Origin of the sequence: Roseburia hominis (genome assembly GCA_040702975.1) — a bacterium.
Classification (GTDB): Bacteria; Bacillota; Clostridia; order Lachnospirales; family Lachnospiraceae; genus Allocoprococcus; species Allocoprococcus hominis_A.
Genome location: CP159990.1, coordinates 2594799 through 2710141 on the forward strand (window position 1 = coordinate 2594799; position 115343 = coordinate 2710141).

Annotated in this window: 93 protein-coding genes, 1 tRNA gene, 1 pseudogene and 1 riboswitch (2 of these 96 cut by a window edge); of the genes and pseudogenes, 7 read left to right on the top strand and 88 right to left on the bottom strand. The window is 45.7% G+C overall.

Translation table 11 applies throughout. The features are described 5' to 3' along the window. The 16 genes from ABXS75_12075 to ABXS75_12150 all read right to left on the bottom strand — a co-directional run. On the bottom strand, positions 1-1133 hold the 5' portion of the coding sequence (locus ABXS75_12075; GenBank protein XCP83810.1) for an FAD-dependent protein. 499 nt of this gene lie to the left of the window's left edge; only the first 1133 of its 1632 coding nucleotides appear in the window; the start codon lies at positions 1131-1133; the stop codon falls past the left edge of the window. After that, positions 1130-2473: an NAD(P)/FAD-dependent oxidoreductase gene (locus ABXS75_12080; protein ID XCP83811.1), complete on the bottom strand. Its 1344-nt coding sequence runs from the start codon at positions 2471-2473 to the stop codon at positions 1130-1132. The genes ABXS75_12075 and ABXS75_12080 overlap by 4 nt, the downstream gene beginning before the upstream one ends. 13 nt (positions 2474-2486) lie before the next feature. Further along, positions 2487-3779: a methionine gamma-lyase family protein gene (locus ABXS75_12085; protein ID XCP87149.1), complete on the bottom strand. Its 1293-nt coding sequence runs from the start codon at positions 3777-3779 to the stop codon at positions 2487-2489. Positions 3780-3786: 7 nt separating this feature from the next. Then, positions 3787-4740 carry a tRNA (adenosine(37)-N6)-dimethylallyltransferase MiaA gene (gene miaA / locus ABXS75_12090; GenBank protein ID XCP83812.1) on the bottom strand — a complete coding sequence of 318 codons (954 nt, stop codon included), beginning with the start codon at positions 4738-4740 and terminating at the stop codon, positions 3787-3789. A gap of 57 nt (positions 4741-4797) precedes the next feature. Continuing rightward, positions 4798-7089 carry a DNA mismatch repair endonuclease MutL gene (mutL, locus tag ABXS75_12095; protein ID XCP87150.1) on the bottom strand — a complete coding sequence of 764 codons (2292 nt, stop codon included), beginning with the start codon at positions 7087-7089 and terminating at the stop codon, positions 4798-4800. A 68-nt stretch (positions 7090-7157) separates the two neighbouring features. After that, complete coding sequence (mutS, locus tag ABXS75_12100) at positions 7158-9791, bottom strand: DNA mismatch repair protein MutS (GenBank protein ID XCP87151.1); 2634 nt, start codon at positions 9789-9791, stop codon at positions 7158-7160. 230 nt (positions 9792-10021) lie between these two features. After that, positions 10022-10846, bottom strand: a complete 825-nt coding sequence (locus ABXS75_12105; protein XCP83813.1) for a hypothetical protein — start codon at positions 10844-10846, stop codon at positions 10022-10024. Between the two features lie 231 nt (positions 10847-11077). Then, positions 11078-12073 carry a hypothetical protein gene (locus tag ABXS75_12110; GenBank protein ID XCP83814.1) on the bottom strand — a complete coding sequence of 332 codons (996 nt, stop codon included), beginning with the start codon at positions 12071-12073 and terminating at the stop codon, positions 11078-11080. Positions 12074-13176: 1103 nt separating this feature from the next. Continuing rightward, on the bottom strand, positions 13177-13812 hold the full coding sequence (locus ABXS75_12115; protein ID XCP83815.1) for a hypothetical protein: 636 nt from the start codon (positions 13810-13812) through the stop codon (positions 13177-13179). Between the two features lie 90 nt (positions 13813-13902). After that, positions 13903-14289: a hypothetical protein gene (locus tag ABXS75_12120; GenBank protein ID XCP83816.1), complete on the bottom strand. Its 387-nt coding sequence runs from the start codon at positions 14287-14289 to the stop codon at positions 13903-13905. Positions 14290-14434: 145 nt separating this feature from the next. After that, on the bottom strand, positions 14435-15064 hold the full coding sequence (locus ABXS75_12125) for a hypothetical protein (GenBank protein ID XCP83817.1): 630 nt from the start codon (positions 15062-15064) through the stop codon (positions 14435-14437). 150 nt (positions 15065-15214) lie between these two features. Continuing rightward, positions 15215-15730, bottom strand: coding sequence for a hypothetical protein (locus tag ABXS75_12130; GenBank protein ID XCP83818.1), 516 nt, complete (start codon positions 15728-15730; stop codon positions 15215-15217). Between the two features lie 274 nt (positions 15731-16004). Beyond that, entirely contained in the window at positions 16005-18830 is a 2826-nt protein-coding gene (gene lanM, locus ABXS75_12135; GenBank protein XCP83819.1) for a type 2 lanthipeptide synthetase LanM, read from the bottom strand. Between the two features lie 231 nt (positions 18831-19061). Further along, entirely contained in the window at positions 19062-20420 is a 1359-nt protein-coding gene (locus ABXS75_12140) for a GHKL domain-containing protein (GenBank protein XCP83820.1), read from the bottom strand. Continuing rightward, the gene (locus ABXS75_12145) at positions 20420-21139 is read right to left on the bottom strand and encodes a LytTR family DNA-binding domain-containing protein (protein XCP83821.1); all 720 of its coding nucleotides are present in this window, start codon (positions 21137-21139) and stop codon (positions 20420-20422) included. Before ABXS75_12145 ends, ABXS75_12140 begins: the two co-directional genes overlap by 1 nt. Next, positions 21117-21701 (bottom strand): hypothetical protein, encoded by a 585-nt coding sequence (locus ABXS75_12150; protein XCP83822.1) that lies wholly within the window; start codon positions 21699-21701, stop codon positions 21117-21119. The genes ABXS75_12145 and ABXS75_12150 overlap by 23 nt, the downstream gene beginning before the upstream one ends. A gap of 275 nt (positions 21702-21976) precedes the next feature. Between ABXS75_12150 and miaB the strand changes: the two genes are divergently transcribed. Next, positions 21977-23464 (top strand): tRNA (N6-isopentenyl adenosine(37)-C2)-methylthiotransferase MiaB, encoded by a 1488-nt coding sequence (gene miaB / locus ABXS75_12155; protein ID XCP83823.1) that lies wholly within the window; start codon positions 21977-21979, stop codon positions 23462-23464. A gap of 60 nt (positions 23465-23524) precedes the next feature. After that, the gene (locus ABXS75_12160) at positions 23525-23974 is read left to right on the top strand and encodes a hypothetical protein (protein ID XCP83824.1); all 450 of its coding nucleotides are present in this window, start codon (positions 23525-23527) and stop codon (positions 23972-23974) included. Positions 23975-24053: 79 nt separating this feature from the next. Here ABXS75_12160 and ABXS75_12165 read toward each other — a convergent pair whose 3' ends face one another. The 6 genes and pseudogenes from ABXS75_12165 to ABXS75_12190 form a co-directional block, all read right to left on the bottom strand. Further along, positions 24054-24641 (bottom strand): hypothetical protein, encoded by a 588-nt coding sequence (locus tag ABXS75_12165; GenBank protein ID XCP87213.1) that lies wholly within the window; start codon positions 24639-24641, stop codon positions 24054-24056. Continuing rightward, entirely contained in the window at positions 24580-25362 is a 783-nt protein-coding gene (locus ABXS75_12170; GenBank protein ID XCP83825.1) for an AAA-like domain-containing protein, read from the bottom strand. The genes ABXS75_12165 and ABXS75_12170 overlap by 62 nt, the downstream gene beginning before the upstream one ends. Positions 25363-25401: 39 nt before the next feature. Next, complete coding sequence (locus ABXS75_12175; protein XCP83826.1) at positions 25402-25584, bottom strand: DUF4250 domain-containing protein; 183 nt, start codon at positions 25582-25584, stop codon at positions 25402-25404. A gap of 88 nt (positions 25585-25672) precedes the next feature. Continuing rightward, a complete protein-coding gene (locus ABXS75_12180; GenBank protein XCP83827.1) occupies positions 25673-26209 on the bottom strand; it encodes a DUF5662 family protein in 537 nt (178 codons plus the stop codon). Between the two features lie 8 nt (positions 26210-26217). Beyond that, positions 26218-27912, bottom strand: coding sequence for an alpha-amylase family glycosyl hydrolase (locus ABXS75_12185; protein XCP83828.1), 1695 nt, complete (start codon positions 27910-27912; stop codon positions 26218-26220). 117 nt (positions 27913-28029) lie between these two features. After that, positions 28030-29018, bottom strand: a pseudogene (locus tag ABXS75_12190) (sugar ABC transporter substrate-binding protein). Between the two features lie 129 nt (positions 29019-29147). Between ABXS75_12190 and ABXS75_12195 the strand changes: the two are divergent. After that, positions 29148-29480, top strand: a complete 333-nt coding sequence (locus tag ABXS75_12195) for a DUF1292 domain-containing protein (GenBank protein ID XCP83829.1) — start codon at positions 29148-29150, stop codon at positions 29478-29480. A 194-nt stretch (positions 29481-29674) separates the two neighbouring features. Here ABXS75_12195 and ABXS75_12200 read toward each other — a convergent pair whose 3' ends face one another. The 16 genes from ABXS75_12200 to ABXS75_12275 all read right to left on the bottom strand — a co-directional run bounded on the left by ABXS75_12200 (position 29675) and on the right by ABXS75_12275 (position 52050). After that, complete coding sequence (locus ABXS75_12200) at positions 29675-31531, bottom strand: ATP-dependent helicase (protein ID XCP83830.1); 1857 nt, start codon at positions 31529-31531, stop codon at positions 29675-29677. A 30-nt stretch (positions 31532-31561) separates the two neighbouring features. After that, complete coding sequence (gene gltX / locus ABXS75_12205) at positions 31562-33019, bottom strand: glutamate--tRNA ligase (protein XCP83831.1); 1458 nt, start codon at positions 33017-33019, stop codon at positions 31562-31564. A gap of 288 nt (positions 33020-33307) precedes the next feature. Then, positions 33308-34462: a glycine/sarcosine/betaine reductase complex component C subunit alpha gene (gene grdD, locus ABXS75_12210; protein XCP83832.1), complete on the bottom strand. Its 1155-nt coding sequence runs from the start codon at positions 34460-34462 to the stop codon at positions 33308-33310. Between the two features lie 14 nt (positions 34463-34476). Beyond that, positions 34477-36009, bottom strand: coding sequence for a glycine/sarcosine/betaine reductase complex component C subunit beta (gene grdC, locus ABXS75_12215; GenBank protein ID XCP83833.1), 1533 nt, complete (start codon positions 36007-36009; stop codon positions 34477-34479). A gap of 243 nt (positions 36010-36252) precedes the next feature. After that, positions 36253-36726: a glycine/sarcosine/betaine reductase complex selenoprotein A gene (gene grdA, locus ABXS75_12220; protein XCP83834.1), complete on the bottom strand. Its 474-nt coding sequence runs from the start codon at positions 36724-36726 to the stop codon at positions 36253-36255. A gap of 95 nt (positions 36727-36821) precedes the next feature. Then, the gene (locus tag ABXS75_12225) at positions 36822-37139 is read right to left on the bottom strand and encodes a thioredoxin family protein (protein ID XCP83835.1); all 318 of its coding nucleotides are present in this window, start codon (positions 37137-37139) and stop codon (positions 36822-36824) included. A 30-nt stretch (positions 37140-37169) separates the two neighbouring features. Continuing rightward, positions 37170-38111 carry a thioredoxin-disulfide reductase gene (gene trxB / locus ABXS75_12230; protein XCP83836.1) on the bottom strand — a complete coding sequence of 314 codons (942 nt, stop codon included), beginning with the start codon at positions 38109-38111 and terminating at the stop codon, positions 37170-37172. A gap of 205 nt (positions 38112-38316) precedes the next feature. Beyond that, positions 38317-39630 carry a glycine reductase complex selenoprotein B gene (gene grdB, locus ABXS75_12235; GenBank protein ID XCP83837.1) on the bottom strand — a complete coding sequence of 438 codons (1314 nt, stop codon included), beginning with the start codon at positions 39628-39630 and terminating at the stop codon, positions 38317-38319. 19 nt (positions 39631-39649) lie between these two features. Further along, positions 39650-40930: a glycine/sarcosine/betaine reductase component B subunit gene (locus tag ABXS75_12240; protein XCP83838.1), complete on the bottom strand. Its 1281-nt coding sequence runs from the start codon at positions 40928-40930 to the stop codon at positions 39650-39652. Between the two features lie 87 nt (positions 40931-41017). Continuing rightward, complete coding sequence (locus ABXS75_12245) at positions 41018-41404, bottom strand: GrdX family protein (GenBank protein XCP87152.1); 387 nt, start codon at positions 41402-41404, stop codon at positions 41018-41020. A 215-nt stretch (positions 41405-41619) separates the two neighbouring features. Further along, positions 41620-41776, bottom strand: a riboswitch (glycine riboswitch). A 162-nt stretch (positions 41777-41938) separates the two neighbouring features. Beyond that, complete coding sequence (locus ABXS75_12250) at positions 41939-43312, bottom strand: sodium:alanine symporter family protein (protein XCP83839.1); 1374 nt, start codon at positions 43310-43312, stop codon at positions 41939-41941. A 310-nt stretch (positions 43313-43622) separates the two neighbouring features. After that, complete coding sequence (gene purB / locus ABXS75_12255) at positions 43623-45056, bottom strand: adenylosuccinate lyase (GenBank protein ID XCP83840.1); 1434 nt, start codon at positions 45054-45056, stop codon at positions 43623-43625. Positions 45057-45198: 142 nt separating this feature from the next. Further along, a complete protein-coding gene (gene purF, locus ABXS75_12260) occupies positions 45199-46626 on the bottom strand; it encodes an amidophosphoribosyltransferase (protein XCP83841.1) in 1428 nt (475 codons plus the stop codon). A 77-nt stretch (positions 46627-46703) separates the two neighbouring features. Then, positions 46704-47465, bottom strand: a complete 762-nt coding sequence (locus tag ABXS75_12265) for a hypothetical protein (GenBank protein ID XCP83842.1) — start codon at positions 47463-47465, stop codon at positions 46704-46706. Then, entirely contained in the window at positions 47440-48726 is a 1287-nt protein-coding gene (locus ABXS75_12270; GenBank protein ID XCP83843.1) for a DUF5716 family protein, read from the bottom strand. Before ABXS75_12270 ends, ABXS75_12265 begins: the two co-directional genes overlap by 26 nt. A gap of 30 nt (positions 48727-48756) precedes the next feature. Beyond that, complete coding sequence (locus tag ABXS75_12275) at positions 48757-52050, bottom strand: DUF5717 family protein (GenBank protein XCP83844.1); 3294 nt, start codon at positions 52048-52050, stop codon at positions 48757-48759. A gap of 77 nt (positions 52051-52127) precedes the next feature. Between ABXS75_12275 and ABXS75_12280 the strand changes: the two genes are divergently transcribed. Then, on the top strand, positions 52128-53234 hold the full coding sequence (locus ABXS75_12280) for a histidinol-phosphate transaminase (GenBank protein XCP83845.1): 1107 nt from the start codon (positions 52128-52130) through the stop codon (positions 53232-53234). A gap of 159 nt (positions 53235-53393) precedes the next feature. Here the strand turns inward: ABXS75_12280 and ABXS75_12285 are convergent, their stop codons facing one another. The 9 genes from ABXS75_12285 to ABXS75_12325 all read right to left on the bottom strand — a co-directional run bounded on the left by ABXS75_12285 (position 53394) and on the right by ABXS75_12325 (position 62239). Continuing rightward, on the bottom strand, positions 53394-53738 hold the full coding sequence (locus tag ABXS75_12285; protein ID XCP83846.1) for a cupin domain-containing protein: 345 nt from the start codon (positions 53736-53738) through the stop codon (positions 53394-53396). A gap of 77 nt (positions 53739-53815) precedes the next feature. After that, positions 53816-54163, bottom strand: a complete 348-nt coding sequence (locus tag ABXS75_12290) for a DUF2007 domain-containing protein (protein XCP83847.1) — start codon at positions 54161-54163, stop codon at positions 53816-53818. 12 nt (positions 54164-54175) lie between these two features. Continuing rightward, positions 54176-55216 (bottom strand): alpha/beta hydrolase, encoded by a 1041-nt coding sequence (locus tag ABXS75_12295; GenBank protein ID XCP83848.1) that lies wholly within the window; start codon positions 55214-55216, stop codon positions 54176-54178. 220 nt (positions 55217-55436) lie between these two features. Next, on the bottom strand, positions 55437-57440 hold the full coding sequence (locus ABXS75_12300; GenBank protein ID XCP83849.1) for an ABC transporter permease: 2004 nt from the start codon (positions 57438-57440) through the stop codon (positions 55437-55439). Then, positions 57433-58200, bottom strand: coding sequence for an ABC transporter ATP-binding protein (locus ABXS75_12305; protein XCP83850.1), 768 nt, complete (start codon positions 58198-58200; stop codon positions 57433-57435). The genes ABXS75_12300 and ABXS75_12305 overlap by 8 nt, the downstream gene beginning before the upstream one ends. 297 nt (positions 58201-58497) lie before the next feature. After that, entirely contained in the window at positions 58498-58764 is a 267-nt protein-coding gene (locus ABXS75_12310) for a hypothetical protein (protein ID XCP83851.1), read from the bottom strand. Between the two features lie 34 nt (positions 58765-58798). Continuing rightward, on the bottom strand, positions 58799-59923 hold the full coding sequence (locus tag ABXS75_12315; protein XCP83852.1) for a radical SAM protein: 1125 nt from the start codon (positions 59921-59923) through the stop codon (positions 58799-58801). 3 nt (positions 59924-59926) lie between these two features. Then, on the bottom strand, positions 59927-61051 hold the full coding sequence (locus ABXS75_12320; protein ID XCP83853.1) for a radical SAM protein: 1125 nt from the start codon (positions 61049-61051) through the stop codon (positions 59927-59929). A gap of 9 nt (positions 61052-61060) precedes the next feature. After that, positions 61061-62239, bottom strand: a complete 1179-nt coding sequence (locus ABXS75_12325; GenBank protein ID XCP83854.1) for an MFS transporter — start codon at positions 62237-62239, stop codon at positions 61061-61063. A 418-nt stretch (positions 62240-62657) separates the two neighbouring features. On the opposite strand from ABXS75_12325, the gene ABXS75_12330 reads away from it, so the two are divergent. Next, positions 62658-62807: a hypothetical protein gene (locus tag ABXS75_12330; protein ID XCP83855.1), complete on the top strand. Its 150-nt coding sequence runs from the start codon at positions 62658-62660 to the stop codon at positions 62805-62807. A 2-nt stretch (positions 62808-62809) separates the two neighbouring features. Here ABXS75_12330 and ABXS75_12335 read toward each other — a convergent pair whose 3' ends face one another. Genes ABXS75_12335 through ABXS75_12345 form a run of 3 tightly spaced genes read right to left on the bottom strand, consistent with a single transcriptional unit; the run spans position 62810 to position 66359 of the window. Continuing rightward, positions 62810-64624 (bottom strand): helix-turn-helix transcriptional regulator, encoded by a 1815-nt coding sequence (locus ABXS75_12335; protein ID XCP83856.1) that lies wholly within the window; start codon positions 64622-64624, stop codon positions 62810-62812. After that, positions 64617-65627: a sensor histidine kinase gene (locus ABXS75_12340; GenBank protein XCP83857.1), complete on the bottom strand. Its 1011-nt coding sequence runs from the start codon at positions 65625-65627 to the stop codon at positions 64617-64619. The genes ABXS75_12335 and ABXS75_12340 overlap by 8 nt, the downstream gene beginning before the upstream one ends. A gap of 60 nt (positions 65628-65687) precedes the next feature. Further along, positions 65688-66359, bottom strand: a complete 672-nt coding sequence (locus ABXS75_12345; protein ID XCP83858.1) for a response regulator transcription factor — start codon at positions 66357-66359, stop codon at positions 65688-65690. A 250-nt stretch (positions 66360-66609) separates the two neighbouring features. On the opposite strand from ABXS75_12345, the gene ABXS75_12350 reads away from it, so the two are divergent. Beyond that, positions 66610-66879 carry a hypothetical protein gene (locus ABXS75_12350; protein ID XCP83859.1) on the top strand — a complete coding sequence of 90 codons (270 nt, stop codon included), beginning with the start codon at positions 66610-66612 and terminating at the stop codon, positions 66877-66879. Between the two features lie 140 nt (positions 66880-67019). Here the strand turns inward: ABXS75_12350 and carB are convergent, their stop codons facing one another. From carB to ABXS75_12380, 6 genes are all read right to left on the bottom strand, one after another. Continuing rightward, entirely contained in the window at positions 67020-70220 is a 3201-nt protein-coding gene (gene carB, locus ABXS75_12355; protein ID XCP83860.1) for a carbamoyl-phosphate synthase large subunit, read from the bottom strand. Beyond that, on the bottom strand, positions 70220-71290 hold the full coding sequence (locus ABXS75_12360; protein XCP83861.1) for a carbamoyl phosphate synthase small subunit: 1071 nt from the start codon (positions 71288-71290) through the stop codon (positions 70220-70222). The genes carB and ABXS75_12360 overlap by 1 nt, the downstream gene beginning before the upstream one ends. Before the next feature lie 265 nt (positions 71291-71555). Further along, the gene (locus ABXS75_12365) at positions 71556-72671 is read right to left on the bottom strand and encodes an aldo/keto reductase (GenBank protein XCP83862.1); all 1116 of its coding nucleotides are present in this window, start codon (positions 72669-72671) and stop codon (positions 71556-71558) included. Between the two features lie 29 nt (positions 72672-72700). Further along, a complete protein-coding gene (locus ABXS75_12370; protein XCP83863.1) occupies positions 72701-73933 on the bottom strand; it encodes a transglutaminase domain-containing protein in 1233 nt (410 codons plus the stop codon). 222 nt (positions 73934-74155) lie between these two features. After that, positions 74156-74680 (bottom strand): hypothetical protein, encoded by a 525-nt coding sequence (locus ABXS75_12375; GenBank protein XCP83864.1) that lies wholly within the window; start codon positions 74678-74680, stop codon positions 74156-74158. Between the two features lie 17 nt (positions 74681-74697). Next, positions 74698-75840, bottom strand: a complete 1143-nt coding sequence (locus tag ABXS75_12380) for a hypothetical protein (protein ID XCP83865.1) — start codon at positions 75838-75840, stop codon at positions 74698-74700. Positions 75841-76011: 171 nt separating this feature from the next. Here ABXS75_12380 and ABXS75_12385 point away from each other — a divergent pair, with 171 nt between their 5' ends. After that, positions 76012-76371, top strand: coding sequence for a helix-turn-helix transcriptional regulator (locus tag ABXS75_12385; protein ID XCP83866.1), 360 nt, complete (start codon positions 76012-76014; stop codon positions 76369-76371). A 127-nt stretch (positions 76372-76498) separates the two neighbouring features. On the opposite strand, the gene ABXS75_12390 is transcribed toward ABXS75_12385, so the two are convergent. From ABXS75_12390 to ABXS75_12545, 32 genes are all read right to left on the bottom strand, one after another. Beyond that, positions 76499-76571 (bottom strand) — tRNA-Thr (locus ABXS75_12390). A 298-nt stretch (positions 76572-76869) separates the two neighbouring features. Further along, positions 76870-77076, bottom strand: a complete 207-nt coding sequence (locus ABXS75_12395; protein ID XCP83867.1) for an alpha/beta-type small acid-soluble spore protein — start codon at positions 77074-77076, stop codon at positions 76870-76872. Between the two features lie 135 nt (positions 77077-77211). Continuing rightward, complete coding sequence (locus ABXS75_12400) at positions 77212-78471, bottom strand: peptidoglycan-binding protein (GenBank protein ID XCP83868.1); 1260 nt, start codon at positions 78469-78471, stop codon at positions 77212-77214. 356 nt (positions 78472-78827) lie between these two features. Beyond that, on the bottom strand, positions 78828-80888 hold the full coding sequence (gene recG, locus ABXS75_12405) for an ATP-dependent DNA helicase RecG (GenBank protein XCP83869.1): 2061 nt from the start codon (positions 80886-80888) through the stop codon (positions 78828-78830). Between the two features lie 181 nt (positions 80889-81069). Beyond that, positions 81070-82737 carry a DAK2 domain-containing protein gene (locus ABXS75_12410; GenBank protein ID XCP83870.1) on the bottom strand — a complete coding sequence of 556 codons (1668 nt, stop codon included), beginning with the start codon at positions 82735-82737 and terminating at the stop codon, positions 81070-81072. Positions 82738-82754: 17 nt separating this feature from the next. Next, complete coding sequence (locus ABXS75_12415; protein ID XCP83871.1) at positions 82755-83114, bottom strand: Asp23/Gls24 family envelope stress response protein; 360 nt, start codon at positions 83112-83114, stop codon at positions 82755-82757. Between the two features lie 246 nt (positions 83115-83360). After that, positions 83361-83549: a 50S ribosomal protein L28 gene (gene rpmB, locus ABXS75_12420; protein XCP83872.1), complete on the bottom strand. Its 189-nt coding sequence runs from the start codon at positions 83547-83549 to the stop codon at positions 83361-83363. Between the two features lie 187 nt (positions 83550-83736). Next, entirely contained in the window at positions 83737-85587 is a 1851-nt protein-coding gene (locus ABXS75_12425) for an NlpC/P60 family protein (protein XCP83873.1), read from the bottom strand. Positions 85588-85613: 26 nt separating this feature from the next. Beyond that, positions 85614-86378: a LytTR family DNA-binding domain-containing protein gene (locus tag ABXS75_12430; GenBank protein ID XCP83874.1), complete on the bottom strand. Its 765-nt coding sequence runs from the start codon at positions 86376-86378 to the stop codon at positions 85614-85616. Beyond that, positions 86378-87634, bottom strand: coding sequence for a GHKL domain-containing protein (locus ABXS75_12435; protein XCP83875.1), 1257 nt, complete (start codon positions 87632-87634; stop codon positions 86378-86380). Before ABXS75_12435 ends, ABXS75_12430 begins: the two co-directional genes overlap by 1 nt. A gap of 79 nt (positions 87635-87713) precedes the next feature. Beyond that, positions 87714-88037 carry a thioredoxin family protein gene (locus tag ABXS75_12440; GenBank protein XCP83876.1) on the bottom strand — a complete coding sequence of 108 codons (324 nt, stop codon included), beginning with the start codon at positions 88035-88037 and terminating at the stop codon, positions 87714-87716. Between the two features lie 3 nt (positions 88038-88040). Beyond that, the gene (locus ABXS75_12445; protein XCP83877.1) at positions 88041-88958 is read right to left on the bottom strand and encodes a hypothetical protein; all 918 of its coding nucleotides are present in this window, start codon (positions 88956-88958) and stop codon (positions 88041-88043) included. Positions 88959-88996: 38 nt separating this feature from the next. Next, positions 88997-90712, bottom strand: coding sequence for an ABC transporter ATP-binding protein (locus ABXS75_12450; GenBank protein ID XCP83878.1), 1716 nt, complete (start codon positions 90710-90712; stop codon positions 88997-88999). After that, positions 90709-92460: an ABC transporter ATP-binding protein gene (locus ABXS75_12455; protein ID XCP83879.1), complete on the bottom strand. Its 1752-nt coding sequence runs from the start codon at positions 92458-92460 to the stop codon at positions 90709-90711. The genes ABXS75_12450 and ABXS75_12455 overlap by 4 nt, the downstream gene beginning before the upstream one ends. Positions 92461-92548: 88 nt before the next feature. Beyond that, positions 92549-93088 (bottom strand): hypothetical protein, encoded by a 540-nt coding sequence (locus ABXS75_12460; protein XCP83880.1) that lies wholly within the window; start codon positions 93086-93088, stop codon positions 92549-92551. Between the two features lies 1 nt (position 93089). Beyond that, positions 93090-96380, bottom strand: a complete 3291-nt coding sequence (locus tag ABXS75_12465; GenBank protein XCP83881.1) for a hypothetical protein — start codon at positions 96378-96380, stop codon at positions 93090-93092. A 227-nt stretch (positions 96381-96607) separates the two neighbouring features. Continuing rightward, positions 96608-99526 (bottom strand): insulinase family protein, encoded by a 2919-nt coding sequence (locus tag ABXS75_12470; GenBank protein ID XCP83882.1) that lies wholly within the window; start codon positions 99524-99526, stop codon positions 96608-96610. 159 nt (positions 99527-99685) lie between these two features. Next, positions 99686-100342, bottom strand: coding sequence for a (d)CMP kinase (gene cmk / locus ABXS75_12475; GenBank protein ID XCP83883.1), 657 nt, complete (start codon positions 100340-100342; stop codon positions 99686-99688). Between the two features lie 29 nt (positions 100343-100371). After that, positions 100372-101646, bottom strand: coding sequence for an NAD(P)/FAD-dependent oxidoreductase (locus ABXS75_12480; protein XCP83884.1), 1275 nt, complete (start codon positions 101644-101646; stop codon positions 100372-100374). A 23-nt stretch (positions 101647-101669) separates the two neighbouring features. Further along, complete coding sequence (locus ABXS75_12485; GenBank protein XCP83885.1) at positions 101670-102590, bottom strand: MurR/RpiR family transcriptional regulator; 921 nt, start codon at positions 102588-102590, stop codon at positions 101670-101672. A gap of 363 nt (positions 102591-102953) precedes the next feature. Continuing rightward, entirely contained in the window at positions 102954-103142 is a 189-nt protein-coding gene (locus ABXS75_12490) for a hypothetical protein (GenBank protein ID XCP83886.1), read from the bottom strand. A 39-nt stretch (positions 103143-103181) separates the two neighbouring features. Next, positions 103182-104597, bottom strand: a complete 1416-nt coding sequence (locus ABXS75_12495) for an oxaloacetate decarboxylase subunit alpha (protein XCP83887.1) — start codon at positions 104595-104597, stop codon at positions 103182-103184. A 161-nt stretch (positions 104598-104758) separates the two neighbouring features. Beyond that, the gene (locus ABXS75_12500) at positions 104759-105910 is read right to left on the bottom strand and encodes a sodium ion-translocating decarboxylase subunit beta (protein ID XCP83888.1); all 1152 of its coding nucleotides are present in this window, start codon (positions 105908-105910) and stop codon (positions 104759-104761) included. 36 nt (positions 105911-105946) lie between these two features. Further along, positions 105947-106315 (bottom strand): biotin/lipoyl-containing protein, encoded by a 369-nt coding sequence (locus tag ABXS75_12505; GenBank protein XCP83889.1) that lies wholly within the window; start codon positions 106313-106315, stop codon positions 105947-105949. A 28-nt stretch (positions 106316-106343) separates the two neighbouring features. Then, on the bottom strand, positions 106344-107120 hold the full coding sequence (locus ABXS75_12510) for an OadG family transporter subunit (GenBank protein ID XCP83890.1): 777 nt from the start codon (positions 107118-107120) through the stop codon (positions 106344-106346). Positions 107121-107134: 14 nt separating this feature from the next. Continuing rightward, positions 107135-108568, bottom strand: coding sequence for a carboxyl transferase domain-containing protein (locus ABXS75_12515; GenBank protein XCP83891.1), 1434 nt, complete (start codon positions 108566-108568; stop codon positions 107135-107137). Between the two features lie 199 nt (positions 108569-108767). Beyond that, positions 108768-110756, bottom strand: coding sequence for a 2-isopropylmalate synthase (locus tag ABXS75_12520; GenBank protein ID XCP83892.1), 1989 nt, complete (start codon positions 110754-110756; stop codon positions 108768-108770). 115 nt (positions 110757-110871) lie between these two features. Continuing rightward, positions 110872-112158: a D-alanyl-D-alanine carboxypeptidase family protein gene (locus ABXS75_12525; protein ID XCP83893.1), complete on the bottom strand. Its 1287-nt coding sequence runs from the start codon at positions 112156-112158 to the stop codon at positions 110872-110874. A gap of 179 nt (positions 112159-112337) precedes the next feature. Further along, positions 112338-112907 (bottom strand): SMC-Scp complex subunit ScpB, encoded by a 570-nt coding sequence (gene scpB / locus ABXS75_12530; protein ID XCP83894.1) that lies wholly within the window; start codon positions 112905-112907, stop codon positions 112338-112340. Then, positions 112897-113664, bottom strand: a complete 768-nt coding sequence (locus ABXS75_12535; GenBank protein XCP83895.1) for a segregation/condensation protein A — start codon at positions 113662-113664, stop codon at positions 112897-112899. The genes scpB and ABXS75_12535 overlap by 11 nt, the downstream gene beginning before the upstream one ends. A 3-nt stretch (positions 113665-113667) precedes the next feature. Further along, positions 113668-114558, bottom strand: a complete 891-nt coding sequence (locus ABXS75_12540; protein XCP83896.1) for a metallophosphoesterase — start codon at positions 114556-114558, stop codon at positions 113668-113670. Between the two features lie 231 nt (positions 114559-114789). Beyond that, positions 114790-115343: the final stretch of a D-alanyl-D-alanine carboxypeptidase family protein gene (locus tag ABXS75_12545; GenBank protein XCP83897.1), read on the bottom strand. 685 nt of this gene lie beyond the right edge of the window; only the last 554 of its 1239 coding nucleotides appear in the window; its start codon lies off the right edge, out of view; the stop codon is at positions 114790-114792.

The window sequence follows — 115343 nt, forward strand, 5'->3', positions numbered from 1 at the left end:
TCCGGGGAAACCGTGACAACGATGGCACTGTTGGCATGCCTACTGTCTCTGGCGTGATAGCTCATGCCGTTGACTGCCAGATGTCCCTCCTCAGAGGACGCATTGACCACATAGCCGCCGGGACACATACAGAAGGAGTAGACCCCTCTCCCATTTTCCAGCTTCGCTGTGAGCTTATAAGCGGCAGCAGGAAGCTGCGGATCATACCCTTCCCCGTACTGGGAGTTGTTGATCAGCTCCTGGGAGTGTTCCACCCGCACACCGACCGCAAAGGCTTTGCTTTCCATCGGAACATTTTTCTCATATAACATGGCGAACGTATCCCGTGCGCTGTGTCCCGGAGCCAGAATCAGAACCCTGGTCTCCTTATATCCCTTCGTCGTATAGATTCCGCGAATGCTTCCCTCCGAATCAATGTCAAGTTCTGTCATCGTCGTATGGAATGAAAACTCTCCGCCCCAGCTTATGATCTGCTCCCGCATGGACCGGATCACACTTCTAAGTACATCCGTCCCGATATGCGGCTTATTCACATACAGGATCTCTTCCGGCGCGCCCATCTCCACAAAGACCTCCAGCACCTTACGAATCCGTCCCGCAGGATCTTTGACCAGGGTATTCAGCTTTCCATCGGAAAATGTGCCCGCTCCGCCCTCACCGAACTGCACATTCGAATCCGGCTTTAACACGCCTCTCTCCCAGAATTCTTCCACATCCCGGGCGCGCTCCTCCACTGGTGCACCTCTCTCGATCACGAGCGGCGCATACCCTTCCCTTGCCAGGAAGTATGCCGCGAACAGCCCGGCAGGTCCGCAGCCTACAATAATCGGCCGCTGTTTTAATATGGCAGTGCCTGCTTCCGGAAATACGTATGGCATCTCCGTGCAAAGCCCGATCTCGCAATTCCTTCGTTTTCCCTTGATCCTCTTTAAAACTGCCCCCTCCCGCTTCACCTTCACATCAATCGTATATACATAATATAACTCCGGTTTTTTCCGCGCATCCAGCGACTGCTTCCGTATCTTCCACGACTCGACTTCCTGACGCTGTACAGAAAGTACATGAAGCAATTTTTGAAAAAGCTCCTCCCTGGTATGTCCGGTTCGGATCTTTAACTGACTCACTCTGATCATCGCGCTGCTCCTTTCCCCGCCAGATATCCGCTGGACCACGCCCACTGCAAATTATATCCCCCGCAGATTCCGTCCACATCCAAAAGTTCTCCCGCAAAATACACGCCGGGCACCAGAAGGGACTGCATATCTGCAGAGGAAACCTCTCTGGTATTCACGCCTCCCGCACAAATCTGGGCGTTCTCAAATGAATTCGTATCCGTCACGGCCGTCTCGAACCGTTTGACTGCCTGCAATAAGCGCTGCTTTTCCCGTGCGTCTAGTGCTCCCGCACATTTCTCCGCCGAAATCTGCGCCCGCTTTAACAGGACCCCAGCTAACTTTTTATGAAAAAGTCCGGTAAAAAACTGCTCCATTTTCCGACCTGACCCATTTTCTATCCGTTCATCTAAAAACGTCTCAAAAGCAGAATCATCAAAATCCGGCATGAAATCAAGTACCGCCCGGACTTTTTTCTGTTCCTTAAGGCCTCTGGCCGCATAACGGCTCACCTGAAAGACGGGAATGCCCGAGATTCCATATCCCGTAAGCTGAATCTCCCCGGTGTCATCTGCCGCCAGCCTTCCTTCTATATATAAAGACACTTTCCCATGGACCCGGATCCCCGCAAGGGCTTTATACCATTCCTCCCTGCATTTTAACTGGACCAAAGCCGGAACCACAGGGATCAAACTATGACCCAGTGATTTTGCAAGTGCATAGCCGCTTCCGTCACTCCCCGAAACTGCAGATGCCCTGGAACCATTTGCAAGGATTACCGAATCGGCCTTCCATGTGTGATACTGCATTTTTAATGGTTGCCTGGAGATGGATTCCTTTTGCGTCTTCCCTTTTTTCTCGGTTTTCCCATGCGAACCGACACTACCCAAACGTCCGTCAGCCATCTGCTCCGGTACACATGGCGCTTCGGAGTGAATCACAAACCTATTCTCCCTCTTTTCTATTCCTGTCACTTTCTCACCGGTATGTACCTGCACCCCAAGCTGCTCCATCTCCATTCGCAGTACGTCCAGGACTGCACTGGCCTGTTCGGAAAAAGGATACAGACAGCCATTCTTATTCTTCGCATAAATTCCCAGCTTTAAAAAGCGCCGAATCACCTGTCCGCTGTCGTACCGGCATACCGCCTCCCAGGGAAAACCGGGATTCTCGCTCCGATAACAGTCCGGATTCTGCACAAGATTCGTAAAATTACATCTTCCATTTCCGGTAGAGAGAATCTTCTTTCCCACCCGGCCATTCTGTTCCAGCACCATCACCTGCGCCCCGTTTTCCGCCGCTGTGATCGCTGCCATCATACCGGCAGCGCCGCCACCGACGATCAATACCTGTTTTTTCATATTCCGGTTCCTCTTACAATTCCTTTACGATTCCTGCCTCCACCAATTTCTGAAGCGACATCAAAATACCGAGTTTTGCATGCTCCCAGGTCAGGCCGCCCTGAAAATACACGGCATAGGGCTCTTTGATCGGTCCGTCCGCGCTCAGCTCGATTGATGACCCCTGAACAAATGCGCCTGCCGCCATGATCACATCGCTGTCATACCCCGGCATCGCCCAGGGCTCCGGAGTCACATAGCTGTCCACCGGCGCCGCCGCCTGGATTCCCTGGCAGAATGCAATCACCCCTTCTGCACTTCCAAGGGTCACTGCCTGAATAATATCATGCCGGTCCTCTTTGCCGTCCGGCACCACCGCAAATCCTAATTTCTCATAGATATTTGCTGCAAATACTGCACCCTTTAACGCCCCTGCCGTCACCGTCGGCGCAAGGAACAGTCCCTGATAAAATGACTGCATCACCCCGAGGGAGGCGCCTACTTCTTTACCCAGCCCCGGAGAGGTCAGCCGATAGGCACACTGCTCGATCAGTTCCTTCTTTCCCGCCACGTATCCGCCGATTGGCGCAAGACCGCCGCCCGGGTTCTTGATCAGGGACCCTACCACGAGATCAGCCCCCACATCGCTTGGCTCCATCTCCTCCACGAACTCCCCGTAACAGTTATCCACCATACAGATAACTTCCGGTTTCTGCTTTTTCACGAACGAGATGGCCTCACCGATCTGCTCTACCGAGAAACTGGGTCTGGTCTGATACCCCTTGGAGCGCTGAATCGTGATCAGCTTCGTCTTCTCATTGATTGCTTCCGCGATAGCGGGGTAATCAAAACTTCCATCTTCTTTCAGATCCACCTGCCGGTAGGTGATCCCATACTCCGCCAGGGATCCTTTGGACGGTCGAATGCCGATCACTTCCTCCAGCGTATCATAGGGCTTTCCCGCAATGGATAGCAGTTCATCGCCGGGGCGCAGATTTGCCGACAGGGTCAGTGCAAGTGCGTGGGTCCCGCAGGTGATCTGCGGTCTGACCAGTGCGTCTTCCGTGTGAAATACATTTGCATACACAGCCTCCAGCGTATCCCGGCCAAAATCATTGTACCCATAGCCGGACGCATAGTTAAAGCATTCTGCATTTACCCGCGCCTTCTGCATGGCGGAAATCACCTTAAGCTGATTAAGCTCCGCCATACGGTCGATCTTTTCGAACCGCTTAGCAAGCTCCCCCTCTATCTTCTGCCCGAAGGCGTAGACCTCCGGTGAAATTCCAATCTCCTGATATAATTTTTCTGTCATTTCAGCTACCATAGCCATTTCATATAATCTCCTTTTCTCTTAAATGTGTCAGCATGACGTCTAAAATCCTGTCTTCCTGATATCCATACTCCTGTTTTGGAATCCAGATCACGTCTCTTTCCCGTTTGAACCAGGTAATCTGCCGTTTTGCAAAATGCCGGGTATCCCGTTTCAGAATATAAACGGCCTCCTCAAGCGTACATTCTCCATCCAGATAAGCAAGGATTTCTTTGTATCCAAGACCCTGCATGGACACCATTTCTTTATGACAGCCCCGTTCTTTCAAGGCGGCGACCTCCTCCACAAGGCCCTCCTTCAGCATCGCATCGACCCGGCTGTCGATTCGTTCATACAGCCTTTGCCTCACATCATTCAGCACAAAATACGCAAAACGGTAGGGGGACTCTTTCCTTCGCTCCTCCTCATTATGCCGGGAAATCGGCGTCCCCGTCTGACGGTAGAACTCCAGCGCCCGAATCACCCGCTTGACATTATTCGCATGAATCGCCTCCGCAGACGCCGGATCGACCATGCGAAGACGCTCATGCAGAGCCTCGGCGCCATGTTCAGTGACAAATGCCTCCAATTCCCGACGGTAAGCCATATCTTCGTCGCCTTTTGAGAAATCAATCTCATACAAGAGCGCCTGAATGTAAAATCCTGTTCCCCCCACGACAATCGGTATCTTTCCCGCCTTATAGATTGCTTCCATCGCCTCTTTAGCCATCTGCTGAAACCTTGCCACATGAAACTCTTCTTCCGGTTCCAGCACATCGACCAGATAGTGGCGGATCCCATCCATCTCCTCAGGACGGATCTTTGCCGAACCGATATCCATATGCCGGTAGACCTGCATGGAATCCGCCGAGATGATTTCTCCGCCCACCGCTTTTGCGAGACCGATGGACGCCTGCGTTTTGCCCACCGCAGTCGGCCCCGTAAGGATAATCAAGGGGCGTTTTGCCTGTTCCATATCTTCATTCCTTTCTATCACGTTTTTTCTATCACACTTCTCTATCTTACTTCCCTATTACACAATTCTCTTAAACTTTTTTTCCAGCTCTTTCTTTGTCATTGCAATGATCGTCGGTCGACCATGCGGACAATGATAGGGATTCTCCAGAGTCAAAAGTTCGCCGATTAATGCATCGACCTCGGCCGTCGACAACCTGGAATTGCCTTTCACCGCAGCCTTGCAGGACATAGAGGCAATCTTCTCATCGATCAGATCTGATCCTGCATTCCCCGCAAGCCCTTCCGAAAGCATATCCAGCATTTCCAACAGAAGCTCCTTTTTGGCGATTCCGAACAGATTGTCCGGCACTGCGCGCACCGCATATTCCTCTCCGCCAAAAGGCTCGATCTCAAACCCGATCGCAGAAAAACGATTTCCATAAGTCTTCAGCACCTCTTCCTCCTGCATAGTCAGGCTTAATATGATCGGAGGGCTGATATACTGGGAAGTATACTCCCTGTTCTTCATACCTGCAAGAGTCTTCTCATACAAAACTCTCTCATGCGCCGCATGTTGATCGATAATGTACAAACTATCATGAAACTGAACCAGCCAGTAGGTGTCAAATACCTGTCCTATGATTTTGTACTCCTGGCGCACATCTTTGTTGAGAAATTTTTCTTCAAACAGGTCTAATTGACTGGCTTGCAAGTCATTTTGCTGTAAAGGATTGTCGGTTTCCGCATTTTTCTCAAAACATTGGTCATTTTCCAGAGTATACTCCGTTATTTCTTTTGCTTTTTCCAGATTTCGCTCTATTTCATTTAGAGTGTGCTCTGTTTTTTCTTGTTTATTTTCTATATTTTCCAGAGTGCGCTCTGTTATTTCCTGTTCTTTTCGAGTTTTTTTGTCCTCTGAAAGCACAAAAGCCTCTTCTCCTCTTTGTCTATGCTTTTCTAAAGTTTCTAACCCATCTTTGCATTTCAGAGAATCGCTTTCACTTCTACTTTCTCTGTAATGCAAAAATTGATTTTCTTCCTTCTCCTCTTCTCTAAGTCTAGCCTGAACTGCCTGGCTGATTTTTCGATTCTGGACAGCAGTTGGGGAGATCGCGCTCATCCCCGCCACCTCGGCATGAGAGGTGCGATTATGGTATGACGCCACTCTCTCTCGCATCTTTTTCATGAAATAATCCAGATCTCGTTCCTCAGGTTTTGCAGAGTCCTGAGCGCCTCGCCCTGTCCCGCTCCCGTATCCGGGACCGTCCTCCCGAATCACATGCGGCATACCTTGTGAAACGGCCGAATGGCCATTCGGGATGCCCTTGGGTATAGATTCTGCCACAGGCGGCTCCGGCACTTCCACTTCGGGAATCAGCTCCCTTTCATGCAATCCCCGGCTCACCGCCTCATACACCAGATTATAAATCTCTTGCTGATTGCGGAAACGCAGCTCCATTTTTGTGGGGTGTACATTGATATCGATCAGTTCCTGGTCCATAGTAATATGAAAGGCAACAAACGGGTATTTATGCTGCATGGAAAAGTCCTTATAACCGTCTTCGATTGCCTTAGCGAGAATATTACTTTTTATGTACCGGCCATTTACGAAATAGTTTTCAAAATTCCGGTTTCCCCGCGAAATCAGCGGTTTTCCTAAAAATCCGCGGATTTGTACTCCATTTCTTTCAAATTCCAGCTCCAGCAGCTCATTTGCCACGTCTCGGCCATAAATATGGTAGATCACATCTCTAAGTTTTCCGTTTCCGGAAGTGTGCAGTTTCTGCTGACGGTTATTGATAAATTCAAATGAAATCTCCGGGTGTGATAGTGCCAGCCGCATCAGAAGTTCAGAGATATGACTTGCCTCCGTCATCGGCGTGCGCAGGAATTTCCGCCTTGCCGGTGTATTGTAAAAGAGCTGCCTGACCCAGAAGGTGGTACCATTAGGCGCCCCGGCATCTTCCAGTTCCCGCTCCTTTCCGCCTTCAATCACATATCTGGTCCCAAGCACTTCCTTCTCAGGCTTCGTCACCATCTCCACCCGGGAGACCGCTGCGATACTGGAAAGTGCCTCGCCCCTAAAGCCCAGAGAGGAAATGGAGAACAGATCCTCCGCACTTCGTATTTTGCTGGTTGAATGGCGCAAAAATGCATTTCTCACATCACTTTTTTCAATTCCGCAGCCATTGTCCTTGATCCGCATCGATGTGATACCGCCGTCCTCGATCTCCACCACAATAGCGGTCGCACCGGAATCGATGGCGTTTTCCACCAATTCCTTCACAACGGACGCAGGACGCTCAATCACTTCTCCTGCAGCAATTTTATCTATGGTCATCTGATCCAATAATTCGATATGTGGCATAATTCTTTCCCTTCCGTTTTCTTCCATTTATAAGGCCCCCATGAATACGGGGGCCCGCCTCCGGCTCACTACCACCGGTTTTTTAATTTATTCTGCAATTTATACAGCTCATTCATCGCATCCATTGGCGTCATATGGCTGATATCCAGACTTTTCAGCTCCTCGAGCACATCATCGTCCTTTACCGTGTCAAACAGCGACATTTGTGCGATATCCACCTCGTCAAGCCGTTTTGTGGGAGTTTTCCTCTTTTCGTGGCTGCCCTGCGCCGCGATATCCTTGACCCTTGTCGTGATATCCGCGTTAATCAGCTCCTCCACAATCTCCTTCGCCCGCGAAATAACCGAATCCGGCACTCCGGCCAGCTTTGCGACCTGAATTCCATAGCTCTTATCCGCCCCGCCCTTCACGATCTTACGCAGGAACACGATGTCGTCCCCTTTTTCTTTGACCGCGATGCAGTAATTGTTGACATTGTCGATCTTCCCTTCCAGTTCCGTAAGTTCATGGTAGTGGGTGGCAAATAGTGTCTTGGCGCCAAGCAGTTTGCTGTTGCTGATATGCTCCACCACCGCCCAGGCGATACTGAGTCCGTCGAAGGTGCTGGTCCCCCGCCCGATCTCGTCAAGGATCAGAAGGCTCTTACTCGTAGCGTTGCGCAGGATATTGGCCACCTCATTCATTTCCACCATGAAGGTGCTCTGTCCGGACGCCAGATCGTCGGAAGCACCTACCCGGGTGAAAATGCGGTCTACAAGCCCGATATTTGCCGACGCTGCCGGCACAAAGGATCCAATCTGCGCCATCAGTACGATCAGGGCCGTCTGGCGCATATATGTGGATTTTCCGGCCATATTTGGCCCGGTAATAATCGAAATTCTCTTTTTCTTATCATCGAGATACGTATCATTTGCAATGAACAGATCGCCGGGAATCATTTTTTCCACCACCGGGTGTCTTCCGTCCTTGATATCGATGACTCCCTTTTCGTTAATCTTCGGCCTCACATACTGATTCCGCTCCGCCACCAGCGCAAGTGATGCAATCACATCAAGCTCGGCCACGGCAGAAGCCGTCTTCTGGATTCGGGTGATCTCCGCCGCGATCCGTTCGCGAACCTCGCAGTATAATTCATATTCCAGGGCGCAGAGCTTGTCCTCCGCCCCCAATATGGTGTCCTCCAGTTCTTTCAGCTCCGGCGTGATATAGCGCTCGGCATTCGTGAGCGTCTGTTTTCTGGTGTAGTATTCCGGCACCAGATCCTTAAAGGAATTCGTTACCTCCAGATAGTATCCGAACACTTTATTGTAACGGATTCTAAGGTTCTTAATCCCTGTCTTCTCCCGCTCCTTCTCTTCTAATTCGGCAAGCCAGGATTTCCCGTCCGATTTGGCCTTGCGCAGTCGGTCCACTTCCTCGTTGTAGCCTTCCTTTATGATCCCGCCCTCCTTCATGGCAAGCGGCGGTTCCGGTATAATCGCGCTCTCCACCAGATGGCTCAGCTCCTCCAGCGGGTCCATCGACTCATAAATCCCCTTTAACATCTCGGAATGCATTTCTTCCAGAAGATATTTGATTGAGGGCAGCATGGCAAGCGAGCCCTGAAGCGCAATTAAGTCACGCGGATTGGCAGACTGGTAAGTGATCTTCCCCACCAGACGCTCCAAATCGTACACAGGCCCCAGATATTCCCGAATCTCCTCGCGGGAAATCGCGTTGTCTTTTAGTTCCTCCACCGCGTCCAGCCGCCTGATAATGGCCTCTTTCTCGATCAGCGGCTGCTCCACATATTTGCGAAGCATACGCGCGCCCATGGCCGTCTTCGTCTTATCCAGCACCCAGAGGAGGGAACCTCGTTTTTGTTTCTCACGCAAGGTCTCGCACAGCTCCAGATTCCGCCTGGTCGAGCTGTCCAGTACCATAAAATTACTGGTCGTGTAGCGGGTTAGGGTGCTCATGTGGGACAGATCATTCTTCTGCGTCTCCTCCAGATATTTAAGAAGCGCTCCGGAAGCGATCACACCGCAGTCATAATCCGAAAGTCCCAGCCCATCTAGCGTTTTCACTTTAAAATGCTCTGAGAGCGTCTGGCGGCACATGGCGTCGTCAAAATACCAGTTGTCCAGCGCGTAAATTGCGATTCCAAGCCGGTTCTTCCAGTCGTCCAGATTCAGCCCGCTCATATAGAATGCCTCATTACAGATAATCTCAGACGGCATGAATTTGAACAGCTCGTCGCTTAGCCTTGTGCCCGATTCCACCTCTGTCACAAGATATTCCCCGGTCGTCACGTCCGCCACCGAAAGTCCATAGCGGTCTGCACTATAAACGATACACATGATATAATTGTTCCGGGTCTCGTCAAGCGCCTGAACATCCAGATTCGTTCCCGGCGTCACGATCCGCACCACATCCCGCTTCACCAGCCCCTTTGCCAGCTTCGGGTCCTCCATCTGCTCGCAGATGGCCACCTTATAGCCCTTGGACACCAGTCGGTTCAAATATCCGTCCACAGCATGATAAGGGACTCCGCACATCGGAGCCCTCTCTTCCAGTCCACAGTTTTTCCCGGTCAGGGTGATCTCCAGTTCCTTTGAGGCGGTGAGCGCATCTTCAAAAAACATCTCATAGAAATCTCCCAGCCTGTAAAATAGTATACAGTCCGGGTACTCTTCCTTCGTTTTTAAATATTGCTGCATCATTGGAGTTAGCTCTGGCATCTATCTATCCTCATCTTTCGTAAAATTCATTTTTTCGCATTCTTTAGTATAACATAATTTGGGATAAATAGAAACGGGGGTTTTTCTCATTTTCTTGATATTTTCATTGTGTCACTCAAGCACTCCGACCTCTTTAGCTACAACAAAAATATAACGATAACCCGTTATAAACGAATTACCGTTATATTTATGAAACATTAGTCTCAACACTTCTAAATATAATCTCCTGTCTCCGAGTCCCGAATATCGACCTGCAGGCACATTCCCTCCTCATCTGTTATGAAATGTAATTCTATCGTTTCCTCCTGCCCATCCGCCAAACAATGAACTTTTACTTTTTCACTCATGACATCCCGTTCCAGGAGTTCTATACTCCTGAGCTGTATTTCTTTCTTCTGTGTAAAATAGGAATAGGCCTTCCCTTCCAAAAACGTTTGAAAGGATTCGTCACTAAAATACTCGCCAATCTCTAAATCCTTGTCCGTGTACGTCATAAAAGCTATCATATTCGCCGTCCAGTCGCTGACTTTATTTTCGTCAGCTTCGGATAATTTAGCATTCACTCTCTCGCATTCAGCTATCCAGGAACGAATGGACAAGGATGAGTCCGCCTCTTGCTGTTCCCCTTCACCGGAGAGTGCTATCTTCTCAATAAATTCATTCAGTATCTTCTCGTAAGCCTGAATGATTGAAAAATCTCTATTTCCTGCACATGTACTCACCTCATTGCACAACATACTAAATTGTAAAGGTTCACTATAACGATGAAGCGGCGCCATAAGGTTACACAACTCTTCCATTTCCTGATCCATTTGCGTGCATTGCAGCGTTAAGTTCGTCAAATCATAAGACCGGATCATCTCATAATCCCGCGAACCGGACGGTATGTTTTTCAGTATCAGCGAGGTATTCTCCAAATTCTCCAAAATTCTTTCAAATAAAATCTTCTTTCTCTCCTGAATATGCAGGAAAGACACAAGATTGAACAACAGGGAAATGATCAATATAATTGCAAACAATCTGGTCCTCTTTTTCATGGAGCTCTCCTTTTCATTATTCTAAACCGATACAACAGTTCCTCTTATATTATACATTTTCAGCACCCCTTCCGCCAGACACATTTTCATACAGTTTTATGAGCGCAACCGCTATCCCCCGGTATTTCCCGAGAGAAGATCAGATGAGTAAACGATATAAGACATCCCACCACAAGCAGTAATAGAATGCCTTATTTACAATTAAACTATTTAGATCCTATATCATATACTTTACCTTCTCAATAACACCGCATTATTTATTGCCGCATTTTTCTCTTTTAAGGCATAAAACAATTCTTTCTCTCCTGTTTCTAAGTCATAACCTATAATTTCTGATTCATATGAAATATAATATACTTTACTATTCTGCATAGAAATTAATTCATCCATCTGCACTCCCTCAAATATAGACGTCTTCTGGGATTTTCCATCTTCCAGTCTGTACCAATCTCCTATTTGATAATAAATATCACCGGAAGAATCTAACGCAATCGCTGTCATATATCCTTCCTCAACATCTCCAACTTTTCGTATGCTTTCCGTTGCTAAATCCATCTCATAAATCGTATTCACACCAAAAGATTCTTCTCCCATATTATTTGCCATCTTCTCATCAAATTCCGGCTGGGAATATGTATTGAAGACAATTTTCTCCAAATCAGGATTATAATTCACCTGCCATACAAATGCATCCTCATCCTTCAGTATCCGACATATTTTTCCATTTTCAAACTTAAACAGTCCCATCGCCCTTGTTCCATTTTCAACAGCTACAAGATACACACTATCTGCAAATGGCAAAATATAATTGACGGCAAATAAAGAATCTGTCAAACGCTCTCCTTCCAAGCTTTTGCACTCCTTCCGATAAATCTCATCCTCACCAGTTCCATCCTCCCGGTGCGTGTAATATACCTCATCCTTTGAATCTAAGTACACAGTCAAAGGATATTGGGATGTGTAAGGAATCTTCGACTTTTCCTCTATCTTCTTTGTCTCAAAATCAGAAATATAAGTGTAAGTATTAAGCTTATCTCCTTCTTCTTTTGTAACAGTAAATGAGAAATAATATGGCGAATTCTCTTTTGGTTTTTCTGGTTGTTTTCCTTCATCCTTCTTTTTCAGTACCTGCGAGTTTGTACATCCAGATAAAATCACCATACCTACAATCAGAAATAGCAATATTTTCAAAAAGCATCTTTTTTTCATAAAGCGGTTTATCTTCATACAGTTCATCCCCAGTATCAAAAGCTAATTACACTTAGTATTTGCTCCTTCTGTATCAGAAACTCCTTCTTCACCAATAGGCTTCCTATCTACCACATTGTAGACCTTATAATCTGAAACAAAAGAATAACAACAATATATCTAAAAATATTTCCCACACTAACATCAAACCACCAAAAATATTTTCGAAATACCACAAAAAAATCAGCGTTTATAAATACCAATTGCGGCAAAATACATCTTTCAGTAATGTGTAAAGTTAATAATCCTAAACATATTACTTCTAAAATAATATGTTTTTTATTATTACTTATTATTCTCGATTTCGTAATATTCCCTTCCCTCCAAAGCATACAGTAGAAAATGTAACGTTTTATTTATCAAATATTGATTTCAATACTTCTAAATATAATCTCCTATCTCCGAATCCTAGATACCCCTTGCCGAACTAATCTGTCTTCGTTTGTTCTGAAACACAATTTTTTTGTTCTTCCTGAATATCAACCAGAATTATTTTCTTACAATCATATCCTCCTTCATAGTTACTCTTAAATCTTACCACATATCAATCCACCGCCCTTAGTTATCTAAGTTTGGATTACACCAATTTACAAAATATTAAATATTTTATCTTCTTGTCATCTGTTTTTTTACATTGCTTATGAATATCGATGTTTCTTAACCATAAACTACTATATATAAAACAGAAAATCAATGCATTGTCCATAAGTGTCTACTTTTTAACTTCAGGAACTCCTATACTCTATATATACTTTATCATTTTATCGCTGCAACAGCCAATACAACATCCCCATACTCATTCATAAAACCAGGATCCATTAGCTTTTACTAGCTATGTATAGTAACCAAAGGACTCAAATGAGCCCTTTGATAAAATATATGGAGATGACATTTTAGCAACAAAGTAATGAACAGAACTAGTCATAATCATACTATGCTGTTTCGGGCAATAAACGCGATATGTTCAATAAATCCCTTTTTCCCCTCCCGAAGATTAATTCAATAAGTTAAGTGAGTATTGTCCATACATGCCTGCAATATTCTGCAAATTGGTACACTGACACTGTTTGATTTTGCAAGCTCTATAATCGAAGTCCACATTCAACCGCAAAATACTGTCCGCCTACGTTGCAGTGTGCATTTGCCATGATCGCACCACCATAGTTATACGGTCTGTTCCCAAAATATGTGTCATATGAAAAAGAATTACTTGATGGATATTTTGTAACTAAAGGATAACCATCTTTAAACATGCCACCATAAACTACTTCTTTATTTGTTATTGCCGGAGCATTTGAAGATAATTTGGTCCAGCTACCTGAAACATTTTTATAATTAATGTATGAATTGGTTAATATATAATTAATAGAAATATTTGCTTTCCAATATGATTTTGTGTTTGTATTATCTTGAGAATCTAATGGCATAATATCGTAATCCTCCAAGTATTCTATTTCATTTGTTTCACTATCTATTTTAACAATAACCGAGGTCGATACAGTGCCTATTTTTTCACCCCCCTTTGTGTATTTAAATGTTTCTACTATTTTTTCTTCAGGTAAATTCATAGTTATGTTTTTCCCGTTTGCAAATATCGTCACTTTGGCATCTTTATGAGGTTTCAACAAAACATTTCCATTGGCTTTTACATTAATTGGAGTAAAAAGCATTGCCAATATTCCCAATAAAATTAATCCTTTTCTCATTTCTATTTCCACTCCTTTCGCCTCATTCAGGTACAACTCATTATTAAATCGAATTGCCTGAATCTATTTCCGTTGCATTTCTTCTTTGGAGGAAACTCATTATCATTTTCTAATAAAACGAACTATTTTAAATATTCCCCCACCTGTCATAAGATAAGAAAGCTTTAGTATATTTGTCAAATACACACTATCTAACATACCCCTTTGTATATGATATATACTCAGTATCAAAGAGGGACTTACTAAAATAATGCCCTCAATCAGCGCTTCTCTCCAATTGAGAATATCACTAAAAAAAACTGAACACAAAATTAATCCTTCAATCAAATATGACATACAAGTAATCCCAAGATAAGCATAAACAATAACTACATTTTTATCCAAATATCGCTCAGAAATATGGTAATTAATAAATAACATAAGATATGAAATCAAATAATAAACTACACATAGTAATATTAATCTCCAAATTTTTTTATAATGCCCCATACTCTTCACCTCTTTCACTAATAGCCATATGTTGAAACTTACAAGCATATATACTATACATTTTAAAGTATTACCTGTTCATATTAATCCATAGCACAGGCATATTCCCAGCAAACCAATTCGAGTAGCATAGGATTCACTTCTACTACATTTTACTATTTCTCATCGTTTCTCGAATTGACTTTTCTTCTTCTAGCCACTTATCGTTTAATTCCATCTCATCCAGTGTCGGATAGTCTTTGGCAAATTCAATCTTTCTATATGATAGATATCGATTAATTGAAATCTCTTTGCGCAACGCTTCAAAATGCTCTTGCCAATAAGTAATTGCTGAAGCACCATAACCTTTTAAAAATTGCTTAAATTCTACACTATCTTCTAATAATTCATTTTGTATTCTAATCCCTTCATCTACTTCTTCATCAGTTACAACAAACCCCTTATTTACTGCAGCTTCATAGAGCGCTTCACGTTCTATTATATGATTAACGGCCATTTCTCTGGTATCTCCACTACACTTTCCAAGACGATAAAATTTTTCTATCCTATCTACTTCTTCAGAATAAACTACTATACCATTTTTTTCCCATTCGATGCTTTCTTTATCAGATAATTGAACTGAATGTATTTGACTTTCATTTTCTCCCAATTGAAACCAAATATTATTATCCGCCATTTCGACGGATTCTTCCGCCTTCACACTCCCCGAAAAAACAATACCAGCTATTAGACAAATAGCCAAAACTAAACAACCTATTTCCATACATTTTTTCATTATAATTTGCCTCCATTTCTTTCAAACACAAACTAAAGTGTTGCGAATACTTTCAAGTCATCTTAATTTTGACAATATTCTTAGAAAATTTATATTATAATAAACTCATCTAATTTTCTTCCCTTATTTTAAATTCATTATTTTCTTAACTCAGTTTCCAAGAGGTACTTTAACAACTATTGGTGTAACCGTCGGATTAAAATTTGTGTCATTAAATGAATAGCTTCCCGTACTAATAATTGGCGTATTATTTGCATAAGTTACAGAGGTACTATTTCCAACTGAAGTATATGAAGCAAGTCCACCAGGAAGAATTCCCGCTTCTGTCCCCCAAGAAAATGTTCGTGCAACATTATTTCCATTCATATGTTTTGGTGAGACATTAGTTACTCTTGGTATGCCTACTACCCCTGCTTGTTTTACTCCCCAAAACCAATGTCTATGATAAAAAGTTCGGGAGCTTCCTTGTACATTATAGTCCTCACAAAGGTTATGAGATGCGTAAGCAATTGCTATTAAACCATCTGAATTTACAAATGTATACTTTTTATCAGTAACGTATTTCGACTTTTGGGCAGCTAAAACCGGTGTTGAAAAGATATTTGTTACAAATACTGTAATAATTATACACATAATCATTTTTTTTACTTTAAAATTTTTCTTCATAAAATCGTCCTCCTTCACTTAGTCAGTTACACCCATCAACTCTTAAAATTGGTTTCTAGCGTTATAATTATCTGTTGACAATTTACACCTCCTCAAATCTAAACTTAACAACACAAAATCAATATCACAGTTCTTGTTTGTAAGCTGATCCAACAATATATTTATTTAAATATATATATTTAGTTTTCATTTTTCAATACATTGGCCATAAGCACCCATTTTTTGACCTCGAAAAATCCTTTTCCCCCACATACCCTACATATTCTTTATCATTTTATCTCTGCAACATCCAATACAACATTCCCCCATACCCATTCATAAAACCAGGGTTCATTTTCTCCTGAGGCAAGAGCAGCATCTTTTTCCCAATTTTCCTCCTACCACTGATCATCCTTTCTTCCTCTATCCCATATTCCCGGATTTCTTTCTCTGCCATTTCCAGTATCCAAAGATTCCCGCATATCCCATGACACAAGCTCCAGCTATCTCTTAGCCAGCACTCCTTCACTTTTTTATATGCTCGTAAAATGTCTCTTTCCATGTCTGATTTCATCTGTAAATCATTACAATCGTTCAACAGTTCCATGCACTTTAGCCTGGAAAACAGAATTCCAGCGGCTCCATGGCACCAGGCGACGCTGTCCTGATCCTGTTCGTCCTTTTCATCACATTTCCGAATATCTCTCCAATTATTCGTTTCCGGATCGTATAAGGACTCTTCATAGAGCAACACATCCTGCGCCATTTCTCTATATTTTTCTTTTCCGGTCAAACGCCACAACGATACAACCGGAATCAATATTCCGCTGTTCCCGTGTGCCATCCCGGACATAGGCTCGAACGAATCACACACCCTCCAGCCAATTCCGTACTGCATTTTAATCGACGCCGCACTAAGAAGTCCGATTGCCCGCTCAGCTTCTTTCAAATATCTTTCTTCAGCGGTGATTTCATAAAGCTTTATGAGCGCGGCCGCTGCCCCGGCATTTCCCGAGAGAAGATCATAATGATGATCCTCGTCTAACAATGCGATTACCACCTCCATATGCTTTCGCGCCTGCTCCAGATATGCTTCCTCACCGCTAAGCTCCAGCAAGATAAGGTACGCATACACGATGGAACTCTCGCCTTCATAAAGTCCTGTTTTTCTTGTCTGTAAATAATCTTCGGATTGGTATACTAACGCTGTATAGTGAAAAAGCTGGTTTCGCAACACCTGATACATCTCCCTTATCTCAGCCCACTTTCTCTTGTCAGCAAGAGAATATACTACAAGCAGCATTCCCGCCAGTCCGTCATATAAGTATGGATTCATATGGCTAAGATTCCACGTCGACTTTTTGGACGTGGAGAACCTGACCACCTCCCAGGAAACTTCTGTGTGATCCTTATTCCATATAGCGTTCTTCCATAAATGTTTTGTCAAATTTTCAATATATAACTCGATATTAACAACCTCTTTTGAGGACAATCCATTCTTATCTTTCACGCAATACATCTTATTTCTGCAATTCTCTTTATTCTCACTGCCAAGTTCTAAAGACGCCTCAATATATTCACACTGATGCTTCATATCGCCTATGCAAAGCTCAGATAGCCTCTGAACGACACATTCTCCGATTGTACATATAAGATAGCTGTTTTTTATGTTTTCTCCTTCTGAATAAAGTCCTGTATCATGACTCTTAACATAAAAATAAGGGATATCACCCCTAAGCAAAGAGGCGACCTCGCATTCTACGATGCATTTCTGATTTTCCTTTCTTCCCTTCCACAAAGAGCACAGGAATCTCTCTCTGTCGGTTTCATCCCGCATCAGATCCGGATGATAGGAAGCAGATAACAGCATAGTGTATCGCTGTGTATCGCATAGAATGATTCTGCTGTGAATTTCTTCCCATCCGTCTATGATTTTTAAAAGTTCAGTTTCGCCGCGCATTGCGGCGCAGTATGCCTTTATGTAACCTCTTAGGATTTCCTTTTTATAATGCGACGGCTCCATGAATTCTCCGTCTTTTTTAGCCAAATTTTTTGCCGGTTTAGAGAATCTTTTTTGGTAAGCGATACGCATATCGGATGTGCCGCCATTTTCTATATACGGAAGTTCCACCGGATAGAGTTGTCCACCCTTGCCATTTAGCGCACATATATTGACGCCCTCTCCATATTTGTTCCAAACATAAACCGGCAGGAGACCCGACGCAAGAACTGACTGATTCAATCGGCGCCGAACCTCCTTCTCTACGCTTACTTCCGGCTGCGAATTGTTTACCGAAAATATCGCCTCCAAATCAACCAGAACCGGGTATTCGCCTGCTGCAATTATATTCTCATAATGTAAATCTCTGGTTCCGAGTAAATATGTCAGGAATACATGTCCCCCTACCCTTTGATAATAATTCTTTATCTGTACTTCCAAACTGCAGTCACTCTGCACCACCACTTCGCACCAGCTATGATCCTTGTGGGAAATAATCGGATACTCATACTGCGTAATCCCTGTTTCCTTAGTGAACCATCGCAAAAGTTCTCCATACACTTTTTCGTTTTTCATATCATGGGGTTTGTAGAATATTTCATAACCATTATCCAGATAAACTTTAAGTACGACTTTCCCTTCGTGGTGTGAATCCGACACTTCACTTGAGATTTTAATTATTTTACCTGCCTTTTTTCCTTTACATAATACTCTTTCGATTTCTTCCTTTTCCTGTTGAAAATGATGGATGATTTCCAAAAAATAGTTGACTTGAAAAGTAATCTGCTCCTGCACACAATGTTCAAGTACCGGAAATTCTTCGCATATTTTTTTGTAAAACTCTTCGCTTCCTACAATTCTTTCGCAAAAGTAAGTATATTCCTCGCGAGAATCCTTGCCTTGTAATTTGCCTTGTTCTTTGTACAGGTGCAGATAGGTAATCAGTATTCGTATGCAGATATTCTGTAGCTTGTTGGCCAATTGAGTGCGTAAGTTTTTGTTGATTTCTTGATTGATATACTCTTTCTCTTCTCCCGCTGATTCAAAGAATACTCTTAACGCCTTTTGAAAATATCGTTCATAAAATTGGGGGAAATATACCATTTTACCATTTTTATTCATTCTTAGTAACTCCTCAAATGTTTCATATACCCAAAGGAATTGGAAAGAGTCCTTTGGGTATATTATCCCTACTATCATTAATTTTAAGTTACAGCTTAGCAACAGATAATTGTGAAAAACGAAGTACAATTCATTGTAATAGTTATTTCTTTATCTACCGAATCGGAATTCGCATTCAGTTCATTTATCTCCTGTAGTTCTTTGTCGAGACTTCCTGCCCATTCTTTATATCTATCCATTTCCATTCTGTTCAATTTCCTTTCTACTATCATTTTCAAAAAAGGTCAGTTCCATAATAAACACATTTTTCTGTGTATGATAAGAGAGAATACCTCCATATTTATCAACGATTCTCCTAACACTTTTTAATCCGTATCCATGTAATGATGGTTGTGATTTTGTTGTTATCAACCCACTCTCTCCATATTTGGGCATTTCATAAATACTATTCGCCACCGCCATGAATACCAGATTCTGTTGTTTTTCTATTTTGATACGAATCTTTTTTTCTCCTTTTTGAACCTTTTCACAGGCCTCAATTGCATTATCTAAAAGATTTCCAAATAATATACAACCTTCCCTGTCCTCAAACGGAAAAGAGATGTTGGGACTTACGTGGATCTGCATTTCCACCTTCTTCTGCTTTGCCTCTGCACTTTTTTGAGAAAACACAAGATTCCACAGAGGATTCTGCAGCCACATTACATCCTTTGAATCAAAAAAACCCTCTTCCATTTTTTCCAGGTAATGATTTAATCTTACTAAATCACCTTCTTTCGCATAGTTCTTCAGTGCAACTATATCATGTTTTATATCATGAACCTGACAGCGATTTTGTTCTATTCCTTTTTTCAACTCTCCATATTCTTGAAGCAGCAAATTTTCCCGAAGCCGAATAATTTCATTCTCTTTTTGTTCTGTTTTGTATTTCATAAATAAAATCAGAAAGATGGCAATGATACTGAGCGTTCCTAAAAGCGAAATACTAAATTCCTTTTCTCTCAAAATACGATCGCCGTGAAACATATTTACAATATTATACTGGTACTGTCTTAATACAATTAATAAGAAAATATTTACTATAAACAATATACGTCCATACTCCTGAACTTCTATTTGACCAATCCATTTTCCTTTTATCTCATATATCACACCAGCAATAAGTACTCTAGTACACACATAAATCACAATCTGCCACAAGGAATTTGGATAAATATATATCTTATATTCAAAGCTTTCCCGCAAAAAAATAATACTAATAAACGCAAAGAGAAAATCGACCAGCGCCACGCAGCTACAATAAAAAAGCACCCAATTAATAATGGTTCCTAAAAACTTTCGTACAATCAGACAAACACACATACTTAGTACAAAAACCTCATATACAAATACCAATTTTGAGAAAAAAACATAGTTTCGGTTAAACATTAAACCATGTCCTAAAAAAATAATACTGATTCCGATTATCCATTTATCTCTGGTTCGCAGCGCACTCTTTTCAATAATTATACTAAACAACATCTGGTAACAGAGCCACACCTCGAACATCCCAATTCCAAACAACAAACCGGAATGTATGAACGTAGCCATCAGCTTTCCCTCCAATACTTGTGAATATGCTGCTTTACTTTCCCGATACGCGTACGGCTTGTATATATGCATTCCCCGTCGTCCATAAATATTCTGTCATCCCACACTTTGACTACATGCCTTATATTAATAACAATTCCGCGTTCCACTAATATGAAATCATGATGGTTCAGTCTATGTAATATCTGGTCCAGCGAATTCCGTTCCCGGTATTCTCCGTCAATCGTATTATACTTAACATATTTTTGTCCTTTTTCCTTACAAATGCTTATGATATCACGGTAATAAACGAGAGCGTTCTTCGTGGCCGTTCCTATGAGCGTGTACTTACGAATCTCCCGCTCCAGCTTTTCCAATAGCGGAATAAGAATCTCAGGAAGCCTTGTATCCATGCACTCCTTCATAATGTATTGATAGGCGTCTACCGTATAGCTTTCTACTGCATACTGGCTGTGTGAGGTCAGATAAATGAGGTATAGATGCGCGCACTTCTGCTTCGCAATCCTTCCAACCTCAATTCCATTTGTGCCGGGCAATTCAATGTCACACAGCAGAACGTCCCAACGATTTTCCTGATCAAGGGCGTCTATGAATTCCTCTCCCCCTTCAAAGCAAACGATTTCTACCTCTGGCTCTATCTTCTGGGCGGCCTTTCCGGCGAAAGAATACACGCGCTCCCGGATTTCTTTATCATCATCAACAATTGCTATTTTTATCATATGTTCCTCCCTCTAGTACATAATACCGGTTTTGATTCAGGTTCTGGAAAACAGCCCCCTCCTCGTCAATGTATAGCCGATATGTCTGATCCCACAGTTCCTTTTCTTCACACTGCGCTATCAGCTTCCCACAGTGATAACTGTAGATTCCTTTTTCGAGATGTGCCACTTTATCTACGATATCGTTTACAACATCATTAATCTTCATGGAATGCAAAACCGGATTCCACCCGCCCAACAAGTTGCGAACGTTCGTCTTACTCAGCTTTACCTTTTTGTAGATCCACCTTCTTGCCGGAAAGAGTTCCTCCCGTTCCTTGCCCAGGTGACTGAGTATGATACGAAATTCTTCCTCCCCCTCTTCGTAGGGGAACCCAAGGCCCAGATACGCATAGATATGCCAGACTGCTTTTTCCAGATACTCCTCTTTCCCGCTGCATTCATACATGTTCCTTAGCCAGACCACGCTTTTGATTAATACCTTGTTGCTGGAAATCCTCAGCCCTTCCAGATTCCTTACTGCAATTTTGATACCTTCCACCTCAACCAGATCCATTAACATTGTACTATATATCCCCTTATTTTTCTTATATAACCCGTCGTAAATTATGACCGCTATTCCTTCTACAGAACCACTATAACATGAAAGCCGGCATTTCACACGGTTTTGACCATGAAATATGGTTTTTTTGACCATCAATTCATGTAATCTCTTTTCTTTTACTTCTCTTCGAAAGCTCAATTGTGCAAATGTCGTAGTTGACAAGCCTCTTTCCGTCTTATTATAATAATCTTGGTTACAAAAGATAGAATAAATGGTTGAGAGGAAGAACGATTATGATAGATATACGGAATGTTCCGCAGGAACAACTACACGAAATTGATCTTAACGCTGTAAATCTGGAGGTTCCGGCACCGGATACAGAACCGCAGCGCCAATATTATTTTATGGCTAAGGCGCGCAGCTATGTGAAAGCATTAGAGACAGAACTGGGGCGCCTCCCGAGATTTACTGTTACGACCTTCGGCTGTCAGATGAACGCCCGAGATTCAGAGAAACTGACCGGCGTTCTGGAGCAGATCGGTTATGTGAAGGAAGCAAATGAAGACCTGGCAGATTTCATTATTTATAATACCTGCACGGTCCGTGAGAACGCCAATACCAGAGTCTACGGGAGGCTTGGATATCTGGGAAGGCTGAAAAAGAAAAATCCGCATCTATTCATCGGTCTGTGCGGCTGTATGATGCAGGAGGCGGAAGAAATCGAAAAGATTGAAAAAACCTACCGTTTCGTCGATCTGGTATTTGGCACCCACAATATCTACAAATTTGCGGAGCTTATCGTGAATCGATTTGAGTCACAGAAGATGGTGGTAGATGTCTGGAAGGACACGGATCAGATTGTTGAAGACCTGCCAAGCGAGCGGAAATTCCCCTTTAAATCCGGCGTCAATATTATGTTCGGCTGCAATAATTTCTGCAGCTACTGTATCGTGCCCTATGTGAGAGGCCGGGAAAGAAGCCGTAACCCGAAGGATATTATCCGAGAGATCGAATCGCTGGCGGCGGACGGCGTAGTGGAAGTGATGCTTCTGGGACAGAATGTGAATTCTTACGGGAAGAATCTGGAGGAACCGATGACCTTTGCGCAGCTCCTTCAGGAGATTGAGAAAATTGATGGCATTGAGCGTATTCGGTTTATGACCTCCCATCCCAAAGACCTCTCTGATGAGCTGATTGATGTAATGGCAAAGTCTAAGAAGATCTGCCGTCATCTGCATCTGCCGGTACAGTCCGGAAGCAGCCGGATTCTGGAGAAGATGAACCGAAGATATACGAAGGAGCATTATCTGAATCTGGTGGAAAAACTAAGAGCAGCCGTACCGGATATCTCTCTTACCACGGACATTATCGTGGGATTCCCCGGCGAGACAGAGGAAGATTTCCAGGAGACGCTTGATGTAGTCAGAAAAGTGCGTTATGACAGTGCATTTACGTTTATTTACTCCAAGCGGACCGGCACTCCGGCTGCCGCCATGGAAAATCAGGTTCCTGACGATGTGGTAAAGGATCGGTTTGACCGGCTTCTCGCCGAGGTGCAGAGTATCGCATCGGAAGTATGTTCGGTCCATGAAGGAAAAGTGATGGACGTTCTGGTGGAGCACATAAATGAGCAGGATGACACCCTTGTGACCGGACGGATGAGCAACAATCTTCTGGTTCATTTCCCGGGTGATGAGAGCCTGATCGGGAAGATCGTACCGGTACGTCTGACCCATGCCAAGGGGTTCTATTATATGGGGGAACTTGAAAACTTGCAGTAATAAAAATAGAAAAATTGTCCACACTATGAAGAGATCATCTGCATAGTGAGGGCAATTTTTATGGAAAAACAACACGTAAAGACGGCAGAACTCAGCCGGAAATGGAGTGAAATCTTGTTTATTGGGGCACTTGGGGGAAGTATCTATTACCTTCTGGAAATCGCGTTCAGAGGCTTCTCACACTGGAGCATGTTCGTGCTGGGCGGCCTGGCGTTACTTTTTTGCACTATGCAGGGACAGCTGATGCACTGGAGCGAACCTTTATGGCTCCAGATTCTTCGCGCCGTTCTGTTCGTCACAGCGCTGGAATTTGCCACGGGGGTCATTGTCAACAAATGGCTTCATCTCGCCGTATGGGATTATAGCGATCAACCCCTGAATCTCTGGGGGCAGATCTGCGTTCCCTTTATGATTCTGTTTTCCGGACTGATCGCCATAGCGATTCCCATAGGAAGCGGGGCCGCATACCTCCTTTATCGGGAGGAAAAGCCGCGGTACTTTATTATATAACCATTTCCTCCCAAACTGATAAAACATTTATTTCTGCAAGCAACAATCCAAATAGCCATGCAAGTATGGCTATTTGGTCTTATACAACAGCTTCTACCAAAATCTTATCACCCAACTGTATCCGCTTAACTCCTATCTCTTTTTTTCGATTAAAATTGTAACTGAGCATATACCCTTTCTTTAATCGGAAATAGTCCAAATAGTCAGATAACTGTTTCTCCCCACGCTCGTTGTAGGAGGTCCCACGCCAAATCTTTAGTTCGATAATAAAACGTTCACCCAAATAATCAATCACTACATCCATGCGGCGTGCGTTCCGTGTCTCAGGCTCAATATAATAATTACCGGTTCCGTTAATAATCGGCCGAATATAGAGCAGGAAACGCCGGCGTCCCTCCTCTTCACTGAATTCTTCCATTCGGTCACCATAGATACTGTCAAAGTACTCTACATATTTTTTCATTACCACATCCATATCGAGTCGGCCATTTTGAATAAACTGTGATTTGTTGTTTGACGCCGCCTCAAAAATCCCGCTACTCTGCGCTTCACTTGTAGTCAAAAAATAGTTATATAACCGTATTTCAAAAACTCGGTTTGCCAGTTCAAGAGTCCCTGCATGATTCTTCACAAACCCAAACATGGTCGCAATAGATAAGTCCTGCAATTTCCTCCAAATTCATTCCGGTATGACAATCCTTTTCATATGCACAAAGCATACCTGCAATTTCTTCTTTTGAAAAGCTCATCACCACATCAAAATCTGCCGCGATGTTCCAAGGACTATTTGTCTTGTGTTCGTCCTCTAGCCGTATTTTTCTTTTAATATTCTTTACATCATATACACCAGCCAAAATAACGGATTGGAATGTTGACACCTCATCGCGATCAAGATAATAGCTTCTAAGCTGTGCCAGAAAATCAAGAAAAACCTGGTTGTTCGTCGCACTATCAACCTCATCAATCATAAGGACAATTTGCTTTTCAGAACTGCGGCACCACCGACTCAAAACCCTGAACATATTTTGCAGGGTACACGATTTGGCACTTCCATGAATAAAAACACATAGCTGTGATTTGATATCCGCCGGAAAATTGCAGACACACTCAAGCAATTCTGTCGAAAATGACGTAACAAAACTCTGCTCTGTTTCAAATGAAGCATACCCCAGTCTTTGAAAATCCATTCGGACTACTAAATACTCGTCTTCAAGAAATTTCTTAAGCGCTTTAAGCGTCGTTGTTTTCCCATACTGTCTGGCCCGATTGATTGTAAAATACCGGCCCTCGTCAACCATCTTTTTGATCTTTTTCAGTTTCTCCGTAATATCGACCATATAGTGAATTTCAGGTTTACAATCTCCACTAATGTTAAACTCTTTACGCATAGTTGAACACACTCCCGTCATTGCATCATCAAGTTGCCTCTAGACAAACTGATTCCTCTCCATATCATATTCATAATCAATCTGTCGTAGCCGCTGGGTCAGTTCCTCCTTCTCAATACACTGTTCCCGGCAAAAAGTATCCAGATCCGGATAAAAATCTCTGAGCTTCGTATTCACCACACTTAACAGCATCACCGGGTCACGGGGTAATTCACTCATCACACAAATTCCTCCTATACACTCCAATATCACCACATGATACAAAACCACCTGCCTGGTAAAATCCCCTGGCAGGCAGAATAATCATCCTCTAATAATCTTCCGTTTTCAGAACCACATTGCGTATGTAGGCAAAGGTTTTCTTTTCTCCGTACTTTGCGAGCATTTTAAGCAGCTTCTCCAGAAGGCGTCTCGTGTCCTCATGGATCACCTGAAGCTCTTTCCCGTTTAAGTAATAATTCAGCGGAGAGGCGTCGGTATACGCATCCTTCATATAGATCTTCGATGCCGCAATGCGGTCCATGAACATCTCGATCACATATTTCTTCGGCATCTTCATCCCGGAGATGCCGGGCTGTGTCAGGCTGTAGTCCAGCCAGTACTCATAATGATGCTTATTTCTTCCCTTGTGATGCAGCCAGGCCGTAGAAAGGCCGGTAGCCTCACGCTCTGCGTTGTTCGGGCTTCTGGTTCCCTGGTAATATTTGCACCCCACCAGAAATTCCGAAGGAGAATATTTTGACAGATCATGCAGTAAGCCCTGTTTATACAATCCAACCTTAAAACACTCCTTCATAACCAAAAGTTTATGATGTGTAATCGTACAAAAATGCTGCCAAGCCTTCATAGTTCCTCCTATTTTCCTTTCAATACCATTATAGTCCTCGGTGGGAGCTCAATCGCCCGCCTGGACGTAACCGGAAGCGTTTCTTTCAGGACTCCTTCATCCGTAGAAACGCAGACATGCCACTGAAGTCCGCCATGCAAAGTAGGAAGCGCAAACGAATGCGGCAGCCAATGCATGTTATAGGCCACAAACAGGTTCTCCTCTCCTTTGGCCGTATCATGGTAGAATACGCCGAGCTGTCGGCTTGCCACCTCCGTCTGTGCCCTCCACGCGCTCTCTCCGTGATAGGACACGTCCGGCACGCCACAGCTTGTCTGATCCATTCCGCTCATCTCCCGCACCGGATGGAGCAGAGAATGTTCCTTCCGGAAACGAATCAGATCCCGCACAAAATCATGCAGTTCCTTTTCTTTCGGCAGTCTGCCAAAATCCAGCCATGCAGTCGGATTATCCTGACAATAAACGTTATTATTACCTTTTTGCGTATTTCCAAACTCATCCCCTGCGAGAAGGCACGGCATGCCCTGCGCAAGGAGCAGAAGCATATAGGCATTCCTGCTCTGGCGCAATCTTAACTTCTGCACCGCACTCTTTCTGGACGGGCCCTCCGCCCCACAGTTCCAGCTATAATTGTAGACCGGTCCGTCCTGGTTATTCTCACCGTTTGCCTCGTTATGCTTCCCATCGTAGGATACCAGATCCCGCAGGGTAAATCCATTCTGGCTGGTAATATAGTTGAACCGGCCCTCCGCGCTGCCAAGACATCTCAGCTGCCAGATTACCTCCTGCACCATCCCCTCGTCCCCTTTCAGGAACCGTCGCATGGTGTTCTGGAAGTAATCATCTTTATAGAGCAGCTTGGTTCGCGCCAGCACTGGATCATTTTTCAGATTCCCTGGACTTAGCAGTGCCGGATTGATCAAAAAGCCGTCCACATGATATTCCAATACCCAGAATCTGAGACAGTCGATCATCCTTCCAAGAGGCGTCTCCCCGGTAAAAGGCATCTCAATGACCAGTTCAATACCGGCCTTATGCAGTGTCTTCACAAGCTCCTTCATCTCAGATACCGCATCCCCCGAAGCATACGCCCGCTTCGGTGCAAAAAAATAACCCTCTCCATATCCCCAGTAGTTCTTATAGCGCAGGTTGTCGTCAAATTCATAGACCGGCATGCAATGAAGCTGATTGATTCCCAGCTCCTGCAAATAGGGGAGCTTCTCCATAATTCCCGCAAAGGTCCCTTTCTTTTTGACCCTGGACGAGGCATGCTTCGTAAACCCCCGTACATGGATACTGTACGCCACCACTTCATGCGGTGGAATCCGAAGCGGTGCATCCCCTTCCCAGTCAAATGTGTCCGAAGCGATTCGGTATCGGTACTCCTCATGCCCCTTCCCGTCACCGACTTCTTCACTCTTTACTTGTCCTAATTCCCGGCAGTACACATCTTTTCCAGACCTGCCTTCAATCAAATAGCCGTATTCATATCTCTCAGGCCGCTCTAAGGCAACCGCTATATGGCGCAAATTCCCCGCTACAGGGTCCTCCTCCATAAGAAATCTGTCGCTTGGAGCCTCGTGCCCCCGCCTGTATAACAAAAGTTCACATGTCTTTCCTTCCGGTACTGCTATAGAAAAATTCGCAGTCTTTCCTGTAAGTGTGCATCCCTGAGGGAGCGGATACCCAACGCTCGTCTTCATACTTCTTGCCTCCTGCCGCTTCGCACAGACATAAACTTCCGTCTATGCATCGTTATTTGCGGGAGAAATCGTCCCTCTCCCTTTCCTTCGTGTTATCCAGTGATTTAAGGCCCTCTTCTATTGCCAGCCATCCACTCCGTACATCTCCACATTCTCTGAGGTAATAAAGAACACATCTTCGTAAATGCTTTCCTCATAGTCCTCCCCGTTTAGCATGGCCATTCCTGTTTTGGCTGCTTTTTTCCGATATTAATTGGAGACTGGCCGCTGGTGCCCCGAATCAGAGTCTCCTTCTTTACCAGTTCTTTTTTCAAATCCGGTGAACCATCCACCCCGTATATCATCACATCTTTTAATCCGGCTGTTCTGGCTGCCACCAGGGCTCCCAGCGCAATCTGGTCATTCCCGCACATCACAGCCGAAATATCGGTGTTCTTCTCGAAAATATCCGATGCCTTTTCCCGTGCCAGATTTAAGTCGCCCTGCACGTCCACGCGCTCTACGATCTCAAACCCCTTTTCTGCGATAGCCTCCTCAAACCCTGTCACCCGGTCATTGATCGAATTCTGCGACGGACTCTCCAAAATCACGACCTTACCGCCCTCCGGGCACTGCTCTACCAAATCATTTCCACAAATATAACCTGCATTTTTGTTGTCAGAACCGATATAAGCGTCCGCATAATCGGTCTCTTTGATCTCAGAATCAATATTGATAATCTTTACATCTGCCTCTTTCAGCTTCTTAAGGGCAGGCGTAACCTCATCCCAGGATACCGGACAGAGAAATATGGCCTGAATCCCGCCTTCTATCATCTCATCGATTTGTTCGATCTGTCTGTTCACATCTAATGCTGGATCTTTGGACACCAACGTATGTCCCTCTGCCTCCAGCTCCTGCCTGAGTGACTGCTCCAGGGTAATAAAATATGGATTCTCCATGGTTATACAGCTAAATCCAAAACGATAGACCTCTTTTTCCTCTCCGTTCGCGTCTTCTTCTCTGATTGCATTGTCTTCACTGGTACCGACATTCTTCTTACAGCCTGCAAGCAGAGAGACTGCAAGCGTAAGAATCAGTATCAGCGACAAAATCTGCTTTTTCATAATTTTCCTCCTACGAACTCGCCTTTCTTTTATTTTATCTGTTTTCCCGGTAATGTCAATAGTTTTCCCCTTGCAAATCCTTCCCTCGTCTGATACAGTGGTAATATCAACAGAAAGGAGAACCTTATCATGGAACAACATAATCATGCCGACGAAGACAGCAAGCTGCTTGAGAGCCAGGTTGTGACACTGACACTGGATGATGACGAAGAAGTAGACTGTGCAATCCTTGTAACCTTTAGCGTCGAAGACAAAGAGTACATTGCCCTTTCTCCTATGGACGAGAACGGTGAAAACATAGACGGAGATGTATGGCTCTATCGTTTCCTCAGAGATACGACCGGAGAGGGAAAACACGATCTTGAGAACATCGAAGACGATGACGAATATGAGATCGTAGCGGATAAGTTTGACGAGTGGCTGGATACACAGGCATTTGAAGAGATGGAAGATACCTTTTAATCACCTACCATCTTGATAGATTCGCCAAAACATATGGTTTATGATCAAACGGAAGTACCTTATATCTTCATTCCGATACACATGGCAATAAAAAACAGCAGATATCTGCAAAATGATATCTGCTGTTTTTATTATGATATAAGTCGGTATACTATGCCAATTACATTTCGTCAGACAACTTATATCATGTTGTACTAGCGTGGTTTTCCCAAAAGCTCCTCCACGAATCTTGAAGGCTTCATACCATTTCCATTCCTCTCGGTCACGTAGGAGATGATCAGATGCTCCTTTGCACGGGTCATGGCCACATAGAACATGCGCCGCTCCTCCTCCAGTTCTTCCGTCGTCCTGGCCTTCAGATAAGGCACCTGTCCTTCGTTCGCATGGATGATAAATACCGTGTCGAACTCCAGCCCTTTGGCAGAATGCATCGTCATGAGCTGTACGCGGTCCTCGTGAAATGCAGTTTTCCCTGAATTCTGCTGTTTCTGCCTCTCCAGTTCCTCGGTATACACTTTGATGTGTTCTTCCCATTCCGTAACAGTCCGGTAAGGCTTACAGCGCTCTTCCAATTCCGACATGATCTGCATGAGCTGTTCCCAGGTAATCCCGTTCTCCTTACCATATTCTCGCAAAAAGGTATCATACCCGATCCGCTTGCGGATATATTGTACCGCCGCATATGGCGCCATATTTTCCAGCATCTTTAAGTCCACCTCAAACTGATCAATCGCGTCCAGCATCCACTCCTTATCTTCATAAAAAATGCGGAGCTCTTCAAAGGTAATTTGCGTCTTTGACAGACTCTCTCTGGAAATGTACCGCACCGGGCGATTCGCTGCCCGCAAAAAGAGCGGACGATCCCGAAATCCCTGCGCCAGCTTCATATACGCCAGCATATCCTTTGCGATAAAATGTTCATAAAAATTAGGGATATGCTCCCGCATCTCAAAGGGAATCTGACGTTCAATGAGCGCCTCGCTCAGCATTCTGGCCTGCGCCGCCGTCCGATAAAGCACCGCAATCTGCCCCAGAGGCGTCTCTTCCGTCATATTAGCGATGGACTCTGCAACAAAACGGCTCTCTTCCACCTCGTCAAGCACTTCCTGCACCCGGACATTCTCCCCCTTCGGCTTGTAGGCTTGTACCCGTTTATAAAACCTGGAATCATTATGCAGGATCACACGCGATGCGGCAGCGACCACCGAATCCGTGGACCGGTAATTCACCGTCAGCGGAATCGTGCGAATATTGGGGAACTCCTGCTTCATATAAAGCATCAGCTCCGGTCTGGCGCCGCGGAAACCATAAATGGACTGATCGTCATCCCCCACCACGAACAGATTGTACTCCGGTGCTGCCAGCATACGGATCACCTCATACTGCACCCGGTTGATGTCCTGGAATTCATCGATCAGAATGTAGCGGAATTTTTCCTGCCAGTTCCGCAAAATATCCTCCCGTTTCCGGAAAAGGGCATAGCATTGTACCAGCATATCGTCAAAATCGAACTTTTTCCGCTGCTTTTTCTGTTGCTCATAGGCACGGAAAAGCTCCGGAAATTCCTCGTCATTCAAAAAATCACTGTGGAAATCACGCAAGTGCAGAAGTCCGTTCTTCACGACTCCGATCTCCCGCATCAACTCCCTTAAAAGCTCCTCTTCGTCCTGCACCTCAGGCTCGGACTGCAATTCCATCTTATTCAGTACATCTCTTAAAAGCTTTAGCTGTTCCTGCTCTGACAGAAGATTCCTGCCGTTAATCCCATAAGCGCATTTCAAAATACCATAAAATACACTGTGAAACGTACCGAAGGTTACTTTATAATTCTTACCCCTCGTCAGGCTGCCAAATCGCTCCCTCATCTCTCTGGCAGCATAACGGGTAAATGTGATCACCAGAATATCCTCCGGCGGAACCTTCATCTCTTCAATCAAATATCTGGTACGTCTCGTCACGATCAGCGTCTTCCCCGACCCGGGAGGTGCAAGCACCATACAGGGTCCCCCGCCGTGACGGATCGCTTCTTCCTGTCCTTTATTAAGTCTCATACCGTATCCCCTTATTACTATCTTTTGTATTTATTTCTGCAACAGCCCGATTGCCTTTTCGATTCTCTCTACAGATTCTTCACGCCCCAGAACCTCCATGATCTCGGTAGCTCCTCCCGGGGTATTCTGCTTTCCGGAAACAGCCGTGCGAAGCGGCCACATCACATAGCCGATCTTATACCCTTTTTCCTGGGCATATCCCTTCAAAAGGGCAAATAAAGCGTCGTTGCTGTAATCTTCCTGCTCCTTCAGAAGCGGAAGCACCTCCTCAAGCACAGTAAGAGAGGTCTCCTCATTCGTCTTCATCTTCTTATGGCAGTACATGGAGGTATCATACTCCGGAACCTCCTGGAAGAAATCGATCTGCTCCGCGATATCCGGCAGAACCTCAATCCTGCTCTTTACCAGGGCCGCAATTTTACGCAGATCAAAATCCTTTGTGACAGCTTTGCGGATATAAGGCTCAGCCAGCTCAAAGAATTTCTCGAAATCCATCGCCTTCAAATACTCACCGTTCATCCACTTCAGCTTCGTCGTGTCAAATACCGCCGGAGACTTGCTCATATGATGGTAGTCAAATGCCTCCACCAACTCCTCCAGTGAGAAGATCTCCCGGTTATCCTGCGGGCACCAGCCCAAAAGTGCTACATAATTCACGATCGCCTCACTCACATATCCCTGGTCCAACAGATCCTCATAAGAAGAATGGCCGCAGCGCTTGCTCAGCTTTTTGTGGTTCTCATCGGTGATCAGCGGACAATGCACATACACCGGAACCTCCCAGCCAAACGCCTCATAAAGACGGTTATATTTAGGCGCGGAGGACAGGTATTCATTTCCCCTTACTACATGTGTGATTCCCATCAAATGGTCATCGATTACATTCGCAAAGTTGTAGGTCGGATATCCGTCGGACTTAATCAGAATCATATCGTCAAGCTCAGCATTGGGCACCGTAATATCCCCATAGATATCATCGTGGAAGGTCGTTGTCCCCTCTGTCGGCATATTGATGCGGATTACGTAGGGCTTGCCCGCAGCAAGGTTCGCTTCCACCTCTTCCTTGCTCAAATGCAGACAATGCTTGTCATAGTTCACGATCTGCGTTCCGTCCTCGGAGACAGAAGTACGCAGGGACTCCAGACGTTCTTTGTCGCAGAAGCAGTAATACGCATCTCCCTGCTCGATCAACTGTTTTGCATATTTTAAATAGAGGCCGGAGGCATTTCTCTCACTCTGTACATAGGGGCCATAGCCGCCGTCCTTGTCCGGACCTTCATCATGCACAAGACCCGTCTTCTCCAGTGTACGATAAATAATCTCCAGGGCTCCCTCAACAAAACGTTCCTGGTCCGTATCCTCAATTCTGAGCATAAAATTACCGTCCTCATGCTTTGCAATTAGATAAGCATAAAGCGCGGTCCTTAAATTCCCCACATGCATTCTTCCGGTGGGACTCGGTGCAAATCTTGTTCTGACTTTACTCATCTTTTCTACTCCTTCTTAAGCGCTTCTATCTGGCAGGCGCTCTTCTATTGTAATAGGAAATTTCGCCGTATCCGGCAAAATTTCCCTCATCTACATATCTTAATTATATTATCATATTCCCCTTTTCTCTTCAAGACCAAAGGAAGGAAAAACAAGAGATGCCGCGGCCTTCCCCATTGGCCGCGGCATCTCTTATAACTTTGGAGTGCTAAATTTCTATATGCATAAAAGAGATTCCCCAATCTCTATACGCAACCTCATAAATGATACCAGTACGTATCTTTCGTACTAATTGATATATCCGGCTTTCTTAAGCTCTTCCTCTGCCTTTGCAAGGTTTGCATCAGATACCCGGATAATCGGGCCTGTACAGCCCATTCCGCTCTCTGCGTAAATGTTGATCTTCCACAGAACCTTAACAGCGTCCTCAAGGTCCATAACCTCGATGCCAGGAATCTGGCTGGTTACGATCTCCTTCGGTGGCTCTTTCACTTCCTCTTCTGCCGCTGCCGGCTTCTGAGATGCTTTGTGAGCTGCGAGGATGTCATTCAGTCCTGCTTTCTTAACAGCAGCAAACTCCTGTTTTGCCACTTCAAATACTTTACCGCGTACAAGCTGAGCTGCATAGCGGATCGCATTTGCGATTACCGGTGCTCCGGATGCACGGGATACGATCATTACAAGCTGCTCATAGCCTTCCCCAATACCAGGTCCATACCCAAACCCGGTAGCCTCAAAGCTGCCGCCTGTGTTAAATGAAGAGAGCATCTTTACCAGAATATTTCCTGTTAAGGAATCGGTAACCATGATATCCGGTGATGCCTGGAGTACATCGTTTCCTCTCATGACACATCCGCCGTCTGCTCTTCCTGATTCTGCAAATTCGATAGCATATCCCTGATCAGCAAGCTGTTTCAGAGCTTTTTCTGTCTGCCGTGCTCCGTCCACATTCAGGATTCCCACGGTAGGATTTTTCTTTCCACAAGCCTTTGCAGCGATGATTCCGTAGATGGCATTCTTGATCATGCCTTCGATACGGTCAGTGCTGGAGGTTCCTGTGGTGTTAGCGATGAACATCTCTTTTGCTGTTGCCGGTGTTACACAGCGTCCTACGGTAGATACACCGATCGGGAACGGGAAGTGCATGGTAACAGCAGCGTCCACCTCTTTATTTTTCAGCATTTCTTCCATCTTGTCATGGCCTTCCTCGTCGTTAGCCACTTTGACGGTCGTAACGCCTTCTGCCTCAAGAGTACCGATGTAGTATACATCGATTCCATCCTTCGCTGCTTCGATGGCTGCAGCCATGGAGTTCTCTTCTCCATGCTCGCTGCCCATTCCGGTGAGGGCGATCTTCGGACGTTTTCCGAAGCTGCCTGTCTCCAGTCCTTCTGCCATACTGAGGAAGGTCTCGGCAATCATTTTTTCAATTCCACTTGCCATAATCGTCCACCTCTCTATTCTGCCAGCATGGATGCAGCAAAGTCTTTCATAGCTTTTGCGATCAATCCCTTTACTTCCTCTTCGGATACTCCGCTGTTATCCTCTGCGCCTGTATTTGCCTGGATTACGAAAGATACTCCGTCAAACAGGTTGGTCATACGTCCAAGGAACAAGCTTCCTTTTCCGATGATCATAGCATTTTTAATCTTGCCTGCAAGAATGTCTTCTCTTGCAAATCCGATGTACGGTACGCCTGACGGGATATGTCCCTGTGTCGGAGCCCATCCGGTAAGTCCGTGCTCAGTTGCGAAACTTGCAAGCTGTTTCTTCTCAAGGTCACCACGTTTTACAGCAAGTGCACCGATCATCTTGTAGTTAGCAAGCGGCACATCTCCTGCTCCGGCCGGTTTGGTGATATCCGGGTTCTGCATTTCCGGAGAGAATTTATCGATATCAGTAATCTTCATTCCTGCTCTCTCAAGCGGATCAGCTACAAGGCTTCCGATTACGTTCTGCGGAGCGCTTCCGGTTCCAACGGTATGACGTCCAAGGATGTCAAGGTTGATCTCCGGATTTACACCGTCGTTTTCGCTTAAGATGATACAGAATCCAGCAAGACAGTCCTCAAGGATCGGAAGGCCTTTCTTCACATGGTCTTTTCCGTTCATACCAAGCTTAGCGGTACATCCGCCAGCGGTAACAGCTACACATTTGTAAGCTCCGGATTTAACCAGTGCAGCAGCCTCGATAAGTGCGTGAGACGGTCCGGCACAGAATCCACGGGAATCAGATCCGGTAGCGTTCATAAGTCCAGCCACCTCAGCAGCAGCTTTCGCGAAGTTTCCGCCGCCTCTCTGGTTCATATCTCCACATGCTTCCTCAGCACAGTCGATTACATACTCGATATCTGTTTTGTCAATTCCTGCATTTCTTACGCCATATAACAGAGCAAGAACGCTGGTAGCTTTGCTCATGATGTTCTCATGCATAACATGAGCGGAAAGGTTTACGTCGATATCATGTGCTCTCTTTACACAGCCTACGAGTTTGCCGGCATGGTAAATACCCTCAGCATGCTCTTCGTTTACGAAATGCTCGATCTCAGAAAGTTCAATACCTTCCTCAACCTTAGCTACGATATCCTCTGTGATGATCGGATCAGCAGCGAATGCCTCTTTGTGAGCTGCAACGAATTCTTTGTCCAGCTTTACAACTTCGAACATATCGCAGGTCTGAGCCAGAAGGATGAATTCCTCTTCCGGCATGATCTCGCCGTATTTTCCGTATCTTTCAGCGCCTTCTTTTACTTTATCATAATACGGGAACTCAACCTGTGCCAGGTCATCCGGATGTGCATTTCCGATATATACCTGGTTCGGCCAGTAGTTTACACAATCTTCATAAGAACGAAGATGGCTCTCCAGTTCTTTCAAATATTCAGACTCCGGATTTACAACTCTCTCAGTTGTCTGAGTTGTTCCGTTATATACCACCATCTGCGGTGTATGCGCCAGTACATAGCTGGCTCCTTTAATTACAGTGTTCATTGTGAGTGCCCACCTTTCTTTCACTATGTATCTATGTTTGTTTTAAGCGATTTCCCCCGAAACCATTCTTAAAATATCCGGCATTCGGGGATTCCCTCTTCCCAAATGCCCGGCAGCCAATCATTACCAATCGATGTCAGGAACCTGCTGTCGCAAGTTCATCTCAGGCATCTCTTTTGAAAAAAAGACGGTGAGGCAAGCAATTACCTCACCGCCTCCGGAACCTTTATAATGACAAGTCTCTTATAAATACTTGCAGAACTCGTCACGGATAGCTGACATTTCGCTTACGATATCGTCAACATCGAGTACCATTTCCATCATACCCACCTGCTCATCGTAAACAGCTTCGTCAAATTCTTCCTTCAGTTCAGGTTCACATACGTGATAAGTCGTGAGTCCAAGCTGGACCCCTGTCAACGGACCTGCGAAAGTCGGATCTCCTGCTGTTACAGTCTCTGCTGCAAGACCAGCAGCTTCGCCTTCTGCGGCACCTACGATAACTACTACGTTCTCCGGGCCGTATTCGTCAGCGAACTCCTTAACTCTCTTCTGATTCTCCAGATCCATTGCGCCTGCGCTTGTTCAGACGAAACATTCTGTTGAAGAAAAAACAACTTCTCCACCGGCTGTCTTAACGCATTCTGCGATAGCCGGTCCTGGAACACCATCACGGTCACCAATAATTACAACTTTTTTACCTTCTAAAATTGCCATGATGTTTTTCCTCCTTCCCTTCGTTTTATTTTTTTATTTTGGAAGCATACACTTCCGTATAAAGCCCTGAGGCTTGATACCTAATTCACTTATAATTAGATATATTTCTTAATCATTGCTTCGATGCTTTCCTGTGTAGCATCATCTTTGACAACCTCTTCTACTTTCTCACCGTCTTTGTAGATAGCCATAACCGGAAGTCCAAGGATCTTCTGGCCGATTGCAAGACGACGAGCCTTTGTTGTATTAAGAGAGGTGAATTTTAATTTGTCGCCGTATTTGTCAGCCATCTCATGTACGAACGGCATAAGAGCCTGGCAGGGTACACAGCCATCACCGAAGAAGTCTACGAAAACGTATCCTTCTGCCTCTAACACTTCTGTTTTGAATGTATTTTTATCTACTTCAAGCATTGGTCTGCTCCTCCTTATGATATTAAAATATTACTCGTTGAGATATTTCTCAGCCTGGGTAGCTGCAATAGCGCCGTCTGCTGCAGCTGTTACAACCTGACGAAGGCTCTTCACACGAACATCGCCTGCTGCGAATACGCCCGGGATATTGGTGTGCATGTCAACGTCTGTCGGAATGTAGCCTCTCTCATCAAGTTCAAGGCCTTTTCCCTGGAAGATCTTCGTATTCGGCAGTGTTCCGATAAATCCGAATACACCGAACATTCCATCTTCTTCATCAGCGACGATCTTGGTAAGTTCGCCGGTCTTAACATTCTTAACTGTCATCTCAGAAAGGATGCCGTCACCGCTGACTTCCTCAACTACAGTATCCCACATAAAGTGAAGTTTCTCATTCTTGAACGCCTTCTCCTGAATGGATTTAGCAGCTCTGAGCTCATCACGTCTGTGAATAACCGTAACTTTTCTCGCGAATTTAGTCAGGTACATAGCTTCCTCAACAGCAGAATCTCCGCCGCCTACTACGTATACTTCAAAATCCTCGAAGAAGTTTGCATCACAAGTTGCGCAATAAGATACGCCCTTGCCCATAAATTCTTTCTCGCCCTTGCAGCCGATCGGTCTTGCAAAAGCTCCGGTAGCGATAATGATGGTCTTGCCTTCATATTCGCCCTTAGCGCTGATAAGTTTCTTGACATCGCCTTCAAGAACTACATCATTGATTACGTCAGACACACGCTCAACGCCAAATTTCTCGCACTGCTGTGTCATTCTTGCGATGAGAGAAGGTCCGCTCTCGCCTTCAACTATCTGTCCAGGATAGTTCTCAATCTCATCAGTAATTGCGATCTGTCCGCCATCTTTTCCTTTCTCAATAACCAGAGTGGAGAGGCGGCTTCTTCCTGCATACAGACCAGCTGCTAATCCTGCAGGACCTGCACCAAGAACAATTACGTCATAAATCTTGCCCATTGCTTTCGTCTCCTTTTTTGTGTTTTTGAATTGCCATCAAAGATTGTCCGGCTGTAACCACTCCATCTGCTCCGCACATGTTATCGCGATTACAGCCTTTATTTCTGTAATTATATCACATTTACTCAGCGTATTCCAGCCTTTTTATGTATATTTTCACAAAAATTTCAAAAAAACAATCTATTTTTAGGCCTTATAAAACACTTTATTTATCAAAGATCGTCTGATCTTCAACTTCAGTTGTCAAAGCAGCAAGTGCTTTCTCAACTAATCCTTTACGAAGTGCATACTCTTCGTCTTTGTCAAGAGCCGGATTTCCAAGCGGATGCGGAATAGCGATCGTCGGAACGATTCTGTTTGCACCTACAGTCATGGAAATCGGAGTTACTGTACACATATGAACTACCGGAAGTCCAGCAGCCTCAATAGCTTTAACCATCGTTGCACCGCAACGTGTACAGGTACCTCATGTAGAGGTCATGATAACAGCGTCTACTCCGTCTGCGATCAGCTTCTGAGCGTACTCATCAGCGAATGCTTTTGCAGAAGCAACAGCAGTTCCGTTACCAACAGTTGTGTAGAATTTGTTGTGAAGCTTTCCGATCACGCCGTTAGCTTCCATCTCACGAAGAACGTCAACCGGAAGTACACGGTCAGCATCCTCATTAGCGTATACCGGATCGTATCCGCCATGAGCGGTCTCATAGGTCTCTTCTGTAAGATCATTAACGCCTGTAATGTCATATTCGCCGTAGTGAGAAGCGTTAGAGCTTTCGATATGGTCCGGGTTGCCCTTCGGTACAATACCGCCGGAAGTACAAAGTGCAATTGTAGCCTTGCTCAAGTCTTTTACTGCCGGATTCGGAGCTACACGGTCAAATGTCGGCATCGGATACTCTGTCTCGAACGGCTTGTCAGCCAGTTTCTTGATAAGCATCTTAACTGCTCTCTTAGATCCACGCTCTTTCTCGAAGAAGTTTACACGGATTCCGTTCGGCATATAGCCTTCCTGGCAGGAAGCACCGATCGGCTCGCCCTTAGCGATCTTAAGTGCAAGAGGAGCAAGTTTGCCAATTGCATCTCTCATACCAGCTGCGCTGTTCTTAGTAGATACCATGTATACTTTGTTCTTGAACATATCTGCGCCCGGGTTCTCAACATACATACCGGTAACTGCCGGAATGCCGAGTTCTTCCTGAACTGCATCTGCGATTGTTCCACAAGCAACACCATAACGTCCTGCGTTGAAAGCCGGTCCTGCGATAAAGATATCCGGAGCCTGCTCTTTTACCCAAGCAAGGATGTCTGCTTTAGCTTTGTCAAGGTTCTCATTGAAGTAAGAGTCACCACATACGATTGTAGCGATGATTTCTGCCTCTTCACCAAATTTCTGAGTCAATGCCATACCAGGTCCAACAACTTCGCCTACACGAAGTTCTGCCGGGTAATCAGCTTTTTCTTCTCCACCGATATTAGCGAAGAACTGATTGATATAATGTACAACTTTAATTTTACTCATTGTTATTCGTCCTCCCTTCCTATCGTGCGCTTAAGTAGTTGAATCCGGTTTCGTTAGTTGCTCCTGTGATAGCCTGAATCTCAACTTCGATGGTTCCATCCTCACGCAGTGAGTGCTCATTACCACCTGCGATAGTGTTTACATAGTCAAGTGTTCCGATTACTTTGTCAAGCTTCGGAAGTACGATTACCTGGTTAGCGTTTCCGCCTGTTACTACTGCGTCAGCAGCCGGATCAGCATCTGCCAGAGACTGGGATTTTCCGTCACGTCCAGCGTACTCATCTGTAATGATTACAGTCTTAACGCCTTCAGCTTCGATCTTCTTGGTGTTCATGATAAGGTCAGTATCCGGGTTACCGAAACCTTCCTGAGATACGATAACAGCATCCAGGTCAAGGAAGCGGCACATCTTAGCTGTCCAATCGGAAGAACGCATCTTGTCTGCCAGGTAAACGTTCTCGTTTGTAAGGATCTGGCATACGAAGTTAAGTGTCTTTCCGTGCTCTTCGAACAGGTCATGAACAACCGGGTTGTTCTCGTGAACATAAGTCGGGTTCTTGTCACATGCAGATACACAGTTACCGGAAACGATTGCTCCATCCATAACCTCTGTCGGGCTCATGATGGTAGAAAGAGTCTTTTTCGCATCAACGCCGTATACATAGGTGTCATGCAGAAGTCCCTGGCTCTGAAGCATCTGAACATATGCAACTCTCGGAAGATTCGGGAATTTCTCTTTTCCTTCCAGAACGCCGTAAGTCTCGTATACTTTGCTTTCATCCGGAGTAAGCTCACGAGCAAGTTCTCCAAGATATACAGCTACACGGAAACCAGCAAGACGAACTGCTTTCTCATAATCGTGCGGTTTGATACCTTCAACCGGCTCACAAACTACAACGAAGTTGTTCAGTTTGGAGAACGGGGTGTATTCTGCGCCCGGGCCTGTCATATCGATGATACCTTCCTGGAATCCAACGATCTTACCAGCAGTAACAACAGCCATGCCCTTCAGTGCGTAAGTTTTTCCGCTTCCTACGGTATCTACCTTTGCGATAACGCCCGGGAAAATTCCCCCTCTTCCCTCAACTTTAACACGAGGTTCGATAACGTCTTTCACCGGTGTAATACGAACGCTTTCACCCGGTCTTGCGATATCAAATTTTACGCTTTTGATTTTCTCGTCCTCAAGGACGATTGCCTTTACAGCTTCTTCGGATACATAGAGAACTCCGTCTTCAATTTTGGACTCAGCACCAAACTGAATGTCCTTGATGAAAATGTGACCTACTTCTAATCTCACTGTAAATTCCCTCCTTTTAATTTTTTCTTTTTTGCCCCAAAAGGTGTCTTGCACCTTTATAGCCTGTTTTAAATCTGTGCTCCTCCTTTACCGCCAGCATTCAGCAGATGGAATCGCACTTTCAATCAGTGTACAGTCAATCAATCTGAAATCCTCGTACACCTCCGGCCGGTATTTGTCCGACCTGAATTGGAACTTTCCACAGGAATGAATCGCATTCTCAATGATCTCCATGGACCAGGTATCAAGACCTTCTATCTCTTCCGATACCATTACGGATTTGTAAGGTGTCTCATTCGGCTTTACGCTCCCGGAAAGAGGATGGGATAAAAGCCTGTACCCTTCATAAACCCTGTCCCGCACCTTCTTCAGTGTGTCCTCAAAAGAAAGTTCTTCAAACACTACATGGTAATTCCCGCCAAACTTTTCATTAACCAATGGGTTGTTTGTAATAATCATAAATCCGCTGTTCATCTCATCACCTGTCAGTCTTTCCCTTATTTTCTGTTCGGATTCCATTTTCGAAGTTTTCACATCTTCTACTGATGGACATCTTCAAAAAGTACTGAGTAGCCTGGTAAACGTTCACCCGACGCCTGCTCAGGCATGCATGATATGAAAAAGGACGACCCGAGCTTGCTAAGCCTGTCGTCCTTTCTGTTTCCTGCATCTATCGGATTCAGAATGTAGTCCTCTTTCCAGTCCTTTTGCCTGAAAGTTTCACATTAATCATTCTCCCCTTCTCATATGTAACGCTCATTGATACGAGAATCTTCAAACGATCTCAGTTTGCATCTTCGGCGGCTGTTCTCTGCTTGCTCAACAGCTCTCTCCCGGAAATTATCAACCTACTATTCAATTCACTGCATAGAAATCCGTACTCAATAAGAAATACTTTTTCCAACAAGGCAATTATAGCATATACTTTAAAATTTTACCAGCTTTTTTTATAGCTTTTTCAATATTTTGTTATAGTTTTTTTCTATATACTATTTAGTTACACAACATCTACCTTTTCTGCTTCGGCAGGAAATTCTTATAGTAATCGTCATGTACTTCCTTCACAACCTTCCAAAGGAATACAAGACCTATAATGTTCGGGATAACCATCAGACTGTTGAAGCAGTCTGCCATATTCCAAACGATGGAAACTTCACCAAGAGATCCAAGAATTACGCAGACACAAACGAGAACTGCATAAATCTTGACCGCTTTGGATCCGAACAGGTATCTGATGTTTGCTTCGCCAAAGAAGTACCAGCCGATAACGGTGGAGAACGCGAAGAAGAACATACAGATCGCAATGAAGATCTCACCAAACTTTCCAAACACAGCTGCAAATGCGAACTGGCTCAGCTCAGCGCCGGTAAGTCCTGACGATCTTGCGCCGGTCGTGATAATAACCAGAGCGGTAAGGTTCAGGATCACGAAGGTATCGATGAAGACACCGATCATAGCTACGAAGCCCTGCTCTACCGGGTGATTAACTTTTGCCACTGCGTGAGCGTGCGGGGTGGAACCCATACCAGCTTCATTGGAGAAAAGTCCTCTTGCAACGCCTTTGGTGATCGCGAGTTTAATGGTCGCACCCATTGCACCACCAGCGATGGCACTCGGGTTGAATGCACCAACGATAATATCGTGGAATGCACCCGGAACATGAGTAATATTTGCAAAGATAACAACTAAGGAACCAACAATATAGAAAGCTGCCATGACCGGAACAACCAGTTCCGTAACTTTCGCGATACGCTTCATACCGCCGGTAAATACGAACAATGCCAGAACAGCTACTACGATACCCATAGCTACCTTCGGTACACCAAATGCGGTATTCCAGGAAGCTGCGATGGAATTAGACTGAACTGCGTTGCCCATAAAGCCAAGTGCGAAAATCAGGAGAACTGCAAAAATCGCTGCAAGAACTTTGCCAAAAGCTCCCTTGAATGCTGCACGGATATAGTATACCGGTCCACCGGTAACGGTTCCGTCATCACTGACCTGTTTATATTTCTGTGCCAGACAAGCCTCGGCGAAGATGGTTCCCATTCCAAGGAATGCACTAATCCACATCCAGAAGATTGCTCCCGGGCCGCCTACTGCGATTGCAGATGCCGCACCAGCGATATTACCGGTACCGACCTGCGCTGCAATAGCGGTCGCAAGCGCCTGGAATGAAGACATTCCATCATTGCCTGCCTCACCTTTCTTTTTGAAGATGCCGCCAAAGGTTCTTCTCATACCTTCGCCGAATCCTCTTACCTGGATAAATCCCAGCATAATGCTGAAGAAAAGTCCTGCGCCTACAAGCGCAACCAGAAGGACGGAGCTGGTCAATACGTCATTGACCTTCAGTACGATACTGTTGAAGATTTCATACATAAAGATACCCTCCTTTTCTAATAGAATTTTTTAATAAGTACTACTCTCATATTCATAATAACTTATTTATGCAATTTATTCAATCTATTAATTTCAATTATATCTTTTTTGTGCATTATGTCTATTTTCTGTTTTCTCTTTTCCGAAAAAAAACGAAAAGCCCTTGATTTATTGGGCTTTTCGTTTGCTAAATATTTTTCATTTTCAGCGTTTTGTCTAAAATTTCACATACAGTAAAATTCTATATATAGATATCGTTCGCCACTGCCTCCTGCAAAATATAGGAGACTAACGCGCCGCATCGTCTCTTCTATACATTAATTTCCGCTTTCACACCTAACAATTCCTTATTTTTCTCCAAAATCGGCTGGATCTCTTTTGTCAGGAACGCTTCCACCTGCTCTTTCGATCTTCCCACATAACGGGATGGTTCCATCGTCTTTTTCAGATCCTCCAGGCTAAGTCCGAACGCCTCATCTGCTGCGATCAGCTCCAGAAGGTTATTGTCAAGGCCCTTTTCCTTCACGTTACGTCCTGCTTCCATGGAAAGCTCACGAATGCGCTCGTGCAGTTCCTGACGGTCTCCGCCGGCTTTTACGGCATCCATCATGATATTCTCTGTAGCCATGAACGGCAGCTCAGACATCAGACGTTTTTCGATCACCTTCGGATATACCACAAGGCCGTCCACCACGTTCAGACAGAGATCCAGGATTCCGTCAATGGCAAGGAAGCCTTCCGGAACACTCAGTCTCTTATTTGCAGAATCATCCAGAGTTCTCTCGAACCACTGTGTCGCAGATGTGATCGCCGGATTCAGTGCGTCGATCATCACATAGCGGGACAGGGAAGCGATTCTCTCACTTCTCATCGGATTCCGTTTGTAAGCCATCGCGGAGGAACCAATCTGGGTCTTCTCAAAAGGCTCTTCCACTTCTTTTAAATGCTGCAGAAGACGGATATCATTGGAAAACTTATGCGCACTTGCCGCAATACCCGCCAGCACGTTCAGAACACGGGTATCCACCTTACGCGAATAGGTCTGCCCGGACACCGGATAGCAAGCCTCAAATCCCATCTTCCTTGCGATCATCGGGTCAATCTGGTCGATTTTTTCCTGATCTCCCTCAAACAGTTCCAGGAAGCTCGCCTGTGTTCCGGTCGTTCCCTTGGATCCGAGAAGCTTCAGGCTTCCCAGTACATACTCCAGGTCTGCCAGATCCATTGCGAATTCCTGCATCCAGAGTGTAGCTCTCTTGCCTACCGTCGTCGGCTGTGCCGGCTGAAAATGTGTAAACGCCAGAGTCGGCTGTGCTTTATAGGTATCCGCGAACCGGGAAAGCTCATCCAGCACGTTCACCAGTTTCTTCTTTACCAGCTTCAGCGCCTCAGCCATGATGATCATATCGGTATTATCTCCCACATAGCAGGAGGTCGCGCCCAGATGGATGATTCCCTTCGCCTTCGGGCACTGCTGGCCATATGCATATACGTGGGACATTACATCATGACGAACGATTTTTTCACGTTCCCTTGCCACCTCGTAGTTGATATCCTCTGCATGCTCCCTAAGCTCTGCAATCTGTTCCTCCGTGATTGGAAGCCCCAGCTCCTTCTCCGTCTCAGCAAGTGCGATCCAGAGCTTTCTCCAGGTCCTGAACTTCATATCCGGCGAAAAAATGTACTGCATCTCCTTGCTTGCATACCGCTCTGAGAGCGGGCTTTGGTATCTGTCGTTACTCATGATCTCTTTTCCTTTCTTTTCTATATTATCTATATTATGATATACGGATCACTTTGCACTTCGTGCTCCCGTATCCTAAAACACCTTAAATCCGTTCATTTTATGCGAATAATGGCGGCTTTTCGGTGTTCTGTGTATCACACTACTCAAACGCATGAGAAATATCATGGTCCGGCACCTTCATCGGGTAGCTGCCCGTAAAGCAGGCGTCACAATATCCCAGGTCTCCGACCATATCCTTCAGCCTGTCGATTTCCATATAGCCAAGGGAGTCCGCACCGATCATTTCCCGTATCTGCTCCGGCGTGTGGGAATGCGCGATCAACTGCTCGTTGGACGGCACATCGGTCCCAAAATAGCACGGATATAAGAACGGCGGAGAGCTGATCCTTACATGGACTTCCTTCGCACCCGCCTTTTTCAGCATCTTAATGATATTCGCGCAGGTAGTTCCGCGCACGATCGAATCATCCACCATCACGATCCGCTTTCCGCGCACGACCTCCTCAATCACGTTGAGTTTGATCTTTACACTGGACTCACGCTGACTTTGTTTTGGCTTGATAAAAGTCCTTCCCACATAACTGTTCTTGTGAAAGGCCATGCCATAAGGGATTCCCGATTCCTCGGAGTACCCTTTTGCCGCCACAAGTCCCGAATCCGGCACGCCGACCACCAGGTCCGCCTCCACCGGATAAGATTTAGCAAGCGCTTTTCCTGCAATAATACGGGAATGATATACATTCACTCCGTCAAGCGTGCTGTCTGTGCGGGCAAAATAAATATACTCAAAGATACATCTGGACTGTCTCTCGGGCGCGATAGCCATCTCTTTATTTGAACTTACACCATGTTTGGAAAACGTAACGATCTCTCCTGGTTCCACATCACGGATAAAGTCTGCGCCTACCGCCGCAAGCGCGCAGCTCTCAGAAGCCAGGAACCAGGTATTCTCCCGCTTCCCGATGCAAAGCGGTTTCAGACCGAAGGGATCTCTCGCCCCGATCATCTTCCTGGGACTTGATACCACCAGCGCATAAGCGCCTTCAATCTTCTTCATCGCTTTTTTCACCGCTTCCTCCGCCGTGCGCGAATTCAGCCGTTCCCGCGCGATGTGATAGGCGATTACTTCCGAATCGATCGTCGTCTGGAAAATAGCTCCTGTATACTCCAGCTCATGCCGAAGTTCCACGGCGTTGGTCAGATTCCCGTTGTGTGCGATTGCCAGAGTTCCTTTTACATAATTAATGACCAGTGGCTGCGCATTTTCCGCCCGGCTTCCTCCAGCAGTCGAATACCTTACATGTCCGATTCCCAGATTGCCGGTAAGCGCCTCGAGCCCTTCCTCGTCAAACACCTCGTTCACAAGTCCCAGCCCTTTCTTGAACCGCACCTTGCGCTGGCCATAGGTATCCGTCACTGCGATTCCACAGTTTTCCTGTCCCCGGTGCTGAAGTGCGAATAGTCCGTAATATATGGAGGGTGCCACATCACCGCCGTCCATATCATACGCACCGAACACACCACATTCTTCGCCCATTCCTGTAATTACTCTTTCAAATTCACTCATAAGTCTGCCTTTCCGCTGCTGCACTTTGAAAACGCCGCTGCATTTTCCATTATCATCCTGTCATCCTATGCTTCCAGTTACGCTCTTCGATACTCTTTCTTCCACTCCTCCCAAAGTCTTTCTGACGGTTCAAAGGAAATATCTTCCTTCACCTTTTTGATCTTTTCCGCCAGTTTATTATCTACATCTAAAAAGATATCATTTTGCGTAATCATCTTCTGATATTCATCTACCGGAAGGTACCGGTAACACGCATAGAGATATCCTTCCAGCATCCGGTTATCCTCACAGATCTTATAAGCCTTCTCGTACATACGAGCGGCCTCCTCATAGAGGAAGGCTCGTCCATAGGCCCCCGCAAGGCAGGCGTACACCCGCCCGTAGAACCTTTTGTCCACCGAGTCATCGCGCTCTCCATTCACAATCGACATATAGACCAGGATCGCCGATTCCAGTTCTCCGCTCTCCATGAGCGTATCTGCCTTAAATTTCTGACGTTCTACTTCTTTTTGATTCTTCAGTTTTTCCAGTACATTCTGGATATGTGCAAGCTCTCCCTGGGTATAGATCCTCGCATCCTCCAGCACAGTCAGCACAAATTTCTCCACTGAACCGTGATTCTTGATCAGCTCCAGAAGCTCCTCCGAAAGTGCAGTAAGCTCCAGTTCCCCGCTAAGCCAGCGGCAGAGCTGCTCATTCATGATCGTATAGTCGATCAAATACAGATTATTACACAGGTAATAGCACAACTCTTCAATGGTATAGATCCGTTTATGGATTCTGGAAATCTCATAAGGGTGTTTCGCCCGTTTTCTATGACAAAGAACTAAACTGCCCATTGCTGCCTCCTAATTCTATCACCTTCTCCACCGAAAATCCTGTCGGCGGGAAAAATTCACCAAACCCGATATCTTCAAACAATATGTGACAAGTCCTCTCGTCCGTGAACATGGTGCGGATCCGGATCCGAAGCGCATAATTCTTCCGCTCGGGAAGTCCCGCAAAGGACACGGTCTCCACCCGAAGCTTTCCGGTCACAAGAGATTCTATATGAATCTCCACATCTCCCGTATCTTCCATCAGGACCTCACACTGCTTGTCCGCCTCATACCAGTGCGATCCCCACGCGACAAGCGGATACCAGTTCTCTTCCCCGTGTATCCTCATTTTCAGACAGATCTGCTCCGTCATCTTCGTCGCGTCCAGATAGATTGGAGCGTCCATCTGGTCCTCCTCCATTCTCCGCATGGCAGTATAACAAGCTCCCTTGCTGTACAGATTATTTCCCATAAAAGCACGCCGCCCGTTGCAGAGCACACGAAGAGAATTGGGATACCAGTTATTTTCAAAGCCGTCTCCGGTAAGGAATACCGAAGAGACCAGTTTTTTGTCGAACACACTCTGAATAAAGCATTTGAAATGCTCATCTGCGGCCTTCGCCTTATCCACATTCAGCACCGGATAAACGCTTTCCAGTTCCTCCATCTGCGCTTCCGCCACCTTATCCACAGTGACGAAGCTCTCTTTTCCTTTTCGATAGCCTGTCTTAAGCTCTCTGAGCATGAAAGCGCGAATCACATCTTCATCACAATAGAACAATGCCGCCTCATACTGCCACAATTCCTTCGGCTGGTTGAACATATAATGACAGAAGCTCTCCTTATAATCCTGGACATAGATCGCTTCCCTGGGGATTCCCAGCTTCTGGCCAATTCCTTTCAACAGATAGCGGATATCCTCACTCATCTCCGGTACCGTAAATGTAATACTGTCGATCTTCTTAAATGTAAGAAGCGTCTGGTGAATGAACTCCGCCAGAAGATGTACGGCCTCGAATTCATTTCCCTCAATCTTAAGACATTCCTTCTTCAGTGCTCTGTTCCAGATATTCTCCACCAGCACGCAGCCCCTTACCGTCGCCATACGCTCCGCACTCTTCCCATACGTCCAGATGTCCTTATAGTACGCCAGCGCCAGCGGAATCTGGTAATTGTCCACTCCGGTCTCCAACGTCTCCGGCTCCTGGCTCTCTTCGCTATAATAGCTGATCTGACACAATTTAGCATTGATATCGTATCCTATGATACTTCCGTGTGACATGAAAGTATTTCCTCCTTCTTATGTAAGGCATCAGTACGCCACAAAAATCTCCTCCGCCAGCTTTTTCTCCGCGGCAAACTCAGTCATGGCAATGGACAACGCGCCTTCCTTAAGCCCTGCCATATCGTTCAGTCTCCCGTATCTGCCGATCGGTTTCACAGACTTGGGCTCATATATCTTCTTATCCGTGACGATCGTTTCATTCTCCGTCGTCTCAGTAAAATAGTACCGGATCGTCTCGTCCTCGAACAAAATGAACGTCTTGACATAGGTATCCTCGTAGGCTGGCAGCAGTACCTCCCGCTGGTAGTTCAGGCTCTCACTCTCCCCCTTACGGATCTGATAAGAAATCGCCACCTTACTTCCCGGCCTTGCGTGATACTCGATCATGGATTTATCGTAAAGCTGCACCTCTCTGAGCCATCCTTCCGGATATTGCAGATAGAAGGAGAAGAACAGCTGTTTCTCGCACATCTGCCGCAGGAATTCCCGCAACATCGGTTCCAGCTCCCTATGGACCTCCCTTGTAGAATAATATTTCAAAAGCGCAATCTTACAGATATCCGCCAGTTCCTCGTCCTTGCGGTACTCATTTGCAATGATCACAAAGACACAGCCCTTCACCTGGCGCCCGTTCACGACATATTCACGGGAAACATAGGCCAGATATGCCTGTTTTAACCGGAAATAGGTCCGCCCCTCGTAATAATCCGCGAAAATCTCTTCCTCCCCGAACATCATCTCGGAGAACAGCATCTGCGTAATGATCCGCTCCGACAGCTTGTACGTCGTCACATCATAATCCCGCGCCACATGCCACAGCTTCTTCATGTCCGCTGTCGCGCCGCAGTAGTATTCCGCCAGATAGGTCAGTGTCACCTTATCGTACTGGCCCTTTGAAAACATATCGTAGCAGATATAACTAAGGAAGTCGTCTTCCTCATAGCCCTCCTCACGGATACGCATACTGCAGAGCCGGAACACCTCCGTCTCCTCAAAGATATCCACGCCGAATTCTTTTAGATTCTTCCAGTTCAGTTCTTCCGTCACCCGCCAATATTCGCCTTCCACGGCCTCCTGCCCGGCCTTCCGGCACAGTTCCATATAACGGCTCTCATAGAAAAGGCGCATCGTCTCATAAGGAATGGAATCCATATAATGGCGGCCGTCCCTGGACTCCCAGACGATCCTGGAGTCCTTCTCATATAGATAAATGATCGTCCCGTCCGGGTTATAAGGAACCCGCATGGAGATCCGGCTGTCCGGATCAATGACCATAACAAAAGACATATTCGTCATCTTCGTCTTCACTTCATAAGCATGGCAGATATCATACATCGCTTTTGCCCGCTCCGGCGTCAGATCCCGCTCTGTGCAGCACCGTTTATAAATGATTCGAAGGGTATTGCTGATTCTCCGATGCTCAAGCTGCTCCCACGCGAAGCGCTCCATCTGCTCCCGGTAGGAGGCATAAAGCTCGCCCGCCTCGTCCTGGAAGGTGATCACATTGGCGTAAAGCACCGCCGCCTTCCTGTAATTCAGTGAATTCCCATGCATGAAATACAAGTACACCGATTTGGGGAACTCTTTTTTTACAAAATTATCATCTATCGTCATCATGTAGTATTCGTAGAGCTGTGCGATCTTCAAATCCTCCTCCACAGCCTTCTCATACCACCCAAAACAGCTTCTGTCCATACGGCTGCCGCGGATAAGCTGCGTACAGAGAGCCGTAAGGATCATGGTATCCGGGAACATCTTGTACATCTTTCCCAAAACCAGCTCCAGATTCCGGTCATAATTTCTCTGCTGGGTCGCAAGATTCGCCGTATACAACGCGATCTCCTTGGTAAGCAGACGATATTTGATGGCAAAATTCAAAATCTGCACTTCAAAAGAGCCCAGCTTCTTAAGAGATGTCGGCTGCTGAAGGAAACATTTGAATGCCTGCCAGTACAATATAAGCTGGTTAGCTCCGTTGTTATAATGGCGTTCGAGAACCTGCAGACGCTTGCTGTAATTGCGGTATTCCGGATCGATATCTACCAGCATGCACACCATCTGCCAGGACCTTGGATTCTTCATATAGGATTTATTCAGTTCTTCCACCACGCGGTTCACATGGCTTCCGCTTTTTTTCAGGATCGCTGTCAAATATAAATAATAAGAAGAAATAACTGGATCTTTTCCGATGGCAAATCGATTATAGTTGTAGCCTTCCAGCAAATCCTCCGCTTTTTTGTCTTCACCGCAGAGCAGATACATATGCGCATTCAGGAGCGGATATACATCGCCGTCCCGCGTGTAAATGTTGAGCTTTTCAAGCTGCAGTCTGGCATCGGCCGCCCACTCCCCAAGCTCGCCCCTTCCACCCATGCAGGACAAAAATCCCTTGAGCACAGTAGCAAAAATAAGCTGCGCATCTCTTCTGTCATCTGCGTGATTCTTATGGTTCGCAACGGTCACCTCATACGTCAGCGCCTCATAAGGACTCTCAAATACGATCTTGCCGTAGTTATTGCCCGCGTGGGTCTTCTCCGGCCGAATAATATAGCTGAAATCAAACAGGTTTCCCACAAAATCATCAGTAGAGAAATTATCCCTTGTGATCTGTATGAAATCTCCGTCCACATGTACCTTTACCGGCATATAGCCCCAGGTATTCTTCGTAAAATGAATGGTCTCCTTGGTCGCCTCCTTCAGATTGCGGAAGGTACGCTGGGTCCGTCCCATCGTCAGGAAGATACACTCCTTCTGCTTAATGGCAACCAGAAATTCCTCCATCGCCTGCTCGCCTAAGGACCATTTTCTCATATTGTCATAGAGAGCCCTGATCTTCGGTTCCTCGTACTTGATCACTTCGTAGAAATCCCGGGAACGGAACAGCCTCTGAGCCTCTGTAAAATCCTGAAGGGCAAGCATCTTGAAATCTCTGGCGTTCTGCACCTTGCCATAGGAGGTCATGATATAGGGCTTCTCGATGATCGCGGTAAATGTGACATCATACTCTCCGCCGTTGCAGACGATCGTAAACCTTCCCTGCTCAACATGTCCCGGTTTCAGACCTCTTCCATCATACGTGAAGGTCAGTTCTACCGGATTGCCTTCAAATCCCTGTTCCTCCATATGCACACGAAAAGAAGAAGGATATACGAGTCCTCTGACATTTCCTTCTTTCCGGTTCTTTATAGTGAAACTTCCATGATAGAGTTCGCCCTCTCCGATGATCAACAGTAAATGTGTGTCTGAGAATACAATGTCCGGGCGCGCCAGACGGAAATCTCCTTTGGAAAATTTTTTGATCTTGTTTTTCAAACTTGCCACCTACTTCTTGCATTGCATTTTTTCAAAAAGACATTATAATATATAATATCACGAAACGAGAATGGAGGCAATAATAAATGAACAGCAAACCGCAGTTTCATGGAAGTGATTTGGAAGCTATTGAGGAATATTATCATATACCCAAGGAGGAGATTGTCTGCTTTGGAGCCAACGTCAATCCCCTGGGACTATCGGAAACGGTAAAGGAGAAGCTTAAGGAGAATCTGGACGTGCTTTCCACGTATCCGGACAGGAATTACACCTCTTTAAAGGAAGTGATCAGTGTCTACAGCGGAACACGCCCGGAACACGTCGTAGTGGGAAATGGTTCCACGGAGCTGATCTCTCTTCTCATTCAGACCAGGCGCCCCGAAAAGGCGCTGCTTCTCGGTCCTACCTATTCCGAATATGGACGGGAGCTTTCTCTGGTTGGCGGACAGATTCACTTTTTTAATCTGAAGGAATCAGATATCTTCCGTCTGAATCTTAACGCTTTCTGCGACGAGATCCGCAAGGGCTATGAACTTATCATTCTCTGCAACCCCAATAACCCGACTTCTTCCGCCCTAACGGTTTCCGAGATTCGTCAGATTCTTCATGTATGCCGGGAAACGGGAAGCTTTCTGATGATCGATGAGACTTACGTCGAATTCGCTCCTTCGGTGGAAGCGATTTCCGCGATGCCTCTGGTTGAAGAATATGAGAACCTCATGGTGCTGCGGGGCACCTCCAAGTTCTTTGCCGCTCCGGGTATGCGATTCGGATATGGCGCGACCAGCAATCCACAGTTTCTCGCGACGCTTGCGCAAATGCAGAACCCATGGAGCCTTAACAGTCTGGCAGCTTTCGCCGGGGAACTCATGCTCACAGACCAGGAGTATATCAGAGAAACCCGAGAATTGATTTTAGGTGAGAGGGATAGAATGTGTTCTTTTTTAAAAAACTTTTCAGAACTTACTGTCTATCCAGCCTATGCGAACTTCGTACTGGTAAAGCTCGATCTCCCCGGTGTGACCTCCTTTGACCTGTTTGAATTTCTGATCAAAGAGAAGATGATGGTACGCGACTGCTCTTCCTTCGACAGCCTGGACGGGGAATTTATCCGGTTCTGTATCATGGCTCCCGCCGAAAATGACAGACTGCTCGATGGAATCAAACGTTTTATTGAAGAGCATGTCTGCTAACATACAACCCTGAACCTTGCCGTCAACTAATTTAAAACAGAGTCTATAGCCCAAAATTCCGGAACAAATCTCCTTAGATACATGGCAACCATAAAATTAGGCTGAATCGTATGATTAGCGATTCAGCCTTGTCTCTGACAATAAAAGTGTAATCCTATGCTATGCTTTCAGTATCAACGCCGTAAACACCAGATCCTCGTCCCCGGTATTCTTAAGCCCATGGCCCTCGCCGTTCTTGCAGAAGGTCACGTCCCCCGCTTCTACCGGATATTCCTTCCCATTATCCTTATAGATTCCCGCACCCCTGGTAAGAAAATACGTCTCCGTATCGCCATGATGTTCATGGTAACCAATCTCACACCCCGGTTTCAAAGTCACTTCGCTGAACATTTTACAATGCTCTCCCAACTCCTCCCCCGTGATGATCGGCTGTTTCAGGATATATCCCTCACCGCCGTATGCGTGCTCCGCCTTTATGATTTCTCTTTCTTCTGGTTTTGTCATTGTGTTGTACCTCCATTTCTATTCTATTTGCTTTAATTCTCTATGTTTTCACTCTTTCAAGGGACTGCTTTGTTCGTTTACAATACACTCGATGCAAATGAAAATATAAGTGCCCCCAATGTTCCCAGCAATATAATCCAGACCACCACGCGCTGCCAGAAGCTGACCTTGCGCTGTCCCGATGCTGCTCCTCCGATGATCACAAACTCTTTTATCAGCTTCTTTGCAGTCTCCTTATATGCTTCCGGCACCATGATATCCTCTCCCCGGGCCGGGTTTCCTCCTGTATAAACATCCATAAATCCACCATTATAATATGCCGGAATATGCTGCTTCTTAAGAAGTGCAATCACCTGCTCCGCTTCCATACGGTTCTGTACCGTCGCAATCTTCACAAAGCCTTCCCTCTCCTTTTTCTTTCCCATTACACCCTCCTATTATTCTTTGCTCTTCCACTGACAGGCAAGCCACTTCTCAGCCAAATAGGGCCACATCGCCACCTCCGGCATCCAGAACTCCTCCGAAATCTTCCGGCAGACATGGGCTACGATACCCTTGTTTTCTTCCAGAAACTCCGCCTTCTCCTCTTCTGAAATGAAAACCGGTAAAGTATCATTTCTCGCTGCCTCCAAAGTCCTGACCATCTGCTCCATCGGATACGGGTCGCCAAAATCACCTGCGGTAAATGTATCGTCCGCCAGAGACAGGCCATGCCAGCCATAACTAAATACGTGATGCGAATAGGGAACGCCCTGCTTTTTGCACGCCTCGGCAAACAGATAGCTGTTTTCCACCGGCACAGTAGCGTCAGGAACCGTCTGCCAGATAAAACATGGCGGAGTCTCTGAGGTCACATGCCGTTCCAGACTAAAATATTCCCGCAGCTTTTGTGTCCTCTCCTCAATATCCTTCCCCACAAGCGCCTGAAAAGACCCTTGGTGGGCATATGCTCCGGAAGTGATGACCGGATAACTTAAGATAGCCGCGTCCGGCCTGCAAGAATAGGCCGCATAGTCAGGGTTCTCCTCTGCCACGTCCCGGTAATGCACACAGACGCTGCCGCAAAGATGCGCGCCGGCAGAAAAACCGCAGATTGCCAGCCTGTCCGGATCGATTCCATACACTTCGGCATGTTTCCTGATATGGCGGATCGCCCGTGACAGATCCCTCATGGGCTGATCTTCAAGGGGCACGGCCATCAGCGGATTAGTCGTATAAGTCAGCACGAAAGTCTGATACTCCATATCCGTGAAGCGTTTTGCAACAATCCCGCCCTCCGTGGGAGAAGCAAAGCAGTACCCGCCGCCCGGGACGACCAGCATCACCGGCTTCTTCTCCTTAGCCGAACCTTGCGACATGTCGTCCGCGCCGCTACCTTTCTCTTCCTCCAGATAAACCATAAGATTGGGCTCAAACCCAAGCGCCAAAGGATACCCGTATTCTCCGGCCTCCCAGATATTTCTACGTTCCATCTGCATATGTCCTATCCCCCTGTACTCAGAATCAAGTTGCATGTTACTTCTATTATAGACAGAGTCCCTGACAACTGCAAGGTAAAATAAAACTTTGCGGACAAGCTGCCTCGAAATCCTTTCTGCTTTGCAAATAAAATAAGCAAACAAATGAACTCCGGCAGGCACTCCTTCCATTTTCGGAAAATATGTGCCCGCCAGAGTTCAAACCATTTCAACTATTTTCTTAATTCACGATCCGATAATATTCCCTTGCCGTGATCAGATATACGATCACATAAATGATAGAAAATACTCCGATTGTTATGATCGTACAGTTCCTAAACAGTACTTCATTTTTCAGATTCAATAATACCAACAGCCTGAAAATGACCCGAAACGCAACGCAGATATGAATGATCGCCGCAACAATTGGCAGGGCAAATACGGAAATCACCTGGCTATGGATTGCCTTCTTGACCTCCCGCTTGCTCATTCCTACCTTCTGCATAATCTGGAACCGTTCTCTGTCATCGTATCCTTCTGAAATCTGTTTGTAGTAAATGATAAGCACCGTTGCCACCAGGAACAGGATTCCAAAGAAGATGCCAAGGAACAAAAATCCGCCGTAAAAACTGTAAAAACCAGCCCTGTGGTCTTCTCGCACTTCCACGTATCCGTCCAGATTCATTTCCCCGAAGCGTGCAGCAAGTGCGTCTGTCAGCTTCTTCACCGTCTTTTTATCGCCTTTGAAATCATAACTCAGCTCGCCGTCAATTTGAAGTTCCCCTATCACATCAGGCTCTCCCGATATTTCCCATAAATCCGCAACTACAGCTCGGTCCTTCACGATAATATACAAGGTATCCAGCGCATTCATCTGCGTATTGCCACTTTCTATAAACGCATCGAGTACCTCCTTCACCCGAAAGTTCTTGCTGCCAAATGTAAAATCTCCCTTTTTCACCTCCACAGTGGCGTTTCTCGAAGCCCTGTATACCAGAATCTCATCTTCCTTAAGAGTCTTGTTCTCTCCTGTGACCCGGTTGTAATCGGAGAGCGGAACCGCTTTCACGATCATTCCCAAACTTACATAGGAAGTATAATCGTCCGTATCTTTGGGCACTGACAGAGAATTTTCACCCTCCGCTTTTGTCAGATAGCTGGCGCTCTGAAAGCTGATTTGCTGCTCGAACTCAACGTTCAGCTTCTTAGTCTCTTCCTCCACCATATCCCGGAACGCTTCCATTTTGTCATCATCGGCATAGCGGATTACTCCGGTGAAATCATAGGGAAAACGGGTGAGCATAATATCCTCCATGCCCCAATACATGGCCACCGTCGTGGATACCGCCACAAGCACCATGGTGCTCAGAATACAGATGTTCGCAAGACCCGCCGCGTTCTGTTTCATTCGGTAGATCATACCCGAAACCGAGATGAAATGGTTCGTTCGATAGTAATATTTCTTATTCCTGCGGAGCAGTTTCAAAAAGGCAATGCTCCCTGCCGCGAACAGAGCATAGGTTCCGATGATGACCAGAACAACAGCGACAAAAAACATGGTAATCGCGGCAAGCGGCTGTTCCACAGTAAACGCAATGTAATAACCGGCACCCAGAGTAACCACGCCAACGAGAGTCAAAAGGAATCGTGTCTTCGGTTCTTTTTCTCCCTGATAAGTGCCGTGCAACAGTTCGATCGTATTTACGCGCATGACCTGCCATACATTAAACAGCAGTATCACTGCATAAATGACTGCAAAGGAGCCGAGAGTTTCGACGATTGCCCTCGGCTCGATCATAAACTCCAGCGGAGCCGTAACACGCACAATCTTGAGCAATATGAGAAAAATCAGTTTGCTAAGTACCATACCGCTTACGATTCCGGCTCCGATAGTCCCCACTGCAACGATCACCATTTCACAGATCATCATTCTTACCAGATGCCGTTTCCCTAGTCCCAATACGTTATATAACCCCAGTTCCTTCTTTCTGCGCTTCATCAGAAAGCTGTTTGTATAGAAGAGAAAGATGGCAGTAAATACGGCAACAATCGCAACGCCTACTCCGATAATGCTCCTCACATCCCGGGCGTCCGGCATTTTGTCGATTCCGGTGTTGTAGACGATCGATTTGATAATGTAATACATGGCGATCATGAAGGTGCCGGTGAGCAGGTAGGGAGTGTAGATTTTTCCGTTCTTTTTGATATTCATCATCGCTAACCGCGGATAAAAGAAGTTACGCATTTTTCCCACCTCCGGTCGTGATGACAGTCAGCGTGTCGGAGATTTTCTCGTACATCTCTGCGTTGCTTAGGTTTCCGCGGTAAAGCTGATGGAATACCACCCCGTCCTTGATGAAAAGCACCCGGCCTGCGTGGCTGGCAGCCTTGACGCTGTGGGTCACCATCAGGATCGTCTGCCCGTTCGCATTGATTTCCCCGAACAGCTCCAAAAGCTCATCGGAAGCACGAGAATCCAGCGCTCCCGTGGGCTCATCGGCAAGGACGAGCTGCGGATTCGTGATCAAAGCCCGGGCCACCGCAGCCCTCTGCTTCTGCCCTCCGGAAACCTCATAAGGGAATTTCTCCATCAGTTCCTGAATGCCAAGCTGCCTGGCGATCGGCTCCAGACGGCGCTCCATTTCCTCATACTTCTTTCCGGCAAGCACCAGCGGCAGGAAAATGTTATCCTTGAGAGAAAAGGTATCGAGGAGGTTGAAGTCCTGGAATACGAATCCCAGATTCTGCCGCCGAAACGCCGCGATCTCCCTCTCTTTTACCGTTGTCAGATCCCGCCCTTTTAGAAATACCTTTCCTCCCGTCGGCTTATCCAGCGCCGCCAGGATATTAAGAAGGGTCGTCTTTCCGGAGCCGGATTCGCCCATGATCGCCACGAACTCTCTCGGCTCCACCGCAAAACTCACGTCTGCAAGCGCCTGTACCTGATTCCCCCCGAAACGGGTGGTATACGTTTTTTTCACATTCTTTACTTCCAATAATGCCATTCTATGTCCGCCTTTCCATATTGTATTCGTTTGACTTACAAACACAGTATACTAGACATGCTCGCTCTTTGCCATAGATTCACATTACGTCTTTCTTACACTTTTGAAAGATTTAACCGATACCCCAAATTTCTGTGTAATATTTTTTCTTTGTTTCCCGCAGGTGATAACTGACTAAAATGAGTACTAATTCTTCATTTTCCAATAACACCACTTTAATCATCTCTGTATTTTCTTTATCCTATGCGAAAATTCTCTCATCCACAATGAGAACTTTCTTAATGTCAAGATTTAGATTTATTCATAAATAATATTATGTGACTCTAGAAATTCAATCACTTGTCCAATAAGTTCTTTAATCTGTTTTTTAGAATAGCTTTCATACCACAATTCTAAAGACTCTTCAATCTTTTCAATTGAACTCCCTTGATCGATTCCTTTTAGAACTCGATATGTAAATTCTTTAGATTTGATAACAACTTCTTCATCATATATATATATATATAAAGTCCCATTATCAATATTTTCTTCAAATCTATAATATATATTTCTTGAAATATTCATTATATTTATTCCTCTCCATAACTCTAAACAATTACTATTTAACTAATTGTTTAGTACAACGCCCATCACAATCCATATTTTTCCTAATCGCGTATGCTATACACCCAGAATTACACGTATCATAAGAATTACATGATTTACATAATATATTTTCACTCCATTTTTTACGCGAAAAAGTAACAAATTTTTCATTTTGCCACACTTTTTTTAAACCCTGTTCTAATACATTACCCATGCAAAACTCCGATTCATATAAAAATGGACACAAATACATATTTCCATACATATCTATTTCAGCCTCTGTTTTTCCAGCCGCACATATTAATGGACTTTTGCATAGAAAGGGATTCAGTTCATTATTTCCCCATGGCACTGGCAATGGATCCTGTTTAATTTTCACTGGACACCCAGAATTAAAATGATATTCTAAGACATCCAAAAATGCATTTAATAAATCTCCATCTGATGGTAAAAAAATATTTTTTACGAACTCCAAATCCATAAGCGGCGAAAAATTGATTTGCTCAGCTCCAATATGTTCAGCCAATTTATACACTTCTCTCAAACCATCGACATTTTTATTAGATACAACAGTATTCAAAATGAATCTTATTCCTGCACTTTTTAATTTTTGACAATTACAAATTATTTCAAATAAATTTCCACCCCTTCGTATCTCCTCAAATAATTTATCGTCAGCAGCATCGACGCTAATTTGCAAATAATCTTTTGAGGTAAAAAACTGTTTTAACTGTTTAACAATTTCTTCCGTAAGAAGTGAACCATTCGTATGTATTGACATAAAAATGTGCTTTTCCTTGATAACCTTAATAATATCCATTATATTAGGATTTAGAAATGGTTCACCACCAGTTAGATATATCCTATAAGGAAGACTATTTCCAAAGCCATCTAAAATATCTTTTACAACTTTCATAGACATATCTTTTAAAACCTTCTTTTCCACAAAGCAATGTTCACATTTGAAATTACATTTGTCAGTGATTTTGAGTCCTATCGCTATTGGTAATGATGTTTTCATCATTTTTGCTTTATCTCTCATTTCTAAATAAATTAGTTCTTCAAGATTTATAGGTTCACTTTTTAGTAAATTTGTTCTATATAAAAAATATTTCTCTAATAATTTTGTTCTTTCCATCTATTACTCCTCAAATGCATGACAGCGAGAATCCGGGCTGTCTAGTTTATCGTTATCTCTATATGCCCTTCCTCTTTCTCCTCCTTGGCATAAATAATATTGATCACAATATTCACACTTTGTGTTAGATAAATCTCTATAAAATAATTTGGATTCCTTTTTTTTAATATTACTTCGTATTTCTTTAACTGAATCTATATAAATATTTCCCAAACAAAATTCTGGATATTCTAATGTCACGTCTGGATATATCGAACCATCAGAATGAATAAACCAATCCAAAATAGGATAGTGTTGCTTTAACCTCTTATTGGGCCGCATTAATTTCTTTGCTCTGCTACTATAATATTCTATTGGAATAAATGGCCTAAATTCCATTCTACTTTTTTGGGAAATTGCTAAACAATTGTTAATTTCTTTTAAAAACAAATCCTTATCAACTTTATCGTATAAGCTTTCGCCTTTATTGATATCAAACACATGAGAAAGGCTAAAAGTAGCTGCACCAAGTTTTAATGCCTCAAAAAAAGCCTTACTAATATCATATTGATTGTTATGCGTTGCAGTAAAGTTAAGTCGAACCATAATTCCATAATCTACTAGTAATTGAATATTTTTCATCAATGTAAAAAAATCCCCTCCTATTCTTTGAAGATTAAAAATTTCTTCATTTGAAGCATCAAAACTAACTTGCACCACATCTCTACTATCTATAATTTGTGCTAGTTTACTTATTTTGCTCTCATTTAGTAATGATGCATTAGTAAAAATTTCCAAATGAAACCTATGCTTTTTTACTTCTTGTAATATTGAAAATATGTCGTGCCTTAAAAATGGCTCACCGCCACTTATTGTAATATGCATAATTTCCAGCTCTTTTAATTTATCTAAAGCCAGAACTATTTTCTCAAAAGTCGGTGTATATTGTTTTTTCTCTACCCAGCAATGAATGCAATTACAGTTACATTTAGACGTCACTTTCAACCCTACCCACATAGGACGCATAGTATGTACTTCATACTCTCCTAGCAATTCTTTATAGATACCGATGAACCTATATGCATCACTACGATCAATATACCGCATACCACCTTCTAAATATTCACAAATCAATTTATAATCATTCATTCTCAACCTCTATTTTTCTATGTTTTTTAACTTTAGAGACATCGTCAACCCAACAATATTTAATAATATCCCGAATAGAAATACAAATTTAAAGTTTATTTCATAAAGCATTCCACATAAAAAAGTACCTATACTAAATGAAATTAGATTTACACTACCTATTATTCCCCAAAAACAATTAACTTCGTCCTCAGAGTAATTTGCAAACACATAAATATTAGAAGCATTATCAAAAACTGAACTTATCCCCGAAATTATAATTGCAATAGTTAAAATCCAACTATTTCCTGAACTATACATTATCAATAATAATAAGAGAAGTACAATGTCTACCTGAAATAGCAACTTTTTATTAAACTTATCTAGTGTTATCCCTCCAGTAATAGACAATAATGATGAAATAAATGTAGACGTTGAAAAAACATAAAATATATTACTTACTTTTACTCCAACGTCTGCAGCTACCAACGGCACAAAATTTACACAAGCCCCGCCAATCCCCAATACAAATAGTATACTGCAAAAAAAGATAAGTTCTTTGCTGGTTCCTTTAATTGTAACTTTATCCTCCTGCTTATTACTTTTTCTTAAACAACACTCCTCCTTGTCTACAATTTCTTTTTCTAAGCTACACACTGAAAAAAGAACTAATACAAAAATACAACTATAAAATATCCAAACTAGATTTGTATTAGTCGACATAGTTTTTATTATTCCAATAATCAACAATCCCAAGAAACAACCTGCATACAGAAACGCATCTCGTATTCCAAATATTATGCCAATATGATTTTTATCTGCCTTTGTTCCTAGTAAAGGATTAAGTATAACGTTTATAATACTTGTCGTAATAAACAAAATTGAAAAACCAATAAAAGTTACTATAGGTGACTTTGTATAAATTAATACCACAAATACAATCATATCGAAAAAAAGTGTTATTTTTAAGCACTTCATTTTACTTTCCACTGGTTTTAATGAAATTGGTATTACTACTATAGCTCTAGCCATTTTCGTAAAAGATAACAAAATACCATATAAAACAATACTAATATTTCTTTCATCAAAAAACAGAGGTACAACAATTCCCAAACTTTCTTCTACTACAAAATATAAAAAAAATATAACATAAATAATAATAATAGGCCTATTAATATATGTCATATATTTTTTAACTACCTGAAGCATCTTTTTAATATTCCTTTCAGATATTATTCATTGTAACAATTTCTATTTTTCAACAGAAAAACTAGTATATAGTATCATATACTAGTTTTTCTTAGTAAGACCTACTAATGCCTACACATAATTAGTGCCCATGCGACCTAGAACCAGTACTTCCGCCACCACCCCAATTACAAATGTGAACTGAATCAATTACTTCGAATTCAATAATGATTTCTTTTTTGTCATCCATAGTATTCACCTTCCTTATTTATTTTCCACATGTAGAATAGCCACATTATTGGCTTAATCTTATATTAGTTCATATTCAATAAAAAGTTTATGACGTTTTGCGAAAAAATAATTTTCACAAAAGGTCATAAACTTTCTTTATATTCTAAGATATTATATTTTCAAATACAAGAAAGGACTTAAATGAATTATGAAAAACTTTAAAAAAATCATTTCCCTGACACTAATTATACTTCTTTTGAACTTAACTATTATTCCTCCAACTACACCTCCTGAAAACGGAAGTAACACAATAGGAACTGCAGATGTTGGAGGAGGTTTTGATGGTAGTGACAAATAACATCATTCTCTAAATTTAAATGTAGGACCATTAACATAAGCCTCCACCAATTCATACCGTTTGTCCATTTTATATAATTTTAGCAACGATAATCCATGAAAAAAGTACCTTCTACATCTGTTGTCCTCTCTCTGCTCCAATGCACATGCAAGAGTAACAAGGGTTCTTCCGATTCCATTCCCCTTTCCGGCTTCCATTGAAACCTGCACTCGTCTCTTGCAGGTTTCAATGGCATCGAATATTTGATGTGTTTCCTCTAATGCAGTTGCCAGATTTCCTATTGCCAATCCCCATTCCCGTATGCAGAATACACACTTCACCCGACTTTCTTCCATACTTCTTATTTGCATTTTTAGTATTTGAATTGCCTTTTCTTTTTCGCCATTTTCATAATAAATAGTAGCAATCTGGTTTAAAATGTTATTTTCCGTTGTGGTAAGTCTATATGGAATATCCTTTTCCTGCTTCCAATCCAATGTGAGGCCTAAGATCCTCTCCAGTTGTTCCAAACAGACTTCACTATCCAGAGTTTTCTTTTTATACTTTATTCTAACCTTTTCAGCAGCAATATACTGCATATTATCCACAATCGAACAATCCAGTCTCTTTTCAATTTCTTCCAGACTCTTTTCGACTTTATCGTACTCAAACCTCTGTATTTCTCCGACAATTTTCTTTTTAAACTCCAGTACTTCGTACTCGGCCGTTGTAATCACAGTTTCGACTCTATCTCTCTCCCTGTCCATCTTTTCTAATAATTGATATAAATTCCGGTTATTTGGACTCCTCCTTGCAGTCTCGATTCTGGACAGGGTTTCCTGCGAACATATCCCATCACACAGTGTTTCCTGCGTGATGCCAATAGCCTGCCTGGTTTTTTGAATAAGCTCACAATCCAGTTCGAAACTACAGATCCAATGTTTAAACAATCGATATTTTTCAAAATCAACCTGAAACTCCTCTTCCACATCCAGAAGACTCTCCCTCTCCCTTCGCAGCATCTCGATAAATGCCTGATTACCATGACGGTATTCCAATAATTCCATATACTGCTCCAGAATTTCCGGCATATATAGCAGTTTCCCTTCTTCACGTAAAAGGGACAGTGATTCCCGAGTATGTACAAAAACAAAATCCTTTTCCCTTTTTACACCACAAATCCTCCCCATTAACAGTACAGCATAAGGGTAAACTTGTACCTGTTCTGAACTTTCCATACCCTTCTGAATAATATATCTTAAGATTTCTCTGATTTCTTCGGCATTTCTCTCATATATTGTTCCCTGGCAAACCTCCCATCTGAATAAAAGTAACTTGAGTTCCTCCGCGCTTAATGCTATTTCGCTTTTTACCGCACCTTCTGGCGGCATCGTTTGCTCAATTGCCCGATTAATAATTGAAAGAATTTCTTCCGTCTCTCTTCCTCGCAGCCACGCAATCTGTGCACGTTCTTGTTCAATATATTGCCTGTGTATCGGCTTCTGCGCCTGCTTTTTCTGCTCATATTGAACAAGAAAAAGCTCTGCTGTGTCCAGATTCTGATAACAGATATTCGTCTGGATCTGATATTGTAGTTCGTAGAGCTCATATACGTCTAATGGAAGTATATATTCCAATAATTCCGTTGATTTTCCCATACGTCTGAATAGTCGATCCAGCAGAAAATGATCCGGCACCAATTGATTTTGCTCCATACGCGTCAATTGTGGTGCCGAACAAAGTCCCCAACACAGTTGTTGCTGTGAAATCCCGGCTTCTCTTCGCAACCTATATAATATTTCACCAATTCCTTTCCCCATATAAATCTCCTCATTCATTCACGCGCTCTTCCCGCTCAAAATCCAGGTAGAGCTTTGTTCCTTTGCCCTCCTCAGATGCAATCCGAATGCCGTGGCCGAGTTTATCCATGACGGTCCTGCACAGATAGAGTCCGATTCCCGTGGATTTCTTGTTCTCACGCCCGTTATACCCCGTGAATCCATTTTCAAATACTCTCGGCAGGTCCTCCGGCGGAATTCCAATACCGGTATCCTCTATGACAAGTACATTTTTCCCTTCTTCACAATAGATCGAAATACAGCCTCCCTCCGGGGTGTACTTAAGCGCGTTGGAGAGAATCTGCTCCAACACCAGCAGAATCCATTTTTCGTCGGAAAGAATAGTCCTCTCAAATTCAGCCAGTTCAAGACGTATCTTCCGATACAGAAATTCCCGCGAGAATTTCTTCACAGACTGCCTTACAATCTGCTTAAGATCATAGGACTTTAGCACCAGATCCCGGCTCATATCTTCCATTCTTAAGTAGGACAGCACCATCTCCACATACTGTTCCACCCGGAACACTTCCATATTCATACGCTGGTTCCAATCCTCCTGGGCCAGCCCGTCTTTCTGCGCCTGCAAAAGAAGATGCAGCCCCGCGATCGGCGTTTTGATCTGGTGGACCCACAGGCTGTAAAAATCCAACATGTCCTGCCGCGCATGTCTGGCCTTTGCCGCCTCCTCTTCCTTCCTCTCAAAAAGAATCTGCACCATCTCCTGATACTCCCTTTCCTTCGGAGATCTGGTCTCCGGCAGATTAGACACATCGTTTAAGAGGGCCTTCTTCGCCTGGCTCAGCTTCTTACGCTTATGGCTGTATTTTCCAAAATCCACCCCGGCCATGATGACCAGCACGAACAGGCTCAGCTCCACCGCGTAAGAAATATCATAAAACTTCGTTCCCTGCAGATACAACGCAAAAAATGCGACCGCTTCCATCAGAAAAATACACGGCAGCCAGCCAGCACGCTCTTTGATATAATCCCATACTATTCTCATACTTTTCTTCTCCGTTTTCTATTCCTGCGTCCATTTCTATCCCCGCGTCTGCCTGACCTGCTACGGGATCAGATACCCCAACCCTTTTTTTGTCTGAATAAAATCATGTACCCCGATCTCTTCCAGCCGCTTTCGCAGCCTTGTCACATTTACCGTCAAGGTGTTGTCATCGATAAAGCTCTCACTCTCCCAAAGCGCCGTGATAATGTCGTCTCTCGGCACGATCTTCCCCGCACGCTCCAAAAGAATCTGAAAAATCCGGTACTCATTTCTACTAAGGCTCACCTTCTTATCCTGAAACTGTATGGTCGCATCTCCCAGATTGAGCACGACACCACCGCGCTCTAGGATATTTTCCTGTCCCTGGCGCAGATAGGTCCTCCTTAAGATTGCCTGCAATTTTGCAGTCATCACATGCAGATCAAAAGGCTTTTCGATAAAATCATCTCCGCCCATATTCATCGCCATGACGATGTTCATGCTGTCGGCCGCCGATGACAAAAATATGATAGGCACGTTGCTGATCTTGCGTATTTCCTGACACCAGTGGAAGCCGTTATAGTAGGGCAGACCGATATCCAGAAGCACCAGTTCCGGGGAAGCCGCTTTAAATTCTCCCAGCACATTTCTGAAGTCCCGCACCCGGATCACCTCGTATCCCCATGTCACCAAATGCGCCTGCACCGCCTCCATGATCGTGCGGTCATCTTCTATTATCATGATCTTGAACATTGTCTCACACTCTCTTCTTAATATTATTCGTATAAATGTTTCTTTTCATATTCTATTTGAGCAGAATTTTACTGTCAATAACAGGGGGGAAATCTTTAGAAATTCTTTTGTTTTTGTATAATATTGTTATCCAAAATATTACGGTATATTTGACATTTTTTCAAACACAATAGCTTGTAACTAAAGGAAAAAATATTTATAATATAGCTATATTTAACAGCTAGTACATCAAAGATCGGAGGTCATCAGTATGGTACTAAATATGACGCGGGAAGAACACATGAAACTCATGCGAAAAGAACAATTTACTGAAGCACAGATTCTTGCTATCATTTCTCTAATACAGAAAAAATGTAAAAAAGGAAAATCTCCGGAAGTCATTGCTGATGAAGTAGAGGAGAGCGTAGAGTTTACCCGTAGACTGTATGATTTGATTCAAGAGCACCCCGATTGGTCGGAAGAAGAAATCTACAGAACTGCCTCTCGTACTTATGATTTTATCAGTCATAAAAGAAAATAATGAATCGAAAATCTCATACAGAAGAGAGGCGTGCCGAGATGAACGGTCCATCGGACGTTCACTCAGACATGCTTGGCAACTCATAGCAGAGGAATTGGGGCACTCCCCAATTCCTCTGCTATTTATAAAACCCTATTCTTCTATTCCACCTTCGCAATATCAATCAGCGTAAGCTGCCTTATATCCGTATTCTCCAGACTGGTCACCAGCGCCCGGGCGGTATCCATAGCCGTCAGAACGTTCACTCCGGTCTCGATCGCATTTCTCCGGATCACGAATCCGTCCCTCGAATGATCCGCACCCTGCGGCGGGGTATCAATGACCAGATCAATCTCATGTCCCAGGATCAAATCCATCAGGTTCGGGGATTCCTCCTCGATCTTGTGCGTTGCCCTCGCCTTTACGCCACCTGCACGAAGTGCTTCCGCAGTACCGCGGGTTGCGAAGATACGGTATCCCAGCGCCTCGAATCTGCGTCCGATTTCCACCGCCTCGTCCTTGTCATCATCGCGGACCGTCATGATCATATTCTTATATTTCGGCAGATTGACTCCTGCTCCCAGGAACGCCTTGTAAAGTGCCTCATTAAATGTCGATGCGATACCCAAACACTCTCCGGTAGATTTCATCTCCGGTCCAAGGCTGATGTCTGCACCGCGGATCTTCTCGAAGGAGAATACCGGCATCTTGATTGCTATATAGTCTGCCTCTTTTTGCAGCCCCGGCGTATATCCCAGCTCCTTGATCTTATGGCCGATGATTACCTTGGTCGCCAGCGGCACGATCGGAATACCTGTCACCTTGCTGATATACGGAACAGTACGGCTGGATCTCGGATTTACCTCGATCACATACACGTCTTCTCCGCACACAATAAACTGGATATTGATCATACCTACCACGTGAAGTGCCTTCGCAAGTCTCTTGGTGTATTCCTCAATCTTCCGCTTCGTCACTTCGGAAATGCTCTGAGCGGGGTATACGGAAATACTGTCGCCAGAATGGATACCTGCACGCTCAATATGCTCCATGATTCCCGGAATCAGGATATCCTCCCCGTCACATACCGCGTCTACCTCGATCTCTTTTCCCTGCAGATATTTGTCTACCAGAATCGGGTGATCCTGGGCAATCCGGTTGATGATTCCGATAAATTCGTCAATATCGTGGTCGTTTATAGCAATCTGCATTCCCTGTCCGCCGAGTACGTAGGACGGACGAACCAGAACCGGATATCCGAGGCGGTTCGCCACCTCTTTAGCCTCCTCGGCGGTAAATACGGTATCCCCCTTCGGACGCGGGATCCGGCATTTCGCCAGAATCTCGTCGAACAGTTCTCTGTCCTCCGCCGCATCTACATTCTCGGCAGACGTTCCCAGAATCGGCACGCCCATCTTCATAAGCGCCTCCGTCAGCTTGATCGCCGTCTGTCCGCCGAACTGCACGACCGCGCCGTCCGGTTTTTCCAGATCCACGATACTTTCCACATCTTCCGGCGTCAGCGGTTCAAAATACAGCTTATCCGCAATGTCAAAGTCGGTACTTACCGTCTCCGGGTTGTTATTTACAATAATCGTCTCGTACCCTTCTTTGGCAAACGCCCAGGTACAGTGAACGGAACAGAAATCGAACTCAATTCCCTGTCCGATACGGATCGGTCCGGAGCCAAGTACCAGGACCTTCTTCCTTCCGCTGGTCTCCTCCGCCTCATTGAGACTTCCAAATACTGAATAATAATACGGAGTTTCCGCCGCAAATTCGGCCGCGCAGGTATCTACCATCTTATACACGGCAACGATACCATTTGCATGGCGCATATCATGAATCTCTCTTTCCGATCTGCCGGTGAGGGCAGCAATCACGTTATCTGGGAACTCGATCCGCTTTGCCTCTTTTAAAAGCTCTGGCGTTAGTTCCTCCGTCTTAAGGCGCTGCTCCATTTCCACCAAAATAGCAATCTTATCGATGAACCATTTATCAATCTTCGTGATGGCATGAATCTCATCGTAGCTGATTCCCTTACGGATCGCCTCCGCGATCAGCCAGATTCTTCTGTCATCTACGATCTCCAGTCTCTCCAGAATGTCTTCCCTTGAAAGCTCCGTAAAATCATAGGACATCAGGCTGTCCACATGCTGCTCCAGGGATCGGATCGCCTTCATCAGCGCCCCCTCAAAGTTGTCGCAGATGCTCATGACCTCTCCGGTAGCCTTCATCTGCGTCGTCAGCGTCCGTTTTGCGCTGATGAATTTGTCGAACGGAAGCCGGGGCATCTTCACCACACAGTAGTCCAGCATCGGCTCAAAGCTGGCATAGGTCTTCTGGGTCACTGCATTTTTAATCTCGTCCAGTGTATAACCAAGGGCAATCTTCGCCGCCACCTTCGCAATCGGATATCCCGTCGCCTTGGACGCCAGTGCGGAAGAACGGCTGACACGCGGATTTACCTCGATTACACAGTATTCAAAGGTCTCCGGGTGCAGTGCATACTGTACGTTACAGCCCCCGGTGATGTTGAGCTCACTGATAATATTAAGGGCCGAGGTACGCAGCATCTGGTACTCCTTATCTCCCAGCGTCTGGGACGGAGCCACCACGATACTGTCTCCGGTATGCACACCTACCGGGTCGATATTTTCCATATTACATACGGTGATACAGTTGCCCTTGCTGTCGCGCATCACCTCATACTCGATCTCCTTCCAGCCGGCGATACAGCGCTCCACAAGCACCTGTCCCACACGGGAAAGACGAAGTCCGTTTGCAAGGATCTCCTCCATCTCCACCACGTTATGTGCGATACCGCCGCCGCTTCCACCCAAAGTATAGGCCGGGCGAAGCACCACTGGATAACCAATCTGAGCGGCAAACGCCACGCCGTCTTCCACAGTCTCCACCACTTTTGACGGCGCCACAGGCTCTCCGATCTTCTCCATGGTCGCCTTGAATTCCAGACGGTCCTCGGCTTTTTTGATCGTCTCCGCAGTCGTGCCGATAAGACGCACTCCCTGCTCCTTCAAAAATCCTGCCTCCTCAAGCTCCATGGCAAGATTCAGTCCCGCCTGGCCGCCCAGCGTCGGAAGCACACTGTCCGGTCTCTCCTTGAGAATGAGCTGCTCCACCACTTCCACGGTCAAAGGTTCAATATATACATGATCTGCAATATCCTTATCCGTCATAATGGTCGCTGGGTTGGAATTCAAGAGGACGACCTCGATTCCCTCTTCTTTCAGCGAACGGCACGCCTGCGTTCCCGCATAGTCAAATTCGGCCGCCTGACCGATCACGATAGGACCGGAACCGATCACTAATACTTTTTTGATGTCTTTTATCCTCGGCATTATCTCGTTCCTCCCATCATTTCCATAAATCTGTCAAACAAATAGCCCGAATCCTGGGGCCCAGGGCAAGCCTCCGGGTGAAACTGAACAGTAAAAATATTCTTGCCGGTGTACGCCATACCTTCGTTGGTCCCGTCATTTACATTTTCAAATGCAGGGGTCGCCACAGACGCATCCATACTGTCCGCGTCCACAGCATATCCGTGATTCTGTGAAGAAATGTAGACTCTTCCCGTCGCAAGATCGCGCACCGGGTGGTTGCCGCCCCGATGTCCGTATTTTAACTTATAGGTCTTTCCGCCGTTTGCGAGCGCCATAAGCTGATGTCCCAGACAGATCGCAAAAATCGGGATATCGGAATCGTATAATTTCTTAACTTCTTGAATAATGGAGGTACAATCCGCCGGGTCTCCCGGTCCATTGGATAACATGATGCCATCCGGATTACTTGAAATAATTTCTTCCGCCGATGTGTGTGCCGGATAGACGGTCACCTCACAGCCGCGGGAATTTAAAGATCTGGCAATATTATTCTTCGCTCCGAAGTCCATGAGAGCCACCTTCGGCCCATCTCCCTTAAGAACGTATTTCTCCTTACAGGTCACTTTGGAAACCACGTCGCCCACCTGATAAGCGTGGAGCTTTGGAAGGATCTCTTCCAGATCATACTTCTCATTGGTGGTGATCATTCCGTTCATCGTTCCCTTCTCACGGAGGATCTTGGTAAGTGCGCGGGTATCGATCCCTGCGATTCCCGGAATATCCTGCTTGGTAAGGAAATCTTGAATCGTTCCCTCACAGCGGAAATTGCTGGGCGTACGGGAGAGCTCCCTTACGATATAGCCGTCCGGCCATGCCTTCTTCGACTCCATATCCGGCGTAATTCCATAATTACCAATCAATGGATACGTCATCACCACAGCCTGTCCGGCATAAGAAGGGTCAGTCAGTACCTCCAGATAACCTGTCATGGAGGTGTTAAATACAATCTCACTTATCATGTCTTTCGTAGAACCGATGCTGGTGCCTTCAAACACGGTTCCATCTTCCAGTATCAGAAATGCTTTCATATGTCACCTTATCCCTTCGTAGAGTTTCTTTATTTCATACTACTCATTTTAACTAGATGTGCATTTTATCTCATAGGGAAAGTATGCTGTACTTTCCTATGAAATGAAAAAAGGGCACTCCTGAAGTCTTTCATTCCAGAGCGCCCTCGTTCTCAAATTGTAAAAATTTTACCACATCTGTGGTAGGATTTCAACCATTAATCTGATAGTCTTCTTGTCAAATTTTCAGAAAAAACTGTACATTTCAAACATTTCAAATGACTGATTATTCGTTCGGCAATTCTGCGATTTCCGCAAGTCTTTCGACGATCGGCAGATGCTGGGTACACTGCCCCTCACATTTTTTGCAGCCGATACATTCCGCCGCCACTTCCTTCTTCACACTCCAGTGATTACTTAAACGCTCCGTAATCTCCTCCTTCTGTCCGGTCAATATGTAATGATTATATGCGTCCATCATTTTCGGAATTGGGATATCCTTTGGACAGCCCTTACAGTAGCCACAGCCGGTACAAAGATTGTTGAGTGATATACCCTCCTCGTCATACATTTTCGCGATTTCTTCCGCCGGTCTCTCTTCCAGATTCTCCACAGCCTTCACCGCATCATCCACATGCGCTTTCGTCGTACAGCCCGCAAGAGCCACTGTGATCTCCTTATGTGAAGCCACAAAGCGAAGTGCTGCCTGCGGCACGGTCAGGTCGGTTCCCTTTGTCAAGTAGGAAAATGCCTCCGGGTTCTGCGGAATCATGCCGCCTCCAAGCGGATTCATCACCACAACACCCATTCCTTTTTCGTGAGCCGCTTTGATCCCACTCTGACGGAACCGGTAATTCAGTGCATTGTATCCAATCAACATGCCCTTAAATTTACCTGTCGCAACGACCTTTTCAATGTCGTTCCCCTGCATATGAGAAGAAAAGGCAATATTGCGGATCAATCCCTCTGATTTAGCCTCCTCAAAAAATGCATACAAGGCCTCCATATGCTTCTCCCAGGACTCAAGATTTAACATGCACCACATATGATAAAAATCAATATAGTCCGTATGAAGTCGGTCCAAAGACATCTCAAGCCTCCTGCGGAAATTGTCTCTGCTGACGTCTCCCTTCAACGTACCGATATTCACCTTCGAGGTCACATAGACCTGATCCCGTTTTACCTGAGAAAGCGCCATTCCCGTGATGATCTCGCTCTTGTCATCACAATAAAGAGGCGCCGTGTCCCAATAGTTGATTCCCTTCTCAAATGCATACAGCGGAATCTCCGCACATTTGGAAAGGCGCCCGGCTTTCACGTCCTCATCGTCATACCGCATTGTTCCAAGTCCTACTGCGGATACCTTCATATCGGTATCTCCATACTGTTTGTAATACATCATTTCTCCTCCTTTTCTTATTACAAAACATTTTATTCATACTTCCAAAATATGATAATCTTACATAAAAGCGGATCCTCCGAATAGGAATACTCCACCTCACTCAGGCCGTACCTGCGTCCCAGATAGGCCGCCGCGTCCCGTACCAGCTCCTTAAGCAGGGTATTGTGGGCCTGCTCATAAACCTCTTCATCAGCGAATTTAAAGACCGAATCCCTCTCGCCGGCGTCAATCGTGTTATATAACCGTTCCCGAATCCGTTCCTGATCGAAGCTTTCTTCATACATTCCATTTCTTCTATAATAATTCAAATCTTCCTTCGCACACTCCGGATACTCGTATCCTTCATCTAAAGTATGTGTCCGGAATAATTCCCTTCCGCTGCAGCAAAGGAAATCATAGGTTATATTTCTTTCCTGCCCCTCGCTTACTTCCCCACAAAACACCGGATCTCCCCAGGTAGTATCCACAAAATAGTAGGATCCGTCACAGCGCACCAGATTCCACGCATGGTTTGTCGAATTCCCGTCCGTCCCCACCGTCGTTCCGGTCACATAGGCGCAAAAAATCCCCAGCTTTTCCAACAAATACTGCGTACTCCTGGCGTATCCTGCGCAAACGGAGGCATGCCCTACCAAAGCACTGTAAATATTCTGGTTATCCGGTGCGTCTGTCTGATAATCCACCATCTGGATCAGATATTCGTAGACCATCCGGATCTTCTCATATTCCGATGCATCACCAGGCACCTTCGTCAGGAACTCCTCCGCGGCCGCCTCGATTTCCGTGAGCATCTGCTCCTTTTTCGAGCCACTGTATACATAATCCGGTTCCAGTTTGATATAACTCTCCTGTCCGAATCCTCCCGAATAGGTCGTGGTCGTTCCTCTTCCGTCACACCAGAACAGCTCCGGATTGTCATTCAGCACATTCTGAAAAATGGTATTTACCCGCTCGGCCTCCCCATGGTGCAGATAAATCTCCTCTCTATTCTCCCGAAGCCCGGTCAGAAGCTCCCGATAGGCCAGCTTTTCTTCCTCATTCAAAAAACCATAATAGAATCTTCCTTCCAATTCCGCCTCCGCTATGGAGACTTCCTGATACGGAATCTTCTGCTGCGCCACCTTCTGCACTTTCTCCTGCACCAAATGGAGCGGTTCTCCCTTTTCCTTCATGATTCCTGCGCCGATGCACCCCACACCCAGGCCAATACACAAGACCACAAGACAGATCGGCAGACAGCCTGCACGTCTTCTTCTGCGCATAAATTCCTCCCCGATTTTTATATTCACTTAAATCTTATGCTATACGGATCACTACACGCTTCGCGCAATCCTGACATTATCATATTGTAACATACTGCACTATCTCGGGCAACCCAAAAACGCGCTCACAGACATGTTTGGCAATAAAAAGACGGCAGGACAGATACCTGTTCAGATATCCGCGCAGCCGTCTTTTGCGACGTTTATATTATTTTCAAATCTTTAATACCAATGAAACGTACCCGCGCTGGTGCTGGCCGAATTACCGGAAACCTGCGCAGAGTAAATCGTAACCTCACCGCCATCGTTATTGTAATACACGGCATGATCTCCAAAAATGCCCCGGCGTTTCCATTGACCGTTGCTGTCATCGTAGATGATTACCGGCATAAGGGACAAGTTGGATTCACTGCCCGCCGTCCTCTCCTCATCAGTATTTCGACCGCCTGACCCGGAAGAGAAATTTCCAAATAGGACAATACCAATCAACACCCCAACAATAGTCAGAAGTCCCAGGATATATTCATACAGGAACATACCTGCTATCCAGATTGCAGCATGCCCTCCAAAATAACCCAACAGGCTCTTCTTATCGGCAAATTTGCCGCCCAGGGCAGACACAGTCTTGATAACGGCAACTACAAGCAGCACAATCCCGACTAGCTTTCCCGCCATACCCAACTCGTTATGAGCGCCCCACTGCCAGGAGAGCATACCCAAAAAAGACAATATGTATGCAAGTATCATGTTTTTCTATATCCTCCTTAAAAAAATCTGCCGAACAAACCTTTTTTCCTACCCGTACCTGACTGCTTATCTTCTGCCACTGCCTCACCGCTTTTCACCTGGGCAAGATAGTCTGCATATACCTTGTTATCCTCGATGCCCGGTATGCGATCCGGCAGGTAATCCAGTTCCAAATGAGGCAATTCCCCTGCCCGAAGATGATTTTGCATCGCTTTTCCCAATTTCGCGTTGGTTTTGTCATACATCTGTAAAACGTCCTTGAAATCAGACGGATAACTCTCCCGCTGTTCTGCGTTCAGCGTCGGGGAAAATTCTTTTGCTCTGTCCAAGTGATATTTGGCATTCAAAAGCATTTCCTGTTTCTTTTTCTCACAATCATAAAGACAGAAAGACGCCCTGAAATATTCAGCCATCACGCAGAAACCGGACTCTTCCATTTGAGCAGTCACCCCAACAGCCTGATTACGCCAGTAAACCTGCTCCCTTACATTTGCCTTGCCGGAAACAACAGAAGCGCCGATTGACAAAATACTTGCACGCTCAAGATCGGCTTTGGAAATATTTTTCACCTCGCCGTTCAGACTCATAACATACATCATATCAGTGGAGCGCCCATATGCCTGCCAGTCTGTATCTTCCAGCAGCTTCTTATCTGCGTGAAAAGCCTTGTTATATAGCTCCATACAACGGATATAAAGAGAGATTGCTCTCCCGTTGCAATCCGCATACTGCCTCGGATTTAAAGTTCCTGCCGCCTGATTCCTAAAAGTATTGGCGTGTAAATAATAAATGCCAGCCAACATGGTTAGGGCTGCTGTGTTCCCCAATTCTACAGCCTTTTCGTATGCAGCGGCTGTTTTCTCATCATTGTCAAAAGATTGTTGGATATTTCCCAACATCAGGTAAGCGTCTCCATCGTTTGGTACACGTTTTATGTAGCCTTCTATTCTCTTCAGAGCTTCGCGCGGATTTTCGCGTTCGACCTCTCCCACAAAATAGAAATAGGACATAAAATAACCTGCTGCATCCTTATCCATTTTTTCAAGTTCCTTGGTTTTGGCGTGCGCCTCTTTTGACCGTCCCTGACCTATCAGACTATCGATTTCTTTTGCATATTGACGCCGCGTATCCTCATCAACAACCTCTTTTTTAAAAAACATATGATTTTCCTCCTGCAAGTATCTGATAATAAAAACATATTTTCTGTCTACTATTTTACCGCATCACCTTCTGTTTCGCAAGCAAAAAGTGAAATTAAATAGTCAGTAGTATGAAATATAAAATCGTTCAAATACTAATACCCGAAATGTAAAATTACATTGGGTGATGTTATGAAGTTTGAGAGAGATGAACGACGGTTTGATTTTCACGACATAGGACGTGCCATCAAGCGTGCGCGCGAGGCCAGAGGTATGACGCAGGAACAACTGGCTTTTATTGTTGACCGTTCTCCACGGACAATCATGTATAATGAGAACGATGGCCAACACCCCAGTCTTAACACCTTTTACCAACTGGTCACGATGTTTGATATATCAGTGGATCAATATTTTTATCCGTCTCAAAATGCGGGAAGTGAATGCAGAAAGAGAATTGATGCCATGCTTGGCTCCCTGAACGAAAAGGAATTGAAAATTGTGGAAGCCGCCATACAAGCGATGAGAGCTGCCGAGGAAACGGAGGATGCGTAAAGTGAACACGCGCCTTCGTTTTTTGCGCTGTTCCCATCCATCGGACCTTCACTTAGGTATGCCTGGCACGCACTTTCATATGAAATAAAAAAGACACCTATCCCAAAAGATAAGTGTCTCAATCGTAAGCTGGAAATCGGACTTGAACCGACGACCCCTTCATTACGAGTGAAGTGCTCTACCGACTGAGCTATTCCAGCGCGTGCCACCAACGGCAGTCACAAAATATATTATAGCAAATCTTTTTAAAAATGCAACTACTTTTTTTAATTATCTGGAAAAAATATACCGCAAAAATCATTCTGAACACTCCTCAAAAAGGATCAAAAAAGAGTTCCATCGCACCTCCACTTATGCGCTGCTTAAAAACTGCGAAAAAGCACCCGGCTTTCCAAACAAAAGACCGGGTGTTTTTCCAATTTCACACTTAACTTTTCACGTAACTCTTACTGTTTTACTATTTTTACAGTATTCACTATTACAGCTTCACAATCCGGCCTATTTGCCAGCCATCTGTTTTTCCTGCTGTTCGATCATTTTCTTTACCATATAACCACCAACAGAACCATTCTGTCTGGAAGTGAGGTCTCCGTTGTAACCGTCAGAAAGCGGTACTCCCAACTCGCTTGCTACCTCATATTTAAATTTGTCTAATGCACCCTTTGCCTCCGGCACGGCTGCTCTGTTAGATGAACGATTTGACATCTTCTTTTCCTCCTTTTTTGTGAATTAACATCTTGTTTGATGTTACGCAGATAGTATATGGAGTTTTTTTAAGTCTACACTAGAAAATACTGTAAAATCTGTCAAAATCTGATTCATCTTATTTATTTCAATTTATTACGTCAATTCCGCAATCCTTGACACTCCCACATAAATTTCAGAAATCTTATACCAGGTACGATAATCCACTGTTCCGGTCTGCGGAAGTCCGAACACAGATTGGAATTTTGTCACAGAGGCAGCAGTCGCCGGCCCATAAATCCCATCTACCGCGATCCTGGGAATGGCCGGATACGCACCCGCGATCACATTTAACTGCTCCTGTATCTGCCGAACCTTCTCTCCGCTCGAGCCCTGACTAAGCACATATCCCGGCCAGGAGGAAGGAACGCCGGAGATCTCTTCCGCCGTATTGATGTACATATTCTCTCCATAATAATATCGCAAAATCTCAATCGCATTGTATCCCTGATCGCCCAGCGCCTTCGAGCCCCACTGCGTCATCCAGTTCGGACACTGCACTCTTCTCCCATCACAATACTGCGTCAAAATCGGCTGCCGCACATTCGGTCTTGACAAATATCCTGAAAACTGTTCGTCTACGATCGCCGAAATCGTATCAAAATAATTCCGCTCCGGAATCCATTTATGGTCGTAAGCCGTAGAGGACGTAATCGTAAAATCATAGCCCTGATTCCGATACCATTCCGTATATACCCGATTTAAAGTAAATGACATAATCGCCAACACATTTGCCCGAATCGTATCCTCCGGCCAAGTCGCGTAAATCTCACTGGAAGCCACATTTTTAATGTAATCCTTGTACTTCACATAATAATTGCGGGCCGTATTGTCCCGCGGCGATCCATCGTGCACCACTATATACTCCGGAACCACCACTCTGCTCAGCACAATCTCCCCGGTCTCATCCACCGGTTTAATCTCCTCCTCCGGTATCTTCGGCGGATACACCCCATAAAGCGTATGTGCCGGAATCACAAAAATCTCCGGCGCCTGATCCGGCTCCAGCGGACGCATCTGCACATTCTGGAGCGCCGTCACGTCCGCCAGGATCTCCGCCCCCGCAATACTGACCGGTTCATATCCCGGCGCACTGATATTTAATGTATACTCCGAATACGGCTGCTCCTCAGACTCCGGATTCAAACTATACTCCACCGGCGGCGCCGCCAATTCCACCGTATCACTATTCCCCGACGAATCCGTAGTCAACTCCTCCACCATACTATCCGGCACCCCCGTATACCCAATCTGAATCCGTGCATCCTCCACCGGCCTTGCCGTAATCTCCGAAGTCACCTGCACCCGCAGCCTCCCCCGATACTCCGTACTCACCTGCATACCCCGCAAACTCATCACATAACCTCACAAAACTACTGTTATGCCTATTCTATGCACCAGGCTATCATATGTTTCATAAAAAAGCTGATTGCACCTCACTCCAGATACAATCAGCCTCTTCAATTCCATACATCTCATCTTCTCACCACAACCTCCCGTCTGCAACCTCAACCAGGAGATTGCCAACACATCAGGCCGGTACACGGTTCTATTGTGCTGCCGGGCCGTAGAAAACGCCGGTTCTTAGCGGCATAAGCCGCCCATCCAGGCGGCGCCATGGCGCTTAGAATCCGTTGCGTTTTCTTCCGAGCGAGAGCGTGCCCGGCAGCACAATAGAACCGTGTACCGGCCGGACGTGTCTCACCCGCAATCTACAACGTCTTCCCCAACTCCTTCCCCTCCACATACCCCTCAAGATACCTCTTCATCCTCATATTCTCCTCCTTCTCAAAATACGGATCTCCGGCCAGAATCTCCCCCGCCGCATCATTCGCCCTCTTAAGTATCTCTGCATCCTGATACACATCCCCCAACCGAAAATCCATCAGCCCACTCTGCCTGATTCCAAACAGATCCCCCGGCCCCCGGAGCTTCAAATCCTCATTCGCAATATAAAATCCATCATTAGACTTATTAAGCGTCTCCAGACGTTTCTTATTCTCCTTACTCTTAGACCCGCTCATAAAAATGCAATACGACTGATATTTCCCTCGCCCCACGCGCCCGCGTAACTGATGAAGCTGGGCAAGCCCGAACCGCTCCGCATTTTCCACCATCATCACCGTAGCGTTAGGGACATTAATCCCCACCTCAATAACCGTAGTAGAAACCAGCACCTGGATCTCATTTCTGGAAAATGCCTCCATGATCTCATCTTTTTGCGCCTGCTTCATCTTTCCATGCAGAGCCTCAACCCGGATGCCATCTCCCAGCTCCCCGCGTAGCATAGCAGCATAGTCCGTCACATTCTCCGCGTCGAGTGCCTCGCTTTCCTCCACCATCGGGCAGATCACATAGCACTGCCTGCCTTCCTCCACCTGCTTCCGGATAAACCGATACGCTGTGGGACGGTACCCTGTGTCCACCACACAATTCTTAATCGGAAGCCGGTTAGCCGGAAGTTCATCGATCACGGAAATATCCAGATCCCCGTATAAAATAATCGCAAGTGTCCGCGGAATCGGCGTCGCGCTCATGACCAGAATATGCGGCATATGTCCTTTTTCCGCCAGTGTCTCCCGTTGTCTGACGCCAAAACGATGCTGTTCATCCGTCACCACCAGAGCCAGATTCCGATACTCAACTTTATTTTGAATCAGCGCATGTGTTCCAATCACTATATTTGCCTCGCCGGAAGCAATCCGCTCATACGAAAGCCTTTTCTCCTTTGCAGTCATAGAACCTGTAAGAAGTTCTACCGTAAGTGGTATCTGATATTTAGCAAATAATTCCGTGACCGATTCAAAATGCTGCTTTGCCAGCACCTCCGTTGGCGCCATGAGCGCCGATTGATATCCATTCAGCGAAGCGAGCATCATGGAGAGCACTGCGATGATCGTCTTCCCCGACCCGACATCGCCCTGAATGAGCCGCGACATCAGCGTCGGGGAACACATTTCCCTCTCAATCTGCTCCCACACCCGTTTCTGCGCCCCCGTAAGTTCATAGGGAAGCTTCCCCAGGAAATCCGCAATTTCCGCCCTGGGCTGGATGTCAAATCCATTTTCCGCCTTCCCGCTCGTCTCCTTCGTCTGTCTGAGCGCCAGAATAAAGATCAGAAACTCCTCAAAGACCAGCCGTTCCCTGACATGATAAAATTCTTCCTTAGCATAGGGAAAATGTATCCCCCTCATGGCATAATTATACTCCGCCAGATGATAGCGTATTCTTATCTCCTGTGGCAGGAAATCCTGCTTTAGATCCAGATACTCCAGCGCCTGGCGGACAGCCTTGGCCACCGCATTATTTGTCAGAGAAGCGGTAAGAGGGTAAATCGGCTGAAGGGTGTTTAACTTATTATTGTAACTATCAGCCGGATTATAGATTTCCGGGTGCTCCATAAGAAGCGTTCCTTTTTTATTGATTACCCGGCCGCGCACTGTTATCACCATGCCGCTTTGCAGCGTATTTCGTAAAAATGGCATGCGGAACCAGATTACCTTAAGCACTCCCGTCACATCTTTTATATATGCTGTCGTAATCTGTCGTGCCCGGTTTCCTCCTACCTGCACTCTCCCGTAGATCACGCCAGTCACCGCGCACACCTTTCCTTCCTCAATCTCTCCTACGCTGACCGGGGCTTCGTATACATCATATCCCCGCGGATAATAGCGGATCAAATCCCCTACGGTGTAGACGCCGACTTTCTGGAACAACTTTTCTGTTTTCTCGCCGATACCTTTCAATTCACTGATTTTAGAACGTTCATTCATATTCTCCACCTCTGCTTATGTTCGCGTAATATCGGACCTTCACTTTCATCACCATACATATCTGAGCGAACGCCTCCCCCGGTTTACACAGAACCGGAACGTCCGCTGGACATTCGCTTAGATATGCATAGCATAAAAAAAGGGAGCATATTTCAACACTCCCTTCCTTAGCATTCACTTTCTATTCTACTGCAAGTACATAGTAGTAAATCGGCTGTCCGCCGCGGTGTGCATCTATGTCCAGTTCCGGATACAGGTTTTCCACCTCAGCGACAAACTTCTCAGCTTCCTCATCTGTCACGTCCTCGCCATAGTACAGGCTGATCAGCTCAGAATCATCGTCCACCAACTGGGACAGCATATCTTTCGTGGTGCCCGCCACAGAGGTACCTACGGAAATAATTCCCGCGTCACCGATTCCCATGATGTCTCCCTCATGAATCTCCTTTCCGTCAATGTGGGTATCTCTTACTGCGTAGGTGACCTGTCCGGTCTTCACATGCTTGATTCCCTCCAGCATGTTCTCCTCGTTCGTATCCACATCTTCCTCCGCATTGTAGCTGATCACTGCGGTGATTCCCTGAGGAACAGTCTTCGTCGGGATTACGATAATATCCTTATCCTTCGTCAGATCTCTTGCCTGGTTTGCCGCCAGCACAATATTCTTATTGTTCGGAAGAATGAAGATGGTATCTGCATTTACCTCGTCAATCGCTGTCAGCATATCGTCCGTACTCGGATTCATGGTCTGACCGCCCTCGATAATATAATCAACTCCCAGCTCACGGAAGATCTCGTTCATGCCCTCTCCAATGGAAACGGCGATAAATCCCACCGGCCTTCTCGGGTTTTTGGCTGCTTTTTCCTTAGCTGCCTGTTCTGCCGCAATCTTCTCGGCATCCTTGATGAGCTTCTCCTGATGCTCCTCGCGCATGTTGTCGATCTTCATACGGGAAAGCTGTCCAAATGTAAGAGCCTTCTGGATCGCAAGACCCGGATCGTTGGTGTGTACGTGCACCTTTACCACTTCATCATCAGCCACACATACGATAGAATCACCTATGGATTCCAGATATGCCTTAAATCCATGCTCATCCTCCTCCGTAAATTCCTTCTCAGTAAGAATGATGAACTCCGTACAATATCCAAATTTGATCTCTGCAGCAGTATCTGAATTAAACTTCGTCACGTTCACGCTGGTGCTCGGCTTAATCGCTGTATAGTCTATTTCCTTCCCCAGGAATGCGTCATAAGCACCGCGAATCACTTCCAGAAGTCCCTGTCCGCCGGAATCCACAACGCCTGCGTCTTTAAGGACCGGCAGCATCTCCGGCGTCTTCGCAAGAACATTCTCGGCCTCCTCAATCAGTTTCGGGAAAAATACTTCCAAATCGTCCGTCTCTTCCACCAGCTCCATTGCCTTATCTGCAATTCCGCGGGCCACGGTAAGGATCGTACCTTCCTTCGGCTTCATAACCGCTTTATAGGCCGTCTCCTTCGCGCGCACAGCAGCTCTTGCCAGCGCCGGGACGTCAATCACACTCTCCTCGCGGATTGATTTGGTAAATCCTCTGAGAAGCTGTGAGAGGATGACGCCCGAGTTCCCTCTGGCGCCTCTGAGAGATCCCGATGAGATTGCCTTTGCCAAAGAGACCATATCCATCTTCTCAAGAGCAGTTACTTCCTTGGCTGCAGCCATGATAGTCATTGACATATTCGTACCCGTATCCCCGTCTGGTACCGGGAATACATTCAGTTCATTGATAAATTCTTTCTTAGCCTCAATATTCTGAGCGCCTGCAAGAAACATATTTGCAAGCATCTCCACATTGATCGTATTCGTTGCCACGATAAAGTTCCTCCTTACTAGTCGATTACTCTTACGCCCTCAATGTAGATATTGATCTTCTCCACTGTCATACCGGCGAATTCCTCAACTCTATACTTTACGTTACTTATCAAATTCTCCGTCACTGCAGAAATGCTTACCCCATAAGCTACAATCACGTGAAAATCCAGCGTAATGCGATTATCCTCGCTGATCGCTACCTGAATCCCCTTTGTCAGACTCTCTTTCTTGAGGAGCTTTACAAGCCCGTCCTTCATACTCACCGCTGCCATTCCAACGATTCCGAAGCATTCCACTGCAACAGAACCTGCATATTTTGAAATCACTTCCGAATCGATTGTAATGATTCCTAAATCGGTACTCATACTTCCCTTCATATATATTCCTCCACTTCTCTGAAATACATGTCATGCTGAACTTATTATACTCTATTCTTTCTTTTTTTACAATCTAAAATAGAATGTGCTCTCGCACATTCTTCGCCTGCGGCGGGTCGCTTTAGCGACATAATTCCTCTCTGCCGCAGTGCGTCTCCCGCGGAGCGTTTTTTATTTCATAAGGCGCGTCCTATGAAATAAAAAAACCGAAGTCCTAAAACCTCGGTTCCTTTCGTTTCATCTAAATTAAGCTCTCTCTACACGACCGGATTTCAAGCAGTTCGTACATACGTACATTCTCTTAACACCGCCGTTTTCAGTTTTCACTCTGACAGACTTTACGTTAGACTTCCACATCTTAGATGATCTTCTATGAGAGTGGCTGACATTGTTTCCAAAGTGAGCACCCTTTTCGCAAATAGCACATTTAGCCATGACTGCACCTCCTAACGATATTAAATGTCCGTACATACGGACTCACAACACTGATTATTTTAACAGATATTTACATAAAATGCAAGAAAAAAAACATGTTTTTTAAGATTTTTTATTCCATAGGAAAATACACTGTATCCTCCTATGGAATAATCCTCACTTTACATGTTAATGCACAACACTTCTTCTATTGCAATTCCTCTTTGTAGATTGTTGGCCTGCGCACATACCGGAATCCGGCACGATATGCCGATTCGACCACGACGCCGTTGTCCCCGGCATTACAATGAATGGCAATAAGTCCGCCATCATCATTTCGCCCCGCTACGATGCCCACATGATTGATTCCCTTCGTCCCGGGGCTTTGGAGAAATACCAGATCTCCCGGCTTCGCCTCATCCTCCTGGATCGCAAGAGAATGACTCCATTGCATTGCAGTTCCATGTCCGATAGCTGAAGAAGCTTTCTGATCCTGATATCCATTAATAAACGCCCATGTCACGAATCCACTGCAGTCAAGACCATAGTTTCTGATGCTTCCAGTATCCAGAACACCGGCTGCCTCAACCCGTTTTGGACTGCCCCATCTGTCATCCCAGCCAATTGCAGATGATTTGCCTCCCCAGAAATAAGGAATCTTTCCCAGCAGCATGTAGGCAGCTTCCAGAACCTGAACACGCTCTCTGCTTACATCTTCTCCCAGGCTTTCTGCGATAAATCCACGAATTCCCGTAGCCGCCGCACACAGAAGCGTGCAATTGGAAGACGTGTATTTTTCAAGGAAATCCCGATCCTCTTCTGCCAGTTCTGAAGCATGCTCAGTCATATAATCGGAAATAGTTTTTGAAGTAATCGTCGCTTTATTCTCTTCGAGTTTTCCTGTATTCATATAGTTGAAAATAGCAGAAAGGCCTTCTTTAGCCTCCTTATCCATATGGAATTCGTCTTTCCCTGCTTTTTTCTCCTTCAACAAGTAAATCGCCAGTACATCCTGCCAATTCGCAAATCCCAGTTCCTCATCCTCCAAGCTCTCTGGCAGATCTGCCTCCGGCATCTGAAGCAGAACATTTTCCTGCATTTTTTTCACATTTGCAATAAATTCTTTCTCAATATCTGCAACAACATCTGCAAATTCTTCCGCAAACGTCAGGTGATATTCTTCTTCCAGTTCGTCTATGTAAAAATCAATTCCCGCAGTTACCGTAGGCTTCAGTATAACAAGATTTTCCGGCTTTGTCTGATTGGCAATACTCTCTTCTTTTATCTTTTCCTGCCTGTGATTCTCATTTTCCGCTAAATTCTCATCCTTCTGCTCCGGCTCTCCGGACATTGCCTGATCATGACCGCCATTTCCTTCCGTCTTATCGGATGGCACCTGTCCCGCATTCTCATCTTTTTCATCCGGAGCGGCCTCGCCCGCATTCTCGTCTTTTTCGGCCGGCGTGGTCTCGCCCGCATTCTCATCCTTTTCATCCGGCGTAGGCTTGCCCGCATTCTCATCCTTTTCATCCGGTGTGGTCTCGCCCGCATTCTCATCCTTTTCATCCGGTGTGGTCTCGCCCACATTCTCGTCTTTTTCATCCGGTGTGGTCTCGCCCGCATTCTCGTCTTTTTCATCCGGCGTGGTCTCTTCCATACTCCCATCTTTCTCATCCGGTGCGGTCTGCTCCGCATTCTCATCTTTTTGATCCGGTGCGGGCTGCTCTTCGCTCTCCTTCGTGTTATCAGGTACCACCGGATCAGGCGCTTTCTGTTCTTCCGTAGAAACCGGTTTTACGTCCTCAGTCTTTTTATCAGGCTGCGGCGCATCCTTCTCACTCTCATTTACGAACTGACCTTTAAATTCCTTGATAAGAATCTTTTCCTTATTCGGCAAGATCACATACTCTCCCTCCACGGTAACAAGTATTCGTTCGCCTTGATATATCACGTATTTTTGTTCTGCAGCTGCGTTCACGGGCACCGCACTGATATCACCGGCAAGCACGGCAGCTGCACTTAATACACACATACATCGTACTATTGTATTTTTCTTCATTATCCTTCCTCCAAACTTCCAAAACCCTATACCTGCACATTTTTGGCCTTAGACCCGACTCCTTTTACAAAAGTAATCCCCAAAGCCTCCAACTCTTCTTTCAGTTCCCCATACCTATTTCTGCTGACCGGCACGACCATGCCATTTTCCAAAAGCGCCTCATAGGTCTGTCCAAATTTACTGGAAGCCACATGTACAATATCCGAAAGAGGTATCACAAAGGACTGATGGCAGCGGAAAAAACCATAATCACAAAATATCTTTTCCAATTCATCCAGCGTCATCGCCGTCTGATACTCTCTTCCATCTTTCAATCTGACCCAGATTTTTCTCTTTTCCTTACAAATATACAGAATCTCTCTGGGTTCAAAAAGAATATACTCCTGCCCGATACGTACTCCCACTTTTTCACTGCCCCGAGGCGTATCTTTCTTCCCGACTTTCTCAAAGGTCTTGCCAAGCCTTACCACGTCAACCGGTTTCGTAATGAAATCGACCGGCTCATAATCGTAGCTTTTCAGCGCAAAATCTGCATGGCCTGTCAAAAACACATAGGGTACCTTTTTGTGATGCTTCTCTATATAAGCTGCCAATTCAAAACCACTCATCCCCGGCATCTCAATATCCAGGAAAACCAGAGAAATCAATCCCGAATCCATGATTTTTACAGCCTTTGCAATATCCATAGCATACACGATCTGTTCTTCAGGCACATAATGCTTCAGAGCGGATATTGAATCCTCTGCCGCGATCGGCTGATCGTCAACTAAAAGCACACGCCCTTCGTACATCACGATCCCTCCTTACCGAGCTGTAATGGAAGTTTTGCGACAAAAAATATAATGTCTTTCTCCATTCTGGAATACACTACACCGCCATACCTGGCAACAAGTGCCTGAATCGATGCGATTCCTATCCCTTCATGCCCGTTTTTTTCAGAATGTCCAATATGATAATCCTGCATTGGATTCCTGTATAACGTCCGGTTAGACACATTGATGATGCAGAACTCACCTCTCTTTAAAATCGACAATTTGATTCCATAGGATTTGTCCGGCAGCACTTCGGTCTCATCGATTGCGTTCTGCAGAAGATTTCCAATGACTTTGTTCGTCTCATATACATTCGTCACAATCTGTGACAAATCATTCTCAATATCAATCTCCATGCGAATTCCGCTCTGCGCAGCTTTGCTTTGGAAAGAGAGAATCAATGCACTTATTGCTGCATCTTCAAGAGGCAGCAGCTGATTCATGGAAATAGAATCCTTAAGCAGCTCGCCCAAATATTCTTCACACGCACCATAGTCTTTACGAAGCAAGAGCCCATGGAGCGTCTGAACATGAAAATTGTAATCGTGTCTTTGGGAACGGATTACGCTCATATAGGTCTGCATATCATCACGATACTGTTTTTCCGTAAGAAGCGTCATTTTTTCCTTACGACTTAATATTAACAGATTAATGAACTTAAGTCCACCCAAAAAAGTAAACCATTCCAACAGAAGCACAGAAATTGAATATATGCCCGAAATGACCGGCATTGCAAGACTTAATCCATACCCGGCCAGAATCATATACAGTCCACGCATTGACTTTTTCTTTGAATCCGTATCCACGAATAACTCCTGCCAGCCTTCGTCCGGAAATTCGCCTGACATTCTGCCAAACAGCACGATTATTCCTGCCACGCCTATCACGATCAGCATCACACGGAAAAAAAGAGAAATTTCTGTCACCTGAAGCAAAGTTGCTATCGTCATCTGCAGCATTCCGAAAGCGCCGCACGCAAGCGATACGGCAGCGACCATATCAATCGCACGTCCTCCGACCTGCATAACAATAGCAATATAGGTGATCAAAAACAGGAAGCAGATTACTCTACTCATCTGAATATTCAAATTAAGACAAACCACTAAACCGCAGAGCATTCCCACAATACAGGAACGTATTACATTCAATCTTTTCTCAACTTTCAGCCACCAAAAAGATAAAAAACAAGAAACTGCAGCTCCAATTCCCAGAAAAACGTAACTAACGATCAACATCACGTTCTCCCCTCCTCCATTTTGTCTCGTGATTTTAAATATTCCTTAGTATAGCATTCTCCTCCCCATTTTTCAATCATTACTCGTGATACAGCATCCTGGCAAGCTGTTTATGAATCAGTTCCTTGTCCATTCCTCCGACCGACTCGTGCACCAGCTTTCCGTTATGGTAATACCGAAACGCGGGAATTCCAAAGATTTTAAACCGCCTTGCCAGACTTCTGTGGATAGACGTGTTCACCTTCAAGAATCTGATAAACGCCATGTCATCTGCCACTTCTCTATAATACGGCGCTGTTCCTTCACATGCACCACAGTGATCTCCATAGAAATCAACCATTACATATTCCGCGCCCTGTACTAATTCATCGTAATTCTCACTTGTCGCTTCTATTATTGCCATTTTCTACACCTCCAATAACTTTTCAGCCTCTGCCATCAGAAGAGAGAATGCGTGCTCCTGATATTTCAACATTTTGAACATATCGAGATTCGTCTGTTTCATGAGTTCTTCTTTCTTCTCGCCCCGCTCCTTAGCCATTGTCCCGATTTCAGTGATCATATCTTCCTCTGTCACTTTGAAATGATCTTTTTCACAAAAATAGCGATACATAAGGTAGGGAACAAAATACATCTCCTGTGCCTTAGCAAGCTCTTCCATCGCCTCTTCTGTTGTCATCATCGTTCCGTCCTGCCTCTTGTGCGGATCAATTCCGGCCCTCTCATATGCGTTATAAATAAGCTCCGCGCGTGTAAACATCCACGCTCTTTTTTCTTCCTCGTCAATAACAAATTCACTGCGTTCTGACATTTCTTTCAGCCAGAATTGCGAGATTATAATACATGCTTTTTCTTTGTATTCTTTGTCGTGCTGCTCATGATACCAACGGTAGTAATCCTCTACCGTATGTACTCCCGGAATATCAAGCAGCTCCACCAGACCATCACATACCTGCATCACAACCTTGCGAACGACCTTATCTACTTTGAGTGTGAGCGTAATCCCATTCAGGCTGCATGTAAACTGATCTCCTGCCTTTTTCCCGGTCACCGCCTTTTCCGCTTCTTCTGCTCCCGGAAGACTCCGTCCCGGATAGAGAAGAATACCTCGTCCACACCAGCCTTCCGTTGATGCGCAGGTGCAAACACAGCGTACGCTGTCCCCTTCCTTCACTGCTTCGTCTACTTCACTCTCACCGGAATGATCCTTGGCCAGAGCCGTAAGCTCCTCCTCAATCTCACTGTCCGGGTGACGCCATTTTCTCAGATCCTCTGCCACATCAAGCTGCGTATAATCATAACAGCTTACCATCTTAGACTTCATGTTATCTCCTTCTTTCCACTTTTTCCTGTATTTTCCTGTTATTTTGCAACTCCCGCGCCTGCCTTTGCAAAGGTACGATAATATGCATTTGTACGAAGCATCTCTTCCGGCGTTCCGCACGCCTGTATCTGACCGTCACAAAGTACGATGACCTGATCCGCAAATACGGTAGCAGAGTAATTGTGAGCAATCAATATCGTAGTACGCCCCTTCATCAGATTGCTGAGCGCTGCCGTTACCTGCTGTTCACTTTTCGCGTCCAGATTACTGGTCGCCTCATCGAGAAGCAGATAGTCCGGGTTACGCATCATGGCCCTCGCGATTGCAATACATTGCTGCTGTCCGCCAGAGAAATTAGAGCCGCCAGGTCCCACCTGGGCATCGAACTGCCCCGGCGTATTCATGACGAAATCGTAAATATTTGCCATTTTTGCAACATGAATCAATTCTTCCTCCGACACATGCCGCTCTACTCCATACAGAATATTTTCCCGAATCGTACCAGACAGAAGCGGTTTGTCCTGTGCCACGATGGCAAAGCTCTTCCTCCAGGACGAGAGTTTAAATTCTGTGATATCCTTTTCTCCAAAAAAGATCTGTCCTTCCGTCGGATCATACATACGCTCAAGCAGTTTGAACAGTGTACTCTTTCCTGCCCCGTTCGTCCCGACAATCGCTGTAATCTTGCCCTTCGGGATTGAACAATTCAAATCGCGCAGGACTGATGCCGACTGATAAGAAAAGTTTACATGATTCAATATAATATCTGCATCTGCGACATCCAGCTCACACCCTTCTTCCCGTTCGTCCGGCACTTCCAATATATTCCCTATTTTCTTAACAATTCCTGCATTTTTAGAGAACTCTCCAAAACTCGTACACAGCCCTGCAAATCGCATAACTACCATAGAGCAAAGTGTATAGAATCCGATCAGCTTGCCGACAGAAATCTCTCCTGTCGCTACCATCCGGCTGCCTAATACAAAGGAAATGACAATATTCAGACAACCCACGACCTCCATACCGCCAAGCTGAATCATTGTAGTATAGCTGAGAAGTACATCTGCCTTGCACTGCTTCCGGAACAGGTCATCTGCTTTCCTGCTTTCATCTTCCTCCATGCGGAACGACTTAATAAGCCTGAGTCCCCTTACATGCTCTGCAAGATATCCCATCATAGCTGCCAGCATGGTTCTTACAGTCGCACCCGTCTTATAGGTAAGTTTACTGTAAATAATCGTAATTCCCGCCACAACAGGGATCAGGATAAGACTCGTGAGAGCCATTTTGGACTGGAAGGAGAATAATTTCTGGAAAGCCACAATTCCCGCATAAATGGCCGTAAATATATCAATCCATACCTGGAAATAGTTCCCGGCCGCGTCTGCATCCGTTGTCACCCTTGTCACAAGCTCATTTACATTGTCCGTATCATAGTAGCTGGTAGGCAGACGCATCATCTTATCCCATGTCCGAAGCCGCACTGCGAGGTTAATTTTCTGCAACAGAAGACCTGTAGCATAAGTAAATGCAATCGTAGTAATTCCTGCTATAAGCTGAAATTCCACATAGCGGACCAATTCATCCATCTTGACAGTATTTTTCGTTCCGTCGATGATTGAAGCCGTAAGCGTGATAGACTCCACTTCGACATGTGACTTAATCATAGAAATCACTACCACCAGGAACAAAAGAAGCCAGGGCAGTTTCATGCCTTTAAATATCTTTGTATAATCCTTAATCTGTTTTATCATTGTACTGCCTCCTTTTCTGCCTGACAGGCAGCGATCAGATCCATGAAAGCCTCACAATTTCCATATAATTCCTTATAATTGCCACAGCCTGCAAGTACGCCGTTATGCAATACAACAATCTGATCCACCCTCTCAATCAGAGAAAGATCGTGCGTTACGATCAGTTTCGTTTTTCCCGGGAACATTTCAAATATCATATCCTGTACCATTTTGGAAGCTGCCGCATCCAGCGCGGAGGTCGGTTCATCAAAGAGCAGAATATCCGTACCTCTCATCAATTCTCTGGTCAACACCAGCTTCTGTTTCTGACCTCCCGACATAGACGTTCCTCCCGGTGCAACCGGCGTATCAAGACCCTTTTCCCATTTTCTCAGGATATCAGCAAAGCCGGATTTTTCTGCCGCTTCCCATATCTCCTGATCGGGCACTTCCCGGTGAAGCCCATAGGTAAGCGCCTCTCTTGCCGTGCCGCTGAAAATGTCGGCACCCTGTTGAACATACCCCATAGCTCCGCGCAGCTTTGCAAGCGGAACCTCTGTCACAGGTACGCCTCCCAATGTCACCCGGCCTTCTTGCGCCTCATAAAAGTGTTCAAGAAGACTGATGGAAGTCGTCTTACCACTCCCGCACAGTCCGATTATCGCAGTAGAACTGCCTTCCGGAATGGAAAATGATATATCCTGAAGCGCCTTCTTATCCCCGTAAGAGAACGATACATTTTCAAATACAATAGAAGTATCTTTCGGCTCTTTTCCACCGGAGAGTATCTCCTTTTCCTCCGGCGCTTTCAGAAGCTGTGCCGTTCTCACCAAGGTACCCTGAATCATTTTAAGATTAGTCCAGTATCCAATCAGATTATCAAACGATGTAGAAAGTGTAGCGGAAAACATATAAAATGCAACCCACTGCTGGATCGTAATGTCCCCCCGCTTAAGAAGTACGACTCCAAAGACCATGACCGTCATCGTCTGAAGCATTCCTATAAGTGTAGCCAATGCAGTTATCACACACTGTAATTTATTTACACGCATATTAGCATTGAACAATTTGTGTGCAGCCTGTTCTCCGTTTTTTAATTCATTTTTTTCATTTGTGTAGGTCTTGATCAGGCTCAGACTTCTGACACGTTCTGCAAGGTAAGCAGTAAGACCCCCGATCTCTTTAAATACTCCGTACTGTGTCTTATACTTCCACCGCCCGATCACTATGGTATACACGATTTTGACAGGGAGAAGTAAAAATATAGAAACCATTAACCATACATTATAGGAAGATATGGTTTTAAGCGCTGTCAGTACATAATAAATTGTGGGCAGGAATCCCACTAAAAACTCTACCAGCAATTGTGCTGCCGTTGTAGCATCATTGGTCAACACACTCATCATATCAGAGGGATTGTGGCTGTCATAATAATCCATTCGGATATGAAGCATCTTATCCCATACCACACGCCGCACATTTCGCGCCGCAATATGACGTGCCGGAGAACGGAGCGCCACATCCGCGCACAAAACGATTGTAAAAATCACATAAAACCAAATCGCATCAAACAGCACCTTGCTGTCCGTACTTCCGCTCATAAGTCCTGCTGAAACCGTAGGCAGAACCAGCATCACTCTGTTATAGCCAAAATTACAAAGAAAAGCGATGATGATCCAAATCCATGGCAAATGTATTTTTTTCAAAAGATTCCAAAAATCACGCCAATTCCCCTTGCCTGATTCTTCTCTTTTTACTCTCTTATCCACAATAGAATCTCCTTTCGGATTTATTACCTGTTTTTATGCTATAAAAAAGCGGCAGACAGCTATCTACAGTCTGCCGCTCTCACGCCGCCTAATACTCTGTCAGGCCATTATAGCTTTTCATCATCTCTACGTAAGCTTCCAATGTCTCTTCTGACAGGGTGCCGCCTGCTGCAAAAGCAGCAATTGCAGCCTCCACAGTATCCCCTTCCGAAACGGCATAAACGATAGTTCCTTCCTGCATGACATTCTGTCCCTGGGAACTATAAAACTCAGCCAGATCCGCTGCTGATGTCTCGTCCGGAGCAATAAAGTAATTGTATTCTGCTACTGGTTTTCCGTCCTTTCCATACATAATGTCATAGACCTTTGTCGCTGTGTATCCAAAACCCTTCATGTCGGACAGAAGTTTACAGCTCTCATCCCCTACCAAAACATATCTTTGGTTAAAATCCAGATCTTCCGGATCTTTATAAGTAAAACTATCAGTCATTTCGATGCTGAAATCTTTGTCAATCTCTGCTGTATCATTTTCCTTGGAGGAATCCTTGCTTCCTTTGTCCGAACCGCAGCCGACAAGCGCTGCCCCCAACATGATACACATGATAATAGAAACCAGTTTCTTTCCCATATTACTTTTCTCCTTCTTTCATTTCAGTAAGCGTACAGCTTTCTTTTAAAAATTTACAGTAACCCTCCGGCTTTGCCTCATATGCCTTTTCCATATCCGGCAAACTGGTGATCAGCGCATCTAAATCTTCCTTTTTCGTCTCCTCACAGGTCACCTTATCCTCTGAGACAATACAACGATACTCTTTTACAACTTTATCATCTTTTACATAGAAGATAACATATACATCGGACACTTTTATTTTCTTATCCGCAGAAATCTGCTGTGCCAGTTTGCTGTCTTCCTCTCCGCGATACACATAACGTTTTTCATATTCCAGATCTTCAGGATCCGTATAAGTATAGTCTGCCGTAATCTGGATCGCGGTCTCAGCCTCTTCCGGAACTTCCTGTACTTCCGATTCCTCTGTCACAACACCTGCCTCAGAAGGATCAAGTTCCTCTTCTTCTGGAACACTGATGCTCTCGTCCACAGAATTCTTCTCTGTCACTGTAGTATCCGCTGCATTTTCCGGCATATTCTCCGGCACAGTCCCTGCTTCTTCCGGCTCCGCAGTCTCTGTAACATCCTTGCCTTTCTCCACGGTTCCTGCCTCAGAAGGATTAAGTTCTTCTTTCGAAGTATCCGGAGCAACCGGAGTAGCTACAGCCTCCTTAGGCTCTGTTTCTTCTACCGTTCCTGCCACGGAAGGATCAAAACTTTCATTTTCAGATTCACTTTCTGCTTCCGTATTGACTTTCGCCTCTTCATCAGCCTTCATCAATACGACCTTTTCTGTGCCACTCTCCTGATTCTTGATTCCCGTATCATGCAATACGTATCCTACATTGTGTGTCAGCGAGAAATCATCCAGATCATGGAAGGTTCCTTCCTCAGTCATCTTGAGTTCCGCCATCTCTATCATAGCAGAAACCGTCTCATCTTTCACGACTTCTTTCATACCAGCCGCTATAAACAATCCGTTCAGATAGGCTTCCGGAGTCGCCTCGTCAAACCAGCCGGCCTCGACTAATCCGTTGATTGTATCCTGTGCTGTGCTATTGATCACAAGCGCCATATTGGTATTCGGCATTGCTACCGCATACATTCCTGATTCCACCATCTGCTGCGCCAGGGCTGCTGCTTTTTCACTATCCGCCATAACGTACGCTTTGATTTCGTTCAGTGCTTTCCCGTCCGCTGCATACAGAATCTCATAGAAACCATCCGCCTGACATTCCTGCGCATAGCCGCAGCTTGAATCTCCGTAGAGTACATAACGGGTATCGTACTTAAATGACGGTGGCAGAATCTGCGTCTCGTCAAATGTATAGCTGTCGCTCATCTTGATTGTAAACTGTTCTTCCTGGGGTACTCCCGTAAGTCCGCTTACAGGCGGAACCGGCGGTTCTTCCTGCTTCTCGACTTCCGTCATTCCAACCGCTACGAACAATCCGTTCAAATACGCTTCCGGGGTCGCCTCACTGAGCCAGCCGTCTTTCGCATATCCTTCAATCGTCTCCTGAATAGCGCTGTTTATCACAAGTACCGTATTTGTATCTGGCATTGCAACCGCATACATTCCGGTTCCGGTCAACTGTTCCGCCAGGGACGCTGCCTTTTCACTATCCGGCATCACATACGCTTTGATTTCGTTCAGCGCTTTCCCGTCCGCTGCATACAGAATCTCATAGAAACCATCCGCCTGACATGCCTGCGCATAGCCGCAGCTTGAATCTCCGTAGAGTGCATAACGGGTATCGTACTTAAATGACGGTGGCAGAATCTGCGTCTCGTCAAATGTATAGCTGTCGCTCATCTTAATCGTGAACTGCTCTTCCTGGGTTACTCCCTTGAGTTCGTTTACAGGCGGAGCCGGTGGATTCGGTGGATTCGGTGTATCCTGCTCCGGATCAGGATTCTTAAAGAACTTAAAGTTTTCCTGCTTTACCATTGCCTCCATATAACCTTGCGGAGTAGCGTCCTTACTATATCCAGCCTGCGCATAATATGTAATCATTTGCTTCACAAGGTCCACATTCATATTGAGGCATGCAACCCTTCCTGATACCGAAACTTCTCCCATACCTCCAAAGGCATTTTTCACCTGCCCTGCATCTGCCTCGCTTTTTGCGTCATATATACGGTAAACTCCGACCAGCTCTCCGTCTTTCAAATAGTAGATATCATATGCGCCTTTTATCTCGCATCCACTCTGACCTGCTGCCACAGCAGCTCCGCAGTCTGAACCGCCATACATGACATAACGCTCATCATAGTCTAATCCTTTGGGGTCATTAAACGTATACTTATCCGTCACCTTTACCGGGAAAGTACTCTTTACTGTTGCCTTCGCTTTCGTGATATCCTCAGTCAACTGTTCAGCCGTAACACTGATACTCTTCTCACCTGAATCAACCGGAGGGTTATCCGGGTTACTCGGCGTATCCGGATTACTTGGTGTGTTCGGATTACTTGGTGTACCCGGATTGCTCGGCGTACTCGGATTACTCGGTGTACCCGGATTGCTTGGTGTGCCCGGATTACTCGGCGTATTTGTGTTTCCGGAGCTGGAAGATGGTTTATATTCGCTCATTCCACCGAAATAGAATGCCATTCCCAGATATGCCTGTGGAGTTGCCGACTTGATTACTCCACCTTTATAATAAGTGTTAATCGAAGTCTGCACATAACTTCCCGAAGAGTACACATATACAACATCGCCCCACACTCCGCAGGTTAAATCGGTTCCTTTCAAAGATGCTGCATATTTGTTGGCATCCGCCTCGCTTGACATGACATAGCACACATATTCGCCCATTGCCTGTCCACCTTTAGCATAGAGAACCACATAGGCTTCCTTACAGGTATATCCCGCACGTTTTGCCCGTTTTGCCGGCATACAGTCAGAACCCCCATGAAGGACGTACCTTGTATCAAAGCTGATTCCGGACGGATCGGAGAAGGTGCAGAGGTTGCTCATCTTAATACTAAAGCTGCTACTTGCACTGGTACCGCCGACACTGGCTCCGCCATTATCGACATAGCCATTACTGGTCGGCGTTGCCCCATTCTCTCCTGCTTTACTCGGGTCCACACCGTCATCCTTATTCTTCCCTGCCGCATCTGCGTCTATATCGTCAGTCGTCTTATCTTCATCCTTTTTATCCCTGTCTTTATCGTTAGAAGACAATACCTGATCGACTACTTCCTCAAGGCCGCCCTTTCTGGAAAAGAGATAGCCGCCTGCAATACCGATACACACAATAAGTGCAGCTATCCCTCCGATAATTAATTTTTTCTTTTTGCTCATGCTCTCACACTCCTTAGATGCAGATTTCATCTTTCTCTGTATATTTCATGCCCGTAAAAATCATAAAACATCCTAAAAATGTCTAAAATCCGCATATTATTTTCATAACAATAGCATACAGAGAGTTTCTTTCTCAATATTGTTTGCCTATTCGGAAGATTTCGGCGTCTATTCGGCATTTTTCGCCTATCACCCCCTTGATTTTCTTTTTCACTGTCGAAACTTGTCTACAGATATTCAATCTGATCAAATGTAGCTTCCACAGCCTCCAGAGAAGCTTTACCTCCTATCAAACATACGCCGGCCTTTTCACAGATTGCATCGAGAATTTCCGCAATTTGGACCAACTCTGCTTTTGTCGTGTGCAAAATTTCTTTTCGCTCTCTTCTCCTCATATCATCTGTCATACCACTCAGATAATCCTCAGCGGAGCGAATTCCTTTCTGTCGCACGCTCAAAAGAGGTTCTGTTGAAGCAATCGCACTGATCACGTATCGGTCTAATGGTTCCTCACTTTCACACAAGCCTCTCAGAGCCGCTCCAGCCCCATCAAAGCTCTTCAGTGAATTAGCCGCATTTGGATCACGGAATGTCAGGAACATAACATCTCCACTATCCGAAACACTAAGCCCGGTCCCGTATGCTCCTCCCTTGACACGGATCACATTCCACAGGTATCCATAGCTTAATATTCTCGCTGCCACCCGCATTGCTCCATGATAATGTGCACCACATATTTTAAGGTTTGCACCCTTCCCTGCAAATCCGATTTCGGCAGGAATACGAATTCCCCGCTTGCTCACTGCCGACGTCTGATAGTTTACCGCTGCCTGCATAGAACCCGTTCCTTCCGGTAAAAAGCAGAGCAGTTTATTGAGCCATTTTTGTGAAAGTTCTCCTGTCACACTTATAAATGCCCGCTCTCTCACAAAAATCCTCCTGCGCAGTTCCTCCAGATTTTGAAGGAGCCTCTCACCTTCCCGCTCAAAATCATTGTCCATTTTTTGTACCCAGCGAAGCATCTCTATTCCTTCAAATGCTTCCCGCACAGCGCCGCGCGCCGAAAACTGGGCCGCTATCATCTGAGCCGCGTACCGGTTTCCAGACATCACAATATTTTGTTCCATCGCAACCCTAAGCTGACGCAGTCTGTTACGAATATAGCTTAAATTGTTAAATTTTGAACCATTCAATATTTCATCTATCAGCCCTATCGCTTCTTCTATTTTCTCCTCAAGAACGGAAACACTGATCACCAGATACGGCCTGCATTTTTTCGTATCCTCCGGTTCGGAAAACACATCCACGTAAGCACGGAAACGTCCCAGACGGCCTTCCAGTTCTGTCTGAAGTTCCAGCGCACTGTAATGCTTTGTATCTGTCTGTCCGAGGAGCATGCGCAAAAAGGAAGTCCGGCACAGTTCCTCCGGGTTCTGGTCTTCCAGAGAAAAATAATAACTAATATGTACGATTCCTTCCGTATCAAGCTTCTGGATCAGAACCCGGGTTCCTCCAAGCTCTGTTACGCTTCTCGGAATTTCTTCGATCTCTTCAGTAATGTCGGACAGCTCCAATACCGGAAGTGCCGCGATCTTTTCCGGACTGTCCGGCGTTTCCTGTACCTCTCTTAAATGGCAAAGTGCACCGATCACCTGCTCTCTTTTCTCTGCGGTCCACTGCTCCTTCACAGATTCAAGCCTTGCCCTCTCACGCTCCCTTTTTTCCTTTCCCAGCGTGACAGATGGACGAAGGATAAGACGTGCATGGTGTGGATTGTCAAGAAACACCTCTCTTAGAAGCTGCTCAAAATATCCGGTTTCTACCGATTCTCTCAGTGAAGCAAACAGTGCGGCGTGGCTCAGATTCTGCGCAGGGTCTCCTCCATACAGACAGCTATTCAATATCTGCAGCGCATTCATGACTCCTTCCGGGAATCCGGCTGTCTCCTTCTCCCGCATATTGAATTCCATGCGATTCAGTATAGCGCCGATTCTCTTATGATCCAGCCCCGCAGCCGCCAGGTTTTTTAAAGTCATCTCTACGGTATTCCAGATTTCTTCTTTTCTTTCGTCTTCTGTATTTCGTATCACCAGTTTTAGGTAAGGCTGCTGGATTCCGTCTATTTTCTCTAATTCTACATTTTCAGCCAGGCCTTTTTCCAGAAGCGCTCTCTTTAACGGCGATTCATTTGTGGAGCAGAGTATCTCAGCAAGCACAGAACAAGCGATATCCTTCTTTGGCTCATCATATCTCCCATATATCCAGCCCTCTGCCAGAAGTGTTTTCTTCCGGGTCTCTTCTGTTTCCCCCACTTCATAAAAGCCCTGATCTTCCTCTAAAGCTACACTCTTCTGCAATTTAATCTCACTGTCTACATCCTGGTAGTCAAATTCCCGAATCGCCTCATCAATCTTTGTAAGTACCGCTTCCAAATCCATATCCCCGTCAAGTATCATATAAGAATTAGAAGGGTGATAGAACCGTTTATAGTTTGCCACATAGCTCTCATAGGTCAGTTCTGTGATATGTTCCGGATCGCCGCCTGACTGAAAGCGATAACAGTTATCAGGAAACAAACGGCGGTTCAGCCTGCTTTCTATGATAGTATCCGGCGATGCATAGACACCTTTCATCTCGTTATATACGACACCGTTTAAGCGCAGTTCCCCCTCCGGCTGCTCCAATTCATAATGCCAGCCTTCCTGCCGGAAAATCTCTTCTTTCGTGACACATAAGGGGTGCAGTACCGCATCCAGATATACAGACATCAGATTCAGCAAATCCTTCTGGTTGCGGCTGCATATCGGATACAGCGTCTTGTCCGGGAAAGTAAACGCATTCATAAAGGTCTGGAGCGAGCTCTTAATCATTTCCACAAATGGCTTACTCACCGGATATTTTTCCGAACCGCACAGAAGAGAATGCTCCAAAATGTGAAATACTCCCGTATCATCACCCGGAAGTGTCTTAAACGCAATCGCAAAGGTCTTATTCTCTTCCCGTCTTTTCAACCAAAACAATTTTGCACCATTCTTTTTATAATGCATCTGATAGAAAACGGCTTTCATCTCCGGGAGCTCTTTTACCTCCTCCAGCACGAATCCCTTTTCTATTACTACCTTCTCCACATCCTGCCTCTTGTTCATCAGCCTACCCCTTTTTCAAATTTCATTCTTAACTTTTACTTTACCTGTCATTTGACATTTTTCGATATTTTTAAAACCTCTTTAAGAATAAAAAAAGAATAGACAACCGTCAATATCGGTTGCCTATTCGGCAATAGCAGATGACTATTCAGCAATATATTAATTAAGAAATCCACATATTTTATCCACGACCTCATCAATCGTCATATCAGAGCTATCAATCAGATGTGCGTCCTCTGCCTGCTTAAGAGGCGCAATCTCACGATTCATGTCCCTTGCGTCCCTCTCCTCAATATCTTTTGCAATTTCCTCAAGATCACAGGAAATCCCTTTTTCTGTCAATTCCTTATATCTTCTGTTCGCACGGCACTCTACACTCGCCGTCAGATAAATCTTCACATCGGCATTTGGAAGTACATGCGTCCCAATGTCTCTTCCATCCATGACCACATCCTTCTCCTGCGCCAGATTCCGCTGCAGATCCAGCAGCTTTGCTCGCACTGCCGGCACCGCGGAACTCATGGAAGCCATATTTCCCACAGCCTCCTCTCTTAACATGGACGTGACATTCTCGCCGTTCAGATAAATCTGCTGAACTCCGTCCTCATATCCGATGGTGACCTTCGCATCCGCGCAGGCCGCAGCAATCTTCTTAGTCTCCTCCGGGCAAATTCCCTTCTTGATAAAATGAATGGCCATTCCCCGGTACATCGCGCCGGTATCCACATAAATATATCCTTTTTTCTTTGCCACCAGCTTTGCTATCGTGCTTTTTCCGGCGCCAGCCGGTCCGTCGATCGCGATATTATATCCCATATCTATTTCCTCCTGTCCTGATTTTCCATCTACCAAATACTCTCTCCCGCAGCACAGCCCGTAGACCAGGCGATCTGCAGATTGAATCCTCCGGTGAGCGCATCTACGTCCAGCACCTCTCCTGCAAAATACACGCCGGCCACCAATTTTGACTGCATGGTAGAGGGATCAATCTCCCCTACCTTCACCCCGCCGCGCGTGATAATAGCTTCTTTATAATCGCGAAGACCTGTAACCGTGAATTCAAAATTTTTGATCAAATGGACGAACGCAAGCCGCTCTTCCCTGGATATCACGTTCACTTTTTTCTCCGGGTCAATCCCGCTTTGCTTTACCATCACCGGAATCAATTTGGCCGGAAACAATGCATTTACCGCATTTTTAAACTGTTTGTTATGATTTTTCTCAAATTCACGAAGCACCCTCGCATCAAGCTGCTCTTCGGTGAGCGCCGGCTTTAAGTCTATCGCCAGGCGAAGCTGCTTTTTTCCCTTTAGTTTTTTTCCAACATAAGCGCTGGCACTGATAATGATCGGGCCGCTCACCCCGAAGTGGGTGAACAGCATCTCCCCAAATTCGGAATACAATTCCTTCTTGCCGTCATAGATAGCCGCCCTCACATTTCTAAGGGACAAGCCCATCAGCTCCCTCGCGTCTCCTTCCCTGACCTCCATCGGCACGAGGGAAGGCGACAGCTCCGTAACCGTATGCCCTAGTTCTCTCGCGAACCCGTAACCATCGCCCGTGGAGCCCGTCGTGGGATAGGAAAGTCCTCCCGTTGCCACGATGCAGCAGTCCCCATTTACGATCGTCCCGTCCGCCAGCTCCAGATGCGAAAATACCAACTGCGCACGCTTTCCGCTTCCGGCCTCCTCCATGTCTTTCGCCGGATACGCAGCCACTTTCTTCACGGTGGTATACAGATGCACCTCCACTTTCTGAGTTCTCAGCTCCGCCTCCAATGCCTTTATGACATCTGAGGAATGGTCGGAAACGGGAAATACCCTCATTCCCCTCTCAACCTTCAGTTTCAGGCCAAGCTGTTCAAAAAATTCCATCACGTCCTGATTGCTGAACCCATAAAAACTGCTGTACATGAATTTCCCATTGGAGACCATAGCTGACAAAAGTTCTTCCATATCGCAGGCATTGGTTACATTACAGCGCCCCTTGCCTGTGATAAATAATTTTTTGCCCAGCTTTTCATTCTTTTCGTAAATATGAACTTCATTTCCATTGCGCGCCGCGAAAATGGCAGCGCACATTCCGGCGGCACCGCCGCCTACTACTAAAACTTTACTCATATATTTTCCTTCTCAATTCGTCTTTACTCTTCACTCTCATCGTCCATTCTGAGCTTCACTGTATCCTCCACCGGCTCCAGTTCATCACGTGAGTATACCTGATACTCGTCCCAAATGTCTTCCAATGTTTCCAGTGTCTCGATGACATCGTCCTGCTTCTTCATGCAAAGTGCTACCACCAGCGCGTTGATCACGCTCAGAGGCGCTACCAGGGAATCCACAATGGAGGCCATATCGCTTCTTGCGATCAAATTGCAGGAAGAATACAGGTTCATCGGAGAGTGTACGCTGTCCGTTATGGTAATCACCTTCGCCTTCCGGTTGCTGGCAAATTCCAGTGCTTTTAAGGTCCTCATCGAATACCTTGGAAAACTGATTCCGATAATGACATCGTCCTCTCCGATTCGGATCAACTGTTCAAAAATCTCACTGGAACTATTCGTGTGTACGCTGACCACATCACTGCAGATCAAATTCAGGTAAAATGTCAGGAAATTGGCCAGCGGCGCGCAGCTCCGAATGCCGATCACATAGATCTTCCTTGCGCCAAGCAAGGTGTCCACCGCAAGTTCAAACGCCTGCTGGTCGATGCTTTCCATCGTCAGCTTGATTTTCTCAATATCCGATTGTAATACCGTAGCCAGGATCTCACTCTGGGCGATCCGCCCATACGTCACTTCCATACGCTGGATCGAATTCAGCTTGGTCCGCACCAGCTCGCCAAGTGCCTTCTGGAATTCCGGATACCCTTTATAGCCTAGCTGCGAAGCGAACCGGACCACGGTGGATTCACTGACCCCCACAGCCTCTCCCATCTTCGCCGCTGTCAAAAATGCTGCCTTATCGTAATTCCCACGAATATAGTCCGAAAGCCGCTTTTGGCCTTTGCTCAGCTTCGCGTATTTTTCTTCCATTCTCACCAATAATTCATTCTTCGTGCTCATTACTGTTTACATCAGGCAGAATCCCTTTTTAGTTACCGTTCATCTTGGTAACAAGGGTTTCTGCCATGTCCTTCCTCTTAATTTAATCGCTTTTATCAAAATAAAATGTGCTCTCGCACATTCTTCGCGCGCGAGCAGGCTGCGTAGCAGCAATTTCCTTCCCGCAAGCTGTGCATTTTATTTCACAAGAAAATGCCATGCACTTTCCTGTGAAATAAAAAAAGAAGCGGCTCTTTACTACAGAAACCGCTCCCTTTTCTCTATGCTCTGGCATTATCCGCCAATTCTATGCTGCCTGGAAACGTCCTCTACCGAGGACTATTATACCGTTTTCACATGGAAAAAGCAACCATACCCACGGGGTTATTTTCGTCGTATCTTTCGATGCACCAGCCTACGCACCTTAAGTACGGACAGCTTTTTCGCAGGAAGTCTTACATCTCTCAGCCCTTCAAAGACTTCTCTCCGGTCCCAGACTTTTCTTGCTGTAATCCAAAACCCTTTTGCTCTTCTCAGCCATTTGATTCTGCGAAACCATCGATTATTCTTCACAAAAATCCCCTGTCCTTTCCTAAAGACACGCTATTTGCGCTAAACCGGATAGCTTCCGTTCTCGGTGTCGGCGATTGTCGTGTCGACTTTCTTCTGCTGTGCTTCACGATATTTAAAGAAGTCGGTAGCTACCTGCGGGAAGAGTGCATAGCTGAGCACGTCCTCGTCCTGCTGTTTGTACTGAGCCATCTCTTTCTCCAGAGTTTCCAGCTCATCCGGAATCAGGTCCGCCGGACGGCAGGTGATGACCTCTGCATCCTCACCCAGAACTTTCTTCTTCACTTCTTCGTTGAACGGTTTTACGGTCGCACCGTATTTGCCGCTCAATACATCCTTCGTCTCTTTGGTAGCCATCTTATAGCGCTCACCCATCAGCACGTTAAATACGGCCTGCGTTCCCACGATCTGTGAGGACGGGGTAACAAGTGGCGGCTCACCGAGGTCTTTTCTTACACGCGGCACTTCTTCCAGTACGTCGTAGAACTTATCCTCTGCACCCTGCTCCTTCAACTGGCTTGTCAGGTTGGACAGCATACCGCCCGGTACCTGATAGAGAAGAGTCTTGATGTTAACGCCGAGGTTCTTCGGATTCAAAAGTCCGCTCTCCAGAGCCTCGTCACGAATCGGACGGAAATAGTCCGCAATCTCTGCAAGAAGGCTCTGGTCAAATCCGGTATCGTATGGAGTTCCCTTGAACGCCTCCACCATAACCTCTGTTGCCGGCTGGGAAGTTCCCAGAGCAAACGGAGACATTGCAGTATCGATGATATCCACACCGGCCTCAACAGCTTTCATATAGGTCATGGAAGCAACGCCTGAGGTATAGTGGGTATGAAGCTCAATCGGAAGATCTACCGCTTCTTTCAGCGCACCGACAAGCTCTGTTGCCTTGTACGGCAGAAGAAGCCCTGCCATATCCTTGATACAGATGGAGTTTGCACCCATATCCTGAATTCTCTTTGCAATATCTACCCAGTATTCCAGTGTATAAGCATCTCCCAGTGTGTAGGAAAGCGCTACCTGTGCCTCTGCCTTTTCTTTATTTGCCGCGCTTACCGCCGTCTGAAGGTTACGAAGGTCATTCAGACAGTCAAAAATACGAATGATATCAATACCGTTTGCAACAGATTTCTGTACGAAATACTCTACCACATCATCTGCATACGGACGATATCCCAGAATGTTCTGTCCGCGGAACAGCATCTGCAGCTTGGTGTTCTTGAATCCATCACGGAATTTCCGAAGTCTTTCCCACGGATCTTCTTTGAGGAAACGTAAGGAAGCGTCAAATGTCGCACCTCCCCAGCACTCTACTGCATGATAGCCGACTTTGTCCATTTTATCAATGATCGGAACCATCTGCTCGGTAGTCATACGGGTCGCGATCAATGACTGATGAGCATCACGCAGAATGGTTTCCATAATTTTAATTGGTTTTTGTTCAATTACTGCCATTATATTCTTCCTCCAATTTTGTCTTTCATTTACGGATTGCTAACTCATCGCCAGACGTATGCTTCGCATACAATTCCTTCGGAATTCTGCGCTGCGCGCAGGTCAGGCATTCGTTATCAACCGCGATTTGCCCTTGCAAGCAAGCAAATCGCTTCCAGTTTCTACATGACTCCAAAAATTGCCATAAATGTTCCGGCTGCAACTGCCGTACCGATAACACCTGCCACGTTCGGACCCATCGCATGCATCAGAAGGAAGTTCGTCGGGTCAGCCTCTGCACCAACCTTCTGAGATACACGGGCTGCCATCGGAACTGCGGATACACCGGCGGAACCGATGAGCGGATTTACCTGTCCGTGAGTCGCGATACACATCAGCTTGCCAAAGAGTACACCTGCCGCGGTACCGAAGGCGAAAGCGACAAGACCCAGGGCAACGATCTTAAGCGTATCCAGGTTAAGGAACGCCTCCGCGCTTGTGGTCGCCCCTACGGAAGTTCCGAGCAGAATAACGACGATGTACATCATCGCATTCGACGCGGTCTCGGTAAGCTGTCTTACGACGCCTGACTCTTTAAAGAGGTTACCGAGCATCAGCATACCGACAAGCGGTGCGGTAGTCGGAAGAATCAGACATACAACGATCGTAACGATGATCGGGAAAAGGATCTTCTCCAGTTTGGTTACCGGACGAAGCTGTCCCATCTTGATCTTCCGCTCTTTCTCGGTTGTAAGAAGTTTCATGATCGGCGGCTGGATGATCGGCACCAGTGACATATAAGAATACGCCGCCACGGCGATCGGTCCCAAAAGTGCCGTCTGCTGCAATTTACCGGCAAGGAAGATGGAGGTCGGTCCGTCCGCACCACCGATAATGGAGATTGCTGCCGCTGCCTTGTCCGAAAAGCCCATAGCCATCGCTCCCAGATATGCCGCAAAGATACCGAACTGTGCGGCTGCTCCCAGAAGGAAGCTCTTCGGATTCGCGATCAGCGGTCCAAAGTCGGTCATTGCGCCGACTCCCATAAAGATCAGGGACGGCAGAATGGCCCATTCGTCTAATTTAAAAAAGTAATACAGAAGTCCGCCCGTTCCATTCGCTGCGTCCTCTGCATGAAGCATGATATCCGGGTAAATATTTACCAGGAGCATACCAAATGCAATAGGCACCAGAAGAAGCGGTTCAAACCCATGCTTGATAGCAAGGTACAGGAAAAAACATGCCACCGCGATCATGACGTAGTTACCCCATGTGAGGTTAAAGAACGCAGTCTGGTGCAAGAGATTTCCCAGAGTCGTTGTGATATATTCCATGTTATAACCTCCCGTTTTTTAAAAGGACTTTACTCCTTAGTTTAATGTAGCAAGTGCACGGCCAGCCTCTACCATATCACCGACTGCTACATCAATACTTGCAACGGTTCCGTCTTGCGGAGCTACAACAGGAATCTCCATCTTCATGGCTTCTACGATCACGATGGTATCGCCGCGGGATACTTTCTGCCCTACGCTGGCTTCAATCTTGAAGACTTTTCCGGCTGCTCCTGCCTCTACTTTGATGCTTCCTGCACCTGCTGCCGGTGCTGCCTTCGGAGCCGCTTTCGGCGCTGCCTTCGGTGCTGCGGCCGGTCTTACTGCCGGTGCCGGAGCTGCTGCTCCATTCTCTTCTACGGTTACATCATATACATTTCCGTTTACTGTAATGGTATAATTTTTCATCTTTTAATTCCTCCTGATCCTAAACTGATTATGCATTCCATTTATTGGATTTTCTTCTCTTGATAGAGCGAACCACGAATCCGTCCGTGCTGGTTCCTTCTGCCGCAGCAATGGCTGCTGCGATTACCGCAATAAGTTCTGTATCATCTTCCTCAGGCTCCTCTGCCACAGGCACAGCCGCCGGTGCCGGTGCCGGAGATGGCACTGCAGGTGCCGTTTTCTTAGATGATTTGTCAAATAATGCAGGAATGTATTTTAACAGGGAAATGATAAAGCTCATGAATATCAATACCACAAATACAGTTCCCATGCCAAGTAATGTATTAAGTCCCGCTTTCTGAAGAACTTCGCCGGGACCATAGTGTGCCCCTACCGTAAATGCATCAAGCTTTAAATTTTCATCAAACGTAAACTCCAAAGCGGCATCTCTTTTGGAAAATTCTGCCTCTGTAATGACCGTCACGCCTGTACTTGAACTCTTAAATGTATAATCGCCATGTCCCTCATATTCACCGCACTCATCAAAAGATGCCTCCCATCCTTCCAGAGCCGTAATAAGAGAACTTGCTTCCATCTGCACGCCGGTCTGTCCTTCAAACTGCGCCATCAGATATCCCTGATTCCATTCGGACATATCGCTGATATCTGATCCGGAGATTCCTCCGCCCTGAATAACGGCAAGCACCTGTTCACAGGACTGTTCAAGGGTCTCTGCGTCGTACTCTACCTCATTCTTATTGCCGCAGCCCGCTACGCTAAGCACAAGTGCCAGAATGCAGACTAATAAACTGATTTTTTTCTTCACTTCGCTTCACCTCGCTAAACTGTTCCGTGTTTCTTAGAAGGACGGTCCTCCCTCTTGGTAAATAACATCTCAAACGCGCCAATCACATACTTTCTGGTATCCTCCGGCTCGATGATCGTATCCACATAACCCCTTCTTGCTGCGGAAAGCGGACTGGATTGTAATTCTTTATAGGAAGCTGCCTTTTCTTTCAGAGTCTCGGCATCCGCATCAGCATACATGATCTTTGCTGCCATATCTGCTTCCATCATACCGATTTCAGCCTGCGGCCATGCGTAAACCATATCTGCGCCGATTGCCTTGCTGTTCATTGCCACATAAGCACTTCCGTATGCCTTACCCGTAATGACATTCACCTTCGGCACGGTCGCATCTGCAAATGCATAAGTCAGTTCAGCCATAGCCTTCGCGAGATTTCTCTCAGAACAGATCGACGCCTTAAGTCCCGTCACATTGGTCAGGGTCAGCACCGGAATGCCGAACGCATCACAGAACTTCACGAAAGCCGCCGCTTTTCTGCAGCCTCTTGCCGATAAGGAGCCGTCAAACGTCTCTTCCTCCTTACCCTCTGCATCGTAGACGATACTGCGGTTCGCCGCAACACCTACGGTCATGCCGTTCAGGCGGATCAGCCCAGTTACCATCTCTTTTGCATAATCCCTCTTTGCCTCGAAGAAGTTTCCGTCATCTGCGATTATGGAGATTGCGATTGTCGGATCGGCTGCCGCATCGGCAAGGCCCTCGCAGGCTCTGTTCAGGTCGTCCATACACTCTTCATACGCATCATTATCCTCGTTATTCGCCGGGAGCATGCAGACAAGAGCACGAATCTCTTCTAAAATCTCTTCCTCTGCGCCAACCGCGTCTACGATTCCCGCCTCCTCGCTCTGGAACGCCGCGCTTGCCGTGTCGCATTTCTTCACATCGTTGCCCGGAAGTGCATTAGGAGAATTCACAAAAAGTCTTCCCTTGCTTTCCATAAACGTGAAATCGCTAAGTGCGGCTGCTGATGCAAGACCACCTCCACAGCTGCCGAAAATCGCGGTGATCTGGGGAATGACACCGGACGCCATAGCCTGTTTATAGTAGAAGGTTCCGAATGCGTGCAATGCGTCGGTGGCCTCCTGAAGGCGAAGTCCCGCACAGTCAACAAGTCCGATGACCGGTGCCCCCATCTTCATAGCCATATCGTAGATGTTCGCAATCTTCTTTGCATGCATCTCTCCGATTGCTCCTTTGAGGACAGTCGCATCCTGGCTGTAAACGTATACCAGGTTACCGTCAATTACCCCATAACCGGTAATGACGCCGTCCGCCGGAGTCTCTTTTTCCTGCATGTTGAAATCCGTACTTCTCGCCGTTACCTGGCCGCCGATCTCAACAAAGCTGCCCGCATCAAGCAAATTGGCAATTCTTTCGCTTGCCGCGTTTGGTGTTGTGTTACTCATAAATTTAGCCCTCCATTTTTCTATAATTTAAAAGTTAAACCAAATTTCTGCCGATTATATTATACTTCTCTTTTGGACAAACTGCAACAGTTTTTCCGATATTTTGTTAAATATTTGTCATTTTTGAAAAAGAGGGCTGTTCTGAGATTCTTCTTCCTCCCAGAGCGCCCTCTTTCTGCTCACTGCTCATTTTCAGTTTTTACTTTTGATTTCTGAACTGCACCGGCGTCATATTGTACGCCTTCTTGAACAACCGGTTAAAATGCTCCACATTCTGATAGCCTACGGAGAGCGCGATATTCTCCACCGTCATGCTGCTGCTCTTTAAAAGTGCACGTGCTTTTTTCATTCGGACCTTCTTCACGATATCCCCGAAGGTCATTCCGGATTTCTCCTTGATATACTTGGATAAATACGGTTTGGACAAGTAGAATTTCTCGGACAGGTCATCTAAGGATACGTCCAGGTAATTTGCCTGAATATAATTCATGATCTCAATCAGTCTCTCGTCCCTGCATTCGTCCACATTCTTGATCTCATCGATCTTGTTGACTGATACCGTCAGCGCCTCAATGGAGGCCTTGATGATATCGGCATCGATTCCCACGCCCCAGTAGGTATTTCCGTTACAGATGATTCCCACGTAAGCGCACGCCTTGGAGGAAGATCCCTTGGTAAGAGAATGCTCCTCATAGAATGACAGCTCATAGCTGATGCCAAAATACTGTTTAATCGCATTGCTCACCGCGTCAAGGCGCCCATTTCCGGAAGCCGTCACAATGCGCTTGCCGCCGCCATGTGAGATGGTCGCGGAGGCCAGAATTCCGTCCTCCTGTTTGAAATGGCACTCGTCGATCGTGAAGATTCCCTTCGGATTCACATAATGATCTTCGAAAATGTGATATACCCATTCCGGCGTAAGCTCCTTGTGCGCTTTGTCGGATACGTCTTTTACCAGATAGCCCACCTCTTCCTTCATCTTCTCCGGCAGGCTGACGCCAAAGTTCTGCTTCAGGATGTAGTTTACGCCACCCTTTCCGGACTGGCTGTTGATACGAATCACGTCCTTGTCGTAGGTACGGCCCACGTCCTTGGGATCGATCGGAAGATACGGAACCGTCCATTTGTCGCAGTCCTTTTCTTCTCTCCAGGCCATTCCCTTTGCAATGGCATCCTGATGAGAGCCGGAGAACGCGGTAAATACCAGGTCTCCTGCGTAAGGCTGTCTCTCGTATACATGCATTCTGGTCAAACGCTCATAGGTCTCACGGATCGACATGATATCGGAGAAATCAAGTCCCGGATCCACTCCATGAGAGTACATGTTCATCGCCAGTGTGATAATATCCACATTACCGGTACGCTCACCGTTTCCAAACAGAGTCCCTTCCACACGCTCCGCTCCGGCAAGTACGCCCATCTCCGCGGTCGCCACGCCGCTTCCACGGTCATTGTGCGGATGCAGGCAGAGAATGACGCCGTCACGGTATTTCAAATGCTTATCCACATATTCTACCTGAGTGGCAAACACGTGGGGCATTGCATTTTCTACGGTAGTCGGAATATTGATGATCGCCTTCTTCTCTTTGGTCGGCTGCCACACATCCAATACGGCGTTGCAAACGTCCACCGCATAGTCCACTTCCGTTCCCGGGAAGCTTTCCGGACTGTACTGGAAGGTGAAATTGCCGTCCGTCTCGTCCGCCAGCTTCTTTAAGAGCACCGCGCCGTCCACAGCGATCTTCATAATCTCTTCCTTGCTCTTCTTAAAGACCTGTTCTCTCTGTGCCACCGAAGTGGAATTATATAAATGAACCACAGCATGCGGCGCGCCCTTTACCGCCTCAAAGGTCTTCTTGATGATATGTTCCCGCGCCTGGGTCAGAACCTGTACCGTCACATCATCCGGAATCATATTCTTCTCGATCAGAGTACGCATAAATTTATATTCTGTCTCCGAAGCAGCCGGGAAGCCTACCTCAATCTCCTTGAATCCCACCTTTACAAGGAGCTGGAAGAATTCCAGCTTCTCCTCCAGGCTCATCGGCTCGATCAGCGCCTGGTTTCCGTCTCTTAAATCCACGCTGCACCAGATCGGCGGTTTCTCAATATGATCTTTTTTTGCCCAGTCAAAGCTGACCTCCGGGGGCATAAAATATTGTCTTTCATATTTCTGTACATTCTTCATAATTTTCATCAACCTTCTTGTCTTATTTTGTTGTACCTGTATATCCTAACACATCACCCGTAAAATGCAAAGTGATATTTATAGCTATTTTATTGATCTATTTTATCTTCTTGTGTCACCACAACGCACACTTTACATATCGCGAGAGAATCTGGCGCAGAAACCACGTGAAGTTTATCTTTTCTACCGTCTCCCCTGCCGTCAGCTTATATTCCTTTACCAGTTCCTCTCCCAGGTAGTAGCGGATCTGCCCTACTTGCTTCCCTTTCTTCACCGGAGCCAAAAGCGCCGCCTCCTGATGGACCTCCACCCGGACTTCCTCCTCATCAGAAAGTAGGAGCGACAACTCCCTCTCGCCAGTCCCCAGCTTCACCTGCACTTTCGCCAGATCAAAGAGTCTTCCGCTTCTGGGTATTCCATCTTCCACCGGAATCTCTTCCAGATAAGGTTCCTGCCAGACATTTCGGTACGTATAGGTGTCCAGCCCATACTGCATCAGTGCTTTCGTGTCCGCCCACTTATAGTCCTTGTGATTGGGCCAGCCGCATGCCAGAAGGGCCACGACGAAAGTCCGCTCCCCCTGCCTTAATGCGCCGACATAGCAGTATCCGGCATCTCCCGTAAACCCGGTCTTTCCGGAAAGGGCGCCCTCCATCATGGACAGGAACAGATTGTGATTGTTGCAGGAAAACTCTCTCTTTCCCTCTACGTCATGAAAGGAATGGCTGCCCGCCTGGGTGATTTTAAGAAACTCTTCTGTCTTCGGTGATTTTGCCACACAATAGCTCATGATCAGGGCCAGATCAGACGCCGAGATGCTATGAATCCCGTCCGCATCACTGCCGTCCAACCCGTTGGGCGTCACAAAATGAGCGTTCGTGCAACCGATTTCCCTGGCTTTTTCATTCATTCTCTTCGCAAATTCCGGGACGGAGCCGGCCAGGTGCTCCGCAATGGCATATGCCGTATCGTTGTGGGACTCCAGCATCAAAGAATAAAGCAGATCTTCCAGATAGAATTGCTCCCCCTCCTGCATTCCCAGATGCACCCGCGGCTGGGACGCCGCTTCCTTCGACGCCGTCACGATATCCTCCGAATTTCCCTCCTCCAAAGCCAGAATACACGTCAGGATCTTCGTCGTACTCGCCATAGGCCGCATGGTATCTCCATCTTTTTCCACCAGCACTCTGCCGCTGTCCGCATCCATCAGGACCGCCGATTTGGCGTAAAGGGATCCAATCAGCTCCTGCTCCTTCTCCTCACCCTCTGCGCACGCCGTCAGATGCGCCGCATAAAAAATTCCTAAAATAAAAAAGAAAGACCAAACCAGGATTCCCGCGCAAATCGCTCCCCGTCTTGACTCTTTCTTTTCCCTGTTTGTTCTGCCTGCTCTTACCATCATAGCAAATCCCCCATATGCAATCGAACTCAAAACTTATCTGACCACGATTCATTCTATGAGAAATCTGTACAAACTATGCCACCATTTATTTCCGCGAGTAACGAGCCATGCTCGCATAGCTAGCTATTTAGCGGCTGCTGCGAAAACCAAATACTCCGTAGCCTCTGCGGGGCATTTGACTAAATATCCAGTTTAAGCTGCGCCTCGTCCTCCGCTTCCTCCTTGAACATCTCGATCCTCTCCTCGTCGATTCCCGGGAGATCGTCCAAAGAATGTACGCTGAATCTGCGCAGAAATTCTTCCGTCGTGCCGAACAGAATCGGTCTTCCCGGCGCGTCAAGCCGCCCCACCTCGCAGACCAGATCATACTCGATCAGCTTATTTACGGCGTGATCGCTTTTTACTCCCCGGATCTTTTCAATCTCCAGACGGGTCACCGGCTGCTTATAAGCGATGATCGCAAGCGTCTCCAGCATCACATCCGTAAGTACGTATTTTTTAGGCTGCTTAGCTACACGAATCAAATACTCATATAATTCTGTCTTTGTACACATCTGGTAGGAATTCTCAAGTTCAATGATCCGAACGCCCCGGTCCTCCTCCTCGTACTTGTCCATCATGTTATGTATGAGCTTCCTCGTCGTCGCCACATCATGCTCGATGACCGATGCGATCTTCTCTATTTCAACAGAATCTCCCATGGTAAACAGAATTGCCTCTATAATGCTTTCCAAACGTTTAATTTCCATGCTTTTCCTCACTGTCCTCTATTGCTGTAATCAAAATATCATCAAAAGTGTGCTCCTGATAGATCTGTATTTTCCCTACCTTCATCAGCTCCAGGATCGCCAGGAATGTCACGATGACCTGAAATTTACTGGACTGCCGCTCCAAAAGGTCCCGGAAGCTGAAATTCCGATGCACCTTGGCGTATTCCTCCACATAGAGCAATTTCTCAGGCAGAGTGACCTCTTCCTTTTCGATCTTGCCGTATTTGCTACGGATCGGGTCGATCTTATCCGTCTGCCTTTTCATCACATCGCGAAAAATACGGTTTAATTTTCCCAGCGAAAGGTCCGTAAGGAGCATATCCAGGTCCACCGGCTCCACATATTCCTGTACTTCCTTTGGAATGGTAGATGCCTTATACATCATGCGCTGACCGTCGATCTGGCGGTCCCGAAGCTCGTAGGACATATATTTGTACATCTTGTACTGGAGAAGCTGCTCCACCAGCTCACGCCTGGGATCTTCCTCTTCCCCTTCTTCATTCACCTCGCGCGGCAGGAGCATACGGCATTTGATATCCAGAAGCGTAGCAGCCATCAGAAGAAACTCACTCATCACGTTCAGATCTTCCCTGTCCATGGCATGGATATACTCCATATACTGATTCGTGATCTCCACGATCGGAATGTCATATATGTCGATTTTATTTTTATCTATCAAATGCAGAAGAAGATCCAGCGGACCTTCGAACACCTGCAATTTAACCGGAATTCCCATGGCTTATCTTCCTTCCTGCTTTTCCTTCTTCTGTCCTTCGATCTGAAGCACGACAAGCTCTGCCGGATTGAACAGACGGATATTGATCGTGTGCGTTCCAAGACCTTTACTGACCACGATTGTCGTATCCCCTTCCCGGTAGAATCCGCCGGAGTATTTGGGGAAAAGGCGGAACTGCGGGGTAAATATCGCTCCAAGAAACGGAATCCGCACGATTCCTCCGTGAAGGTGACCGGAAAGGATAACATCGGCTCCCCATGCCCGGTAAATATCCACATACTCGGGTGGATGCGCCATCAGGATTTGAAAGGTATCCTTCGGGGCCTTTCCGATACGCCTTGTCACTTCCTCTTTTTCCAGTTCATACCGGCTGGTCCTGCCGTAGCACTCCTCCGGGACCTCCAGGCCCCCGAGGCAGATTCCTTCTCCGTGATGCGTGATACGAACATTCTCATCGATCAGAAAATGAACTCCCGCCTTTTGAAGGCGGTTCTTGTACTGTGCAAACGCTTCGCCGTAGGTTTCCGGATCCCTTCGCATTCGCTGTTCGTGATTCCCACTCGCATACCAGACTGTCGCAATCTGGGGTAACTGTTCGACAAATACCGCCGCTTTCTCAAAAGAAATATCTGGTTTTCCTACCAGCATATCCCCTCCAATCAGGATCAGATCAGGTTGCTCTTTCCTTATCGCTTCGACTAACTCTTGGTTATTTGCGCCATATTCTTTGCTATGCAGATCACTAAGAAACACAGCTTTTAGTTCCGGCATATCCGGAGATAATTTGGTGCTCCTGATCCGGCATCTGCTGATTACGAACCCATGCATCTCCCTGTAAATCTCTGCAATCACACCTGCCACAACAATACAAAAGAACAGCAGCACTAGCCGCATATCTTCCCCTCCTGATCGATGCTATCTATAAACCTCATGTATCTTCTCCTTGTTTTCTCTTTCTGATTTCCTTTCTATCTGCTGATACCTGTTCTATTATACTGGAACATTTGAATCTTGTAAAGCGAACATTCGTCTGCTTTTGTCCGCTTCACTCACGCACTGGTCTCTGCTCACTTTGAACCAGCGATCCAATTCACCATGCAGCTTCATGCAAACAGCAGCTACTATTTACGAAAGGGCCCACGCTTCCAGTACTTTGAGAAGGGCACTTGCAAACGTAGTCTTCCCCACGCTTTTCTTCGCGGTGATCGGAATCTCTCCCAGCTTTTTGCCCTGAAGAGAATAGCTCACTTTTCCGATCACATCTCCCTTTTTCACCGGTGCCTTCACCTTATCCATCTTCACTGTTTTTTCAATCGCGGACAAATCCGACCCTTCCGTATCGACGTACTGGAACGTGCCCTTTGCACTTCCCTCCACCCGAGCTTCGATGCCGCCCTCCACCTGGGAGTAGGCTTTCTTTTCCAGCACCTGCTCATCGGTATAGCGTGCACATTTTCCAAATCCATAATTCAGCATGGCGATCGAATCCTTGACCCGCGTCTTGGAATCCGGTTCCGCCATGACGACTGCGATCATCTCTATTCCATCTTTTTCGGCTGTAGCGGAAAGACAGAATTTCGCCTGACTTGTGGAGCCTGTTTTCAGTCCTGTGGCATATTCATATTGCCGGATCAGCTTGTTGGTGTTGGTAAGTCCGAACTCACTGGTCCCTTTTGCCG

Excerpts from the sequence above, each read along its gene's own strand:
- ABXS75_12080 (XCP83811.1), bottom strand. The coding sequence starts at position 2,473 with ATGAAAAAACAGGTATTGATCGTCGGTGGCGGCGCTGCCGGTATGATG.
- ABXS75_12085 (XCP87149.1), bottom strand. The coding sequence starts at position 3,779 with ATGGTAGCTGAAATGACAGAAAAATTATATCAGGAGATTGGAATTTCA.
- miaA (XCP83812.1), bottom strand. The coding sequence starts at position 4,740 with ATGGAACAGGCAAAACGCCCCTTGATTATCCTTACGGGGCCGACTGCG.
- mutL (XCP87150.1), bottom strand. The coding sequence starts at position 7,089 with ATGCCACATATCGAATTATTGGATCAGATGACCATAGATAAAATTGCT.
- mutS (XCP87151.1), bottom strand. The coding sequence starts at position 9,791 with ATGATGCAGCAATATTTAAAAACGAAGGAAGAGTACCCGGACTGTATA.
- ABXS75_12105 (XCP83813.1), bottom strand. The coding sequence starts at position 10,846 with ATGAAAAAGAGGACCAGATTGTTTGCAATTATATTGATCATTTCCCTG.
- ABXS75_12110 (XCP83814.1), bottom strand. The coding sequence starts at position 12,073 with ATGAAGATAAACCGCTTTATGAAAAAAAGATGCTTTTTGAAAATATTG.
- ABXS75_12120 (XCP83816.1), bottom strand. The coding sequence starts at position 14,289 with ATGGGGCATTATAAAAAAATTTGGAGATTAATATTACTATGTGTAGTT.
- ABXS75_12125 (XCP83817.1), bottom strand. The coding sequence starts at position 15,064 with ATGAAAAAATGTATGGAAATAGGTTGTTTAGTTTTGGCTATTTGTCTA.
- ABXS75_12130 (XCP83818.1), bottom strand. The coding sequence starts at position 15,730 with ATGAAGAAAAATTTTAAAGTAAAAAAAATGATTATGTGTATAATTATT.
- lanM (XCP83819.1), bottom strand. The coding sequence starts at position 18,830 with ATGAATAAAAATGGTAAAATGGTATATTTCCCCCAATTTTATGAACGA.
- ABXS75_12140 (XCP83820.1), bottom strand. The coding sequence starts at position 20,420 with ATGGCTACGTTCATACATTCCGGTTTGTTGTTTGGAATTGGGATGTTC.
- ABXS75_12145 (XCP83821.1), bottom strand. The coding sequence starts at position 21,139 with ATGATAAAAATAGCAATTGTTGATGATGATAAAGAAATCCGGGAGCGC.
- ABXS75_12150 (XCP83822.1), bottom strand. The coding sequence starts at position 21,701 with ATGTTAATGGATCTGGTTGAGGTGGAAGGTATCAAAATTGCAGTAAGG.
- miaB (XCP83823.1), top strand. The coding sequence starts at position 21,977 with ATGATAGATATACGGAATGTTCCGCAGGAACAACTACACGAAATTGAT.
- ABXS75_12160 (XCP83824.1), top strand. The coding sequence starts at position 23,525 with ATGGAAAAACAACACGTAAAGACGGCAGAACTCAGCCGGAAATGGAGT.
- ABXS75_12170 (XCP83825.1), bottom strand. The coding sequence starts at position 25,362 with ATGCGTAAAGAGTTTAACATTAGTGGAGATTGTAAACCTGAAATTCAC.
- ABXS75_12180 (XCP83827.1), bottom strand. The coding sequence starts at position 26,209 with ATGAAGGCTTGGCAGCATTTTTGTACGATTACACATCATAAACTTTTG.
- ABXS75_12185 (XCP83828.1), bottom strand. The coding sequence starts at position 27,912 with ATGAAGACGAGCGTTGGGTATCCGCTCCCTCAGGGATGCACACTTACA.
- ABXS75_12195 (XCP83829.1), top strand. The coding sequence starts at position 29,148 with ATGGAACAACATAATCATGCCGACGAAGACAGCAAGCTGCTTGAGAGC.
- ABXS75_12200 (XCP83830.1), bottom strand. The coding sequence starts at position 31,531 with ATGAGACTTAATAAAGGACAGGAAGAAGCGATCCGTCACGGCGGGGGA.
- gltX (XCP83831.1), bottom strand. The coding sequence starts at position 33,019 with ATGAGTAAAGTCAGAACAAGATTTGCACCGAGTCCCACCGGAAGAATG.
- grdD (XCP83832.1), bottom strand. The coding sequence starts at position 34,462 with ATGGCAAGTGGAATTGAAAAAATGATTGCCGAGACCTTCCTCAGTATG.
- grdC (XCP83833.1), bottom strand. The coding sequence starts at position 36,009 with ATGAACACTGTAATTAAAGGAGCCAGCTATGTACTGGCGCATACACCG.
- ABXS75_12225 (XCP83835.1), bottom strand. The coding sequence starts at position 37,139 with ATGCTTGAAGTAGATAAAAATACATTCAAAACAGAAGTGTTAGAGGCA.
- trxB (XCP83836.1), bottom strand. The coding sequence starts at position 38,111 with ATGGGCAAGATTTATGACGTAATTGTTCTTGGTGCAGGTCCTGCAGGA.
- ABXS75_12245 (XCP87152.1), bottom strand. The coding sequence starts at position 41,404 with ATGAACAGCGGATTTATGATTATTACAAACAACCCATTGGTTAATGAA.
- ABXS75_12250 (XCP83839.1), bottom strand. The coding sequence starts at position 43,312 with ATGTATGAAATCTTCAACAGTATCGTACTGAAGGTCAATGACGTATTG.
- purB (XCP83840.1), bottom strand. The coding sequence starts at position 45,056 with ATGAGTAACGACAGATACCAAAGCCCGCTCTCAGAGCGGTATGCAAGC.
- purF (XCP83841.1), bottom strand. The coding sequence starts at position 46,626 with ATGAGTGAATTTGAAAGAGTAATTACAGGAATGGGCGAAGAATGTGGT.
- ABXS75_12265 (XCP83842.1), bottom strand. The coding sequence starts at position 47,465 with ATGGGCAGTTTAGTTCTTTGTCATAGAAAACGGGCGAAACACCCTTAT.
- ABXS75_12270 (XCP83843.1), bottom strand. The coding sequence starts at position 48,726 with ATGTCACACGGAAGTATCATAGGATACGATATCAATGCTAAATTGTGT.
- ABXS75_12280 (XCP83845.1), top strand. The coding sequence starts at position 52,128 with ATGAACAGCAAACCGCAGTTTCATGGAAGTGATTTGGAAGCTATTGAG.
- ABXS75_12285 (XCP83846.1), bottom strand. The coding sequence starts at position 53,738 with ATGACAAAACCAGAAGAAAGAGAAATCATAAAGGCGGAGCACGCATAC.
- ABXS75_12290 (XCP83847.1), bottom strand. The coding sequence starts at position 54,163 with ATGGGAAAGAAAAAGGAGAGGGAAGGCTTTGTGAAGATTGCGACGGTA.
- ABXS75_12295 (XCP83848.1), bottom strand. The coding sequence starts at position 55,216 with ATGCAGATGGAACGTAGAAATATCTGGGAGGCCGGAGAATACGGGTAT.
- ABXS75_12300 (XCP83849.1), bottom strand. The coding sequence starts at position 57,440 with ATGCGTAACTTCTTTTATCCGCGGTTAGCGATGATGAATATCAAAAAG.
- ABXS75_12305 (XCP83850.1), bottom strand. The coding sequence starts at position 58,200 with ATGGCATTATTGGAAGTAAAGAATGTGAAAAAAACGTATACCACCCGT.
- ABXS75_12310 (XCP83851.1), bottom strand. The coding sequence starts at position 58,764 with ATGAATATTTCAAGAAATATATATTATAGATTTGAAGAAAATATTGAT.
- ABXS75_12315 (XCP83852.1), bottom strand. The coding sequence starts at position 59,923 with ATGGAAAGAACAAAATTATTAGAGAAATATTTTTTATATAGAACAAAT.
- ABXS75_12320 (XCP83853.1), bottom strand. The coding sequence starts at position 61,051 with ATGAATGATTATAAATTGATTTGTGAATATTTAGAAGGTGGTATGCGG.
- ABXS75_12325 (XCP83854.1), bottom strand. The coding sequence starts at position 62,239 with ATGCTTCAGGTAGTTAAAAAATATATGACATATATTAATAGGCCTATT.
- ABXS75_12330 (XCP83855.1), top strand. The coding sequence starts at position 62,658 with ATGAAAAACTTTAAAAAAATCATTTCCCTGACACTAATTATACTTCTT.
- ABXS75_12335 (XCP83856.1), bottom strand. The coding sequence starts at position 64,624 with ATGAATGAGGAGATTTATATGGGGAAAGGAATTGGTGAAATATTATAT.
- ABXS75_12340 (XCP83857.1), bottom strand. The coding sequence starts at position 65,627 with ATGAGAATAGTATGGGATTATATCAAAGAGCGTGCTGGCTGGCTGCCG.
- ABXS75_12345 (XCP83858.1), bottom strand. The coding sequence starts at position 66,359 with ATGTTCAAGATCATGATAATAGAAGATGACCGCACGATCATGGAGGCG.
- ABXS75_12350 (XCP83859.1), top strand. The coding sequence starts at position 66,610 with ATGGTACTAAATATGACGCGGGAAGAACACATGAAACTCATGCGAAAA.
- carB (XCP83860.1), bottom strand. The coding sequence starts at position 70,220 with ATGCCGAGGATAAAAGACATCAAAAAAGTATTAGTGATCGGTTCCGGT.
- ABXS75_12360 (XCP83861.1), bottom strand. The coding sequence starts at position 71,290 with ATGAAAGCATTTCTGATACTGGAAGATGGAACCGTGTTTGAAGGCACC.
- ABXS75_12365 (XCP83862.1), bottom strand. The coding sequence starts at position 72,671 with ATGATGTATTACAAACAGTATGGAGATACCGATATGAAGGTATCCGCA.
- ABXS75_12370 (XCP83863.1), bottom strand. The coding sequence starts at position 73,933 with ATGCGCAGAAGAAGACGTGCAGGCTGTCTGCCGATCTGTCTTGTGGTC.
- ABXS75_12375 (XCP83864.1), bottom strand. The coding sequence starts at position 74,680 with ATGATACTTGCATACATATTGTCTTTTTTGGGTATGCTCTCCTGGCAG.
- ABXS75_12380 (XCP83865.1), bottom strand. The coding sequence starts at position 75,840 with ATGTTTTTTAAAAAAGAGGTTGTTGATGAGGATACGCGGCGTCAATAT.
- ABXS75_12385 (XCP83866.1), top strand. The coding sequence starts at position 76,012 with ATGAAGTTTGAGAGAGATGAACGACGGTTTGATTTTCACGACATAGGA.
- ABXS75_12395 (XCP83867.1), bottom strand. The coding sequence starts at position 77,076 with ATGTCAAATCGTTCATCTAACAGAGCAGCCGTGCCGGAGGCAAAGGGT.
- ABXS75_12400 (XCP83868.1), bottom strand. The coding sequence starts at position 78,471 with ATGAGTTTGCGGGGTATGCAGGTGAGTACGGAGTATCGGGGGAGGCTG.
- recG (XCP83869.1), bottom strand. The coding sequence starts at position 80,888 with ATGAATGAACGTTCTAAAATCAGTGAATTGAAAGGTATCGGCGAGAAA.
- ABXS75_12415 (XCP83871.1), bottom strand. The coding sequence starts at position 83,114 with ATGAAGGGAAGTATGAGTACCGATTTAGGAATCATTACAATCGATTCG.
- rpmB (XCP83872.1), bottom strand. The coding sequence starts at position 83,549 with ATGGCTAAATGTGCTATTTGCGAAAAGGGTGCTCACTTTGGAAACAAT.
- ABXS75_12425 (XCP83873.1), bottom strand. The coding sequence starts at position 85,587 with ATGAAGAAAAATACAATAGTACGATGTATGTGTGTATTAAGTGCAGCT.
- ABXS75_12430 (XCP83874.1), bottom strand. The coding sequence starts at position 86,378 with ATGTACGAAGGGCGTGTGCTTTTAGTTGACGATCAGCCGATCGCGGCA.
- ABXS75_12435 (XCP83875.1), bottom strand. The coding sequence starts at position 87,634 with ATGTTGATCGTTAGTTACGTTTTTCTGGGAATTGGAGCTGCAGTTTCT.
- ABXS75_12440 (XCP83876.1), bottom strand. The coding sequence starts at position 88,037 with ATGGCAATAATAGAAGCGACAAGTGAGAATTACGATGAATTAGTACAG.
- ABXS75_12445 (XCP83877.1), bottom strand. The coding sequence starts at position 88,958 with ATGAAGTCTAAGATGGTAAGCTGTTATGATTATACGCAGCTTGATGTG.
- ABXS75_12450 (XCP83878.1), bottom strand. The coding sequence starts at position 90,712 with ATGATAAAACAGATTAAGGATTATACAAAGATATTTAAAGGCATGAAA.
- ABXS75_12460 (XCP83880.1), bottom strand. The coding sequence starts at position 93,088 with ATGGGAAAGAAACTGGTTTCTATTATCATGTGTATCATGTTGGGGGCA.
- ABXS75_12465 (XCP83881.1), bottom strand. The coding sequence starts at position 96,380 with ATGAGCAAAAAGAAAAAATTAATTATCGGAGGGATAGCTGCACTTATT.
- ABXS75_12470 (XCP83882.1), bottom strand. The coding sequence starts at position 99,526 with ATGAACAAGAGGCAGGATGTGGAGAAGGTAGTAATAGAAAAGGGATTC.
- cmk (XCP83883.1), bottom strand. The coding sequence starts at position 100,342 with ATGGGATATAATATCGCGATCGACGGACCGGCTGGCGCCGGAAAAAGC.
- ABXS75_12480 (XCP83884.1), bottom strand. The coding sequence starts at position 101,646 with ATGAGTAAAGTTTTAGTAGTAGGCGGCGGTGCCGCCGGAATGTGCGCT.
- ABXS75_12485 (XCP83885.1), bottom strand. The coding sequence starts at position 102,590 with ATGAGCACGAAGAATGAATTATTGGTGAGAATGGAAGAAAAATACGCG.
- ABXS75_12495 (XCP83887.1), bottom strand. The coding sequence starts at position 104,597 with ATGGCAGTAATTGAACAAAAACCAATTAAAATTATGGAAACCATTCTG.
- ABXS75_12500 (XCP83888.1), bottom strand. The coding sequence starts at position 105,910 with ATGGAATATATCACAACGACTCTGGGAAATCTCTTGCACCAGACTGCG.
- ABXS75_12505 (XCP83889.1), bottom strand. The coding sequence starts at position 106,315 with ATGAAAAATTATACCATTACAGTAAACGGAAATGTATATGATGTAACC.
- ABXS75_12515 (XCP83891.1), bottom strand. The coding sequence starts at position 108,568 with ATGAGTAACACAACACCAAACGCGGCAAGCGAAAGAATTGCCAATTTG.
- ABXS75_12520 (XCP83892.1), bottom strand. The coding sequence starts at position 110,756 with ATGAAGAATGTACAGAAATATGAAAGACAATATTTTATGCCCCCGGAG.
- ABXS75_12525 (XCP83893.1), bottom strand. The coding sequence starts at position 112,158 with ATGATGGTAAGAGCAGGCAGAACAAACAGGGAAAAGAAAGAGTCAAGA.
- scpB (XCP83894.1), bottom strand. The coding sequence starts at position 112,907 with ATGGAAATTAAACGTTTGGAAAGCATTATAGAGGCAATTCTGTTTACC.
- ABXS75_12535 (XCP83895.1), bottom strand. The coding sequence starts at position 113,664 with ATGGGAATTCCGGTTAAATTGCAGGTGTTCGAAGGTCCGCTGGATCTT.
- ABXS75_12540 (XCP83896.1), bottom strand. The coding sequence starts at position 114,558 with ATGCGGCTAGTGCTGCTGTTCTTTTGTATTGTTGTGGCAGGTGTGATT.